A 115,343-nucleotide genomic window follows, 5' to 3' on the forward strand; every position below is an offset into this window, starting at 1 on the left:
TGCCTACGCCAGCCCAAACGCGGGGTCGCTCCTGGCTTCGTATGGCATTTGCCGGATGGGGTTGGGGTCCAAGGGCAAGCCGAGGGCAATTCTTTTTTCCAGCCTGCTTGTTCCGGCCCTCCTCGCTGCCGTTCTCTTCGACTGGAGCCAGCTCCCCTATGTGGTGATTACCTGCGCTTGCGTTGGTTTCATCTCGTGGTGGGGCTTGGACCAGGAGGTTTCGGAGCAAAGGGTCATTCTTTTGGGAGTGGCCATAAGCCTTTGCTTCGCGGCCGTCGACGCCTGCGTCGCATGGATGAATGGATACACGCTGCCTGATGTCATCGAGCAAGTGATTGGCGCTTACTCCCAGTATCTCAGCGGATCCAACAACATTGCGGCACAGACGAACCTTTCGGTCGCGTCGGACCTTATCCGGCAGTACTGGCCGATGGCATACGTCATAAACGCCATCGGACTGTTGGTCTGCTCCCTTGTCGGAGCGAGCGCTGCGCTTCGTAAGCGTGCTAAGCGTCCCGTCCTGGGGCGCCTCTGCTCTTACGATGCCCCACGCTGGGTGGCGATTCCCTTTGTGGTGTCCGCCGCGCTTGCCGTGGCGGCACCTCATCTGGGTGACCAGTCCTCCCTAGCCGACTTCGTTGGCAGGAACGGGCTGGCGGCCTCGCGCATCGTCCTCGCTCTTCAGGGTGTGGCCGTTGCCGACTGGTACGCAAGGAAGCTCAATGTTGGATCCTTGTTGCGAGGCATTCTCGCAGCAGCCCTGATTTGGGCTGAAGTGTCGTTTGTTGTACCGAGCGTTTTGGGTCTTGTCGACCTGCTGGCGGCAAACTTTCGCGATTTAGATCGTGGCCGCAGGACAGTTGACAAGGCCGCTAAGTAAGCAAGGAGTCGACCGTAAGGTCGACCAACAAAAGGAGTTCCCATGAAAGTCATCCTTCTGGGTGAGCTCAGGGGCAAGGGCGGCGAGGGCGACATCGTAGAGGTCGCTCAGGGCTACGCGGAGAACTACCTGTTCCCCAGCAAGATTGCTCAGCCCGCCACCCCGGGCAACATCAAGCAGCTTGAGGAGCGCCGTCACGTCATCGCCAAGCGCGAAGAGAAGCGCATCGCTGACGCTACCGCCTCCAAGGAGCAGCTCGACGGCAAGACCGTCAAGATTGACGCCAAGGTTGGCGAGAACGACCAGCTCTTCGGCTCCGTTACCGCCGCTCAGATTGCCGACGCAATCAAGGAGCAGCTTGGAATCGAGATTGATCGCAAGCGCATCGTGCGCGGTGGCACGATCAAGACCGCTGGTACCCACCAGGTCGAGATCAATTTCTATCGTGAGATTGGCGCGGTCATCACCCTCCACGTCGCTGATCCCGACGCCGAGGAGGAGGTTGTCGAGGCAGAGGAGACCGCTGAGGTCGAGGAGACTGCCAAGGCTGCTGAGACCGAGGAGTCCGCTGAGTAACTGTACTTGTCAACAAATGTTCCGTCCCAAATCGCGGATATCAACAATCCTTGAGCTGACGGATGGAACGGCCTGACAATTGACATGAGCTTAGTGTCACAAGAGCCCTGCTGGCATCGTTTTTGCGGTGTTGGCGGGGCTTCTTTTTGTGCGTTCGGGAAAATGCTGTCTACCTGCGGAAATATCATTTCTCATATTCAAATTCTCACTTTTTTTGACGATAGGCGCAGGTTGACGGGTACCTTCTGATGTCAACGCGAGAATGTTGAAAACTACCTCTCGGAAAATTTTTCAAATTTGTTGAAAACGTTGAAAAAGCAAGAATTGCCCGCTAACGCGAAATAGCTATCAACAATGCCCTGTTAATTGGGGATATGGACAAAATCGTCCATTTGGTTTTGCGGTACCATCCCCCTGCACCATCTTTTTTCATCGCTAGGAGTTGCTCCCATGCCGGACACCGTCTTCGAGAGTTATTCGATCCCCAACGTTCCCGAGGGCGGCGGAACAATGCCGCAGAACCTCTCGGCCGAGAAGTCGATTCTCTCGGCCATGATTCTGAGCCAAGAGGTTCTTCAGGAGTGTCTCGTCGTCCTCAAAGAGAAGGACTTCTTCCTCTACTCGCACAAGTGCATCTTCATCGCGATGCGCGAACTGTTCGATAACGGTCAGAATGTCGACCCGATCTCCCTCGCCGACCACCTCAAATCGTCCGGCAAGCTCGATCAGATTGGCGGCATGGCTTACCTCATCGAGCTGAACTCCAATTCCTTCTCGCTCGCTAGCTGGAAGCATCACGTTCAGATCCTTCACCGTGACGCCACGCTCCGTGCCCTGATTGAGGCTTCTTCCAAGATTACCGCCCTCGCCTTCGACGCACCCGAGGACACCAAGGAGGTTGTCGACACCGCAGAGGGGCTCCTGCGCGACGTCACCAACGACGAGATTGGTGACACGTTCCAGAGCCTGTCTGACGTCATGGGCGACCTCTACGAAGAGCTATCTGAGGCCTGCGAGAATCCCGACGGTGCCCTGGGCGTCCAGACCGGATACAGGGGAATCGATGCGAGGCTTCAGGGTCTACGCCCCGGCCAGATGGTCGTCATCGGCGCACGACCTGGTGTCGGTAAGACCTCGTTCGCGCTTAACCTTCTCATCAACGCGGCGGTTAACGGCGCGTCGGTCGCGTTCTTCTCGCTCGAGATGAGTAAGGCCGAGATCGCCCAGCGCCTGCTCTCGGCGCATGCCCACATTCCCCTGGGCGACCTCCGTGGCGCCAAGATTCAGGCAAACCAGTGGCCCACCATTCTGGACGCGACCAGAGAGCTTTCGACCCTCGACGTCATGATCGACGATACCCCTGGCACAACGGTTACCGAGATTCGAGCCAAGGCCCGCCGCATGCTCAAGGATAAGGAGAAGGGCATGGTCGTGGTCGACTACCTCCAGCTCCTTGAGCCGCCTTCGGGCAGCGGCGGTGCGGACAGCCGTGCCACCCAGGTCTCCGCCATGTCACGTGGCATCAAGATCATGGCTAAGGACCTTGGCGTTCCGGTAATCGCGCTTTCGCAGCTTAACCGTAACGTTACCGACCGCAAGGGCAAGCGTCCCGAGCTTTCCGACCTTCGCGAGTCGGGCTCCATCGAGCAGGACGCCGACATCGTAATCCTGCTGGATCGTTCGATGACCGAGGAGGAGGCGGCGAGCGAAGACCGCCCAGACTTCAACGTCACGGACTTTATCATCGCGAAGAACCGTTCCGGCCCGCTCGACATCATCCCGCTCGTATTCCTCCCAGGTACGACGAAGTTCGTCGAAATGGATCGCCACGAGGAATAGGCGAAGTCGTGTGCATGTTGCAAGAACGTTTAGCAGCCCTTGGCGGGGCGTATACTAAAGAATGGTGTGTAGAACAAATCCGAGAGGGGTAGTAATGCCTGCATCAGTGCTCGTTGGTACGCAGTGGGGAGACGAAGGAAAGGGTAAGGTGACAGACCTTATCTCCGGCGACTTCGACGTCGTATGCCGCTACGCGGGCGGCGCTAACGCTGGCCACACGGTCATCGCAAACGGCCACAAGCTCGCACTGCACCAGGTTCCCTCCGGCGTTATGTATAAGGGGACCTATCCCGTCATCGGCAACGGCTGCATCGTCGACCCCGAGGTCCTCCTGGGCGAGATTGACATGCTCGAGGAGCAGGGCATCGACTGCGGCGACCTCAAGATCTCCGGCAACGCCCACATTGTCATGCCGTATCACAAGGATCTCGACGGCGCTCACGAGAAGAAGCTCGGCAAGAACCTTATCGGCACTACCAAGCGTGGCGTCGGCCCGACCTACATGGACAAGATGAACCGCACGGGCCTTCGCGTTCAGGACATGTTGGACGAGAAGATCTTCCGCGAGAAGCTCGAGGCTGCCCTTGCATACACCAACCCCATTCTCGAGAAGGTCTACGAGATGCCGACCTACACGGTCGACCAGATCTGCGAGACCTACCTTCCCTTCGCCGAGCGCATTCGCCCCTACATCGTCGAGAGCTCGCTCTTCCTCAACGAGCAGCTCGAGTCCGGCAAGAACATTCTCTTCGAGGGTGCCCAGGCAACCATGCTCGACATCGACCACGGCACCTATCCGTTCGTGACGTCTTCCAACTGCACCGCCGGCGGCGCAGTTACCGGTTCTGGCGTTGGTCCCACCAACATCAAGCGCGTCCTTGGCATTGCCAAGGCCTATCTGACCCGCGTCGGCTCTGGTCCCTTCCCGACCGAGCTGTTCGACGAGACGGGCGACCTGCTCGGCGAGGTCGGTCACGAGTATGGCGTCACCACGGGTCGCAAGCGTCGCTGTGGCTGGTACGACGGCGTGGTCGTTAACTACGCCGCCCGCGTCAACGGCCTGACCGACCTCGCCATCACAAAGCTCGACGTCTTGGGTTGCCTGGACGAGATTAAGGTCTGCGTTGCCTACGAGTGTGATGGCAAGATCTACAAGACCGTCCCCGAGCACCAGAGCGTCTTCTATCACGCGAAGCCCGTTTACGAGACCCTGCCTGGCTGGAAGTGCGACATCTCGGACGTCCGCAACTTCTACCAGCTCCCGCGCGAGGCGAAGGACTACATCGACTTCCTCGAGCAGCTCGCCGGCGTCCGCGTTTCCATCATCACCGTCGGTCCCGATCGCGAGCAGACGATCGACCGTTATTGGAACTAGGCTCCGTTCGTGATGATCGAGTCTCGCAAAAACTTTGCCATAGTATGTGACAGTGCCTGTGACCTCCCCCTTTCCGTTCTGGAGAGGGCGGGGGTCGCTCTTGTCCCTCTCAAGGTGCGCATTGCTGACGAGACCTACCGTGACTGCATTGACATCGACGCGCCCGACTACTTCGTCTCGTTCTCGTCGCGTACGGGACAGGTCAACACCTACTCGCCGTCCGTCGAGGAGCTCGCTGACGTTTACAAGAGCCTCGTCGCCCAGGGTTACACCCAGATCGTTTCGGTGCACGTGTCATCCGAGATGCGTGATGCCTATCAGAACGCCGTCGCGGCTGCTCATGAGACCAAGGGTGCGCGCATTCAGGTGATGGACACGCGCGGCACCTCGGGCAAGTTCGCCCTCGTCCTCGCCCGCCTTGCGTGTGATCGTGACGCCGGCTTCGGGGTCGACGAATGCGTTGCACGTGCCGTCAGGGTGGCGCAGGAGTCCCGCATGCTGGTCATTCCCTCTGCTGCCGCTCGCCCTGATCACGGAATCGGGCACAGGAGCAGGGGGATTCTGGGCCACGTGACCAGTCTCCAGCGACGCGCGCTGGGCATCAGGGGCGTATTTGAGATCAATGGCGAGGGGCAGGCCAACGAGCTCTTCCGCTCGAGCGAGCTCTCGAGGCTCTCGGGCTTCATGGCGCGAACTATGAGCGCCTATGCCCAGAAGATGGGTCCGGTAATCTATGTCGAGGTCAGTGGTGGCGTTCCCAAGTTCCTCTCGGTTGTCGAGAAGCCCCTTGACACCAATGAGTTTGAGTCGGACTGCGCCGCCGTTCTTGACACCAACCCTACCACCACGAGTCAGCTGGGCGTCGGCGCCGTCGGGCTGGCCTATGTTCCCCAGAGCCTGCTGGATCCCGCCGAGGCGGCGTCCTTCTTTCAGGTAGACGAAGCGCTTGACAGCTAATAACTTTCAAGGCCGAGGAGGCAGAATGAGCAGCTCGAAAGACACGGTAGACATCCTTCTTCTTGGTGCGGGAGGAAGGGAGCATGCACTTCTTGCCAAGCTCGCCCAGTCCCCGCGTGCGGGAAAGCTCTACGTTGCCCCGGGCAACGGCGGCATGCATCAGCTTGCCGAGGCGGTCGACCTTGACCAGGAGTCTCCCGAGGCCGTCGCGGCATTTGCGCGCGACAATAACATCGGCCTCGTCGTGATCGGCCCCGAGGCCCCGCTCGTCGCCGGCGTCGCCGACGCTGTCCGCGCGGCTGGCATTCCCGTGTTCGGTCCGTCTGGAGCCGCCGCGCAGATGGAGGGCTCAAAGGAGTTTGCCAAGAAGGTCATGTCCCGCGCCGGCGTGCCCACCGCGTCTTACCGCTCCTTTACGGACGAGTCCGCCTGTGCTCACTACGTTCGCGAGCTCAACGGCCCCTGCGTGGTGAAGGCCGACGGCCTCGCTGCCGGCAAGGGCGTCGTCGTCGCGTTCACGGTCGAGGAGGCTCTCGAGGGCGTCCACGAGTGTTTCAACGCCTTCGGCGAGGCCGGAAACACTGTGGTCGTCGAGGAAATGCTTGAGGGACCCGAGTGCTCCCTGCTTGCGCTGACCGACGGCGCAACGGTCGTTCCCCTTGCCACCTCTCAGGATCACAAGCGCGCACTGGACGGCGACAAGGGTCCCAACACCGGTGGCATGGGCGTCTACTCTCCCGTCCCTATCCTGCTCGACGGCGAGCTCGAGAAGATGATCCAGATCGAGCAGAAGGTCGTCGACCAGCTTCGTGCCGACGGCATCCTGTATCAGGGTTGCCTCTACGGCGGCTTCATGCTCACCAAGGACGGTCCCAAGGTCCTCGAGTTCAACGCGCGCTTTGGCGACCCCGAGACGCAGGTCGTGCTGCCTCGCATGAAGGCCGACCTCGTCGAGTGCTTCCTCGCCTGTGACAACGGCACGCTCTCCTCCGACATGGTTCAGTGGGATGACGACTGGGCAGTATCGGTCGTCCTCACGTCGGCGGGCTATCCCGGTTCCTACGAGAAGGGCAAGATCATCTCTGGCGTCGACGATGCCAACGCGATGGACGGCGTGACGGTCTACCACGCCGGAACTAAGCTCGACGCCGACGGCAACGTCCTGACCAACGGCGGGCGCGTGCTGAACGTCACGGCGGTCGCGTCGACGTTTGAGGATGCTCGAAACCTTGCCTATCAGGCCTGCGACAAGATTAGCTTTGAGGGCAAGACCTACCGCCACGACATTGGCATCAAGGCCATCAAGGGCCGCTCCAACCTGTAGCGAACTAGTTCGATGAGTTGGGTTGCGGCGTCTGCGGGCGCCGCAATTGCATTGGAGGATTATGGCTGACGAGAATAGCAAGGCAACGGAGTCGATCATCGACGAGCCGACGTCGGGCGACCAGCTGACTGATGCCATTGATAGCATGCGCTCCAGCGTGACCGCCTTCACCTTCGACGGCGATCGCTCTTCTCATGATCACCAGTCCGGCACACCGGAGCGTCGCGAGCTCGTGCTGGGGGACAACGATCCGCGCGACGCCTCTCTCAGCGAGAGGGTGCTCTCCGAAGACGTTGCCTGGACAGGGAAGATATTCAACGTCGACCGTCTTCAGGTGGAGCTCCCCGATGGTCGCAAGGCCACGCGCGATGTCGTGCGCCATCCCGGCGCTGTCGCCGTCGTCGCCCTTACCGACGACGGCCGTATCTGTCTCGTGAGGCAGTATCGCACCGCCCTCGGGCGCGTCACGGTCGAGATTCCCGCCGGCAAGCTTGACCCTGGCGAGGACCCCCTGAGCTGCGCCGCTCGCGAGCTTCTGGAAGAGACGGGCCTCAAGGCCCAGAAGATGGCATTCCTTACCACCATCGCAACCTCCTGCGGCTTTGCCGACGAGCTCATCCACATCTACATGGCGACGGGCCTCGAGCAGGCTGCGTCCGACCCTGACGTCGACGAGTTCATCAACGTCGACCTCGTGGAGCTCCCAGAGTTCATCGATGCGGTGCTCGACGGCAAGATCGAGGATGCCAAGACCGTCGTGGGCGCGCTCATCTGCGACGCGGTCTCGCACCGTCTTGCGCCTCAGGAACAGTAGGCTGCGGCCAGGCTGTAGCCATTAGCTGTAAGGCGACGCTAAGAGGCCCAGGCACCTGTCGCCTTGCCTATACTTAGGGAAACCAACACGAAAAGAAATGCTGGCCGCCATGGGTGGCTTGAGATTGTTAGGAAGAGGCCGCATGGCAAACAGACACGATAGGGCCCGCATCCAGAAGGGCGCGCTCACCGCCGAGCAGGCCGAGAAGCTCTTTGCCACCGTTGACGAGACCGGTCACACCAACGAGGAGACCGCCAAGAAGCAGCGCAAGCGCCGTAAGGAGCTTGGCCACGGCGTCGACGTCGACCCGCTGTCCGATGCAGACCCCTCGGGTTCCAACGTCGAGAAGGTCATCACCAAGACGGCCGTCGGCTTCGTCATCGTATTCCTCGCAATCGTCGTCGTATCTCAGGTCTCCTGTGGTCTCGTGCGTCGCGCCAACACGGCCGACCTTGCCGAGAACGCCGACCTTACCAGCGTTGCCTCCGCACTTCACGGCGGCGTCGAGTGGGGCAATGGCTTCACGCAGTTCCCTGATACCTTCTCGGTCCAGGAGGCGGACGAGAACACGCACCGCATCGAGGTCACGGTCGTCGACACCACCTCGCAGAATGCCCTCGAGGCTTTCTCGGGCGCGCAGATCCAGGCGACGGCCTTCGCGGTCAACTCTCTGCTCAACCCCAACATCAACACGGTCACGTACCACGTGAACGTTCACGTGGACGAGAACGGCAAGTACCAGCAGTCCGCGCTGTTCGGGCTCCTGCAGCCAAAGGGCGAGGTCAAGACCATCATGACGTTCGTCTGGACCAAGACGACGAACGAGAACGGCGTGGTGCGCTTCAACTGCACGATTACCGGTCTCGACCAGAATATGCAGGACCAGCTGCGTGACAACATCACGTCGTCCTTCACGCCCACCTCGGTAATCAGCAACGTTCTGGGCACCTCTGAAAACGAGAAGGACTCCAAGTCGGAGTCCAAAGCTGATTCCGCCACGAGCTCGACCGAGGCCGCCGCGGCGACGTCGGACGAGTCCGCGACGTCTTCCGACGGAGGTTCCTCGGCAACCGTGGAATCGACCAGCTCGAGCGCCCAGTAAGGTTCTCTGCAGGCTATGCAGCAAGAAGGCCAGGTCATACGACCTGGCCTTCTTTTTCAGACAACATGTGCAGTCGAGCGGCTGGCTTTCGGGCGCGTGACTGGCGTGAGGCTAGCGTACGAGGTCGGTAATCTCGCCCAGGACGCTTTCGAAGCTGACTCCGCGCGTCTCGTAGTCCGGCTGCTGGCGGGTTACGATCATGGCATCGTGTACCAGCTTGCCAGCAAAGTTGACGCTGTCGTACAGGCTCTTGCCGCTCATGACCGCAGCCAGAAGGGCGGACGCGAACAGGTCGCCCGTGCCGTGGAGCATGTAGGGAAGCTGCTCTGCGCAGACCTCGCAGGTCTCGAAGTCCTTGCCCGCAACGTAGTTGCGGATGACGCCGTCGCCGTGGGCCACGCCCTTGATGACGACAGTCTTGGCGCCCATGTCCAGTAGGGCCTCCATGTTGCGCTTGATGAACTCAACGTCGACGTCCTGCCCGCGATACTCGATGCCGGTGATGATGGATGCCTCGGTGAGGTTGGGCGTCAGGATGTCAGCACCCTCGACCAGCTCGGCCGTGGCCTTGCACATCTCGTCGGTGTAGGTGGGGTACTTGCTGCCGCCATCGCCCATGACGGGGTCGACCACGCGCAGCGCCTTGGGATGCGCGTGGTAGATGCGGTTGATTGCCCCTACCTGCTCGGCGGAGCCAAGGAAGCCAGAGTAAACGGCGTCAAGCTCTATGCCCTCCTTGTCCCAGGCGTCCAGATACTCTTCGAGCATCGGCGTGGTGTCATGCATGTAGAAGAAGGGGAACTTGGTGTGCGCCGAGAATAGGGAAGTGGGCACGGGGCACACGTCGCAGCCGGCTGCGGACAGCACGGGAATCGCGACTCCCAGCGAGCACTTTCCGTAGCCGCACAGGTCATGGACGGCTGCGATGCGAGGGATGTAGGCTCCCTCTCGCTTGTACAGATACAGATCTTTGGCATTGCTCATGGCTATTCCTTTCGCATGGACTAATGGACCGATGCCTAAGGCACAAGGATAGCCATTTGCCCGCCCGAAGCGCGACTTGTGCTCGATTGGAAACAGCGCGCGGCGGCATGATGATTGCCTGCCGAGAAGGCGCGTAAAGAAGGCGAGAAGGACAAGTCCTTCTCGCCTTAGGCATAATCGTTGTGTCAGCGTCAGCTGACTGAGAGGTGTCCCGGCCGGCGGCTGGCCCACCCGACTCTAGAGGCCGACCGCATTGAACCTGTTCTCGAGCGCCTCTTGGTGAATGGCGTGCTGGAGAGCGACCTCCTTCGAGACGGTGCCCTGCTTCACCAGGTTGAAGAGGCTCTGGTCCATGGTGCGCATGCCCTGCGTGGAGGAGGAGGCGAGCACCGAGTCGATCTGGTAGCTCTTCTCCTCACGGATAAGGTTGCGGATGGCGGGGTTGCAGACCATGATCTCGAATGCGGGGACGATCTTCCCATCCGTCGTGGGGACGAGCTGCTCACTCACGACGGCCTGGAGGACCATGGAGAGCTGAAGCCGAATTTGACGCTGCTGCGAGGAGGGGAAGGTGTTGACGATGCGGTCCACCGTAGCCGACGCGCTCGAGGTGTGCATGGTCGAGAGGATGAGTTGGCTCATCTCTGCTGCGGTGACGGCGGTGGCCATCGTGTCCCTATCGCGCATCTCGCCCAGGAGGATGACGTCCGGGGACTCGCGCAGTGCCGAGCGCAACGCCTCGTCGTAGGTTGCGACGTCGGTGGGAACCTCACGTTGGGTGACGATGCAGGTGCCGTGATGGTGCACGTACTCGATGGGGTCCTCCATGGTCACGATATGGCCGGCGCGCTCGTGGTTCAGGCGGTCGACCATGCAGGCGAGCGTCGTCGATTTGCCCGCTCCGGCGGTACCGGTGACCAGGACGAGACCGCGCTGGAATCTGACCAGGTCGAGCACCTCCTCAGGGATGCCGAACTCGTCAGGGTCGGGCAGGCCGAAGGGGATTACGCGGATGACCATGCCGAAGGACCCGCGCTGGCGGAAGGTGTTGGCGCGGAAGCGTCCGAGGCCCGCGATGGAGAGCGAGAAGTCCTCGTCGTGGTTGTAGTTCGACTCGAAGTGCGAGAAGTCGCGACCCGCAATCTCGTAGATGCGCCTGACCAGAGCCTCCGTGTCGGAAGGCATCAGTCGCTCCGAGTCGGTGCGATAGTGCTGACCACTCACCTTGTAGGACAGGGGGAGGCCGGCGATGACGAAGACGTCAGACGCCTTCTTGTCGATCATTTGCCTGAGCATGCTCTCGAGATCCATGGGGACTCCTAGTCTTTATTGGAGGCGTCGCCGCCCCAAAGTGAATAGTCGCTGGTATCGCTTTCGGTAACGGTGGAGAGCTCCCATTGCTCGATGGTGTAGGAGCGGTCGCCGTTGATGCCAATCTTGATCTTGAGCGTGTGGCCGTGCTTCGTGGTGATGGTTGCGGTCACAGCCGTTCCGTCGATGCTCGCGCTCACCGACGCGTCGTCCGTGGAGCACTCGCCCGCGAGGCTCGTGAGCTGGCTGGACACGGCGTCGATTGCGCTGTTCTGGTCCTTCGAACCTGAGACGATGCCGTCAATCTTGGAGAGCAGCGTCTGTCCCGTGGCCTCTGCCTCGTATCCCTCGGCAGCCATCGTGGCCTGCCTGTTGGCGAGCGAGCTCATCGCGTTCGAGGTCGAGACGGCGAGCACCGCAAGCACGGCCAGAACGATGATGATTACCAGCGTCAAGATGGTCAGGAGGCCAATGCGCATGTTGCCGCCGGCCTTGCTGTAACGACTCATGAGCGCTCACCTCCCACGTAGCGCGCCGTATCCATCGAGAAGAGCTCGCTTCCGTCGACCTCGCGTACGGTGATGCGCGCGTGGTAGAGCGTTCCCCTGGAGGTGGGCTCTGCGGAGACGTCGCTGTCGACTACGAGGCCGCCCTGGGTGTCGCTCGTCTGTCCGACCTTTGGGTCCGCCGAGAAGGACTCGGCCTCGTTGGACGCCGCGAGGACTGCCTCGTTGAGCCGTGCGCTGTGCTTGCCGGCGACCAGCGCGGACGAGAACAGGGTCGAGAACACCGCCAGCGTCGCGATGAGGACCATGAGCAGGACGAGTGCCTCGACGAGGAAGGCCGTGTTGCCGCCGCCGACCAGGCGTGCGCTTAGGCGCTTTGTCATGGCTACTCACCTCCCTGGACGCTGCGGAGCGCGACGTTTGCGGTCCCGCTGTCGGTCGTAATTGAAAGCAGGCCGTCCTTGTACGAGAACGAGAAGGCCGAGCTTGCGCCGAGTACTGTCGCCTTCTGGGGCGTGTACGGGGTACCCGCGATGGCATACTCTTCGACGACGTTACCCTGGTAGAGGTAGATGCGCGTCTCGTACGTGCCACTCTCGAGCTTCTCGATGATGACGAGGGACTCGCCCTCCGGCCCCCTTCCGCGCGCGATGGAGCCTGCGGCATCGTTGGCGCGCACGGTGCTCACGACGGGGCCAAGGGCGAGCATGCCCTGCTGGCTGTCGACCTGCGTCTGGTGCAGCGAACGATAGCTTACGGTTGCCGCGGCGATGGCGACAAGGTCGATGATGATAAAGCTTGCAAGAAGGATTATCAGGAAGATGCGCATGGGGTCGCGTCGACTTCCCGCATCGATGGCGGCGCTCGCGGCGATGGCTTCGAAGCGCTTCTCGCCCGATTGGTCGGAAGGGGCTCTCATCGTGGAATCACCACCACGGTTGGCGCGACGTTTCCCGCGTATGCTTCGTAGGTAATGACGTAGTCGTTGTGGTTGACAACGAGGCCGTAGTTCCGCTCGAGGTAGCCGAGGGAGGTGGGGTAGGACCCCTCGACCGCGCAGCAGTGGTTTGCGGACTCCAGAATCGCCTCGCGTACCGAGGCGGCGCCCTGCTCAAGCGCACTGCGTCGGTACGCGTTGACGGCAAGACCACAGACCACGGCGAGTACGACGGTCACGACGAGCGAGATGATGCGCGCCCGCCGTCTGCTCTTGATGCGCTCCTGCGTAAGCTCGTGGTACATCGACGCCCCCTATCCGATGGACCTCATGATGCCGATGAGAGGAAGCATGACCGAGATCAGGGTCGCACCAACGGCGATGGTGAGGAAGGCCGCAAGCATCGGCTCGACGCGGGCGATCAGCTGGTCGACACGCTCGAGGGCCGCCTCGAAGAACACCTTCGAGAGCTTGTTCAGAACCGAGTCGACGCTTCCCGTTGAGGATCCGACCTGAATCATGCGCGCGTAGACCGGCTCGAAGATCTCGTGCTTCGAGATAACTTGTGCGAGGGAGAGCGGCGCCTCGGCATCGCACATGTCCTGGAAGGCGGCATCGAGCTTCTTGCGCAGGATGGGATTGGTAACGAGCTCCTTGGAACGCGCCATGGAGGTCTCGGTGTCGAGGCCGGAGGAAACGTAGGTGGACAGAGCGGAGGTGAAGCGGGCGAGCGCGAGCTCGTACATGGCCTCGCGCGTGAAACTGAGCCTCTCGAAGAAGGCGATCGTGCGGTCGCGGCCCCTTTCGGACCCGCTTGCGATCGTCATCGCCGCAACGACCGCGGCCATGACGATGGTGACCACCAGAGCGATCCAGCCGATGACAATCGAGATGCCCACGGCGTTGAAGGATCCTGTCGTGAGGGAGCCGGAGATTCTCTCGTAGGAGTCGACGAAGACCGGGAGGATGAAGGCGACCGTGAAGGCGAGAATGACGGCCATGATGCACAGGAGGCCCGCAGGGTAGCTGACCGCCGCACGCAACTTTGCGAAGGCCGTGCTCTTCTCGTCAAAATAGGTGTCGAGGCTCCTGAGGACGTCCTCGATGCGGCCGGACTGCTCGCCTGCCTTGACCATCTCGATGGCGTAGAGCTGGAAGGCCCCGGTCTCTTCCATGGCGGTGGAGAGGGGCTTGCCTTCGATCAGGTGACTGTAAAGGTCCGCGCAGACGCTCTTGAATCGCGAGTCACTTTGGTTGTCCGCAAGCATGTGGACCGCCTCGTCCACCTGGATGCCCGCCGAGAGCATGTTTGCCATGCTTCCGCAGAACGCGCTCAGCGCACTGCTGTCCAGCAACGTGTCTGCCATAGGACTGCCCCCTCGCATCGTCAGATTGCTGACGAAAATCAATAGATGTACCTGTCAGTATACGTCTTTCCATCACCCACATATTGGGTTGCGTCGGACGCAGCGGCAAAGGTTAGGTCAACGCGACTCCAGGCGTTTTGCTCGACGGTGAACGAGGCTGTTTGCCAGCTGCCGTCGACGTAGACCATCATCCATGCGTGATAGATGTCGCCGGGCGAGACGTAGCCGGTGACGAGCTGTGCCGGGATGCCTTGACTGCGCAGCATTGCGCAACCAAGCGCGGCGTAGTCAAAGCAGATGCCCCTGCCCGTCGCCAGCGTCTCGTCCGGGTCGGGCACGTAGCCCTTTACGTTCCCGATGGACTGGGCCTTCTGGGTGTCGTATGAGATGTTGTCTACGATGAAGGCGCAGATCTTCTGGGCGGCCTCGCCCTGGTTCTGGGCGTCTGATACGATCTCGCGCGCCTTGGCGACGCAGGCACTGCTCTCGCTGTAGTTGCAGTACACGTTGGGCCTCAGGAAGGGTTCGAAGGGGGAGGCCAGCGTGACCGAGACGTTGGCGCTGGTGGTCTCGACGTAGTTGTTCTCGCTGGTATTACGCATGATTCTGATGACGTAGTCGCCGTCGCCCATGTTGAGGGGGAATACCGTGGGCGTACCGTCTGAGGGAAGGTCGTAGTTGTAGCTCTGCTCGCCGTGGGTGATTTGGACCTTCAGCCGTGCCTCCGAGGTCGCCGACGCGCTGACATATCCGTCCGAGGTGTGCGAGGCGTCGATGTACCCGTCGTTTTGTGCGATGGCGGCCTCGCGAACAAACACGGCGTCGCGAATCGACTGGGCTGGCGCGAACGGCGCGCCCTGGGCGCTGCTTCCGCCGCAGCCAAGCAGGGCGAGACAGCAGAGCAAGACGGCGAGAAGCGCGCGGTGCCATGGGCACGTGGCCGCAGCGAGGCATGCGGACGAACGGCGTGCGATGCGCGACGCTATGTGGCGTGCCGAGCCCATCAGCCTATGCCCTTCTCGCGAGACGACGGCAGCATACAATGACTCGAATGTTGGTGCCGTGGCAGGATATGAAAATAGTAACGCCTTCGCCGCGCTTTTTTGCCACCACCCACGTCCGTCTTTATAAATGCTCTGTTGCAGTTTGCCTGCGGAGTAAAACAGGCGTATGCGCCCTCTATACTTGTGAAAAGACAGGGCGCTTGGCGCGCCAACCGTGAAAGGGCTTTGGAGGAGCAATGGCAGAGGCACCGCTCGTGGGAATCATCATGGGGTCCAAGTCGGACCTTCCGGCAATGGAGGCTTGCACCGAGCAGCTCGACGAGCTCGGCGTTCCCTACGAGCTTGTGATTGCGTCGGCTCACCGCGCGCCGGCGAGGGTTCACGAGTGGGCGTCCACCGCTGCGGACCGTGGCATCAAGGTGATCATCGCCGCTGCCGGCAAGGCCGCGCATCTTGGCGGAGTCGTTGCCGCGTATACCCCGCTCCCCATCGTCGGCGTGCCCATGAAGACGAGCGACCTGGGTGGCATGGATTCCCTTCTGTCCATGGTCCAGATGCCGTCGGGCGTTCCCGTGGCCTGCGTGGCCATCGGCGGCGCCAAGAACGCCGCGATCTATGCGACCCAGATTCTCGGCGCGACCATGCCCGAGTATCGCAGCAAGATCATAGAGTTCAAGAACGCGATGGCCGAGGCCTAGGCAGCCATGAAGACGACTCCCGACAACGAGAAGCGCGCAGCCTCCCGCGAGCAGGGGGTCTCTGGTCACAAGGCCCACCGTGCCCGCAGAATCGTGTCGAACATTCTGATCGCGTGCGGCGTCGCCCTCCTGCTCTACGCGGCCGGAAGCTGGGGCCTTGCCCAGTACAACTATTGGAAGCAGGACCAGGAGAACAAGAAGCTTGCGACGTATGCGAGCGTGCCGACGAAGGAGTCGGAGGCACCCACCGTTGACTGGGAGGGGCTTAAGGCGGTCAACGGTGACGTCGTCGGCTGGCTCGAGGTTCCTGGCACTACGGTCAACTATCCCGTTTACCAGGGGGAAGACAATACCTGGTACCTGAGGCACAGTGCCGAGGGCTACTGGACCATCGGCGGACAGGTGTTCATGGACTACCAGAACACCGCTCCTGGCCTGGTAGACAACCAGACCATCCTGTACGGGCACCACCTCAAGGACGGGTCGATGTTCTACCCGCTCTTCCTCCTGAACGACCAGGCAACCTTCGATGCGACGAATACCGTCTGGTACGTAACCGAGGGCGGCGCCGTCGAGCTCGAGCCGCTTATGGTCTACTACACCGACCCCAACGACCAGAACGTCCGTCGCTTCCAGTTCGCTTCTGATGATGAGTTCCGTTCCTACCTTATGGGTCTGCTGGGCAAGTCGGTCACCCGCCGCGCCGACGCCGAGACCATCATTTCCGGAACGAGCCATGTTCTAACCATGTCTACCTGCAACTACTACGAAGGGTACGGTCGCTCCCTGCTGGTGTGCGTACCCAAGTCCGAGGCTCAGGCGGCAACGGTTGCCGCCTCTGTATAGGGGGATTTGTGCTAGAGAATTTTACCGGGCTTGACGTCCGCGAAGACGCCGACACGCTCCACGAGGAGTGCGGCGTCTTTGGCATTTGGGCACCCGACCGCGACGTTGCCCGACTCACCTGCTTTGCGCTCCGCGCCCTTCAGCATCGCGGACAGGAGTCCGCGGGCATCGCCGTGGGCAATGGCTCTACGGTGCTGGTCCGCAAGGACCTGGGTCTTGTTGCCGAGGTCTTCTCGGATTACGATTTGGGGGCTATGCCGGGCAAGCTTGCCGTCGGACACGTTCGCTATGGCACTTCGGGCGCGCGCAGCTGGGAGGCGGCTCAACCTCACCTGTCCACCATCGACGACGTCATTATCGCGCTTGCGCACAATGGCACCCTGGTGAACTCCGACCATCTCCGCGCGGAGCTCGACCGCGTGGGCGTGCGCTTCAGGTCCAACACCGACTCTGAGGTGGCCGCGAAGCTCATTGGCTTCTTCACGGGTCACGAGCATCGCATCATCAAGGGCATCAGGCACACGATGAACCTCATCGAGGGCGGATATGCCATGGCGCTCGCCCGCGAGAACGCGCTGTATGCCTTCAGGGATCCGCACGGAATCAGGCCGCTGGTTCTGGGGGAGCTTCCCGCTCGCGAGGACGGAACCGGCGCGGGTTGGGTCGTCGCGTCTGAAACCTGCGCCTTTGACATTGTCGGCGCTCGCTTCGTGCGCGAGATCGAACCGGGCGAGATCATTCGCATCTCTGAGGACGGCCTGGTCTCCGAGCCCGGCACCCAGGCACGTGCGACGCACAACTGCATCTTCGAAGAGGTGTACTTCTCGCGCCCCGACTCCATCGTCGACGGCAGCTCCGTGTACTCGATGCGCTACAACATGGGTCGCCAACTTGCCCGTGAGGCACCCGTCGACGCCGACCTCGTCATCGGCGTTCCCGACTCTGGCCTGCCTCCTGCGGAGGGCTTTGCCGCCGAGCTTGGGCTCAAGTTTGGCGAGGGCCTCATCAAGAACCGCTACGTCGCCCGCACCTTTATCCAGCCAACGCAGGAGATGCGCCAGATGGGCGTTCGCCTCAAGCTGAACGCGCTGCGCGACAACGTCGAGGGCAAGCGCATAGTCATGGTCGACGATTCCATCGTGCGCGGCACCACCTCCAAGCAGATCGTTCGCATGCTCAAGGACGCCGGCGCCAAGGAAGTCCACGTGCGCATCAACTGCCCCGAGGTCAAGTGGCCCTGCTTCTACGGCATCGACACGGACGTGCAGGCACAGCTGATCAGCGCCACCAAGAACGTCGAGGAGGTGTGCCAGTTCATCGAGGCCGACTCGCTTGCGTTCCTCTCGCTCGAGGGGCTCGAGAGCTGCGTGCCGAAGGTCGGGTGGTGCAAGGCCTGCTACAACGGCGAGTATCCCGTCGAGGTGCCACCTGCGTTCGCCGCCGGCAAGTTCGTCGAGGGATTCAAGCCCGTGAGCCTGTATCCGCCGACTGACGGCGCCACGCGCAGCATCGACGAGGAGCTTCAGGTCGAGGTTCAGTAGGGCATCCCCGGGGGAGAAGAGCCTGGCATCTTAGGTTGTAAATCGGCGGCGACGCCGCCTGGACTAAGGAGTAATGAATGACGACAGAGCAGACCAAGCACGTCACGTACGCCGACGCGGGTGTCGACGTCGATGAGGGGGCACGTGCGGTCGATGCGATCAAGGACACGGTCAAGGCGACCAGTCGCCCTGAGGTCATCGGCGGCCTGGGGGGCTTTGGCTCGTGCTTCTCCATGAAGCCATTCAAGGACATGGAGGATCCCGTCTTGGTGTCCGGAACCGACGGCGTTGGCACCAAGCTCGCCATCGCGCAGCTGCTCGACCGTCACGAGACCGTGGGTGAGGACCTTGTCGCCATGTGCGTCGACGATGTCGTGCCCATCGGCGCCGAACCCCTGTTCTTCCTGGACTACGTCGCCATCGGCAAGCTCAAGGCCGACCACGTCGCGAAGATCGTCAAGGGTATCGCGAACGGCTGCAAGAAGAGCGGCTGCGCCCTGGTCGGCGGCGAGATGGCGGAGCATCCCGGCGTCATGAAGGCTGACGACTACGACCTGGCCGGCTTTGTCGTCGGCGTCGTCGACCGACCGAAGATGATCGGTCCCGACAAGGTCAAGGCGGGCGACGTCATCATCGGTCTGCCCTCCAGTGGCATCCACTCCAACGGCTACTCCCTCGTGCGCAAGGTCGCCATCGAGGGCAAGACGATTGAGGAGCTCAACCAACCTCTCGACGAGCTGGGCGGAGAGTCCCTGGCAGATGCGGTCCTTCGACCCACGGCCATCTATGCAGGCGGCCTCGTCAAGGCACTCAAGGCTGGTGCGCCGATCCACGCAATGGCTCACATCACGGGTGGTGGCATCACCGAGAACCTCAACCGTGCCCTGCCCTCCAACGTCGACGCCGTCGTTGACCGCGGTGGCGATGATGGTCCCGCATGGGACGTTCCGCCCATCATCACCTACTGCGTCAAGGCCGCCGGCCTCACGCCCGACGAGGCCTACAAGACCTTCAACATGGGTGTCGGCATGAGCATCATCTGCGACCCCAACGACGTGGACGAGGTCTGCGGGGACCTAGTCGAGCAGGGCTTCGCTCCCTTCGTCATGGGCGAGTGCGTCGAGGGCGAGGGCAAGGTGACCTATCGATGAGCATCAAGCTCGGCGTTCTGCTCTCGGGCTCAGGCACCAACCTGCAGGCTATCATCGACCGCATTGACGCGGGCACGCTCGATGCACAGATCGCGATTGTAATCTCTTCTCGCCCGAGCGCCTACGGCCTCAAGCGCGCCGAGGCTGCTGGCATCCAGACGATGACCTTGAGCAAGGAGATCTATGCCGACCCGATGACGGCGGACGAGGTGATCGCGTCCGCGCTGAAGCGCGAGGGCGTCGACTACGTCATCATGGCTGGATACATGCGAATGGTCCACGCTCCCATTCTGCGTGCGTTCGAAAATCGCGTCGTGAACCTGCATCCAGCTCTGCTGCCCAGCTTCAAGGGCGCCCATGCCATTCAGGATGCCTACGACTACGGCGTCAAGGTGACGGGCGTGACCGTGCACTTTGCCGACGACAAGTACGACTGTGGCCCAATCATCGCGCAGCGTGCCCTGGTCGTTGAGGAGGGATGGGACGTCGATACGCTCGAGTCTCGCATCCACGACATCGAGCACGAGCTCTACCCCGACACCATCCAGCTGCTGTCGGAGGGTCGCGTGCGCGTTGAGGGCAACAAGGTTGTTGTCGACCCCGCCTAGGGGAGTCGCGAATCGTGCGTCGCGAAATGCGCCACGTGAAAAGGGAAGGGAGGCCGCCCGATGGACGGCCTCCCTTCTTTCTGTCCATGCCGTGCTGCGCGGACGTGTTTCCCGCGGACGCGCGGCCTAGCGCTCGAGAACCTCGCGGATCTCTTGCGCGATGGTTTCGGGGTTCAGGTGGTAGCGCTTGCGCATGGCCTCGCCGTCCACGCGGTCGAGATACTCTCGACGAGCGCCATAGTTGAGCACGCGCATGTCGTCGGCCGAGTAGAACGCGGTCACGGCAGAGCCGAAGCCTCCGGCGAGCATGCCGTCCTCAAGCGTGACGACCAGACGATGGTCTCCCTTGAGGGCCTGCAGCAGCTCTGCATCGATGTCGTTTGCGAAGACGGGGTCGATGACGGTGGCGTCGATGTCGCACTTCTCAAGCTCGGCCGCGACCTCCTGGGCGAGCGCCTGGAAATTGCCGTAGCCCATCAGCGCGACATCGCGACCCATGCGCACGACGCGGTTGCGCTCGACGTCCTCCGTCGAGAAGCGCTGCGGGCCATGTGTCGCGGATTCGGGAACGTTGATGATGACCGGTCCCTCCTGCTGGTCGATGGCCCAGTCGAGGATGGCATACTCGTCCTCCATTGAAGAGGGCGAGAAGACCCTTACATTTGGCACGATGTTCTCGAGCGAGGAGATATAGGTGCCGTTGTGAGTCGCGTCTCCCGTGCCTATGGAGGCTCCGCGGACCAGAATCACGCCGGCGCTGCGGTTGAGGGCGAGGTCCTGCATGAGCTGATCGTACGTGCGCTGCGCAAAGGAACCGCTTACCAGGTAGACCGGTTTGGCGCCGCCGCGGGCGAGACCCGAGGTGAAGGCAACCGCGTGCTCCTCCGCGATGCCGACGTCGACGAATTGCTTGCCGGCCTTGGCGCGCCACGCGGGTGTGAGCGACAGACCGCCCGGCGTGCCGGCGTTGATGACCACGACGGAGGGGTCCGCTTGGATCTTCTTTAGGAGGAAGTCGGCGTTGAGCTTGGTCGGGCTCTCCTCGTCCGACGGCTCGGCGCCCTTGGGGTCAACCCAGTGGCCCTCCTCCCTGTGCTCCTGCGCCCAGTCGGAGCCGAGGCCCTTCTGGGTGCAGATGTGTACGACGATGGGGTGGTCGATGTCTTTTACGGCACGCAGCTCCTGGATGAGCGCATCAAGGTCGTTGCCGCTCTCGAGGAAGCGGTACTCGAGCCCCATCGCGGTGAAGAAGTTGTTCGAGGCGGTGCCCTTCGTAGCGCGCAGTTCGGCGAAGTTTCGATACATGCCACCCTGGTTGGGCGCAATGGACATGTCATTGTCGTTGAACAGGATGATCATGTTCGAGTCGAGCATCGCCGCGTTGTTGAGGCCCTCGAAAGCCTCGCCGCCACTCATGCTCCCGTCGCCGATGACCGCCACGACGTTGCCCTTCCCGCCCGTCAGGTCGCGGGCCTTGGCCAGGCCGCAGGCAAGCGAGAGTGACGTGGAGGTGTGCCCGACCTTGAACTGGTCGTGCACGCTTTCCTCGGGGGCGCTGAAGCCGCTGTAGTCAAGGTACGTCTCGGGTTCGACCATCCCGCGCCGCCCGGTCAGTACCTTGTGCGTATACGACTGGTGAGAGACATCGAAGACGAACTTGTCGCGCGGGGAGTCGAATACGTAGTGCAGGGCTATCTCGAGCTCGACGGCACCAAGATTGGAGCCGAAGTGCCCTCCGACGGCCTCTAGGCGCCTGATGAGAGCGGAACGGATTTCCTTCGCAAGCTCGGGAAGCTCAGACTGCGGAATGCGTTTGAGGTCAGCGGGGCTATCGATGGAATCCAGGTACTTTGACATGCAAAAACTCCTCGTCTTTCTTGTATTTCAAAGCGCTGTAGCAAGCGCCGTCGGTGGCAAAATGCACCCTCACTTCAGTACCCGCGCGCAAGAGGGTCTATGCCTTTGGCACAAAAGGCACAGGGGAGAAGCGCGCGGCCCTACAGGTCGATCCAGTAGCGCTGCTCGATGGTTCCGTCAGGGAGCGACAGCTCGTTTTCGAGCACGCCGCCATTGTTGATGATGGACTTGGCAGATCCAACGTTGGTCTTGTTGCAGGTCATGAGCACGCGGTCGATGCCCAGGTCTCTGCATTTATCGAGTGCAAGGCCAATCATCTTGGTGGCGTAACCCTTTCGCCTCTCGCTGGGCCTGATTCCGTCACCAATGTGGCCACCGCACTCCAGCAATTCGTCGTTCAGGTGATGGCGGATGTCTACGGCGCCCAAGAGCCGGTCTCGCTCGTCGTCCAGAAGGAAGTATACGGAGTTGGGAACGTGTCCCTCTGGCACGGGGTTTGGCTCAAGTCCGGCAAGGTAGGAATCGAAGTCGTGGTAGTCGTTCCGGAAGATGGCGTAGGGGGAATGGTCGGCGCCGTTGGCCTCCTGATCGGCCTTCCACTCGTCTATCATTCGGCCAAGCTTGGTCTCGTACTTGCGGGATAGCTTGATGAGCCTGAGTCCCATGTACTTCTCCTCCTCTTTAGCTAGTAGTTCCTCGGGATGTCTAATCCAAGAAGAAGCTCCTTCTTGTGAGAGCTTGTCCCAAAGTCTCTCGCATCATACTCGTGAACGTCTGCCAGGGAATCCGCAGCAAAGAGAAGCCGGCTGCCCGTCTAGCCGCGCTTGGTAAGCAACGCGACAGTCTCGATGTGCTTGGTGTGAGGGAACATGTCGACGGGGGTCAGCGTGCGCAGGCGATAGCCGCGCCTCTGCAGGTGCTCGATGTCTCGCAGCTGCGTCTTTGGATTGCACGAGACGTAGACCACGGTCTTGGTCCCCATGTGCGTGACGCCGTCGAGGAACTGTGGCGTCGACCCCGCGCGTGGTGGGTCCATGACGACCACGTCGAAGCTCGCCTTTCCCGACTCTGCGATTGAGTTCATATACTCGGTTGCATCCGCCGCCACGAAGCGCGCACGCTGGTCTAGGCTGTTTGCGCGCGCGTTGCGCTTTGCGCAGTCGACCGCGTCATGAACCTGCTCGACTCCCGTGACGTGTACGGATCCGTCCTGTTTGGCGATGCACATGCCGATGGTTCCGGTTCCGCAGTAGGCGTCGAGCACGTTGAAGTTGCCCTCGCCTGAGACGGCTGCCTGTTGACAGGCGTCAATCGAGAGCTGGTACAGAACCTCGGTCTGGCGCGGGTTTGTCTGATAGAAGCTGGTCGGGCTGATCTCAAAGGTGCATCCCAGTAGCTTGTCGTGCATGATGCCGCTGCCAAAGAGCGTCTTGCACTCGCGGCCCAGCATCGCATTCGTGCGACGCTGGTTGATGTTCTGCGCGATGGAGTTGATCTCGGGGTGCCTCTGGGTGAGCTCAGCGACGAACTCGCGTTCGTGTGGAAGCCACTGCCCGTTGGTGACGAGGGTCAGCAGGATGTCTTCGGTTGCGTAGCCGCAGCGTACAATGGCGTGGCGCAGCGTGCCGCGGCCGCGGTCTTCCTGATACGCGCGAATTCCCAGACGCTCCGCCACGCGGGCGACGTCGTTCAGAATGTCGCGTGCGCGGGGGTCCTCCACCAGGCACGAGTCGCAGCGAACGATGCGATGGGATCCCGCCGCAAAGAAGCCGCTGCGAATGCGCCCGCCCTTACCGGGCGCGAATGGCGTCGCGGCCTTGTTGCGAAAGGCTCTGGGGTCCTCCATCCCACGGATTGGCTCTATCGTTGCGTGGTCCCTTTCGGCCGCGGCGGAGAAGAGCTTCTCCACTTCCTTCTGCTTGCGCCTAAGCTGAATGGGGTAGGGCACCGCGAGCCATTCGCAGCCTCCGCATGCCTTTGCTATGGGGCAGGTGTATGTCTTAAAGCCCATTGAATACCTCGACTGGTGTCCGCCTTATTCTTGCGTATTGCAAGCTTAGGACTAGAAAACTGCGTGCGGCTACCCTTGCCTGGGCGGCTGCGCGATACTCACATGAATTCTGTGGCGCCGCCCGCCATCACTGGCGTTTGTCGCTATGTTTCCGCAATGCTTCCGACTCGTGTGACTGTGGCCTGGCTGGGGGCTTGCGCTTTACGATTTACCAGAATATAAGTTGTTCTGTCCGGAATTATCGAGTGAATGGACGGCATTATGGGTTTGGTCAGCAAGATCGGCATCATCGGCATCAACCATGTGGGCGCTCATGTCGCCAACGCCCTTCTGTATCAGTCTCTCGCGTCCGAGCTATACATCTGCGACACCAATGAGGTTCTGTGTCGCGCACAGGTGAACGATCTGCTGGACGCCATGTCCTTCTATCCCCATTCTGCGCGCGTGTTCGAGTGCGACGACCGCTACGAGGAGCTTGCGCAGTGCGACGTCATTGTCAACGCCGCGGGCCATGTGGCTGCAGCCAAGGAGAATCGCGACGGCGAGCTGTTCGTGACGACGGAGGAAGCCAAGAAGTTCGCGCAGCGCATCGTCGACGCTGGCTTCAAGGGCGTTTGGGTAAGTATTGCCAACCCCAACGACGTCGTCGCGACCGAGATCTGGGGCCTTACGGGCTATGACCCCAAGAAGATCATCGGTTCGGGCACCACGCTCGACTCCTCCCGCTTCAAGCACGCCATCGCCAACGTGTGCGGCTACGACCCCCAGTGCATCAACTCGTGGATGCTGGGCGAGCATGGTCTGTCGGAGTTCGCGCTGTGGTCCCACGTCACGATCGGCTGCCTGACGCCGGAGGAGGTCGAGCGGCAGGCTGGCGTCAGCTTCGATCGACCCGACCTTGAGGAGCAGGCCCGTCACGGCGGCTACATCACCATGGCCGGCAAGATGTGTACCGAGTATTCCATCTCGAACGGCGCGGTCGAGATCATTAAGGCGATCGTCCACGACACCAAGCTGGTCACGCCCGTGTCCACGCTCGTTGAGGGCGCCTACGGCGAATCCGGCCTGTTCTCTTCGCTGCCCTGCGTCATCGGCGCCCAAGGCGTCGAGCGCGTCTTCGTGCCCGAGATGGCCGAGGGCGAAATTGCGAAGTGGCATGCGAGCTGCGCTCACATTCGGGAGAACATCGAAAAGGTGAAGTGCTGGTAAGCCCGACCATCCAACTAACTGGCAAGATGCCCGTCCGCATTCGTGCGGACGGGCTTTTTGTCCCGTGCGGTTGGGGTACGCTTGCGTAAAAGTGCGCATGCTCTTCTCGTCGAATGGGTAAAGAGACTCATAAGGTTTTTGAACGCGAGTCAAAAACCGGGGAAGGGCCCCGGGCTCACGTTTTACGTGGGGAGTGATTGCCATGCAGTCAAAGGTTGCCCATGCCGCCGAGCGCGCAGCTTTCGGACTGGTCGTCGACAAAATACTCAAGGATGCGTCGGTGGAGGGCCGTGAGGAGAACATCGACCATCTCATCACGATGGCCGGAAAGCTTCTGAAGGACACGTCTCCCGGTGCCACCCGGGGTCTGCGAAAGGGAATCTATCCGGGCTCGAAGTGGGAGAGCTTCCTGTTTGATGTAATCGACCATACCGATCACAACGTGCTGAAGACTACCATCCTCAACGGTGGATACGAGGCCGCCTTCCGCGGTCTTCGCAATACCACGGCCAATGCCGAGAAGTACCAGTGCAACGTGCCCTGGATCATCCTCTTCGACCCGACGAGCGCATGCAATAAGCATTGCGTGGGCTGTTGGGCCGCCGACTACGGAAACCGCCTCAACCTGACGTATGACGAGATGGACAGCCTGGTATCGCAGGCGGAGGAGCTTGGCACTCACCTCTTCATGCTAACGGGTGGCGAGCCGCTCGTACGCAAGGCCGATGTCCTACGCCTGGCCGAGAAGCACAACGAGAGCCTCTTCAACATCTTTACCAACGCCTCCCTTGTGGACGAGGAGTTTTGTGCGAAGGTGGCCGAGCTGGGTAACATTGTGTTCTCGGTTTCGCTCGAGTCCTATGAGTCCAGCATCAACGACGGCCGCCGTGGTGACGGCTCCTTCGAGGAGGTCATGCATGCCTTCGACCTCATGCGCGAGCATGGCCTGCTCTTTGGAACCTCGACGGCCTACACGCGCGAAAACACCGAGAAGGTCTCGTCTGACGAGTTCTTTGACCTTCTGATTGGCAAGGGCTGCAGGTGGGCGTGGTTCTTCCACTACATGCCCGTGGGGGAAGGAGCGAACGCCGACCTTATGCCCACCGTCGAGCAGCGCCGCTACATGTTCCGCCGCATCCGCGAGCTTCGCGCACCGGAAGGCGGCAAGCCCATCTTCGCGATGGACTTCCAGAACGACGGCGAGTTCGTCGGCGGCTGCATCGCGGGCGGCCGCGTGTACTGCCACGTCAACGCGCGCGGCGATGTGGAGCCGTGCGTCTTCATCCACTACTCCAACGCGAACTTCAAGAAGAGCGGCAACTGGCTCGAATGCCTGCGCCAGCCCATCTTCCAGGCGTATCGCAAGCACTGGCTCTTCAATAAGAACCTGCTGATGCCCTGTCCGATGCTCGAGAACCCCCAGGAGCTTCCCAAGATGGTCGAGGAGTCTGCGGCGCGGCCTTCTGAGTACGTGGCCCCCGAAAGCGCGAAGGACCTCTGCGCTCGCGTCACCCCGTACGCAGAGGCATGGGCCAAGGTCGCCGACGAGCTGTGGCTCGAGATGTATCCCACGGGCCAGAAGACCTATGCGGATAAGATGTCGCAGACCGACGTGGACGAGAAGGCCAAGATCATCGCCGAGGAGGACAAGAAGGCGGAGGCCATCGTGGCATAGGATCCTTCGCAGGGTGTGACATGCGCACGTTCTGGTGGGGCGGGCAGCAACGCTGACAGAAATGTTTCACCTAATCGCCGTCAGTGACGTCGCGATTGATGGAGGTGGGTTGCACTCGGGTAGAATGCAGATAATCTGCCCGGTTGCGACTCACCTTTTCGCGCTGTGGCGCTGTCGGACGCTGTCTAGGAGGTTGCGCGAGCGCGCATGGACATAGCCCTTTCAATCTTCGTTACCGTATTGCTCACGCTGGTGAACGGATACTTCTCGATGTCCGAGATGGCCCTCTCCACCGCGAAGAAGGTCATGCTTGACCACGACGCCGAGCAGGGCGACAAGGCTGCCGCGCGGGCTGCCCGCGTCATCGAGAACCCCACTGGGTTCCTCGCGGCCATACAGGTTGCGATCACGCTTGTCGGGTTCTTCTCGTCTGCCTTTGCCGCGACGAGCCTGTCCGCTCCGCTGGGTGCCTGGCTGGCGTCCTTGGGTGCGGACCCCGCGTTTGCCGGGGGCTTGGCTACCGTGCTCATCACCCTGGTGGTCTCGTACTTCTCCATCGTCGTGGGCGAGCTCGTGCCCAAGCGCATCGCGATGGCGGAAGCCGAGAAGGTCTCGAAGTCCGTCGCTGGACCCTTGAGCGCCTTCGCGCGCTTTGTCCGGCCGCTTGTCGCGCTCACCTCGGCCAGCGCCAACGGCCTGGCTTGCGCGTTGGGAATCAAGAGTGCCGATGACCGCCAGGACGTCTCGGAGGACGAGATTCGCTACATGGTGACCGACTCCGACGAGCTGAGCGACGAAGAGAAGACGATGATCCACGAGATCTTCGACCTGGGCGACGCCAAGGCGCGCGAGGTCATGATTCCGCGCGTCGACCTGACGGCGCTCGAGGATACCTCCACCTTGTCCGAGGTCCTGGACGTCATGAGGAACACGGGCTTCTCACGCATTCCCATCTTTCACGACGACGTGGACCGCATCGTGGGAATAGCCCACATCAAGGACCTCATCGGACCCATGGTCGATCTGGGCGAGGGCGACAAGCCCATCAGTAGGTACATGCGCAGCGCCGACTTCGTCCCCGACACCAAGGACATCATCCCGCTGCTGTCCGAGATGCAGAACAGCCGCGACCAGATGGTCATCGTGGTCGACGAGTACGGCGGAACCGCCGGCGTCATCACGATTGAGGACATTGTCGAGGAGGTCGTGGGCGAGATTGCCGACGAGTTCGATCCCGACAACAAGTACCTGACGCAGCTTTCGGATCGTGAGTGGCTGGTTGACGGGCGCTTCTCGATCGACGACGCCATCGAGCTGGGATGGCCCATCGAGGATAGCGAGGAGTACGAGACCGTTGCCGGCTTCGTGCTCGAGATTGCAGACGGGCTGCCCAAGCCCGGCGAGGTCTTCGAGGTCGAGGGGTATCGCTTCAGGGTACAGTCGATGCGCGGGCGACGTCTGGCTCTCCTGCGCGTGACGGCTCCCGAGCCTCCAGCGGACGCCGCGGATGAGGAGGAAACGGCGGAATAAGGCCGCTAGCAGCAGCGAACGAGGACAAGTAGCCAAGTTTTACTACAATGGCACTTAAGTATGCATTTCTAGGCGGAAGGCTTCACCAATGGCAAAGCTCATCGAAATCCAGAGGGTCGAGATTGGACTCGAGAATCTCACCGCGCGCGTGCGCATTGCCCCCGAAGCCCCGCTGTTCACAAGCGAGGACCTGCAGGGCACCACGCGCATCTACAACCTGATGCCGCACATCATCGACCACGTGTGCCTGGGCGACGCCGGCGAGACGTTCAAGGACTGCATGGGAAACACCGAGCTCGCTCACCTGCTTGAGCACGTGACGGTCGAGCTGCTCGCGCAGACCAACGTAGCAGGCGACGTCACGACGGGCAGGACCTATCCCGTCGAGGGCGAGGAGCGCGGGTTCGACATCGAGCTGTCCTGTCAGGATGACGTCCTCACGGTGGGCGCGCTCTCGAGTGCCGCATGGATCATCGACTGGGCCTTCACGGGCGGCGAAGATGCCAGCCCCGACGTGGACGCGATCGTCAGCGGCCTGTGCGGGATGATCGACTCCATGGGCGACGATCCGGCCGACGCCTACGAGCGCTCGGTGATGGAGGAGCTCGACGCCGAGGCGGCTGACCAGCACCAGCGTGCCCTCGAGGAGCGCCAGCGCGAGATCGCCCAGCGCGAGCAGGAGATCGAGGCCGCGCGCCAGGAGGCCGAGCGTCTGGCGGAAGAGAAGCGATTTCGCCTAGAGCAGGAGCGCCTGCGCAAGGAGGAGGCAGCCCGTTTGGCCCGCGAGGCTGCCGAGAGGGCCGAGGCCGAGGAGGCTGCCCGCGTTGCCCGCGAGCAGGCAGAGCGCGAGGCTGCCGAGAGGGAGCGCGAGCGCCGGGCCGAGGAGGAGCGCCTTGTGGCCGAGGCCCATCGCGCCGCAGCCGCACTCGCCGCCTCCGAGGCAGCCGCTGCCGAGCGTGCCGCCGCCGGCCTGAACGGAGCCTCCTCGTCTGACCCCACCATCTCTCCGGAGGCCTACCAGTCGGCCCATGACGACCCGCTCAAGGCCTTCCCCACGGACCTCGTACGTGCCTCGGCGCCGGCCGATCATACCGCGAGCATTCCGGTTGACGCCACTGCCGCCCTCGGCGCATCCGAGACGACGGCCCTTGAGGTCGTCGACGCGGGCGAGACCTCTGTCATGGCGCCCGTAGGCGTAGACGTTGAGGCGTCCACGGAGGCTGCGCCTGAGGAGGCCCCCGAGGAGCCCACGGACGAGCCTGTTACCGTCGAGGCCGCCCCGGAGGAGGATGTCACCGCAGGCGTCGGGCCTGATTCGGCTGCGGAGCCCGAGCCGGTTGCGGAAGACGGGGCGGACGAAGCCGAGAAGGGCGAGCCCTTCTCGGCTGAAGAGACCACGGTCATGGATACGACGCTCATCGTTGCCGGAACCCAAGAGGCGGATGCCGACGGCCCCGACGAGGATGCTGCCGAGGACGTGCCTGCCGAGGACGAGGACATCGTGGACGATCCCGTCGCAGATGAGGCTGTCGTGGGCGCGGACGCTATCGCCGAGGATGGCTCGGACGAGGGTGCAGGCGCCTCGACCGATGGGTTCGAGGATGACCTCTCGGAGGAGGGTGACCAGGAGGATGTCCCGTCTGACGACTATGGCCAGAGCTCTCTGTTTGACGTGCCAGTTGAGGAAGAAGAGCATATTCCCGGTCCCCGAAGGGTACGATAGAGAGCAATGTGGATGGAATGCGGCTGTGCCGCGTGAGATAGAAATGAGGCTGGCGCTTTCGCCAGGCATGAGGAGGATTTCATGGGCACGAAGGGCGTACTTGGATTCGTGGCGGGCACCATCCTGGGGGCCGCTGCTGGCGTTACGGCTGGCGTGCTGATGGCCCCGCGCTCCGGTGCGGAGAGCCGTGCCATGGCTGCCGATGCCATGAACGATGCCTGGGACACGGCCGTCGACTCCTACGAGCGCGGTTCTCGCATCGTAAACGACAGGATCAGCTCCGTTCGTCCGAGCGTGGACGCCACGACCGACGAGCTTCGCGCCAAGGTCGACCTTGCCCGCGAGCGCATGGACCAGCTTCGTGACTCGCTCTCCGATGCCGTCACGAGCACTACGGGCCAGGTTCAGGAGGCGGTCACTACGGTTACCGACACGGTCGTCTCTGCTGCTGGCGATGCCGCTGACCTTGGGTCTACTCCGGCCGAGGGCGTGCACGTCGAGGTTGTTGAAGACGGGAATGCCGAGTAGCCATCGTTTGTTGAAACTATGGGGAGCGTGGTGCGCTGGCACCGCGCTCCCTTTTTGATTTGGAGCGGTTATGCAGAGGGTTTCCAACCTGATTGGCGCGAAGGTATTCAAGAAGAAGGTCGACCGGAAAGGCAAGACGAAGGACGTTCGCCTGGGCAGGATGCACATGGCCGTCTTCTCGCCTGACGGCCGCCGCGTCGTGGGCTTCCAGGTCATGCAGCCCGACATGGTTGGCGTCGTCAAGAGGCCCGACCTGTTCATGGCGTTCGACTCGTATCGCATCGAGAACGACTACGTATACCTGAACGAAGGGGAGGCTACCCTGGAGCAGGCCGCCCGAGACCGCCTTGGTCTCGACTGGGACCGCTGCATCATGTGGACCGGCATGGACTGCCAGACGGAGTCGGGCAAGCAGCTTGGCTACGTCGGCGACTGCATCTTCGACGAGCGGACGGGGGCTGTTCGCAAGCTGTGCGTCGGCGACGGTAGCGTGGCGAAGTCCCTCGTCGGCCAGCTCGAGATTCCCGTCGACATGCTCAAGGGCTATCGCGATGGCTGGATGATCGTCGACGACGCGGCGCCGAGCCTGCAGCTCTCTGGTGGCGTTGCGGCGGCGGCGGGCGAGGGCTACGCTCGCGTTAAGCAGGGTGGCCAGAAGGTTGTCGCCAAGGCGTCCGCCGCCTCGGCCAAGGCCGTAGACAAGGGCTCCTTCGCACTGGGAAAGGCCCTCGGCAAGGCGAAGCGTGCCCTCAGCGATGCCACAGCTGAGCCTGAGGAGCAGATGCCCTCCGCAAAGGCGGGAAATGTGCAGGTCTCTCCAGCCGCCGAGCCCGTCAAGCTCAAGGGAGGATCCTCCAAGGTGACCACCTATGCCCCCACAGGCAAGCCCGCGGCGAAGAGGCCGACTGCCAAGAAGGGTGTCAGTCCCAAGAAGAAGACCAGCAGCACATCCGACAAGGCCGCAAGATCAGTCGGACGACAGCTGGGCAAGATGGGCGGAATGTTCGGCTCGTTTATGGACGAGTACAAGAAGGCGAGCAAGTAGGCGAGAAGAGCCTTCGCTACGCTCCGAAGCCCATGGCCTGAAGCACGAACATGATGACGGTGAGGATGGTCACCGCGATGATGGTGAACCAGGTCAGCGCGGTCCAGGCTCGACCGTTGGCGTTCTGTCCCATGATGTGGCGGTCAGCCGCGATGATTACCATGCAAAGCAGAAGAACGGGCAGAAGCACGCCGTTGATCACCTGGGCGGCCATCATGATGCCGAACAGGTTGATATTGGGGACGAGCACCACGGCCGCCGATATCACCAGGATGATGGTGATCAGGCTGCGGTAGACGGGCGCGTCCTGCCAGCTGCGGTCGGCGCCGCGCTCCCAGCCGAATGCCTCGCAGACGGCGCTTGCGGTGATTCCCGGCAGTACGCAGGCTGCGAGGAACGACGCGCCGATGAGGCCCGTGCCGAAGAGCGCCTCCGCGTGCGGGCCGGCAAGCGGAGCCAGTGCCGCGGCGGCGTCCTCGGCGCCGTTCACTGCGACGCCCGCGGGATGAAGGACCGCTCCGGTCGCGAGGATGATGAACCAGGAGATCGCACTTGCCACGACCGCTCCGGTCACGGTGTCGATGCGCTGGTAGGGAAGGTCCTCCTCGTCGGCGTTCTTGTCGACGACGTTTGACTGGGCCAGGAAGATCATCCATGGCGCGATGGTGGTGCCGACGTTTGCGACAAGCAGGGAGATATAGCTGGGGTCACCCGAGATCATCGGGATGACCGTCGCGCGTGCGGCTTCGCCCCAATCCGGCTTGACCATGAAGCCGGCAACGACGTAGGTCACGAACGCGCACGAGATGGCAAGCAGGATTTTCTCGATGCGGCGATAGGAACCGCTCATGGTGAGCAGCCAGATAGCCAGCGCCGAGATTGGGACGGAGACATATACGGGAATGCCAAAGAGCGCCATGCCCGACGCGATGCCAGCGAACTCGGAGAGCGTGACGGTGGTGTTCGAGATGAGAAGCGCAAGCATGGCCAGGGCCGAGACCCTGATGCCAAAGCGCTCGCGAATGAGCGATGCGAAGCCCTTGCCTGTGACGCAGCCCATGCGTGCCGCGGTCTCCTGCACGACGATGAGCAGGAAGCACATTACCGGTACGGTCCAGAGCTGGCCGAAGCCAAAGAGAGCGCCTGCGTTCGAGTAGGTGGCCACGCCGCCGGCATCGGCTCCCGCCAGCGCGGCGACCATGCCCGGGCCCATTGCGCCCAGGACGAGCTTGGGGTCAAGTTTGGTGTGCGGCCGCTTTTCGACCTGCTTGCGCTTGCTTCCCATGGCTACACCAGCAGGATTCCCGGGCCCATGCCGAATGCCGCGACAAGGACGAACACGACGACCGCGACGAGCATGGCGACGCACGAGAGCGTGAAGCCCGAGGTCTCCTCGTTACGCTCGTCACGCGTGCGAAGAATCCAGAGGTACACGGGCGAAAGCGCAAACGACACGACGGTCGAGACGCCTGCGGCGATGAAGCCCGAAAGGATGGCCCTCGACAGCTCGAGATCGCCTGCTCCAGCAAACACGATCTTGTCGAACACGGTCACCAGCAGAGCGACGACCGCGCCAAACACGATGCCCAGCCCGATGCTCTTGAGCGAGAACCCTAGGAACGAGGGGGATGAGTCGTCGTCGGGGTCGTTCTCGAGGAAGAAGTTGGTGACATAGTTAATGGAGTCGTCAGCCAGCACGACGGCGACGGGCAGCGCCATGCAGCTCAGCAGGACGTTGAGAAGGGCAACCCTCGGAGCCGAGGCCACAGACAGGATGCAGACGGCGACGATCCAGATGAAGAACCACAGGTTGCGGCGGATGAGCCAGGCGATGTCGTGGGAGCTTCCGTCGCGCTCGCCGTCGCTGTTGCTCGCACCGGCAATCTGAAGGTCCTCGGCGTGCTCCTCCTCGAGGACGTCGAGTGCGTCGTCGACGGTGACGATACCCAGCAGGCGCCTGTTGTCGTCGACGACAGGCATTGCCATCAGGTTGTACTTGGCGATGTCCTCGGCAACGTCCTCCTGGTCGTCGTCGGGGCTTGCGGTAATCAGGTCGTCGTCGATCGCGATGTTGCGAAGCTGCTCGTTGCTCTCGGCGACGGCCAGCCTGTGAAGGGTGACGAGTCCGGTCAGGCGCTTCTCGTCATCCTCAAGATATATGTAGTGGACGGTCTCGAAGTCCTCGTCGAGGTTGCGCAGACGCTCGATGGCCTCGGCTACCGTCGCGTCCTCCGGAATGGAGACGACCTCGGACGTCATGATTCGTCCGGCGGTGTCCTCCTTGTAGCCCAGCAGCTGGCGGATGGCCTTCTGCTCCTTGACGCCCATGAGGCGCAGGAGCTTCTCGGCCTTCTCGTAGTCAAGCTCGCTGACCAGCTCTGCTGCGTCATCGGGGTCCATCTCGGAGAGCATGCGGGACGCGTCGAGCTCCTCCATGTCGCCCATGATCTCCGCGGCCATCGCGTCGTCGTCAAACTCGGCCATGGCCTCGGCGGCCTGCTCGTCATCGAGCTGCGCAAAGACCTGCCCGCGCAGGCGCGGGTCCAGGCGCTCGAGGATGTCCGCGATGTCGGCGGGGTGGAGCTCGTCGAGCGTCTTGTGCGAGACGGAGAGCTTTACGTTGGAAAGGTCTCGGTCCAGCAGGTCCATGTAGTTCCATGCGATGATCTTCTCGGGCATCGGCTTGCCCAGGGCCCTTGCGGCCTTGAGGGCCGCGGCCTCAAGGTGCGGCGACAGCGTGCGTAGCAGTCCACGCGCGCCGACTTCCGCCCCCAGCAGGCGAAGCTGAGAAGAGCTGGTATCCGAAAGCTTGAGGTCGTTTACGCGAACGACGCGCATGCCTCGGGTGTCGACGATCTGCTTGTTGAGAAGGTCTCGCGCAATGAGGACCTCATCAGGCTGTAGGTACGAGAAGCGGATGTCGGTTGCGACCACCTTGAGGGTGATCTCGTCCTCGTCGAATTCATCCACGTACTTGCGCCACGAGATCATAAGTGGAGTGTTTGCGGGACCCTGCACGGCAAGCGCCGTCACGCGGGGGAATACCTCGCCCGTTGCTATGCCGAGGTCGCTCACGCGACCGATGCGCTCGCCATTGAGGTCATAAACGGGGTTGCCCAGCAGCTGGGACAGATAGATCATGCGAACTCCTTAGTTGGTATATGCGAACTGTGCCGCGCGTGGCGCGACGGCCTGGGTTACCCCGCGGCGCAACCAACTAGGACACACCGGGGGTCATCGACTGTGAGGTCGAGGTTTCATCAATGCCCCTTCTCTTCGGTATCGAAAGGCCTTGTGCGGTGTGTGCGCAAGGCAAACCGTATTGTACACGCCCTTGCCCGCGATTGTCTCCGAAGCTTCCAAGGCGCACATATTCGCATGCAATACCGTCGCCGATTGGTCCTGCCGGACGCCTTGCTGCCGCGATTACAATGGGGCCGTTCTGTGGGCGGCTTGGCCGTCGGGCTGTTTTGAGAAGGGCGTGCAATGGATTCGTTTGAGCTTATCATCGACACTGCGGACCTCGACGGGATTAAGGAGTGCGATGACATCCTGAACGTTCAGGGTGTAACCACAAACCCAACCATCCTCACCAAGACCGGAAAGCCTGCGGAGCAGGCGATTCAGGACATCATCGACTACCTTCGCCCCGACCAGAAGCTCTTCGTGCAGGTCGTCGCGACGGACTATGAGTCGATCATGGACGAGGCGCGCTACATCGCCCAGCTGCGACCCGAGAACATCTACACGAAGATCCCCGTCACCCATCCGGGTCTCAAGGCCATCAAGCAGTGCGCGAGGGAGGGCATCCCCACGCTCGCCACGGCAATCTACAGCTCTGATGCCGCGTTCATGGCGGCGCATAACGGAGCAAACTACCTGGCCCCTTACGTCAATCGCATGTGCAACTATGGCAACGGCGTCCAAGACGTCATCGATCTCATCGACATGCTCGCCATACAGGACTCCGACACCAAGGTGCTTGCGGCCTCGTTCAAGAACGTCGACCAGGCGCACCAGCTCATCGCCGCTGGCGCGCAGGCGCTGACGCTCCCGCCCGATGTCGCCCTGAACCTCGTTGCCCACCTGGGCACCCAGTTTGCGGTCGACGAGTTCTCGGCCAACTGGGAGCGCGCCTACGGGCGCACGACGCTTCGTGCCTAGCGCTCGTGCTTCTGACACTTAGCAACGTGAGGGCTTCGATGACCGAAGTCGTCGGGCCCGTTTCTTACTGAAGGGGAGGAAGGGCGCGGAGGGTCGGAATGGCAAGCATCTGGAGCTTGCGAAGGACTTCAGGGTCCTGGGCGTCGGTGATGACCGCGGAGAAGTCCGAAAGCGACGCAAAGCGATATGCTCCGCGCAACTTGAACTTGGCCTCGTCTGCCAGCAGAAACTTGTACGAGGCGTTGTGGATGACGCGCTCCTTGACCGAGCCGCTGTCGATGTTGTTCGAAGTCACTGCGGCACGGTCGAGGTCCACTCCGCTGGCGCCTATGAACGCCTTGGCAAACAGGAGCGGCTCAAGCAAACTGACGGTCGCGGACCCCACGAACCCGTTGAGCTGAACGTTGAGGTAGCCGCCGGTTCCGAGTGCGGTGACATGGGGAAGGTTGGAGAGCGTCCGCAGAATGTCGATCATGTTGGTTGTGACGATGACCTTCTTGTCGCCCTCGGCGATCAAGCGGGCAAGAATCGCATTGGTTCTCGAGACGTCGAGGAAGACCGAGTCCCCAGGGTTTATCTCTAGGTAGGCGCGCCTTGCCACTGCAAGTCGGGCGAGGTAGTTGGCCTGGCTGCCCTGGCCGAGCCGCTGGGCGTCGATGTCTGGGGAGACGTCGCCCTGCGCATCCGTTGCATGTGCCGCGTTCGTAGAGGCATGCGGTGCGTGCTTGGCGTGCGAGCTGGAGCGCGCGTCCTTCTCGTCATCGAGGCGTGTCGCTCCGCCATAGACGCGGATGAGCTTGCCGGCCTTTGCGAGGTCCTGCAGGTCCTTGCGGATGCTGTCGACGCCCACGCCAAAGAGCCTTGCGAGGTTCTCGACCTCGACATGGCCTTCTCGACGGACAATGTCGAGAATCTTTTGGCGTCTCTCACGGCGAAACACGGCGGACCTCTTTCGCGGGCTTATTGCTGCGGGTCGTCCTTGGGCTTAGCTTGCTCAAAATACACTTCCCTAATCCAATTCTGGAACAATCTGGAAGATTTGTCACAAATCGTTCTTGCAAAACTGGAAAAAACTGGAATAGAATGTGACTGTTATTTGAAGTGTACGGTTTGAGCTATGTGTCAATCCACAAATCGTCCCCAAACACTAAGTTGCTCAAGAAAGACGGAGGCTCGAATGAGCGCAATGGAAGAGATGCTCAAGCGCGAGAACGTGCAGATCGTTCAGTCCTGCATCGATTGGGAGGATGCCGTACACGTGGCCGTGCAACCCCTTGTCGATGGGGGATTTGTTACGCCAGCCTACATTGACGGCATCATTCAGAACGCCCACGAGATGGGCCCGTACTTCGTTCTCGTGCCCGACCTTGCACTCCTTCACGCTCGTCCCGAACAGGGGGTCCTCAAGAAGCAGCTGGCCGTCACGGTCCTGCGCGAGGGCGCCGAGTTCAAGCCGGGCGAGCCCTGCCGCGTTCTCGTGACGCTGGCCGCCGAGGACTCTGACTCGCACATTGACGTCATGAGGACCCTCGCGATGATGTTCGCCGATCCGGGCAACATCGAGAAGGTCGCAACTGCCCAGACGGCAGACGACGTCTATCACCTATTCACGGACTTCCCCACGGCGTAAACGGGGATGCCGTAGGAAGTCATGAAAATAGGAATGTAGCAAGAACGCAAAGTAAAGGGGGAACCATGGCAGTACTCGACTTTATAGTCAACATTCTGTCTACGCCGGCTATTCTCGTCGGCCTTCTTGCCCTTCTCGGCCTCTGCCTCCAGGGCAAGCCCGTGGAGGACGTCATCAAGGGGACCATTAAGACCATCGTTGGCTTCCTGGTTCTGTCTGCCGGCGCATCTTTCCTGCAGACCGGCTCTCTGCTCGCTTTCGGTGAGCTCTTCAACTACGCCTTCAACATGCAGGGCGTCGTTCCCAACAACGAGGCAGTCGTTGCGGACGCGCTTCAGAACTTCGGCACCAGCTCGGCCATCATCATGGCCCTCGGCATGGTCCTGAACATCGTTCTGGCTCGTTTCTCTCGCATGCCGTACATCTTCCTGACCGGCCATCACACGCTGTACATGGCGTGCATGCTTGCCGTCATCCTCGGCGGCGCCGGCCACCTCGAGGGCATCCAGCTCTACATCGCTGGCGGCTGCCTGCTCGGCCTCATTATGGTGCTTTCGCCTGCGTACTGCCAGGTTACCTTCCGCAAGGTCACTGGCTCTGACGGCGTCGCGCTCGGCCACTTTGGCGGCATCGGCTACGCGTTCTCCGGCCTGGTCGGCAAGCTGTTCGCGAACGACCCCAACCGCAAGAGCACCGAGGAGATCAACTTCTCCAAGCGCCTTGTGTTCCTGCGTGACACCACCGTCTCCATCTCCATCACGATGATGGTCTTCTTCCTCATCGTCGTGGGCGTTGCTGTCAGTAAGGGCCTGCTCGGCCTCGTTCCCGCTGGCACCGATGCCGCTGCAGCCGCCGAGATTCTCGAGCCCTACGGCATCACCGTTGCCAATTGCGGTGAGCTTTTGAACGTTGGCACCGAGACCACGACCAACTGGGTCGTCTGGGCGCTCACTGCTGGCATGAGCTTCGCGGGTGGCGTCTACATCATCCTCTCGGGCGTCCGCCTGATCATCGGCGAGATCGTTCCTGCCTTCAAGGGTATTGCCGACAAGCTCGTCCCCGGCGCCAAGCCCGCACTGGACTGCCCCGTTGCTTTCACCTATGCACCTAACGCCGTCATCATCGGCTTCCTGTGCTCCTTCCTCGGCGGCATCGTTGGCCTGCTGATCCTCAACGGCATCAACGCCGCCATCCCCGTGGCACTCATCCTCCCCGGCGTCGTGCCCCACTTCTTCTGCGGCGCGACCGCTGGCGTCTTCGGCAACGCCGAGGGCGGCCTGAAGGGCTGCGTTGCGGGCTCCTTCGCCCACGGCCTGCTCATCACCTTCCTGCCCATGATCTGCATGCCTGTCTTCAGCGCTCTGGGCTACGTCGGCACGACCTTCTCGGATGCTGACTTCTCGTGGATGGGCATCGTTTGGGGTAACGCGGTCAACTTCGCTCAGGGTGGCGTCCTTGTTGCCATCTGCGTGGTTGTCTATCTGCTCCCCATCATCTACAACTTCGTCGCTCCCAAGAGGGAGGCCAAGGAGGCCTAGTCTCCTGAGCTAAGGGCAACAAGCGAGCTGTTCACCGGGGTCGGGCCGTTTGGGCTCGGCTCCGGTTCGTATGCCGGGCCAAGTTGTGCGTCTATCGCATTTACGACCGCGCTCAGAGCAAAGTGGGTAGACTATTCAATGTTCTTACATGCTGCCAACGGGGTGGCAATCGTGCCAAAGAAGGAGAACAACATGGCAATTCGCAAGATCATCTGCGCCTGCGGCTCTGGCCTCGGCTCTTCGCTCATCGTTCACATGAACACGGAGGAAGCGGTCAAGAAGCTCGGCCACCCCGAGATCGAGGTCGATCACACCACCATTTCCGACATCAACCCCACCGCCGCGGACCTCTTCGTCGTCGGTGCCGACCTTGGTGACTTCATCTCTAACATCCCCGACGAGCAGAAGGTCGTTCTGAGCAATATTCTTGATAAGGCGGAGCTGGAGGCTAAGCTCGCCGAGCACCTGGGCTAAGATTTGGTCGTCACTTTTGGCCGGACGCCTTGGTGTCCGGCTTATTTTTTTGAGTATCGATATGCGAAGGAGTGAAAAGTGGAAGAGAAGGAACTCAAGAACGTCAAGCTCCTTGCTGCCAAGGTGCGTCGCGACGTTCTCTCGATGCTCCAGCATCGTGGCTATGGTCACGTCGGCGGCTCCCTGTCCCTCGTCGAGGCCTATGCGGTTCTCTACGGCAAGCAGCTGAGGTATGACGCCTCGAATCCCCACTGGGACGAGCGCGATCGCGTCGTCCTTTCCAAAGGTCATGCTGGTCCCGTCATGTACTCGACGCTTGCCGAGTGCGGCTTCTTCCCTAAGGAGTGGCTCAACACCCTCAACGATGGTGGCACCAGGCTTCCGTCTCACACCGATCGCCTGAAGACCCCCGGCGTCGACGCCACGACGGGCTCTCTGGGCCAGGGAACCTCCGAGGCCGTGGGCATAGCCCAGGCCCTTGCCGTGAAGGGTTCCAAGAACTACACCTACCTGTTCGTGGGCGACGGCGAGCTCAACGAGGGCCAGTGCTGGGAGGCTTTCCAGTACCTCGCCGCCAAGAAGCTCAGCCGCTGCATCGTCCTTATTGACGACAACAAGAAACAGCTCGACGGCACCACTGATGAGGTCATGTACAACTTCGACCTTGCCAAGAAGATGGAGTCCTTCGGCTTCAAGACGCAGGTTGTCAACGGTCAGGACGTCGAGGCCATTGACGCCGCCATCGACGTCGCCAAGCAGAATGCTGAGACTGCCAACTGCATCGTCCTCGACACCATCAAGGGCGCGGGCGTTCCCTACTTCGAGCAGGCCGTCTCCAACCACTCTATGAAGTGGAACAACGACGAGATCAACAAGGCCACTGATGAGGCTATCGCCAAGCTTGACGAGGAGATCGAAAGGGGTGAGGCGTAATGTTTAAGCTCGCTGAGGATTGGGGCACCGCTGGAAGGCCCTACCGTGACGCCATCGTCGACACCCTGATCGACATGATGAAGGACAACAAGTCCATCGTTATGCTCGAGGCTGATCTCGGCGGCGCCTCTGGCACCCTCAAGATCCAGAGGGAGCTGCCCGAGCAGTTCTTCGAGTGTGGTATCTCTGAGGCCAATATGATGGGCATGGCTGCGGGCATGAGCTCCGAGGGCCTCATCCCCTTCACGCACACCTTTGGCCCCTTCGCCTCTCGTCGCTGCTTCGACCAGGTCTACCTGTCTGGTGCCTACGCCCACAACACGATTAACATCTGGGGTTCCGATCCTGGCTTCACCGTCGGCGCCAATGGCGGCACGCACACCACGTGGGAGGACGTCGCCCTGATGCGCACCATCCCCGGCTCCGTCGTCGTCGACGGCGCGGACCCCGTCCAGACCGAGTGGGTCGTTCGCGAGTTCGCCAAGACCGAAGGCGTCCACTATCTCCGTACCGGCCGCAAGTCTTCTTACAAGATCTACGAGGAGGGCTCCACCTTCGAGCTTGGCAAGGGCAACGTTGTGAGGCAGGGCTCTGACGTCTTGATCGTGACTGCCGGCCAGCTGCTCAAGGATGCGCTCGAGGCTGCAGAGAGCCTCGAGAAGCAGGGCATTTCCACCGAGGTTATCGACATGTTCTGCATCAAGCCGCTCGACGCCAAACTGCTCCTGTCCGAGTCTGCGGGCAAGAAGGCCGTCGTCACCTTCGAGAACCACGGCGTCATCGGCGGCCTCGGCGACGCATGCGCGTCCTGTCTGATGGAGGCTGGCGTGTCCGTGCCGTTCAAGCGCCATGGCGTGACCGAGTCCTTCGGTCAGGTCGGCACCGCCGACTGGCTGCAGGCTGAGTTCAAGCTTACCGCCGCAGACCTCGAGGAGACCGTCAAGGCTCTTCTTGCCTAAGCCTCGACAAGACCCGCGCAAAGCAGCCTTCGGCTAGACCAAGCAAGATGCCCGTCTGTATTTCAGGCGGGCTTTTTGTTTACGCGGTCTCGCTCACTTGCGATGCGAGACCGCTGCGAGGCTGTTCACGGGACGAGAAGTGCTTCCGCATTGGTTGCAAGGGGTGCCGCCGTCCTAGAATGGTGGCGATGCAGTTTCGGCAAGTTTGGGGCATGGCGTGCAGAATAAGGCAGAAAAGGGTCGTGTGCGGAGGGTCGTGGTGAGGGCCATGGGCGGTCTGCTGCTGGTCGCGGTCGTTGCGGCGAACGTCGTCGCCGTCATGTATGGCGAGACGATCGACTCGTACCTGGGGTCAGATCGCGTCGACGTGTCCAGGGAGGAGCTGAACGCCCAACAGGCGCGAGACGCCCAACTTGCCGAGGACGTCGAGTCCGAGGGGCTCGTTCTTCTCCAGAACAGGAACCAGACGCTGCCGCTCTCCAAGGACGACACTAAGGTCAACGTCTTTGGCTGGGCCTCCACGCAGTGGGTCTCGGGAGGCTCCGGCTCGGGCGGCGTCGCGGGCGAGTCTGCCGGCCTCCTCGACGCGCTCACGGCCTACGGCGTCTCGTACAACGAGGAGCTCGCGAATGCCTACCGTAGCTTCCAGGGCGAGCGGGCCAACCTGAGCGCCGGGTCGCTCAACAGCCATGACCGCGACTTCTGCCAGCTCTGCGAACCGCGTATGGACGACAAGACCGTCTATAGCGACCAGGTCCTGAATGACGCGAAGAAGTACTCCGACACGGCCATCGTCGTGCTGTCGCGCGTGGCGGGGGAGAGCATCGACTGCCCGCGTGCCCAGTACTGTGTGAACGAGCGTGGCGGCTCGCCTCGGGAGGTCGCGGGCAGGCAGTACCTCGAGCCGTCCCCCGAGGAGGAAGCGCTCATAAGGTACGTCGCGGCCAACTACGACAAGGTGATTGTGCTGGTGAACTCCACCAACCCCATGGAGCTTGGGCTGGTCGAGAGCATCGACGGAGTCGACAGCTGCATGCTCGTGGGAACGACGGGCACCAGTGCGGCGAGCGCCGTGGTAAAGGCGCTCTACGGCGACGTGAACCCGTCCGGGCGCACGACCGACACCTACCCGTACAGCTTCGAGACCAACGCGAGCTGGGTCAACTCTGGCGCGGACGGCGAGGGCTCCTACCTCAACGCGCGGGGATTCTATCCTGCGGACGGAACGACGAACTCGAATGTGGGAACCAGTGAGCCGTACGACGCGGTGCGCTACGTCGACTACGCGGAGGGCATATACGTCGGCTATCGGTGGTACGAGACGGCTGACGCCGAGGGCTATTGGAGCGACGTGAACGACGCCTATGGCACGGGGTACGACGGCGTCGTCCAGTATCCGTTTGGCTACGGGCTCTCGTACACCTCGTTCGACTGGAAGGTCGTCGACCGCTCCTTCGCCCGCGGCGCGCGCGTGGGCGCCGACGACACGCTGAGCATCACCGTCCGCGTCACCAACACGGGCTCTGTGGCGGGAAAAGATGTGGTGCAGCTCTACTACACCAGCCCCTACACGCCCGGCGGAATCGAGAAGTCCTCGACGGAGCTGTGCGACTACAAGAAGACCAACCTGCTCCAGCCGGGTGCGTCTGAGGACGTGACGCTTTCGGTCAGGGTGAGCGACATGGCGTCGTACGACTGCTATGACGCAAACCACAACGGGTTTTGTGGCTATGAGCTCGAGCCGGGCGAGTATTGCCTCGAGCTCAAGCGCGACGCGCACACGCTCGCCCCGTGCAAGGGGGCGCGCAGCAGCGTGAGGGTGGCCAAGGGAATCAAGCTGCAGGGCGACCCCGCGTCGGGCGCCGAGGTCACTAACCGCTTTACCGGGGACGCCTCCGAGGCGGGTATCTCGGTTGACGGAAGGACCACGGGCGCGAACATCACGTACCTCTCTCGCGCGGACTTCAAGGGGACGTTCCCCCGCATGCGTGTGGACGACCGAGAAATGCCCGATTCCCTCAAGCTGTTCAATCGCTATGACTCTGGACAGGCGTATGCGCAGGACCGCTCCGGAGAGGGCGCGGATGCCGTTGACGTGGCATCCCAGGGTACGAACTCGCTGGGTGCCGGGGCCTGCAACCTGTGCGAGAACGGCAAGCTCACCGACCTTGGTCGCGCGTTGGGTCGCGACTACAACGACGAGCGTTGGGACCTCGTGCTCGACCAGCTCTCGCAGAGGGACATGCTGAACCTGGTGCTCCACGGCTACTCGAACTCCGCGAAGCTCGACGCGGTGGGCAAGCCGCGCACCAAGGAGCTGGACGGCTCTTCTCAGGCGTCGTCGTTCAACCAGCTGACGTATGGCGTCGGCTTCCCCAACCCGACCACCCTGGCCCAGACGTGGAACCAGGACCTTGCGCACGACTTCGGCCGAGCCGTCGGAATGGAGTGCGCGATGCTGGGGATCGATGGCTGGTATGCGCCGGCCTGCAACATCCACCGCAGCCCGCTTGGAGGGCGAAACTACGAGTACTACTCGGAGGACCCGCTGCTGTCCGGGCGCATGGCCGCCGCGACCATCCAGGGCTCCGACGAGACCGGAACGTTTTGCTACCTCAAGCACCTGGTGCTGAACGAGCAGGACTCATACAGGGACTCGCTCTACACCTGGCTGACCGAGCAGTCGCTGCGCGAGCTGTACCTCGAACCCTTCCGCATTGCCGTGGAGGAGGGACATGCGACCGGTATCATGAGCTCGTACAACCGCATCGGTGGAATCTGGGCGGGTGGAAGCCACGCCCTGCTGACCGACGTGCTCAGGGGGGAGTGGGGCTTCAGGGGCTCGGTCATTACGGACTACAGCGACCACCATGCATACATGAACGCTGACCAGATGCTGCGCGCGGGTGGCAGCCTCTACATGGACGGCGTGTTTGCCGACGGCTCGTTCGCCCTGCCCACGAACACCGCGAACTTCCAGAGCAACCTGCGGCGCGCCACCAAGGACGTAATCTACGTCTGGCTCAACGCGCGCGCGTGCAACCTTGACTACAACGACGCGGCTGAGCAGGCGGGCGTGGCGACGATAGACAGGCCCATCAAGACGAGGGGAACCTCGCCGGTGATGGCAGCCATTGCGGTCCTGGACGCGGCTGCGGCGATCGCGCTCTGCTTGAAGCTGCGTCGGGTTCTGAGGCGCAGGCGCGAGGCGAGGTGACGATGGCGGCGCTTGGGGAGAAGGGCCTCCAATCCTGAGGGGCGAGGCACTTCTCCCTGGGTGCCCTCCGGTCACCTGGCTCGCATCGCCAGGGACACCTGGTGCTTGGCACTTGGTGCATGACTGCAACCGCCACCAATAAGGGGGGCACCGACCTGGTCGATGCCCCCCCCCTGTCGGTCGCGCCCCACGAAGCGCGCGGCGACGCGTGTGCCTGCGTCGCGGCTAGAACTTCACCTGCGGAGCCTGGCGCGCCGCGGCGTCTGCCACCTCGAAGCCCGCACGGGTCTTGAACTTGCCGCCGCCAAAGAGGCTGGCGACAAGGCTTCCCGGGAAGGTCTCGATCGCGTTGTTGTACTCGAGCACGCAGTCGTTGAAGCTCATGCGCGCGTAGCTGATCTTGTCCTCGGTCTGGCCGAGCTCCTCCTGCAGCTGCTGGAAGTTCGTGTTCGCCTTGAGGTCGGGATAGGCCTCGGCGACGGCGAAGAGCGTCTTCAGCGTTCCGGAGAGCTGGTTGGAGGCCTCCATCTTCTCTTCAGGGGTACCCGCGTTGGCGACGGCCGCGCGCGCCTCGGTGACCGCCTGGAGCGTGCCAGACTCGTGTGCCGCGTAGCCCTTGACGGTTTCGACCAGGTTGGGGATGAGGTCGTTTCGACGCTGAAGCTGCGCGTCAATCGTCTGCCACGCGTTGTCGCAGCGGTTGTCCTTGGTGACAATGCCGTTGTACAGCGAGACGAGCAGGGCGGCGAGTACGACCAGAACGATGACTACGATGATGAGTGCCATTTGTGCCCCTTTCTACCTACGCGTCCGCCGCGCGGGTTTCGCTCTCGGAGTCATAGCGACAGTATACCCGGCGGATATGTCACCCAATACAACAAAAAAGCGGGTCGCCCTAGGCGGCCCGCGAGCAATTATGGCGGAGGGAGAGAGATTCGAACTCTCGGAACGTTATTCGCGCTCGACGGTTTTCAAGACCGCTGCAATCAACCACTCTGCCATCCCTCCAAGGACGTGAGTGGATATATCCTACCTCATAAGGATGCAAACGGAAACGGAGAAGACGCTTATGGTCGATTCTGACGCCTTCCGCCGGGACGCCCAATCTGAGGCTCAGACCGCGCTGGACGAGAAGTACATGCGCCTCGCGCTCGAGGAGGCTCGTGCCGCAGCTAGCGAGGGCGAGGTGCCCATCGGTGCGGTGGTGGCGTGCGGTGGCGAGGTGGTTGCCCGGGCGCACAACCGCCGGGAGACCGACCGAGACCCCTCAGCGCACGCGGAGTTCCTGGCGATGCTGGGCGCCTCTCGCAAGTTGGACCGCTGGCGCCTGACGGGGTGCACCGTATACGTGACCCTCGAGCCCTGCCTGATGTGCGCGGGGCTCATGGTCAACGCGCGTGTCGACCGTTGCGTGTATGGCGCCGGCGACCCTAAGGGCGGGGCCCTGGGCACGCTCTTCGACCTGAGTCACGACGAGCGTCTGAACCATGCCTTTGAGGTCACGCCACACGTGCTTGAGGATGAATGTGCTGACGTTCTTCGCTCATTCTTTCGTGAGTGCCGCCGCAGGCGGAAACGTAGTGCCGCCGAAGCGATCGCAGAGCAGGAGAGCAAGCGTTCTCGCAGGGACGGCGACGATTGCTGACGATTGAGTCTCTTTCGTCAAGATGTGCTACCGCAAGTTGATTATCTGAACGCTATTGGTTATCTTTTGCATTTTTATGCGCTAGATTAGTGGTTGTACATTTTTCGGGCTACGAAGGAGCGGCGCATGAAGGAGTGGTTTACCGCGCAGGGCGTGCGTGATGCCCGCGAGCGCATTCGCAACTACATTCGCGAAACCCCTCTTGAGGAATCCATCTACCTCGACGACGAGGACCGCCGCTACTTCTTCAAGCTTGAGAGCCAGCAGCTGGGCAGGAGCTTCAAGATTCGCGGAGCCCTGAACACCATCTCCCAGCTCAGCGAGTGCGAAAAGGCAAGTGGAGTCGGTACGGTTTCGACTGGAAACCATGGCGTGGCCGTCGCCATGGCGGCCAAGGCTCTGGGCATACGGGACTGCGCCGTGGTCGTGCCGCTTGGCACACCTCACGCGAAGACCGATCGCATTCGCTACTATGGCGCTCGCAGCATGATGCTTGGCGCCGACTACGACGAGGCCCTGACGCTCGGAATCAACTACATCGACCGCGCCGAGATGTTCTACGTCGACCCCTTCGAGCACGATCCTCGAGTGTATGAGGGGCAGGGGACCATAGGGTTCGAGATCATGGAGCAGAATCCCCGGATCGACACCATCGTCGCGCCCATTGGCGGCGGCGGCCTCATCACGGGCATTGCCGTTGCCGCGAAGTCCGTAAACCCTGACGTCCGCATTATTGGCGTTCAGACGAAGGCCTGTCCCGCCATGTCTGATGCGCTTCGCGACGGCGTCTGTTACAGCCGCTACCCAACCAAGGGCGAGACGGTCTGCGAGGCGATCGTGGGCGGCATTGGTGAGATCTCGTTCGAAATGCTGCCCGACCTGGTCGACGACATTATCCTCGTTTCGGAGGAGAGCATCGTCGACGCCTTCAAGTTCATGATCGAGAAGGAACAGCTTGCGGTTGAGGCTGGCAGTGCCATGGTGGTCGCTGCGGCCTGCGAGTACCCCGACCGCATAGGCGGACGAAACATCGCGCTTGTCATCAGTGGCGGCAATATTGATGTCAACATACTCACCAGCGTGTTCCAAGGTCCGCTCGCGTCCTAGGATTCCCTCCCAAATCGCTCGCGAGCCGTGCGGGACCTTCCATCGCAACCTGGTCGATACCGTTCTGCTTACGTTATTGTCACATGGCGGAATACGTGAACACTGGCTCTTTAAGCCAGTGTTCAGGCGTGCTATTTTTTTATATGTATGTGATTGGGTGTCGTTTCGCATTGTCTCGTGTGAGGAGGTTCCCATGAAGAAATTGCACGCATGGCTCGCGTTAACGCTGTCGTTTGTTCTGGCTGCTGCCTTGGTGCCATCGGCGGCGTTCGCAGATGACGGGGCTATTGGAGACGCCTCTGGCCAGGGCCAGGAGGAGCCGACGACGATCGTGGAGGCCGCGTCCGCGGATGAGTCCGCGTCGGCGTCTGCGTCCGCTGTCAATGCAACGGCGGGTGCGACAGACAGTACGCCAGACGGCCAGGCTTCTACTCCCACTCTTGGCGTTGCGGAGGCTTCGGCTCCCACGCTTGGGCCGGCAGTGGCCGGCGCGAACTTTACCGTTACGAGCGAGGGCGATGACAAGGGCATTGCCATCGTCACGACCGAGCGCGATGGGGAGACAACGCACTGGTATGACGACGCCGAGATGGGTGGAGCCACTGATCGCGTCGAGGGTACGGCCGTTCCCTCTAGCACCCTGAATGTTACGGTGGCGTTTGGCTTGATTGCCGATTCCGTAACCATCAACAATGAACCATTTGACTTCGATGACCCTACTCACTTTAGCCTTCCGCTCGCAAGCGCGGGTGACTACAACATCCATCTCGTCGCGAAGGTCGACCCTCTCCAGACCACGCTGATATGGTCTACCGCAAAGAAGCCCGTGCCGGATAAGGATCACTTCGTCGTCAATGGTGACGTGGATGTCCTTAGCGTGACCTACGAGGGGGTGACGTACTCGCGCGAGGATCTGTACAAGAACGGAGAGGAGGATGGTCCAGATGGATTTACCTCTGGTCGCCCCAGCGGCTCCAAGGGCTCGGATCCAGATGACCCCGACTCCATCTCGTTCTATTACTTCCGCATTCCCGCCGGCGCAACGGTAACCATCAAGCTCAAGCCCGAGTACGGCTACCAGTATCTCAAGGGCGCCCTCAACGGGCAGGCGGAAATCACGCCGCAGCAGGAGATGGGCACCTTCACGTTTGTGATGCCCCGCTGCAACCTTCACCTTGCGGCCCTGTTCACTCAGGTGGATGATAGCGTCGTAAACAATGACGCGAACATTGCTTCTGGCACCGTCAAGGGCAACGGGAACATCATCGATTCCGGTAACCTCCGCCTCGAGATTCAAGAGATGGGTGCGGCGGACAGGGCGACGATGGACCAGAGCAGCGCCGCCAATGGCGGCACGGGCGTTCTCTACCTCGACCTCTCCCTTGACCAGCTGGTCGCAAAGGGCAATGCGAACTCCGCATGGACCAGCTCACTGAGCGAGCTCAACGACTCCGCGCAGATGAGCTTCGTGCTGTCCGACGAGGCCGCGGCGAAGATTCCCGACGGCGCTACGGTGTTCGTCGTCCGCAACCACAATGGTGTGACCGAACGTATTCCGGCAACGTATGACGCCGCCACCAAGACACTTACGTTCAGCTCCGACAGGTTCTCCGACTATGCCGTCTACTTCGAGGAGGGCAAGGCCACGCCTCCCGCCCCTTCCTTTAAGATGGCGGCCGCGACGGCCCCGACGACCTCTGCGCCGGGCTCCGAGCGCAGTCCCCAGACGGGTGATCTGTCCACGAACGTGGCACCGATCGTCCTTCTTGCCGTCGGTCTTCTGGCGGTCGGCCTGTTCGGAAAGGCTAGGGCTCGCGTGTAGGGTGGGCATCGTTTGACCGTTAGTTAGCGTGACGATGGAAGAAAGGGTCCACGGCCAGGCCGTGGACCCTTTTCACGTCTTCAGGCTGGGGTGCGTGCCCTAGATGACCTGGAAGATGAAGAAGTCCAGGTAGTGCGTCTCGGGCACTCCCCACAGAATGGGGTGATCGGGAGCCTGCTGCAGCTCCTGCACCTGTTTGAGCTGCACGTTGGCGTTGTGCGCGGCCTCGGCGATGGCCTTGGCCAGAAGGTCACGCGTCATGAAGTGGCTGCAACTGCAGGTCGCAAGGTAGCCGCCGCGCGGCAGCAGGCGCATGGCGGCCTGGTTGATTTCGCGATATCCCTTCGAGGCGTGGTTGACCGTGCCGCGACTCTTGGTGAAGGCGGGCGGGTCGAGAACGATGAGGTCAAAGGGTCCGCCCTCCTCGCGCAGACGCGCCCTGTCCTTTGCGAGCTCGGGAAGGTACTCGAGCACGTTTGCACAGGTGAATCCCATGGTTGAGTCGAGCTTGTTGAGTCGCGCGTTCTCGCCCGCAAGGTCGATGGCCGCCTGGCTCACGTCAACGCAGCGCACGAACTCGGCGCCGCCCGCGGCGGCGTTCAGGCCAAAGGGGCCCACGTGGCAAAAGCAGTCGAGCACGTGGCGCCCGCCAGCGATGTCGCGAACGGCGCGACGGTTGTACTTCTGGTCCAGGAAGAAGCCGGTCTTCTGGCTGTTCTCGATGTCGAGATCAAACGCGATGCCGTTCTCGCGCACCGTGACGCGTGCGCTGTCAGGCGTGTCCAGCGCAAGGTCGCTCGACGAAAAGTCATACCAACCCTTGTCCAGGCCAAGTCCGTCCTTTGCGCGCGCGGGCGAGTCGTTGCGTTCGTAGATGCCGCGGATTTCCTGGCCGTCAGCACGCAGCGTCTGGATGATGAGCGGATAGATGGCCCCCTTGAGTCGCTCCATGCCCACGGTTCCCACCTGGGAGACGAGCACATCCTCGTAGCGGTCGACAATCAGGCCGGGAAGCCCGTCTGCCTCGCTGAAGATGATGCGGCAGCAGTTGGTGTCGGGCCCACAGCCGGGTAAGGCGCGCCCTCCCATCGCGACCTTGCGATGGTCCCAGGCCCACTGGACCCTGCGACTCCAGAACGCGCTGTCAAAGCGGTCGTTCGCATTGCGGCTGACAATGCGAACGCGAATCTTTGACTCCAGCGAGATGAGTCCTGCGCCCTGCCAGGTTCCGTTTTCCTCGAACACGTCGACTATGCAGCCGTTCTTGACCACGTCGTCGTTGGCGGGGGAGGGCTCCGTCCTGATTACCTCGCCCTCGAACACCCAAGGGTGTCCGCTCTTGAGCGACCGTGCAGCCTTCTTCGTGACGATGACTCGGGGGTAGGGACGAACCTGCTTCATGCGTGGCTCCTTGCTGACAGGAATGCGCGTACTTCTCACTGTCATTTTGAGACACCGGAGCCTTCGCAAGGACGAGGTTGCGGGCATCTGACGGAGGCTACACGACCTCGTTTGTAACAAGAGGGTTCAATTGGCGTTTCTCAATGGTTTCGTTCGGACGAACGGCATAAAACTGCAGCGTAAACGGCTTTAGCATGGCTGCACTTCGCGTCAGGGCAAGAAAGGCTTGCCAGCGCTCGATCCCCAAGGGGAGGTATGACACATGAATGGTTTGGCTGTTATTGTCGTTGCTGCGGTGGTCCTGGTTATTGGATACGTCGTATACGGTCGCTGGCTAGCGAAGTCCTGGGGCGTTGACGCTGACGCCCTGACCCCCGCGGTTCGCATGGAGGACGACAAGAGCTTCGCCCCTGCGTCACGCTTTACGGTCTTCTCTCACCAGTTCTCCTCTATCTGTGGCGCAGGCCCCGTGACGGGCACCATCGTCGCCATGATGTTTGGCTGGCTGCCCGTACTGCTGTGGGTTCTCGTGGGTGGCATCTTCTTCGGTGCCGTTCATGACTTCGGCGCGCTCTACGCGTCCGTCAAGAACAACGGCAAGTCGCTGGCACAGCTCATCGAGAAGTACATCGGCAGGACCGGCCGTCGCCTGTTCCTCCTGTTCAGCTGGCTCTTCTGCGGCATCGTCATCGCTGCCTTCACCTCTATGGTCGCAGGCACCTTCAAGATGACCGTCGGCGATGCGGGCATCGACTTCGCCAAGTCCTACGCCGCCGGTACCGCAGGCACGATTTCGATCCTCTTCACCTTCGTGGCCATGTTCTTCGGCTGGGTCTGCCGCAAGTTCGACCTCAAGGGCGCCAAGGAGTTCGCCCTCGCGGTTCTGCTCATCGCCGTCATGTTCTTCGCCGGCATGCACTTCCCGATCTACCTCGACATCAACGGCTGGATCGCCGTGGTCATGGTGTACCTGGTGCTTGCTTCCGCCATGCCCATCCAGGTTCTGAAGCAGCCGCGTGACTACCTCACGACCATCATGATGGTCGCAATGATTCTCGGCGCCATCGCCGGCATCTTTGTCCTCGCAATCCACGGTCAGGCAACCATGACCGCCCCGATGATCGCCTCCACCGAGGCCATGGACAAGCTTGCCGCCAGCGGCAACTTCATGTTCCCCGTTCTGTTCGTGTCCGTCGCCTGCGGCGCCCTCTCCGGATTCCATAGCCTCGTCTCGTCCGGCACCTCCTCTAAGCAGGTCGCGAATGAGAAGGACATGCTTTCCGTCGGCTACGGTGCCATGGTCCTCGAGAGCCTCGTCGCCGTCATCGCTATCGTTACCGCCGGAATCATGTACGGCGACATGAACACCGCCGGCACCGGCGCCCTGAACGGCGGCGTCGCAAGCACCCCGTTCCAGATCTTCGCGGCCGGTCTCGCCAAGGGCATGACCACCATCGGCCTGGACTCCACGTTCACGACCGTCTTCATGACCATGAACGTCTCTGCTCTTGCCCTTACCTCCCTTGATGCGGTTGCCCGCATCGGCCGCTCTTCGTTCCAGGAGTTCTTCTTCAAGACCAACGATGCCCTCCAGTCCGACCAGAAGCAGTCTGGCGCCATGGGGGTCATCACGAACGTCTGGTTCGCGACCATCGTCACCCTGCTGCTGGGCCTCTCGCTCACCTTTGGTGGCTACCTCAACATCTGGCCGCTCTTCGGCGCGTCCAACCAGCTGCTCGGCGGCATGACCATGATCACGCTTGCCGTCTTCTGCAAGGCGACCGGCCGTAAGGGTTGGATTCTCTACGCCCCCGTCGCCTTCCTGCTTGTCTGCACCTTTACCTCGCTTGCCATGAGCGTGTACGGCTGCGCCACCGCCCTTGCCGCGGGCGTCACCGCCGACGTCCTTGCCACCAAGGGCCTCCAGCTCATCTTCGCGGTTCTGCTGATGGTGCTCGGCCTCATCGTCGCCGTCAACTGCCTCAAGGAGTTCTTCGGTGCCGAGGCTGGCTCGATGCCCGACGAGGAGCCCGAGTGGACCGAGCTCGGTCGCCAGCGCGTTGCGGACGCCGCAAAGGATGCGCTGCACGACTCCGTGTCTGGTACGGCTGCGCCCGCCGAGGCGTAACGCTACCTCTCGGACGGCGGCTGCAACGCTTCCCGCCAGCTAGTGAATGGGGCGGCCCGGATGATCCGGGCCGCCCTGGCTTTTAGCGAGGCCTTGTTGTCCGCTGTCCCTCTTTGCGTGGGCGAGGGGTGGCTCTAGTAGTGCCTGCCGTAGCGTCCGCCACTCATTCCGCGCCCACGGCTGCGCGAGCCGCTGAAGAGGCTGCGGGTTGGCTTGTTGGTGGAGCGTCTGGCGTTGGGGACGATGCGCGACGAGTCGTACTCGAAGCCCTCGAGGTCCCACACCGGCACGAGCTTCTTGGTGAAGTACTCTATCTCGCGCAGCGGGCTGATCTCGTCAGGTGCGACGAAGGTGTAGGCGTGTCCCGTGGCGCCGGCTCGGCCGGTGCGTCCGATGCGGTGTACGTAGTCCTCGGGGTCCATGGGAACGTCGAAGTTCACGACGGCGTCGATGCCGCTGACGTCGATTCCACGGCTCATGACGTCGGTTGCCACCAACACCTGGATCTTGCCTGCGCGGAAGCGCTCCAGCGCTCGCTCGCGGGCCCTCTGCGGGCGGTCGGCATGCATGACGTCGACCTTCACCCCCGCGTTCTTTAGGTACTTCTCGAGATCGTCGACACGATGCTTCGTGCGGCAGAACACCAGCACGCGCTCTGGTCGCTCGCCGGATGCCGCGCCGGCCAGGAGCTGCTCGAGCAGTTGCGTCTTCTGCCCCTGGGTGACGGGGCACAGGTGCTCCTCGACGGTGTCGGCGGTCTCGCCCACGCGAGCGATCTCGACGACTACGGGCTCGTGGAGCATCGCGTTGACCGTTCCCTTGATGGAGGGAGGCAGCGTTGCCGAGAAGAGCAGGGTCTGGCGCTTCTGGGGGAGTGCTGCGATGATGCGTCGGACGCTGGGCCAGAAACCCATATCCAGCATGCGGTCGGCCTCGTCGAGCACGAAGACCTGGACGTCTTTCAGGTTCACGTGGTCGTGCTCCATCAGGTCGATCAGACGGCCTGGCGTGGCTACCAGGAGGTCGCAGCCCTCCTCGAGCTCGCGAATCTGGCGTTCGAACTTGGTACCGCCCATGACGACGACGGACTTCTGGTTCGTGTGCTCGCATACGGTGGTGACGACCTTCTCGATCTGGGAGGCGAGCTCACGCGTGGGCGTAACGACCAGCGCGAAGGGTCCGAATGGCTTGGCGTTGGGGTCGGCCGCGCGCGTCTCGGCAGCGCTGCTCCTTGAGGATGCCTTCCTCTTGCGACGGCGCTTCGGCTTGGGGGCTTGGCCCTTCTCGCCTGTCTTTGCAGAGCGATCGGATGGCTTGCGGGTGCGCGTGCGCCTCTTGTCGGAGCTCTCGGACGCCTCGTCGGATGCGTTGGCGGATGCGCCCGGTGCCTTCCTGTGGTGACGCCTGCGCCTGCGCTTGGGGCGCTCGATCCTGCCGTCGGAGTCGACGCCGGCGGAAACCGATGCGCCCGCGCCTCCCGCCTCGTCGGCGATGACGTCGGGCGTGTCGCTATCGCCCTCGTTTGGGGGCAGGTCTTCCTGCGGCGCGTCGCCCTCGACGTCGCGCGCCTGTTCCTCTCGCGCGGCGCTGGAGAAGGGCTCGATCACCTGGAGGAGGGGCAGCGCGAACGCTGCGGTTTTTCCCGTACCCGTCTGGGCGGATGCTATGACGTCTCTGCCGGCGAGGACGGCGGGGATTGCTTGCGCCTGAACGGGGGTGGGCGTGGTAAAGCCGAGGGCTGCGACGCCCTCGAGTATGTGCTCGTTTAGCCCGAGCTCGGCAAATGTGGTGTTCATGGCTCCTAGTATCCAACAACTGGTCGTTTTCTGCATCCCGTGAGGTGGGCGTCGCGCGCATCTCCACATGTGTATGGAGGTCGTTTTCGCTGATGCCGCATGCGTTGCCGCGCCGAGCATAGGAGAAAAGCTGATAATCTAAGTGCACGAACCAAGAAGGAGCTAGCATGCCCATCAACATCCCCGACGGTCTGCCCGCAAAGCGCATCCTGAGCCAGGAGCGCATCTTTGCCATTGAGGAAGAGGTTGCGACTAGGCAGCAGATTCGACCGCTGCACGTTTTGATCCTCAACCTGATGCCGACCAAGATAGAGACCGAGACGCAGATACTCCGTCTCATCTCTAAGTCGCCGCTCCAGGTGAGCTGCGACTTCATGCGCGTCTCGAGCCATGAGTCGACGCATGTCTCGGCGGACCATCTGGTCAAGTTCTACGAGACCTTCGACACGCTTGAGGGCAACAACTACGATGCGCTCATCGTCACGGGCGCACCGGTCGAGAAGCTGCCGTTCGAGCAGGTGGACTACTGGGACGAGCTCTGTCGGATTCTGGATTGGAGCCAGGAGCACGTCTTCAGCACGATGTTCCTGTGTTGGGGTGCCCTTGCCGGTCTGTACCACCTCTACGGCATCCCCAAGAAGCAGCTGGGGCAGAAGCTGTTCGGCGTCTTCCCGCAGCGCCTTTGCGATGAGTACAGCTTCCTGACCAACGGCTTCGATGAGGTCCACAACATGCCGCACTCGCGTCACGCCGCGATTGACACCCTTGAGCTTGCCAACCACCCGGAGCTGCACGTGCTCTCCGAGGGCTTCAAGACCGGCCCCGCCCTCATCGCCACGCGCGACTTTCACGAGATCTACGTCACCGGTCACTTCGAGTATGGGCGCGACACCCTTGCCGGTGAGTACTGGCGAGACTTCAAGAAGGGGCTGCCCATCCGCGTGCCCGAGAACTACTTCCCGGACGACGACCCCGAGCGCCAGCCCATCTTTACTTGGCGTGCCCATGCGAACCTTCTGTATCGCAACTGGCTGAACTGGGTCTACCAGATGACTCCCTACGACCTCGCCGCCATCCCTCGCACCATCGCTGCTCTCAGGGCGGACTCCGATGGTATGGTTGACAAGTTCGAGGCCTAGTCCCATCTCAAATTGCTCGTCTTGGGGCGCCTTCCCCTTGGCGGTGGCCTGACGTGTCGCCGCCGACGGCGATGGCGCCGTATGCGGGTTTTAACGTTTAGGCAACAGCTCACGGGATATCTTCTCCTTACTTCCGCGCGACAGGCGTCGCGGGTCTTCTGCGAGAGGATGTGCCGTGGCAGTCACCATCGATACCGACCTTACCGTCGTCGACTACCTTCGACGCAACGCCCGCGAGCACGGTGACGACGTCGCTCTGGTCGAAATCAATCCGCAGCGCCCCGAGAACCGTCACATTACCTGGCGCGACTACGACCTGATCGAAACCACCAACGACGAGCCCCTCCGCCGCGAGATTACCTGGTCCGTTTTCGACGAGAAGGCCAACAGGTTTGCCAACCTGCTCCTGAGCCGAGGGGTGCGTAGGGGCGACAAGGTTGCCATCCTCCTGTACAACTGCATCGAGTGGCTGCCCATCTACTTTGGCGTCCTCAAGACCGGCGCGATTGCCGTGCCCCTCAACTTTCGCTATGCGGCTGACGAGATCAGCTACTGCATCGACAAGGCCGACGTGAACGTCTTGGTCTTCGGCCCCGAGTTCATCGGTCGCCTCGAGAGCGTCGTGGACAAGGTGCAGCCGGGCCGGCTCCTGCTCTACGTTGGCGATGACTGCCCCACGTGGGCCGAGCCCTACCAGGAGCTGGCAAGCCTCTGCTCGAGCGTCGACCCCGACGTGCCGATTTCCAACGAGGACGACGCCGCCATCTACTACAGCTCGGGAACGACGGGCTTCCCCAAGGCCATCCTGCACCAGCACCAGAGCCTGACCCAGGCCGCCCAGATGGAACAGGTGCACCACGGCCAGACGAGGGGCGACGTGTTTTTGTGCATACCGCCCCTCTACCACACCGGCGCAAAGTTCCACTGGATGGGGTCGCTCGTGAGCGGAGGCAAGGCAGTCCTGTTGCGCGGCGTCTCGCCGCAATTCATATTCGACACCGTCAGCAAGGAGCGCTGCACCATCGTCTGGCTGCTCGTGCCTTGGGTCCAGGACATTCTCACGGCCATCGAGCGCGGAGAGCTGCGGCTGGAAGACTATCACCTCGACCAGTGGCGGCTGATGCACGTCGGCGCCCAGCCGGTGCCCAAGAGCCTCATCCAGCGCTGGCGCGAGGTCTTTCCCCGGCACGATTACGACACCAACTACGGCCTGTCCGAATCGACTGGCCCCGGCTGCGTGCACCTGGGCGTCCAGAACGTCGATCACGTGGGCGCCATTGGCGTGCCGGGATATCGCTGGGAGTGCAAGATTGTGGACGAGAAGGGCATTCCCGTTGCCCCAGGGGAGGTTGGCGAGCTCTGCGTTCGTGGCCCCGGACTCATGAAGTGCTACTACGGGGACCCTGTCGCCACGGCCGAAGCCCTTGTCGACGGATGGCTGCTTACGGGTGACATGGCCCGACGCGACGACGATGGCTTCTACTGGCTGGTCGACCGCAAGAAGGACGTGATCATCACGGGCGGAGAGAACCTCTATCCCGTCCAGATAGAGGACTTCATGAGCTCGTACGACGCCATACAGGATGTGGCCGTCATCGGTCTGCCCGACGAGCGCCTGGGCGAGGTCGCCGCGGCCATCGTCGAACTCAAGCCAGACTACGTCGGCAGGGTGGGTGAGGAGGAGGTGCTCGACTTCTGCCAGGCCCTGCCGCGCTACAAGCGCCCGCGAAAGATCATCTTTGCCGATGTTCCGCGCAACGCGACCGGAAAGATCGAGAAGCCGCTTCTGCGCAGACGCTACGGGGCCTCCGGGCTCGTGGACAAAGAGAACCGGTCCTGATGGCGCAAGGGGCCGTTGCCTTCATTCTGTCCATTACATAGTTGCGGCAAAGGATGCGGACGTACTTCTCACCGTCGCCCGATGATTGCGTATTGACATGTGAAGGTTGGCTATCAATACGTGTACAAGATGGTGCAAAAAATGAACATTCTGGAATGGTCAATGCGTTTCATCGCATGAAAATAGGTAATTCTTGTGTCATTGAGACGTTTCTTCTGTGTAAATCACGCATACAATTGTCCCTGTCGAACGCAAGCATGACATCACTGCGGACCCCGCTAGTGATGCAAGGCAAGACAAAGGAGGAACAATGTCCGAAGAGGCCAAGGTCACTCAGGCCGAGACCGTCAGCGACGCACCCGCAATCGTCGTTCACAGCGACGAGGAGCTCTCTGACAAGCTCGCGCTCATGCGCGAGGCCCAGAAGAAGTTTGCAACGTTCTCCCAAGAGCAGGTCGACAAGATTTTCAAGGCTGCAGCTCTTGCCGCTAACGCGCAGCGTATTCCCCTCGCCCAGCTTGCCGTCGAGGAGACGGGCTACGGCGTCATGGAGGACAAGGTCATCAAGAACCACTACGCTGCCGAGTTTGTGTACAACAAGTACAAGGACACCAAGACCTGCGGCGTCCTCGAGGAGGACAAGGCCGGTGGCATGACCAAGGTCGCCGAGCCCGTTGGCATTGTCGCGGCGGTCATCCCGACCACCAACCCCACCTCCACCGCCATCTTCAAGGCACTGCTCTGCCTCAAGACGCGCAACGCCATGATGATCAGCCCGCACCCGCGCGCGAAGAAGTCCACCACGGCCGCGGCGCGCATCGTGCTCGAGGCTGCGGTCGAGGCCGGCGCTCCCGAGGGAATCATCGGCTGGATCGAGAACCCCTCACTGGTCGCCACAAACACGCTCATGTCCGAGGCCGACATCATCCTGGCGACCGGTGGCCCCGGCATGGTCAACGCCGCCTACAGCTCCGGCACTCCGGCCCTCGGCGTCGGTCCGGGCAACAACCCCGCCATCATCGACGACTCCGCCGACATTCTCATGGCCGTCAACTCCATCATGCAGTCGAAGACCTTCGACAACGGCATGATCTGCGCGACCGAGCAGAACGTGATTGTTCTCGACGGGGTCTACGACGCCGTCAAGGAGGAGTTCGCCAAGCGCGGCGCCTACTTCCTGAGGGGCGATGAGATCGACAAGGTCGGCAACACCGTCATCGTCAACGGTGGCGTTAACGCCAAGATGGTCGGCCAGCCTGCTCCCACCATCGCCAAGACCGCCGGCGTCGAGGTTCCTGCCTGGACCAAGGTGCTCATCGGCGAGACCGAGTCCGTCGAGCCCTCCAACCCCTGGGCTCACGAGAAGCTGACCACCATCCTGGGCATGTATCGCGCCTCTGACTTCGAGGACGCACTCGCCAAGGCCTCCCGCCTCGTCGCTGACGGCGGCTACGGCCACACCTCCTCGCTGTTCATCGACACGCGTGAGACCGAGAAGATGGAGGCTCACCGCAGTGCGATGAAGACCTGCCGCATTCTCATTAACTGCCCGGCTGCGCAGGGTGGCATCGGTGACATCTACAACTTCCAGCTGACGCCCTCGCTCACGCTCGGCTGCGGCTCATGGGGTGGCAACTCGTTCTCGGGCAACCTCGATGTCCATCAGCTGCTTAACGTCAAGTCGGTCGCAGAGAGGCGAGAGAATATGCTGTGGTTCCGCACTCCCGAGAAGGTCTACTTCAAGAAGGGCTGCATGCCCGTCGCCCTGCGCGAGCTCGGCGAGGTCTACGGCTGCAAGCGCGCCTTCATCGTCACGGACAGCTTCCTGTACAAGAACGGCAACACCCAGCCGATCGAGCGTGCCCTCGACGAGATGGGCATCGTCCACAGCTCCTTCTGGAACGTCCAGCCCGACCCCACGATCCAGTCTGCCCGCGAGGGCCTGAAGCAGATCGTCGCCTTCGAGCCTGACGTGATCATCGCCATGGGCGGCGGCTCCGCAATGGATGCCGGCAAGATCATGTGGACCATGTACGAGCACCCGGAGGAGAAGTTCGACGACATGGCCGTCGACTTCATGGACATTCGCAAGCGCGTCTATCGCTTCAAGAAGATGGGCGAGAAGGCCAAGTTCGTCGCGATCCCGACCTCCTCGGGCACGGGCTCCGAGTGCACGCCGTTTGCCATCATCACGGATGCGGAGACCGGCATCAAGTGGCCCATCACCGACTACGAGCTCATGCCGACCATGGCCATCGTCGACACCGACAACATGATGACTCAGCCGCGCGGCCTGACCTCCGCGTCCGGCATCGACGTCCTCACGCACGCCATCGAGGCATACGTCTCGATCATGGCCTCCGACTACACCGACGGTCTCGCTCTGCGTGCGGCCAAGCTGGTCTTCGACTACCTGCCAACCGCCTACAACGAGCCAACCAACGTCGAGGCTCGCGACAGGATGGCAAACGCGTCCTGCCTCGCCGGCATTGCCTTTGCCAACGCGTTCCTGGGCGTCAACCACTCCATGGCACACAAGCTCGGTGCCTACCATCACATTCCCCACGGCTGGGCCAACGCGGTCATCCTCACGCGCGTCTGCCGCTACAACGCAGCCGAGCGTCCGACCCGCATGGGCACCTTCTCGCAGTACCAGTACCCTCACGCCAAGGCGCGCTACGCCGAGATGGGCCGCTACTGCGGCTTCGCCGGCAGGGACGACGACGAGGTGTTCGAGAACTTCATGGCGGGCATCGAGGACCTCAAGAAGACCATCGGCGTGAAGGAGACCATTGCCGACTACGGCGTGGACGAGCAGTACTTCCTCGACACCCTCGACGAGATGTCGCTTAATGCCTTCAACGACCAGTGCACGGGTGCCAACCCGCGCTACCCGCTCGTGGAGGAGATCAAGTCCATGTACATGGATGCCTACTACGGACGCCCGGCCACCTCTTACGAGGACAAGGGCCTGAGCATTCGCGATTCTGAGTAGGCTTGTCTCAACGACGTACGATTGAGGAGATGACTGCATCATGGAACTGCCCCAAGACAAGAAGGTCATCAAGGTCCGCGCGAACAAGGTCGTCTATGACTGCGGAGACTTCGTTGCCAAGGTCTACAACGCGACCAAGCCGCCGGCGGGCGTCTTTAACGAGGCTCTCAATCTGACTCGCGCCGAGCAGTCTGGCCTGGACGTGACCCCGATTGTCGAGGTCAGCAAGGTCGATGGGTCGTGGTCTCTCATCACGAAGAAGGTTGAGGGAAAGACCATGCGCGAGCTTGGTGACGAGGACCACGAGCGCCGCCCCGAGCTCACGCGCCAGTTCGTCGAGCTGCAGCTGGACGTCCACAAGTACACCAACGACCTCATGCCGCGCCAGCAGGACAAGTACACGCGCATGATTAACTCGGTCACCGAGGTCCTCGACGAGTCGACGCGCTACGACCTGCTGATGAGGCTGGATGGCATGTCCAACCACCAGAACATCTGCCACGGCGACTTCGTTCCCTCGAACGTCATCGTCCGCGAGGATGGCAGCTACTGCATCTGCGATTGGGCCCATGCCAGCCAGGGTGACGGCGCGGCCGACTGCGCGGTCTCGTACCTGCGCTTCAAGCTGCGCGGTGCGGACGAGTTCGCCGAGAACTACATCCGCACCTACTGCGAGCTCTCCGGCACCAGCATGGAGACGGTCGAGAACTGGTTCCCCATCGTTGCGGGCGCCGAGCTTGCGCGCGGTCGCGTGATCGAGAAGGACTTCCTTCTGAGCTGGATTGACATCGCCTCCGTCGACTAGCTTCCTCTCGCAAGAGCCAGGAGCGGACGCGCGGGACGGCTTCGGCCGACCGCGCGTCCTTTTTCTGTGCGTGCGTCAGCGCGGTGTGACTGACCTGGCGCATTCGCCTCGAATTGGTGGGGCGGTCCTTCTCCGATGCGCCATTCCCACCGTTCGCCGTTCGCCGGAACCCTGTTGTTCCGTTCGAAACACGGCTGACCGAAAATGTGTGGACGCTTGTTTCGGCCGCACGGCGGGACTGCGGTGAGAGAGGGGATTCGAATGGGAAAACAGCTGCTCTCGGGTAACGAGGCCATCGCTCAGGGCGCATGGGAGGCGGGTGTCGCGGTCGGCACCGGATATCCCGGCACCCCGTCGACCGAGACGTTGGAGAACCTGGTCGAGAAGGACGGCGTCTACTGCGAGTGGGCTCCCAACGAGAAGGTTGCCCTCGAGGTCGCCATCGGCTCCATGATGGGGGGCGCCCGCTCGATGGCTACCATGAAGCACGTGGGGCTGAACGTCGCCGCAGACCCGTTCATGTCGGTCGCCAACACGGGCGTGAACGCCGGCCTGGTCATTCTGGCCGCAGACGACCCCTCGTGCTACAGCTCCCAGAACGAGCAGGACTCCCGCAACTACGCGGCGTTCGCGCGCGTGCCGTGCCTTGACCCCAGCGACTCGCAGGAGGCTTACGAGTTCTCCCGGAAGGCCTTCGAACTGTCCGAGCGCTTTGACACCCCTGTCATGCTGCACGAGACGATGCGCGTGGCCCACACCAAGACCATGGTCGACGTTGCGGGAGGGCGTGCCGCCGTCGCGCCCCGCGACTACAAGACGCAGATTTCCAAGTACGTGATGATGCCGGCGATGGCCGTCGCGCGCACGGCGGCCACGAACGCACGCGAGGACGCGCTTTGCGAATACGCGGAGAAGTGCGAGTTCAACCGTGTCGAGATGCGCGACCGCGGCGTGGGCGTCGTCGCCGCCGGGGCGCTCTACAACCATGTGCGCGAGGCGCTGCCTGATGCCTCGACGTTCAAGCTTGGCCTTACCTGGCCGCTTCCCGCCCGCGCCCTGGCGGACTTCGCCGCCTCGGTCGACAAGCTCTACGTTGTGGAAGAGGCCTGCACATACTTCGAGACGCGGGTTCGTGCGCTGGGCATCGAGGTCTCCGAGCCGCCGGCTGGCCGCCTGCCGCGCTCGGGGGAGGTCCTTCCGGCCCACATCCGCGCGTCTTTCTCGCAAGGCGAGCCTCCCCACCTGCCAAACGCCGAGGGCCTGCCGCCCCGTCCCCCCGCGTTCTGCGCGGGCTGCCCGCATCGCCTTGTCTACGTCGAGCTGCGGCGCATGAAGGCGATCGTCACGGGCGACATCGGCTGCTACACCCTTGGCGCGGTCGCGCCGTATCGCGCCGTCGACTCTGTGATTGACATGGGAGCCTCGCTCTCGATGGCGCATGGCATGGAGCTGGCGGGCGCACCCGAGCGCACGGGGCGCCCCGTTGTGGGCGTCATCGGCGACTCGACTTTCGCCCATTCGGGAATCACGAGCCTCCTGGGCACGGTCTACAACGGCGGCAAGGGGACCATCTGCATTCTGGACAACCGGACCACTGCCATGACCGGAACGCAGGGCAACCCCGTAAATGGCGTCACGCTCTCGGAGCAGATGGCCGGCAAGTCGCCACTCGACGAGCCCAGTGGCAAGCCGCTCGACCTTGAACGACTTTGCCGCGCCATAGGCGTCGACGAGGTCGCAACCATCGACTCGCGGGACGCCAAGTCCATTCGCGCAGCGCTCAAGGATGCGATCGGTCACGAGGACAAGCTGTCCGTCCTCATCTTCCGGTCTCCTTGCCGCTTGATTGACCGCTCGCGCAGGCCCATGCCCGTCATACGAGACTGCCGCCGCTGTGGTACCTGCGTCCAGATAGGCTGCCCCGCGCTCGGAAAGGACAAGACCGGGCACGCAGTCATCGATCCCGACCAGTGCATCGGCTGCGGCCAGTGCGTGCAGTCCTGTCCCTTCGGCTGCATCGAGGAGGAGTAGAAATGGCACATGCAATCGCGTCGGACGCCGCGTCGACGGTGACGCTGGGCGCACGGGTGGAGGTCGAGAAGACCAAGACCGTCCTTCTGGTTGGCGTGGGCGGACAGGGCACGATTCTCGCTGGCAACATACTCGCGATGTGCGCCGCCGAGGCCGGCCTGGACGTGAAGGTCTCCGAGATCCATGGCATGTCCCAGCGTGGTGGCTCGGTGTCGACCGTCATTCGCATGGGCAACAAGGTTGACTCCATGGTCTGCGACCCGGGCTGCGCTGACGTGGTCGTCGCGTTCGAGGAGCTCGAGGCGCTCAGGGCCCAGCAGTACCTGCGCGAGGGCGGCAAGCTGTTCGTGAACGACGAGACCATTGTGCCTGTTCCCGTGAACATCGGGAACGCGCGCATGCCCGAGCGCATCTCGAAGCGGCTTGACGAGATGGGGGCTATCCGCATCGATGCCGGCTTCATTGCACGTCAGACGGGGAACCCGCGCTCGGCAAACGTCGTTCTGGTGGGTGCGCTCTCCACCGCGTTGCCGTTCGACGAGACCGCCTGGCATGATGCAATCTGCAAGCGCGTGCCGCCCAAGACCAGAGGGACGAACCTCGAGGCCTTCGCGCGCGGTCGCGACGCCGCCCTTCAATAGCAAGGCCGCCGGACGGGCCGTCGCCATGGCGTCGGCCTCTTAACGAAAGGTGGATGTCGTGGGACAATGGCCCGTAAGAACGCGAAAGGGCCGAACCATGTCTTCAATCTCAAACCATAGCCAGTCCTCGTCCCTGGAGGACGAGCCCCTGACTGAGGAGCTGCTGAAGCGCCTGCTTGCCAGCACTTCTCCCGAGGCATATCTCGATCGCGAGCAGATTGTCGCATGCGACTTTTCGCAGGCGATTACCGCTTTGGCAAAGGAGAAGGGCCTTTCGCGCGCGACGGTGCTCAGGCGAGCCCACGTGGCCGCGTCCTATGGCTATCAGGTCTTCGGCGGGGAGCGCCACCCCCATCGAAACGTCGTGATTGCGCTGTCGTTCGGCCTGCAGTGCAGCCTCGTAGAGACCCAGCGTCTGCTCAAGCGGGCCGGGTACTCCGAGCTCTACTGCAAGGACCGCCGCGACGCGATCATCATCTCGTGCGTGAATCGTCGTCTCGAAATCGATCGCTGCGACGACGAGCTCTATCGGTTGGGAGAAGACACGCTGCTGGATGAAAACGGTTACGTCAGACGTAGTTCCGCTCGATAGGGGGTTCCTCTGTCGTGACTGATGAAGAGCTGCTTGCGACCCTCGACGCTGACGACTCCTATACGGTCCTGAACGTGCTTGCGCACGGTGAGGCCGGCGAGACCCAGCTGGTCTGCCTTCCGGACTCCACGCTGCGATGCCTTGGGTCGGGACTTCCGGTCGTGGTGGCCGACAAGCTGCTGGTCCGCAAGTACATTCGCTCCGAGTTGGAGAACAGGGGCGTATGGGAGGCCGTGGCGGCGCTCGATGACCCACGCCTCCCTCGCGTGCGACAGATCTACGAGCTTCCCGACAGGCTGGCCGTGGTGTATGACTACGTTCCGGGCGAGACGCTTCGCGAGCGAATCAAGCGCGCCGGTGCCATGGGCCCGCGCGAGGTGGCCGACGTGCTTGCCGAGCTTTGCCAGGTCCTCTCTCGCCTGCATGGGATTGGTCTGGTGCACCGTGACGTGACCCCAGGCAACGTTGTACTCGCCTCGGACGGCGTGCACCTTATAGACATGGGCATCGCCCGCAAGAAGGTTTCCGGAGCGACGCGCGACACGATGCAGCTTGGCACCTGGGGCTTTGCGTCCCCGGAGCAGTATGGCTTCGGCCAGACCGACGCGCGCTCGGACGTCTATTCGCTTGGTCGCCTGCTTGGCTATCTTCTGAGCGCCACCGAACCCTCCGACCCCAGCTTCGACCAGCGTGTCCGTGAGGCAACGGGGGGAGCGTCTGCCCTGCTAAAGGTGTTTGAGACCGCATGTGCCCTTGCGCCGGACGATCGTTTCCAGAGTGCCGAAAAGTTCTCCCGCGCCCTTCGAAAGGCCCTGCCGCCACAGCCGAAGAGGGGCGCCTCGAGGGGAGGCACGGAGCACTTCTCTGCTGCGGGGAAACGCGCTCACGACAGGAACCACGCTGATGCCAGGCGTGGCCTGGCGAGAAGTGCGCGCGACTACCTTGTCGAGACTCCGCGCGCGTTCGCTGCCGCAGCGGCGTCGACGCACGGTTGGCGACGCCTGGTCTTGGTCATGGTCCTTCTGGTTGCCGTCTTTGAATGCCTCTTATTCGTGGGCTCCGGGGTGATGTTGATCGTCAGTCCGAAGGAAGCCACGGACCCCGCCTCTGGAATCCTGTCCTTTCTTGCCGCGGCCTATTTTGTGTACGCCGTGGTGATGGAGCCTACGCTGTGCGCCCTTGGCTGGGGGCCATATGACGGGGGCGGGCGTGCGCGCGTGCTCGGTAGGCGCGAGGCGTATCTGCTGGGTCTGCTAGTCGTCGCGGAGCTTGCCCTCGTCTTTCTGTCGTTGTTCGCCGGTGCGGTGACGAGGTGACGGCTTCTGTTGTCGGATGGCTGCGTTTTTTAAAAATGATTTGAATTCAATCGTTTCTTATTTGTAAACTAGTTCAGTCTGTTATGTGCTAAAGGCTAGGACTAGGGATTCAGATGACAACGGATTGGCACTTTCTTCAGGAGGCCTCGAGCGCCGAGGACGCCGTGGCCGCGGCGAACATAAGCAACGTCACGCTCAAGGCCTGGATCAACGCAAAGCTCGAGGAGCTTGGCGTCCGCAAGAATGTCGTCGTGGCGCGCTCGGGCCTCAACCAGACGTACGGCTACCAGATCATGGCCGGCCTGCGCACCGCATCGCGCGACAAGCTGATCCAGCTGGCCTTTGGACTCGGCCTGGATGTCGGCGACTGCTCGACCATGATGTCGCTGGGCGGCGTGTCGCCTCTGAGTGACTCCTGCCGACGTGACGTAATTATTGCCTGGGCCATCCAGAAGGGGCTCGACGTCACCGACTGCAACTCGACCTTGAAGCATCTTCGCGAGAAGCCCCTGGTGGAGCATCGCTAGGGATTACAGCGATAACTGAGGCAAATGAAGGGGCGGTCGCCACGGCGTGTCGCCCCTGTTCATATCAATAATCAAATTACGCTCCCAGCGGAAGACTTTCTCTCCTCTTCTCCCTATCATCGTGCAAACGCACGCAAGCGTTGCTTCGAGTCGCATTGGATCAAGTCGCATAAAAGAAGAATCGAGAGGAAGCACCATGAGAGTCGCATCAATCGCAGCGCCAACGATCCTCGCCGCTACCTTGGCCCTTTCGCTGGGCGCATGTGGGGCGTCTTCGGGAAGCTCGAACCAGGACCAGGGGCAGTCGTCTGAGCCCGAGGCCGCCCAGAAGGCCCCCGAGTCATCCGTCGCCGTCACGATCGACGGTGTGACTACCACCACGGACTATGAGGGAAAGCCCTGCGCGGTGGTGAGCTATACCTTCACCAACGTTTCGAGTGACGAGGCACAGGCCTTCTCCACCTCGACGTACCAGGAGGTCTATCAGGGCGGCGTGCAGTGCGACGTCACCATGGCGACGGACGGCAGTGCGGACGGGCAGTCGTCGCTTACCAAGGTCAAGGCGGGCAACTCCGTTTCGGTCAAAATCGCCTACGAGCTTAAGGACAACTCCGACCTCGAGGTGAACGTCTACCCGATGGACTTCAGCGGAAACCCGCTCGCGAGCAAGACGTTCACGCTCTCATAAGCGTTGCCGTGTCTTACCGCAGCTGAAACGTTCGACGATTTTCGAAGGTGATATGTATGAAGAAAAGCAAGCTGCTGCTCGTCGCCCTCATCCTGGGCGCATTGTACGTTTTCTATAGCGCATGGTATTGGCTGGGCGGGGGAGTGGATTCCTCCAACGCGGGCGCTGCGATTGCAACGGTCTTGGTCGCTCCGCACCTTTTCTGCACGGCAATGGCCGTGCTTTTCAACGCGCTAGGCTACTTCATGGCTCGTCGAGCCTTCGCGCTCACCGCCGGCATCCTCTATGCCGTGGCCATGGTGCTCTTTCCGGTCTACTTCTTCTTCGTTCTGATCCAGATGATCCTGTGCTTCGTGGCGTTTGCGAAGATGTCGAAAGCTAGCTCCGTCACGGCGTAGCCCAAGGCCCATTGGCCCAAGCAGAACAAGTCGCATCGGCAAAAGCGAGGCGGCCGACCCGGAAGGGTCGGCCGCCTTGGCTGTCTCTACGAGATGGCCTTGCGAGGACTAGTCCTCGGTGACCTCGATGGCACCCACGGGGCAGGTGTCCTGGCAGGCGCCGCAGCCGACGCAATCGTCGGAGTTGGCGGCGGTGGCGACGTCCTCGACCTCGATGACGCCAGCGGGGCAGGCGTCTGCACACGCGCCGCAGGCGATGCAGGCGTCGGTATCGATAACCGGCTTAGACATGATGGTTCCTCTCCTAGTAATTGCTTACGCGCGAGACCGGCAAGCCCTTCCGCTGCAGGTCCACTTTTTTATGAGGTTACTAAAGTGCCGCCCGCGCGCAAGCATCATTTTCCGAATAGGTCCCCGAACGTCCCTTAACGGTAATGGCGCTTGCGCCGCACCGGTCTCTACTGCAGCAGGATGTGCTCGAACCTCCCGTCTTGGTAGAGGCCATAGCTGTGCGTCCCGTCCTTGGGGATCCCGACGCTGCCGGGGTTGAAGCACCAGACGGCGGGGTTGGCCGCGCTCTTCTCGCTGACCTTCTTATGCGTGTGCCCGTACGCGATCGCCGCCCCGGCGGGCAGCGTCGGCATGCGGTCCACGGAGTTGTGGATTCCCGGGCCCCAGATGTGGCCGTGGGTCAGGAAGAGCTCTCGACCCGTGCTTCCGGTATGGGGGTTTGTGGCGTCGGGATCCCACAGGGTGTTGTAGTCGGCCATGCAGGGGAAGTCGAGCACCATCTGGTCGACCTCGGCCTCGCAGTTTCCCCTGACCGCGACGATGGAATCCGCGATGCCATTGAGCATCGCGATGACCTCCTTGGGGGCGTAGTCGGCAGGCAGATCGTTTCGGGGGCCGTGGTACAGCAGGTCGCCAAGAAGAACAACTCTGTCGGGCTGGCGCTCGTCGATGGCCTGCATGAGCTTGCCGCACCACGACGCGGCTCCGTGAATGTCAGAGGCGATGAGCAGCTTCATGTCATCCTCCCATGAGATTGGTTCGCCTCTTGGGATTATCCGTCTATCTGCTCTTTCCGCCAGCGAGACGCGCGGGTTTTGGCGTCATCGGAAATCTTTCGGGACAATGTGAGGCGCGGATCAAGCTCTGGGCATGCGGTGGGCGGGGCTATGCCTATGACCTGCATATTCCTTGCGTTGTGAAAGATTAAAAAATCTAATGTGTCTAGACTTAGATAATGTATAGAATCAAAACGCATGGGAACAATGCTAGACGTACAACAAGGAAACAAGCCTCGCGCAGCCCTGGCAGGAAGTCACGGCGCCCAAGGCAGAAGAAAGGAACAGCACCATGGGCAAGATTCTTGGTATCGACCTTGGCACCACGAACTCCGCTATGGCGGTCCTCGAGGGTGGCGAGCCTACGATCATCGTTAACGCCGAGGGCGACCGCACCACGCCGTCCGTCGTCGGCTTCCGCGCCGACGGCGACCGCATCGTCGGCAAGGCCGCAAAGAACCAGGCGGTCACCAACCCGCAGAACACGGTCTTCTCCATCAAGCGCTTCATGGGCCGTCGCTACGACGAGGTCGGCTCCGAGCTCAAGACCGTTCCGTACAGCGTCAAGAGCGGCACCGGCAACCGTGCCGTCGTCGAGATCGACGGCGAGGAGTACACGCCAGAGCAGGTCTCCGCAATGACGCTCGCCAAGATGAAGGCTGACGCCGAGAAGTATCTGGGGGAGCCGGTCACCGACGCCGTCATCACCGTCCCCGCCTACTTCAACGATGCCCAGCGTCAGGCAACCAAGGACGCCGGCAAGATCGCCGGTCTCAACGTCCAGCGCATCGTCAACGAGCCGACTGCGGCCGCACTGGCCTATGGCCTGGACAAGAAGGACATCGACCAGAAGGTTCTCGTCTTCGACCTTGGTGGCGGCACCTTCGACGTCTCCCTGCTTGACCTTGCCGACGGCGTGGTCGAGGTTCTGGCAACCAGCGGCGACAACCACCTGGGCGGCGACGACTGGGATCAGAAGGTCATCGACTGGATGGCTGACAAGTTCCAGCAGGAGAACAACATCGACCTGCGTAAGGACCCCATGGCACTCCAGCGTCTCAAGGAGGCCGCCGAGAACGCCAAGAAGGAGCTCTCCTCTGCCCAGCAGGCCGACATCAACCTCCCGTTCATCACCGCTGACGCGACCGGCCCCAAGCACCTCAACTACACGCTGACCCGTGCGGAGTTCGAGCGCATCACCCGCGACCTCCTCGACCGTTGTAAGGAGCCCGTCACCAAGGCCCTGCGTGACGCGAACCTCCAGATCTCCGATGTCAACGAGGTCATTCTCGTCGGCGGCTCCTCTCGTATGCCCGCCGTCCAGGAGCTCGTCAAGACCATGACCGGCAAGCAGCCGAACATGTCCGTCAACCCTGACGAGGTCGTTGCCGACGGCGCGGCTGTCCAGGGCGGCGTCCTTACCGGTGACGTCTCTGGCATCCTGCTGCTCGACGTCACGCCGCTCTCCCTGGGCGTCGAGACCATGGGCGGCGTCATGACCAAGATGATCGACCGCAACACCACCATCCCGACCTCCAAGACCGAGGTCTACTCCACCGCTGCGGACAACCAGACCTCCGTTGAGATCAACGTCCTCCAGGGCGAGCGTGAGATGGCCGCCGACAACAAGAGCCTTGGCAAGTTCAACCTGACCGGCATCCCTGCCGCACGTCGCGGCGTCCCTCAGATCGAGGTTACCTTCGACATCGATGCCAACGGCATCGTCAAGGTTACCGCTAAGGACAAGGGCACCGGCAAGCAGCAGCAGATCACCATCTCCGGCTCCACGGCCCTGTCCGACGACGAGGTCGACCGCATGGTGAAGGACGCTGAGTCCCATGCCGAGGAGGACAAGAAGCACAAGGACGAGATTGAGGTCCGCAACCAGACCGACTCGCTGTGCTACTCCACCGAGCAGACCCTGAAGGACCTCGGCGACAAGGTTCCCGCAGACATGAAGTCCGAGGTCGAGGCGGCCGTTGCCGACGCCAAGAAGGCCCTCGACGGCTCTGACATCGACGCCATCAAGACCGCTGGCGAGAAGCTCCAGGAGGTTGGTCACAAGCTCGCCGAGATCGTCTACTCTGACGCGCAGGCGCAGACCTCTCAGGACGGCCCCGCCGCAACGAGCAACCCCGATGACGTTGTCGATGCCGACTACGAGGTCGTTGACGACGACAAGTAATTCCGGCTATTGCAGTAGCAAGACATTGCGGGGCGGCCTTTCGGGGCCGCCCCGTCGACACCACGAAGGAGTGTGACGTGAAAGTGCCCGTCGAAGACGAGGAGAACAAGAACGTCTCGCCCGAAGCCGAGACCGAGGCACCCACGGCTGACGTGGAGCTTGACGATGAGTCCGCGCAGGTCGAGGCCGCCAAGCGCGCCGGCGAGGCTGCGGCGGAGGCTGACTTCAAGGCCGAGGCCGAGAAGGCCGCAGGCGAGCGTGATGACCTTCAGCAGCAGCTCGACGATGCCATGGGACAGGTTGAGGTTGCCAAGAAGGAGGCCGCTGACGCGGTCGACCGCCTCGCGCGCCTCCAGGCTGACTGGGACAACTACCGCCGCCGTACCGCGCAGGAGCGCCTCGACGAGAAGCAGCGCGCCGCAGAGAAGCTCGTGCTGAACCTGCTTCCCGTGCTTGATGACATGGAGCGCGCGTCGGAGCATGCCGCCAAGACCGCTTCTGACGACGAGAACCTGATGCAGTTCGTCGACGGCGTCAATGCGGTCCACGACAAGATGCTCTCGATCCTGAACAAGGAGGGCGTAGAAGTCATCGATCCCGCAGGCGAGGCGTTTGATCCCATGAACCACCAGGCGGTGGGTCGCGAGGAGAACGCTGACGTTTACGACGAGACCGTCGCGCAGGTCTACCAGAAGGGCTATTCGATGGGTGGCAAGACCATTCGCAGCGCGATGGTCACGGTTACCTTTGGAGGCCCTAAGCGCCCGGCTTCGTCTGACGGGGACGAGAAGGGCGACGCAGAGTCTGCTTCGGACTCTGACGCAGAGTAAAGCGTAAGACGAGCGCCCGGACCGACAGGTTCGGGCGCAGCCATTGAAAGGGGGCGTTAGCTTCGCATGGCAGACAAGAGAAATTACTACGACGTGCTGGGCGTCAAGCGCGATGCCAACGCCGATGAGATAAAAAGGGCCTTTCGCAAGCTTGCGGCGAAGTACCATCCTGACGCGGGTGGCGACGAGCGTAAGTTCAAGGAGGTCAGCGAGGCATACACCACGCTGTCTGACCCGCAGAAGCGGCGCGAGTACGACCAGATGCTGATGTTTGGCGGCATTCCCGGTGCGGACTTTGGCGGATCCGGTGGCCGCAACCGTACGTATACCTACACGGGCGGTGCGGGTGCCGACTGGTCGGAGATCTTCGACAACATCCGCGCCGGCGACGGTGCCTTTGGCGGCTTCGACTTTTCGAGCATCTTTGGCGGACAACCGGGCGGGCGTCAGTCCACGAGGCCCGTCAAGGGCGGCGATCTCACCATGGTCATCGAGGTCGATGCGGACGAGGCCTTTTCCGGCGCACAGCGCAAGGTGAGTTACACCATCCCCTCGACCGGCGAGAAGCAGTCCCTTACCGTTAAGGTGCCTGCGGGCGCTGTTGACGGTGGCAAGCTTCGCTATCGCGGCCGCGGCGAGTACGGTATGAACGGAGGGGCCCGTGGCGACCTTGTCGTCACGACGCGCGTTGCGGAGCACCACCTGTTCAAGCGTGATGGTGCCGACGTTCGCATGGAGCTTCCCATCAGCGTGTTCGAGGCGGCCCTAGGTGCCACGGTCGACGTGCCGACGCCCGATGGGACGGAGGTCAGGCTCAAGGTTCCGGCCGGAACCCAGGACGGGAAGACCTTCCGCTTCCGTGACCTTGGTGCACCTGACGTCAAGCACAAGGGCGTTCGCGGTGCCCTGTACGTGAAGGTCCGGGTCCAGGTTCCCACGCGACTGAGCACGAAGGAGCGCGAGGCTCTCGAGGCGCTTCGCTCTGCGGATGCGCGCAACTACAGGAAGGATGTTGAGCGCTATGGCACAAAGTGAGGCAGAGGGCAAGAACAAGCCCCTCTACATGATCAGCGTGGCCGCCGAGCTGACCGGCATGCATCCCCAGACCCTGCGCGTCTACGAGCAGAAAGGCCTTGTAACACCTGGTAGGTCGCGGGGCAACACGCGCCTTTACTCCCAGGGCGACATCGAGCGCCTGAACCTGATCAGCAAGCTTACGGACGAGGGCATCAACCTTGCCGGCGTGGTCAGGATTCTTGACATGCGAGAGCGCGCGGTCGAGCGCGACAAGCAGATCGATCGCCTGCGTGAGCGCGTACGCGAGCTCGAGGACGAGGTGCACGAGTTCAAGATGCGCGAGAAGATCACGGCTCTCGCGCGCTATGACGGTGCGGGACCCGAGCAGGTCATGCGCGGGCTCCTCTCAAACGGCGGGGGTCGCGAGGCCTAAGGCCGTCTTGCCGCTTCGTGGCAGGCGCTTCTTGTGCGCGTCGGTGACAACAAGCGCAAAACGTAGTACGGGACACCCCTCGCGTTCGCCGGGGGGTGCTTTTTTGGCTGTGACCGTCTCGCGCGTAGGGAGGGCGGGACACGGAGGCCGTATCTCGGTTTCCTCTACCACGCGCAGAAAATCTATCAAATAAGGACTTAGATTTTTGTTTAGACCCCTGTCCGCGGGGAACAATGAACCTTGATAAAGACTTTCCCAGAAGGGAGAAAAGCATGAGGTTCGACAAGTGGGCGGTTACCGCCCAGGAAGCCCTGCAGGCATCAGTCTCCATTGCCGCAGACGCCGAGGCGGGGCAGGTTAAGCCCATCCATCTGCTCAAGGCGCTGCTGTCGTCGGGAGAGCGCAACCTGAGCGCTGTCATCGAGCGCGTCGGTGCCGATCCCGCCCAGGTCGAGGCGCAGGTCGACGACGAGATTGCGAAGTCCCCGCGCGTGACGGGCGATATGAGCCAGATGGGTATCTCGAGCGAGCTTACGCGCGTGGGTGACGCGGCCGAGAAGCTCGCCTCGAAGATGGGCGACAGCTATGTGACCAGCGAACATCTCCTGTGTGCCCTGGCCGACGACAAGACCGAGGCGGGTGGCACCCTCAAGGCCGCGGGCGTAACGAGCAGGCGCGTGCAGGAGGCCTATGAGGACCTGCGCGGCAACGAGCGCGTGACCTCCCAGGACCAGAAGACGCAGTTCGAGGCGCTCGAGCAGTATGGTCGCAACGTGACCGACCTTGCCCGTCAGGGCAAGCTCGACCCCGTCATCGGCCGCGTCGAGGAGATTCGTCGCACCATCCAGGTGCTGAGCCGCCGCACCAAGAACAACCCCGTACTTATCGGTGAGCCAGGTGTCGGCAAGACCGCCATCGTCGAGGGACTTGCTGAGCGCATCGTCGCCGGCGACGTCCCCTCCACCATCCGCGACAAGGACATCGTCGAGCTTGACATGAGCGCGCTCGTCGCCGGCGCAAAGTACCGCGGCGAGTTCGAGGACCGCCTCAAGAGCGTGCTGAAGGAAGTCGAGAAGTCCGCAGGCAGGATCATCCTGTTCATCGACGAGCTCCACACCATCGTGGGCGCCGGCGCCACCGAGGGGTCGATGGACGCGGGCAACATCCTCAAGCCCGCGTTGGCCCGCGGCGAGCTCCACGCCATTGGCGCCACGACGCTGGACGAGTATCGCAAGTACATCGAGAAGGACCAGGCCCTTGCTCGCCGCTTCCAGACCGTCTTGGTGAGCGAGCCCAGCGTCGAGGACAGCGTCAGCATTCTCCGCGGCCTCAAGGAGAAGTACGAGCAGCACCATCGCGTTCGCATCACCGATGCGGCGCTGGTCTCTGCGGCCGACCTCTCGAACCGATACATCAGCGGGCGCTTTCTGCCCGACAAGGCCATCGACCTGGTAGACGAGGCCGCATCGCGCCTGCGCATGGAGCTGGACTCCATGCCGGCCGAGATCGACGCCGTTGATCGCCAGCTCACGCAGATGCAAATCGAGGAGCAGGCCCTCCTGAAGGAGGAGGATGCCGCGAGTCGCGAGAGGCTGGAGGCGCTTCGCAAGGAGATCGCCGTCACGCGCGAGAAGCTTGATGGAATGAAGGCCAATTGGCAGAACGAGAAGGGTGCAATCGACCGGGTCCAGGATCTCAAGGGCAAGATCGAGGAGGCCAAGGGTCAGGTTGAGCTCGCCACGCGCGCGGGAGACCTCGCAAAGGCATCCGAGCTGCGCTATGGCACGCTTCCGGAGCTGCAGCGCCAGTACGACGAGGCCGAGCGGGCACTTTCTGCCAAGCAGGAAGCCGGCGGCATCCTGAAGGAGGAGGTCACGAGTGAGGAGATTGCGGAAGTGGTCTCCTCGTGGACCGGCATCCCCGTCTCCAAGATGATGCAGGGCGAGATGGACAAGCTCAAGGGGCTCGAGGATGAGCTGCACAAGCGCGTCATCGGGCAGGATGAGGCTGTCTCGGCCGTAGCTGCCGCCGTTCGCCGCAGCCGCGCGGGCCTGTCTGACCCCAATCGTCCGCTGGGAAGCTTCTTCTTCCTAGGCCCCACTGGCGTCGGCAAGACCGAGCTCGCGAAGACGCTCGCCGAGCGTCTGTTCGACGATGAGAAGGCCTTGGTGCGCATCGACATGTCCGAGTACATGGAGAAGTTCAGCGTCCAGCGCCTTATCGGCGCCCCTCCCGGATACGTGGGCTACGACGAGGGTGGCCAGCTGACAGAGGCCGTTCGGCGCCGTCCCTATTCCGTCATCCTTCTGGACGAGATGGAGAAGGCGCATCCGGACGTGTTCAACGTCCTGCTCCAGGTGCTCGACGACGGCCGCCTGACTGACGGCCAGGGCCGCGTGGTGAGCTTCAAGAACACGATCATCATCATGACCAGCAACGTCGGCAGTCAGTTTATCGCCGGCGCGACTGCCTCGAGCGATCCCGATGCCGTTCAGAAGCGGGTGAACGATGCGTTGCGTGCGACGTTCAAGCCGGAGTTCCTCAACCGCATCGATGACGTCGTGGTCTTCCACGCGCTTGGCCTTGGCGACATCGAGAAGATCGTGGACATCCAACTCGCAGACGTTCGCCGGCGCCTTGCCCGCGAGCGCATCACGCTCGAGCTGACTCCGGCTGCCATCCAGTCGCTCTCTCTTGACGGCCTCGACCCCGTCTATGGAGCGCGTCCGCTCAAGCGCCTGATCCAGCGCCAGGTGGTCGACAACGTCGCAGGCCTCGTCATTGACGGCAAGCTGCACGAGGGCGACACGGTGCGCGTTGACGTTGGGGCGGATGACCGCCTGTTCGCCGAGCGCGTCGAGACGCCTTCCGTCTATGCTCACGCGGCGAGCTCCGAGGCACCAGGGGCTCATTCAGATGTCGACCCGATCGAGGCCGATGGGGTGGAGTAGCAGAAGCGGCCCGCGGGCTGTCCTGGGGGTTGCGGTGCGCATCGATGCGAAGGTCGACCTGGTTCTTGTGCTAGAAGAACGACATGGTGTGGTCCAAGGGGCTGCCGGGCAGACGTCCGGCAGCCCCTCTCGGTTGCGCCTGCGCCACGTGTGGCGCTCAGGCGAGCAGAGATGCGCGATAATGATGCAAAAGCTGGTGAGAGGGGGGCATAAATGGGACTCGAAGAGGATGCGGGGCAGGTCGAGGAGCCGGCAGCCGAGGCCAAGCCGATGCAGGGTCGCCTGAGCGATCCCTCTGCCGAGCCGACGACGCCTCTCTCGCAGAACTCGGAGGACGTCGTCGAGGACGCCTCGGGGTCTGCGGTGAACAGCCTCGACAGCTTCGGGCAGGTTTCGCCCGAGAAGACCGTGCTTCGCTCCGTGAGGCCGCCGAGCACGAGCGTCCCGCAGGAGCCCCAGCTGGAAAGGAAACGTCGCAAGCGCGCCGTTGTGGTCGCCGCGGCTTTGGTTGCGGCAGGACTTGCCGCCGTCGCCGCGTTCGTGACCTATGGCATGGAGCTTTGGGGTGGTCGAAGCATTCCCGAGGTCACGGGCTACACGCGGCGTGCAGCTACCGAGAAGCTCGAGGCTCGTGGCTTCCAGGTCGTGGTGGAGGATCAGCCGAGCGACAAGACGGCGGGCATCGTGCTCGAGACGCGCCCCCCGGTGGGGGCGCGCGTGGCAGAGGGTTCCCAGGTCATCCTGGTGGTCGCCGCGCCCCACGTCGTGCCCGACGTGGTGGGCAAGCCGCTCGAGGAGGGTCGCAAGGCAATCGAGGACGCTGGTGCCGAGAACGTAGCCATCGAGTTCGTCTCTTCTGACGACCCCGAGGGGAGCATTGTCTCGGTGTGTCCCGAGGCCGGCCAGACCTTTTCCTCTCAAGACACCATCACGATTACCGTTGCCCAGGCCTACACCGTGCCCTACGTGCTCGGCATGCAGGAGGCCGAGGCGAGTAAGAAGGTCACTGCGGCGGGGCTGAGCCCCAAGGTGGCCTACGTCCGCTCCAAGAAGCCGGCCGGCACCGTCGTGGCGGTCAATCCCGACCAAGGCACCAAGATATCTGCCGGCGGCGCTGTGGAGCTCAGCGTCTCCGCCTACGTTCCCGAGGACTACCGTCACCTGCTTGAGTACTTCTCCTGTCCCACAGACAAGCTCGAACAGTTCCTGGGCGAGCAGGGCTTTGCACTCTCGAGCTCGCAAAGCGAAGGCGAGGGCTACGAGATCGTCTATAACGCTGCCCACGCCACCGTCGTGTTCGATGACCAGCCCTTCTCGCACCATTACGGCATTCCGTCGGGCGAGTCGCTTGGACATGGCGTGGACGGCACGTTCTTCAACGGGATACGTCTCGACATGGACGCATCGGAGCTTTCCGGCGTGACGACCGACGACCGCTCGGCTGTGGAGTCGGTTGCCAACGCCTGTGGGTTTGGCAACATCCAGGACCTGTGTACGCAAGACGACATCAAGGCTCCCGGAGGCATGGTGCCCTCTGGTGCCGGTGGCATGACCTTCGCCTGCGGCAGTGGGGTTGAGGGAGACTACACCTGGACCGTGCTCGTCTGGAGCTACGACGGCACGCGCCACGCCTGCGCCACGTGTGCGCTCTCGACGATATACGACGGAAGGATCCAGGGGTTCGGCGGCGTTTGCGATTATGTCGCGACGATCGACCTCTTTACGGAATAGGAGTGATTCGCATGGCCGGCGAAAGCGAGCCGCGAGAGGACGTTCTACAGGATTCGGGCAAGGCGGCCGACTCGCGTTCCGTTGCAAAGAAGCCAAGGGGAGAAGTGCGCGGCCCAAGATCCACGGGAGACTCCCAGCCGGCGAACGACCCCTTCATCCGTGCGGAAAACGAGGACGACGATGGCTACGATCCCTATTCCGATAGGCGGCCTGCGGCGGAGCCCCTGTTCGAGCGAGACCCCTGGGACTAGTTGCCCAGCATCTTTGCGATGAGGAGCACGACCAGTGTCAGGGCAAGAATGATGACCAGGAGTCCGATGGTCGCACGGCGCTTCTTTGCGCGCTCGCGTGACTCGAAGATGGTCCTGCGGCCCTTGGGTACCTCGAGGTACTGACCATACTGGCCACCCGTGAAGCCGCTTCGGTCGTTTCGGGCACGGCGATAGGTCCTGCTGCCCGAAAGCGCGCCCCCCCTTACGGTGATGTTGGAGTCATGTGCGTAGCCGCTCGTGCTGATGTTGCCGTCTTCGCTCAGGTCGTTGATGGCCTCCTGGGTCTTGTGGGGAGCCCTCTGGCGCACGTAGGGCGGGATGTTGCTGGGGTGGTTCTTCCCGAATAGAGGGTCGGTCGAGGACTGGCCTGCCGGTCGCTTTGCCCAGGGCAGGTCCTCCTGCTGCGGCTGCTGCGCACGTGGTTGGGAATTCTGCCAAGCGTCCTGCTCCGACGTGGCTGAACGCGGCTGCTCGGGCCCCGGGGCGGACGCTCCCTGCGTCTGGCTTGGGCTCTGATCGAAGTCGTCAACGTCTGACATAGATTCCCCCTATGGCCTCCTACACTCTCGCATCTCATGATACGGCAGTGTCGTGACCGTCCTTCCGAAAATAGCGTTCTTGGCACTAACGTGGGGGAAGGGTCATAAAACCTAATGTAACCTTACTTAGATTTGCTTAGTATTTGTAACTTAGAAAACCTTTTGAACTGAGTATAAATCTTGCGGCAGTGGGAACATATAACAGCGAACCCAGGGGCGTCCAAAAGAGGCGCCAAATCGCAAGGAGTGATTCGCTATGGCAAGCATGGTTCCGTATGGCAACTTTGACAGGGCCCTCCGCAGGGCTTGGCCGCTCGACGCATTTGACGAGTTCTTCTCGCCGCTGAGCACCCTAAGCACCGACGCGGGCTTCAAGATGAACGTCGAGGACGCGGACGACAGGTACGTCATCACCGCGGAGCTTGCGGGTGTCAAGCGCGACGAGATCGACGTTGAGCTCAATGAAGGCCGCCTGTCCATCTCGGTCGACAAGAAGGAGTCCGACGAGGAGAAGGGCAAGAATTACCTGCACAAGGAATCCACGGAGTGGAAGGCGTCCCGTGGCGTCTACCTCAAGGACGCCTCGACCTCTGGCCTGAGCGCAAAGCTCGAGGGTGGCATCCTCACCGTCAACGTTCCGAAGCAGGAGGAGAAGGCCAACGTCACCAAGGTCTCGATTGACTAATTCCCTGCGCCTCGCCGCGAGCGAGTTGCGACAGGAGAACTGACTTGGACGGGAGGCGATGCGTTGCATCGCCTCCCGTTTCTTGTTTGGTGCGCGACACGGCTTGCTGGGGGGCTAGTTGCTGGGGGGGCTAGCTCGAGGCGCCCGCCGACGCAGAAAAAGGGCACCCACGTCGCACTGTGTGCTGAGCGTAGGTGCCCTATGGGTTGCTTTGGCGTTGTGCGGATAGGCTAGTTCGCGGCGCCCGTGCCGCTGTGGCCGCCCGTGGAGGGTTCGGGCCCTGTGGAAACCTTGATGGTGACCGTTGTCCCAGGGTCAGCCGTGCCCGTAATGTCTTGGCTAATTACCTGGCCCGAGGAAACGTCGCTCGTTGTGGTGACGACGTTGTACTTAAAGCCGGCATTTGCGAGAGCGGCCTCTGCGGCGTCCTGCTGCATACCGACGACCGACGGCACCTTGACCTTCGAATTTCCGGTGGAAACCGTGATCGTGATCGTTGCGCCCTTCTCGGCGGTGCCGGTCTTGGACTGCTTAATGACCAAACCCTTGTCCACGGAGCTGCTCTCGGCCGTGGTGACCTGCACTTCGAAGCCGGCATCCTTCAACTGTGCGGTCGCATCGCTTTCGGTCTGTCCCGTGACGTCGGGAACGTCCACGGTCTCGGGGCCCTTGGAGAGCTGGTAGGTTACGGTATCGCCGGCCTTTGCGGTGGCGCCTCCGTTGGGGCTCTGCTGGGCGACGGTGCCCACCGGCGTGTCGCTGTCGTAGACGGAGTCGCCCGCCTGGCCGACTAGACCGACCTTGGTGAGCGCGGCCTCGGCCTCGCTGGGGGTCATACCGGTAAGGTCGGGCACGGTTACCGTCTCTGCGGGCTCTTCTCCCTTGGAGATGACGAGATTGATCTGCGTGCCTTTGGAGACCTGCCGTCCGGGATCCGGGTCCTGGTCGATGACGAGGCCCTTGGCGACGGACGAGGAGTACTCCTCCTTTACGGTTCCGCGCTGGAAGAACCCAGATTCGTCAATCTGGCTCAGGGCCTGCTCCTGCGTGAGGTTGAGCAGGTTCGGGACGGGCTGCGTCGCGTTGTTTCCGAACATCGAGAACACGCCGACGATGATCGCTACGACTGCGATGGCGCCCACGATGGCGGCGGAGATGAGTCGGCGCTTGTGCTTGCGCTCCTTCTCCTCTGCCTCTTGCTGGGCCTTCTCGGTTGCGGTCTGGGGCTTGATTCGGCCCGTCTCGCTGATTCGGGACATGCTCTGCGTGCTGCTGACGGGAGAGAGGGGCGTCGTTACGGGCACCGCTCCGACGGGGTTCATCATGGCCGTGGCGTTGCTGACGGCGGCAAGTCGTCCCGAGAGGTAGTCGCGCAGTACGTGGTAGAGCTCGTCGGCAGTCTGGAAGCGGTCGTCGGGGTTCTTCTGCATGCACTTGAGGATGATCGACTCAAGAGACGCGTCGACGGCGGGGTTGACCTGGCTGGGCGGAACGGGAAGCTCGTTCACCTGCTTGAGCGCGACCGAAATCGCGTCGTCGCCGTCGAAGGGAACCTTGCCCGTGGCGGCCTCGTACATGACGATACCGAGCGAGTAGATGTCCGTGGTGGGGCCAAGTGCCTTGCCCTGGGTTTGCTCGGGAGAGACGTAGTGAGCGGTGCCCAGGACAGAGTTGTCCTGCGTGAGGTGGCTGTTCTTGGCACGTGCTATGCCAAAGTCCATCACCTTGATGTTGCCGTCGGGCTGGACCATGATGTTCTGCGGCTTGATGTCGCGGTGGATGATGTCATGCCTGTGTGCGACGGAAAGCGCCTGGGCAATCTGGGAGCCAATTTGTGCGACCTTCTTGCCGTCCAGGGCACCGTGCTTGCGGATGCCGCTCTTGAGGTCGGTTCCGCGCAGGTACTCCATGACGATGTAGTACGTGTCGCCGTCCTTGCCCCAGTCGTATACGGCGACGATGTAGGGGCTTTGCAGTGCGGCTGCAGCCTGGGCCTCCTGCTTGAAGCGAGCTGCGAAGGAGGGGTCTGCCGCATACTGCGGAAGCATCGTCTTGATTGCCACGGTCCTGCCAAGGACCTCGTCGAGGCCACGGTAGACAATGGCCATGCCACCGGTGCCGATTTTGTCCTGCACCGTGTAGCGTCCGCCTAGAACTCTCTCTGACATCGTCTCTCCCATCGTAAACACGGTCTCCCGTGAAGTAACTCATCTTACAAACGCGAGGTTCGTGCGGCTTGGCCGCTGCGCTCGGGCGCTCCCCTTCCTTAGGAGGACGCCCCCATTGCCTGCACGTTCAGGCAGGCCGCGATCACGCTTCCCGCGACAGCCGATGCCGTGCCCGTGTCCTCGTTCTCAAGGCAGATTGAAACGGCAATGGTTGGCTGGTCGTAGGGAGCGAAGCCCACGAACAGGGAATTGACTTGGGATGCGCTGGCCTCTGCGGTGCCGGTCTTTCCGGCGACCTTGACGCCCGAGACGCGCGCGGCGACGCCGGTGCCACTCTCGACAACGTCAAGCATGGCCTCCTTAACCTGGCCCGCGGTCTGGGACGATACCGCCTGGCCAAGGGCGCGTGGCTGGGTCTTCGACGTCGTGGCGCCCTCGGGGGAGAGGATGTGGTCCACGACGTAGGGGTTCATGGCGATGCCGTTGTTGGCAATCGCGGCGACCATGACGGCGTTCTGCATGACCGTCGTCTGGGGGCCCGCCGGACTCGCGTGGTTGCCGACGGGCTGGCCGCAGGCTGCCCAGGCGGTCTCCCACTCGGTCATCTCCTTGGGGTCGGGCATGAGCGACGGCGTGGTCGAGAAGTCCTGGCCAAGCGCGCTGCCATAGCCGAACGCACGCGCATAGCTCACCAGCCTGTCGGCGCCGATCTTGGTTCCGACCTGGCCGAACACGGTGTTTGCAGACTCGGCCATGGCCTCTTTGAGGGAGAGCGCGCTCCACTCCTCGCCCCTGAAGTTGGTGACGGGGGCGCCGCCGATTTCGAGGGTTGCGGGGGCCTTGTAGCTGCTGTCGAGCGTGGCCAGGTTGGAATCGAGGGCGGCCGAGAGCGTAATGGTCTTGAAGGTGGAGCCTGGCGTGTACAGCGTATTGGTTGACCTGTCCACCAGTGCGCCGGTGTCGGAGGTCATCGACGCCCCGATGTCGGTGTAGCTGAAGGAGGGGCTGGACGCCTTTGCCAGAACCGCGCCCGTGGTGGGGTCAAGCACCACGATGGCTCCGCGGTGCCCGGCAAGCGCCGACTCCACGGCCTTCTGCATCTGCGCGTTGAGGGTCAGCACGACGCTCGAGCCCGGCGTCTCGATGCCGGCCATCGCGTTGAGCGCGCTCAGCCAGCTGGAGTAGTCGGCGTGACCGGTGAGGGTCTCGTTGAGCGAGGCCTCGATGCCCGTGGCGCCGTACTGCGTGGAGAGGTAGCCGACGGTGTGCGTCGCGACGTTGCCCAGCGGGTACTGGCGGACGTACGTGCCGTCCTCCTGGCGGACGCTCTCCGCTAGCGTGGCGCCGTCAGCGGTGATGATCGCACCGCGCTGGACCTTGGAGCTCTTCGCAATGGTGTGGTTGTTGTTCGGGAGGTTCTGATAGTAGTCGGCCCTCACCACCTGTATGTACGTAAGGTTGGCGATGAGCAGAGCAAACATGAAGGTGAAGAGGGTGACCAGCGCTACCAGTCGCTTTCCGAGCGCAACGCGACCCAGGACCCCGGACTCGGCCGTGGTCAGCGAGAAGTGGCCGCGTGCATGGGCGCCGTGAACCACGGCGTTGCCCCTGCCGCCGCCCTCGGCGGGCGAGAAGGTCGGGCCATCTGGGTTGGCGGCAGACTCGATCTGCGCCTCGTGGCCGGTTCCCTCGTCCCCGGTCTTGAGTAGGAGGCCAACGATGACGAAGCTGGCAAGCAGGGAGCTGCCGCCCTGGCTCATGAAGGGGAGCGTTACGCCCGTGAGGGGTAGGAACTTGGTTGTGCCGCCGACGATCAGGAATGCCTGGAACGCAATGGCAACCGTGAGACCGACCGCGGTAAACGCGGCGATGTCAGACTTTGCCCGCGCGGCCGTGACGAATCCGCGGATCGCGAGGAGCATGTAGCAGATGAGGACCGCGGAGCCGCCCAGGAGGCCCATCTCTTCTCCGATGGCAGAGAAGATGAAGTCGGACTCGACGACGGGGATGAGGGTGGGGAGGCCCTTGCCGATGCCGGTGCCCACGAGGCCGCCGTCGGCAAGCGAGTAGAGCGACTGGACGATCTGCAGGCCCTTGTTGGAAGGATCCGAGAACGGATCGAGCCAAATCTGGATTCGAACCTGCACGTGCGAGAAGAGCGAGTAGCAGACCACGCCGCCAATGGCCAGAAGCACGATGGAGGCGATCACGTAGCTCACGCGACCGGTGCAGACGTAGATCATGACTACGAAGAACGTGAAGAACAGAAGGGCGCTGCCCAGATCGCGCTCGAAGACGACCAGCAGGAGCGAGATTCCCCACATGACCAGAAGGGGCGCGAGCATGCGCGGCTTCGGAAGGGCCAGCGGACCGAACTTGCGCGTGGAGGCCGAGAGCAGCTCACGGTTCTCGGCGAGGTAGGCCGCCAGGAACAAGACGATCAGGATCTTTGCAATCTCGCCCGGCTGGAACGAGAAGGGTCCGAACACCAGCCACAGCTTGGAGCCACCGCGCTCGGTGCCGATGAGCATTGGCAGGAGCAGAAGGATGACGCCGGCTATGCCCATGGTGAACTTGTACTCTGCAAGCTTCTCGATGGAGGGTACGAAGACCAGCACTGCGATCATCGCGGCAACCGAAATGAAGAGCCATGCGACCTGGCTCACGGCAAGGTCGGGGGCGAGCCTCGTCACGAAGGCTATGCCGATGCCCGAAAGCACGAACACCACGGGGAGGATTGCCGGGTCTGCGCCGGGGGCGAACTTGCGCGTCGAAATGTGCGCCGCGACAAATGCCGCGAGCAGGCCTATGGGGACCGCGAGCGAGCTGAAGCTGATCGTGACCGACATGTTTATGACGTACATCGCATACAGCAGAACCACCGGCACGGCTGCAGTCATCAGCAGCGCGAGCTCGGTGTTCCTGCGGGTGTTTCCCTGGCGCCTGGCCATCATGTTACTCACCTGCGCCTTCGCTTGGTGTTGCGGGCACTGTGGCGGGTGCGTCCGTGCCCGTGGTCGAACGGTCCGCCGCTACGGCCGCGGCGGTCTTGTCGGCATCGATCTGGTCGCGGTAGCTCTCGACCGTGGCGCGCGCCTCCGCCTCGCTGGAGGCGGGGAGGCCGTGTTTCAGGCTTTCCTGCGTCGCCGCGGGAAGGTCCGAGGTCGAGACCGAGGTGGTCTCCTCGAGATGCGAGAGCTCGATGCCCAGGAAATTGTCATTTATGCCCTGGTAGATACCAACGGTCCCATTGTTGTCTCCCAAGTACCAGGAGCTGTTGACGTAGAGCGCCATGAGGACCGTGATGATGGCCCCAAGGACAAGAAGGAGCACGAACGCCGAGAAGATCCTGCGCCTGCGCAGCTTGCGGTGTGCCTCCAGGATGCCGTCGTCCAGCACGTCGACGATTACGACGCTCACGTTGTCGTGACCGCCGCCCTCAAGCGCGGCTGCCACGAGGTTGTCCGCTGCGGCTTGTGGGGTCGCCGAGCTTACCGCGGTCGCCTCGATCTCGGAGTCCTCGACCATGGAGGAAAGTCCGTCCGAGCAGATGATGATACGGTCTCCCGACGAGACGTCCAGGGTGAAGTGATCTGCGTACATGTCGGGGTCGGAGCCGAGCGCACGCGTGATGATGGAGCGCGACGGATGCACGCGCGCCTCGTCCGCGGTGATCTCGCCGGCGTCGACAAGCTCCTCTACGTACGAGTGGTCTCGCGTCAGACGAACCAGCATACCCTCGTGAAGAAGGTAGATGCGCGAGTCGCCGACGTGCGCGATGGCCATGCGGTTGTTCTCGATAAGGACGCAGGAGGCGGTGCAGCCCATGCCCGGTTTGCCCTTGCCGGTCTTGGCGCCATCGATAACCTCGGCGTTGGCCGCCTCGACGGCGGCGCCCAACAGAACGTCGTCCGCGTGGAGCGGAGCGTGGCTGCCGATGGTCGATACTGCGATGGAGCTAGCCACCTCGCCGGCGGCATGGCCACCCATTCCGTCGCACACGGCGAACACCGGCGGCTGCACGAGGAAGGAGTCCTCGTTGTGGGACCTGACGAGGCCTATGTCGGTGCGTGCTCCCCATGCGAGCGTCGCGTTCGCGCCGCTCTTCGAGTCAGTGCCCTCGCGCGTCTCCACCTGGACGGTGTCATGGCCCGGGCTGTTGACGGGCTCGGTCTTGGAGCTTGCGTGCCTATGGAGCGGAAATGATCTCATCGACGACTCACTCGCATCACTGCGTCACCAATTTGCACTTCGTCGCCATCGCGCAGCGTGACGGGCTGGCCGATGCCATGGCCGTTGACCAGCGTGCCGTTGGTCGAGTTGAGGTCCTCCAGGACCAGTGCGGGGCCCTGCAGGGTGAAGCGCGCGTGAGCCGCAGACACGAACGGCTCGTCGATGACGATGTCGGAAGAGGGTGCCCTGCCAATGACGACGGGGCCCAGAATGTCCACGTGCAGGCCGCGGAGCTCCTTGGTTCCCTTCTCCACGTCGACTGACCAGATGGCTGCGTCTCGACGCTGCCCGCGCACTAGGCCGACGCCGGTGCGCATGACGGCAAACAGGAAGGCGTACAGGAGCACGACAAACGCGATGCGACCTGCAAAGAGGACGAGATCGATCATGCTAGTTCTCCCTGAACTCGAGGTTCATCAGGCCAACGGTGATGAGATCACCGTTGCGCAGCATGTAGCTGTCGACGTCGCGGTCGTTCACCATGGTTCCATTGGTCGAGTTGAGGTCCGTGATGCTCCAGTTGCGGCCGTCGAAGGCGAGCTCTGCGTGGTGACGGCTGACGTTGGGGTCACGAAGGACAATGCCGTGGGGCGTGCGCTCGCGGCCGATGATGGTGGTGGGGGCGACGCCCGTATAGGTGCGGCCGGTCTGGTGGTCGATGAGCAGGCAAGTCGGCGCGTCTGCCTCGGCAGGCGCCGTGGCGCTGCGCTGGGGGTTGACCAGGGGGACGTTCCTGCGCTGGGTGACGGGGACCTCGCGCTGGCCTGCGCCGTGCGTCGAGACGGGCGCAGGAGTGGGCTCGGGGGTCGGTGCCATCATTATGGAGTCCTCGTAGCCCGTCGGCGCCTGGTAACGCGGCGCGGGCTGGGGGTATGCGCCAAAGTCAGCCTCGTCCTGCGAGAGGACGTCGTCCACGACGCTCGTCGGAATCACGCCAAGGCCGGCGGATGCGTCGAGCTCGACGGGCTCGACGAGGGGCGCGAACTCGCCTTCGACGGTCGCGCCTGCGGCGGCACTGGCCTGCGGCTGGTTCGCGGCGGGGGCTGCGGCCTGGTGCTCTGCGGAGTGGCGTGCGGGTGCGGGGGCCGCCTGGGGCTCCTGCTGGGGGAGCGGCTGCATGACCGGCTCGCCCTGCTGCCTGGGCCTGCGCGTCTGGCCAACGCCGGCTGCCGCGCCGCCTACTCCCGCGGAGCCGGAGAGGAAGGCGTTCTCCTCTACGCGAAGACGCTCGAGCGTGCGCGCGTCGACGTTCTCGGCGAACACGGCGAACTTGCCGCTCTTGAGAGACGGGTCGACCATGAAGCGAGCAAGCGGCTTCCCAACGAACACATAGCGCTTCTCCTGCGCCTTCGCCTCAACGAAGGAGACGACCTCACTCGTGAGCTGGCCATAGAGGGGGCGCATCGTGGCGTCGTCGGCCGAGGCCACGAGGATGGTGATCAGGGCCGGCGCGGTGTCGACGCCGTCGATCTCATATGTCTCAGCCTCCATCTCGCGCGCCGCGCGCTTCGCGAGCTTCTTGAACGAGATGGGCGCGGCGTACCCCTGCGGCGCCGCGCCGAAGGCGTCGCTCACACGGCTTTCGAAGGTCTTAAGCAAGTTCATGTATGTCCTCAACTTCCTCTTCTGCTGGTTGCGGACCCCGAATGGCGGTCGTAATGCACAGAAGCACACATAAGACTACCGCAACGCCCACCGAGTCCCAGCTAGGAGCTTCCCATATACCGCCATTTTTCACTCGATGCACGACGGCCTGAGAAAATAAAAAAATCAAGGTTGCTGAAATCTGCCCAAATACTCCCATGCCTGTTGTAGGGCGAAAACGCGTGATAGCTGAGCCGATTGCTGCGGAAAACGTGCATCCAAGAAGTGCTGCCCACGTCTCTGCGGAGCCAGCCAGCGACAGAAGTGCCGTCGCCGTTGCCGGCGCAGAAAAGCCTGCCGAGCGCGCAGAAACATATATAGTTGCGAAAAACCACCCACCCATCGCGGTCGCGGCGGCCCCGAGGGGTGCGAACGCGTATGCGCTGGGCGCGATGCCGCCACAGGGAGTCGAGAGGGCGGCTGACAGGAGGACGGCGGGGGTCGAGAGCTTCTCGCGCGTCCCGAACTTGATCCACCAGCACAGGAACAGCGCCACGATGGCGGCGGGCAGCATGACTGATGCGGCACCACCCTCTCCGCCAAGTCCGATGGCGAGGGCGAGTCCCACGGCGACGAGCGCCGCCCCTGCGGGCTGCCACAGTGCGGCGACGGCCGTCGCGATGGCGCACAGGATCGCGCAGCTGACCGCGCCGTCGCCCGTCCACGTGCCTCCCGCACCCGAAAGAATGTGTGGTGCCAGGGGGACCGACAATACCGCCGTCGCCAGCGCCGCGCCACCACGCTCGAAGAGGCCCCCGAGCCAGGGATAGCGATAGCTGAGGGGGAGGTCGGAGGGGTTCCAGTCTCCCTCCGACGCCTGGCTGGCCTCGTCCTGCCCCATCAGCAGGCGAATTGAGTCCGCGCCCTGAGCGCTGTCGCCCAGACCGAACGAAACCTCGCTCGAGAACGCCTCGATGGAGGGGATGCGAGAGCTTGGGTTTGGGTCGAGGGCCTGCATGAGGGCCTCCTCGGCCATGCCCTCGTACTCCGGGTTCGTCTTCGAGAGGGCCGGCTTTGGTCCCCGGTCGATCTTCCTGCGGGACTCCTCGGCAGAGTTCGAGGCGAAGGGGTTGCTTCCCGTGAGCGACTGCCAGACGACCACGGCGAGCGAGAACACGTCGCAGCGCTCGTCGACCAGGTCGCCGTCAATCTGCTCGGGAGGCATGTAGCCCACGGTGCCGCCGCGCGCGCCGCCGTAGCCGGCCGCGGAGGCCAGGGTGGCCATGCCGAAATCGCAGAGCTTAACGACCCCGCTGTGATCGATCATTATGTTGGACGGTTTGATGTCCAGGTGGAGTACGCCGTTGTCGTGTGCGAACTGCAGCGCTTTGGCGACCGATTCGACCAGGTACGCGCATTCGTCTCCCGTGAGAGTGCCGCCCTCGACGCGCGAGAGGAGCTCGGCGAGCGTAAGCCCGTCGACGTACTCCATCACGAGGTAGGCGTAGGCCGGGTCGATCTCGAAGTCGAAGACCGTGACGATGTTGGGATGGGCAAGCATGCTGGACGTGCGCGCTTCGGCCAGGGCCTCTTCGATTGTCGAGGTCTCCCGAGCGTAGCCGGCTTGCGCCACCAAGGGCATACGCTTGATTGCGACGCGCCGTTGGAGGCGTGTGTCCCAACAGGTGAGGACCGTGCCGAAGCCTCCCGACTCGTTCGACCCCATGATGCGGTACCGATTGAGCAGAAGGGCGTAATTCGGCCTGGGAGAGAGGTGGGACGGCGTGACGTCCGTCGCCCCACCGGCGGGATATGAGCGTCCTGGTCGCAATTGTGACTGAGGGTAGTTGTCCACGGCTCGTCCTCTGGTGTGTCTGATTAAGCTGCATTGTGCTGAGCCGGCGCCAAATGTATGGCGCATGGCATCATTCTAGCGCGTTTGCGCTGGTAGGTCACGTTCTGAATGAATCTGCAGCTCAAATTGCCCACTTTTTTCTGGACGAGAAAAATTGTGCATTGCACTTTTTGGCAAAGTAGTAGTAGAATCCTGTCTCACGCGGGCGTGGCGGAATTGGCAGACGCGTACGGTTCAGGTCCGTATGAGAGCAATCTCATGAAGGTTCAAGTCCTTTCGCCCGCACCATCTAATGCAAGGAGCTCCTGTCGTGAGTCAGGAGCTCTTTTTTGTTGCTTGGGCCATTTTGTTGCGCAGGAGAACGAGGGGCATAGCTTGGGCGCCCTCGCCACGTAAAGAAAAAGCCGCGGACCAAGGTTCCGCGGCACGTTGTGCGGCTTTGGGTGAGAGGAGCAGGGCCCTCTCTACTTGTTGTCCTCCTCGAACTCCGACCAACCGCTCTCGTCGTCGCTGTCGAAGAGGTCCCAGTCGCCTTCCTTCTTTTCGTGGTTCTTGAAGCGCTTCCTCGTCTTCACCTCGAGGCAGACGGAGATGATCAGAAACAGGACGATTCCGCCCGCAACGAGAGCGATGACGCCAGGCCTGGTGCCGAAGAGCCATCCGAAAAACTGACTAACTGCATCCATGAGATGCCCTTTCTGTTTGAGGCGAGCGATTCACCTGCACAAGTATATACTTGATGACATTGTGCGGCCGAAGCCAGAGGCCGCGTTTTTTCGATACAAGAGGGGTAGCAAGATGCTCGACATCAAGTTCGTACGCGAGAATCCCGACGTCGTCGACAAGTCGTGCGAGTCGCGTCAGAACGCTCACTGGGACCGCGAGAGGTTTTTCGAGCTCGACGAGGAGCGTCGATCCGTCATCGCCGAGGTAGAGAAGCTGCAGGCGGACCGCAACGCCATCTCCAAGCAGATTGGCGTCCTCATGCGAGAGGGCAAGAAGGACGAGGCCGAGGCTGCAAAGGCTCAGGTCAGCGCCAACAAGGGTCGCATCTCGGAGCTGGACGAGAAGCGCGGTGCGGTCGAGAAGGAGCTTTTCGACCTCGTCGCGGCAATTCCGAACATCCCCCACGAGTCCGTTCCCTATGGCAAGGATGATTCCGACAACCCCGAGGTTCGCGCCTGGGGCGAGCCCACGAAGTTCGACTTCGAGCCCAAGGCCCACTGGGACCTTGGCCCGTCGACCGGCATGATCGACTTCGACCGCGGCGTCAAGCTTGCGGGCACGCGCTTCTACCTCCTGGGTGGCAACGGCGCCCTGATGGAGCGCGCCCTCATCAACTTCTTCATCGACCAGCACGTCAAGGTCGGCTTCAAGGAATGGTGGCCGCCCGTCATCACCAACTATGACTCGCTGTTCGGCACCGGGCAGCTGCCGAAGTTCGACGAGGACCTCTTCCACGTCTCTGGTGGGATGTATCTGATCCCGACCGCCGAGGTCATGCTGACCAACATCCACCGTGATGAGACCCTGGACGCGTCGCAGCTGCCCCTGCTCTACACCGCCTTCACGCCGTGCTTCCGCGAGGAGGCTGGCTCCGCCGGCCGCGACACGCGTGGCATCATTCGCGTTCATGAGTTCGACAAGGTCGAGATGGTAAAGTTCGCCAAGCCCGAGGACTCGATGAACCAGCTCGAGTCGATGGTCGCCGAAGCCGAGCGCTGCCTCCAGCTCCTCGGTCTTCCGTACCACGTCGTTACCCTCTGTACCGGCGACATCGGATTCTCGGCTACCAAGTGCTACGACATCGAGGTCTGGCTCCCGAGCTACAACGCCTACAAGGAGATCTCCTCCTGCTCGAACTGCTGGGACTTCCAGGCTCGCCGCGCGAACATCAAGTACAAGGATCCCTCCGAGTTCAAGGGATCGCGCTACGTGCACACACTAAACGGCTCTGGTCTCGCCGTGGGCCGTACCATGGCAGCCATCATCGAGAACTACCAGAACGCCGATGGCTCCATCACCGTCCCCGAGGTGCTTCGTCCGTACATGCGCGGCCTTGAGGTCATCAAGCCCGAGGCATAGGCCTAGGCCCTCACTAGAGCACCGATGCCCACCCTCCTCTTCAAGCGGGTGGGCATTTTTCTTACCGATATACAGAACACATGTTCTATTTCTTGTGCATGGCGGGTACAAAAGAGGTAGACGTCGGGGAGGGGAGCAGCAATGGATGAGAAGAACAATATGACAGCGTGCAAGGTGCTCAGGAGCTCCTGCGAAGGCGGTGAGCAGCGCAAGATAGTAATGGGGAGGGAGCGTGACTCGCTGGTGGTTCGCGAGTGCACGGAAGGCGAGCTGACGAAAGCGATCTTTGGTGACTATCGGCATGACCACTCGCTCCGCCTTGCGCGGAAGCAGGAAGAGGAGGTCGCGCGGCTTGCGAACGTTGGGGCTGCGGCGCAGGCGCTGCAGGCGTTCTTTGGCGGAACGGGTCGAGTCCTCTTGGACCTGGAAGATTGGCTTGATGCCAACGGAGTGGCGTTTGAGTATCGCTCTAAGACCGGAGAGGACGTTGTCTTTCGCCCCGCTCGGGGGTGACGGCCACGTCGCACCTTCGGGCCGGTGAGCGTGGATATGAAAAGAGCCCCTTTCGGGGCTCTGAACGTTCGCTGGTGCGGCGTACAGGATTCGAACCTGTGACGTTCTGATTCGTAGTCAGACCCTCTATCCAGCTGAGGTAACGCCGCTTGCGCAGTAACTAAAATGACACTCTTATTCGGGTGCGTCAAGCAAAAGTTCAAATCAGTTTGTCCGTTCGCCCATACTTCACATTGACTGGAAGAGCGACAAAAAAAGAGCCCCTTTCGGGGCTCTGAACGTTCGCTGGTGCGGCGTACAGGATTCGAACCTGTGACGTTCTGATTCGTAGTCAGACCCTCTATCCAGCTGAGGTAACGCCGCTTGCGCAGTAACTAAAATGACACTCTTATTCGGGTGCGTCAAGCGACAAAAACAATTATTTGAATGCATCACACTATTCTTCGCAATGAGCTGGTGAAATGCGGCAAAAAACTCAGCGATCGACTTGTGGGAACAATGATGGCGCGTCCTACGGGGGGGTCGAAGGAGGCCAAGAAAAACCCGCCCCGCCTTGTCAGGCGGGGCGGGCAGGCTTCTCTGGCGGAGAGCTGGGGATTCGAACCCCAGATAGGATTTGGTCCTATACTCGCTTAGCAGGCGAGCACCTTCGGCCTCTCGGTCAGCTCTCCAAAATGTGATGCTTACGCATCATACCCTACATTTGGCGGAAGTCACAACACTATCTTCCCAAAATAAAAGAATCATCAACCGCAACGTCAGCGACGTGCATCCTGATTGCCTCCCACGAGAAGCGCTCTACGAACTGCGTCGCTGTCAGCTCTTCTCCGGCTTCCGCAAGGTCGATGGCGTGGGCGAGGGAGCCTATCACCTGCTCGGGACGTATCCCGCGGGCCCTCAGGGCACCCAGGTCTAGGTCCCCGTCGCGCTTCGAGAGACGCCTGCCGTCTGGCGCAACCAGCAGGGGGACGTGCCCGTAGCGAGGGGGCTCGAAGCCGAGGAGCCTTGCTATGTATGACTGCCGCGCCGATGATGCGAGCAGGTCGTGCCCGCGTACCACCTCGTTAACCCCCATAAGGCTGTCATCCACTACTACGGCGAGCTGGTAGGCGATGACTCCGTCGCTGCGGCGAATCAGGAAGTCGCCGCAGTCGTCCGCCAGGATTTCATGCTGATGGCCGTAGCCAAGGTCGTCGTAGTCGAAGGTTCCGTTGGGGTCCGATCTCTCTGGCACCACGAGTCGCTTTGCGGGAGGGCGCTGGAGGCTCTTCTCGGCAATCTCTTGGGCATTGAGGTGCCGGCAGGTTCCTTGGTAGATATAGGTTCCGTCGGAGGCGTGTGGGGCTGATGCTGCGTGCAGTTCCGAACGCGTGCAGAAGCAGGGGTATGTTAGTCCCTTGTCGTCGAGTCGCGCGATGGCGTCCAGGTAGTAATTCTGGCGTTCGCTCTGGTAGTAGGGCCCCTCGTCCCAGTCGAGGCCAAGCCACCGAAGGTCGTCCAGAACCAGGCGGGCCTTCTGGGGATCCTGGGTGCGCGGATCTAGGTCTTCGATGCGCATGACCATGCGGCCGCCTTGGGACCTGGCCGAAGACCACGCAATAAGCGCCGAGAAGGCGTTGCCCAGGTGCATCCTGCCCGAAGGGGAGGGAGCAAAGCGCCCGACGATCTGTGAAGTCGACTTGTTCATGCAAGTAATCCTAGCGCGTGACACGCGCGGTTTAGCAAGGTTGAGTCAAAAAAGCTGCAGGGGAGTTCTTGCGGGGCGTCGGCGTCTAAAAAATATGATATGTACAACTGAATACAATATATTGGATAAACATAAAATGCCATGCAAGACAATGTGTAAGAACTATCTATCTACCTTTGAAAACGAAAAAACTACCGTTTATAGAATCGGCAATTATGCCAACATTATCTTCAAATGAGCGGTATAGTTTTAGGCCCGATAGGAGAGGCGGCTTAGGCCGCCTTCATATTTTCGAACTCTTGCGAAGGAGAGAAACATGTCCAAGGCATTCGGCAAGCCTAACCGCGTTGTCATCGCCCTCGGCGGCAATGCACTCGGCAACACCCCCGAGGAGCAGATCGAGAAGGTTCGTGCTGCTGCCCCCACCTTGCTTAAGGTTATCGAGCAGGGCAACGAGATCATCATCACCCACGGCAATGGCCCGCAGGTCGGCATGATCCAGAACGCTTTCGCGTCTGCCCACAAGGACAACCCCGAGAAGATCCCCGCGATGGATCTTCCCGAGTGCGGTGCCATGTCTCAGGGCTACATTGGCTACCACCTGCAGCAGGCAATTGGTGCGGCAATGCACAAGGAGTACAAGCGTTGGCACGTTGCTTCCGTTGTGACTCAGATCGAGGTTGACCCCGATGACGACGCGTTCAAGAACCCCACCAAGCCCATCGGCGCCTTCATGACCAAAGAGGAGGCCGATGCCGAGCTCGTCAAGCACCCTGACTGGAACATCGTCGAGGACTCCGGCCGTGGCTACCGTCGCGTCGTCGCTTCCCCGCAGCCCAAGAAGATCGTCGAGTACGAGAGCATCCTGAACCTCCTCGACAACGAGTTCATCGTCATCGCCTGTGGCGGCGGCGGAATCCCCGTCGTCCGCGACTACTCCGACAAGGGCACCTACAAGGGTGTTGCCGCTGTCATCGACAAGGACATGGGCGGCGAGCTCCTTGCTGAGGACTGCTCTGCTGACATGCTCGTCCTCCTTACCGCTGTCGACCATGTTGCCATCAACTTCGGCAAGCCCGATCAGCAGGACCTCGAGGACATTACCGTCGAGCAGGCCCGCGAGTACGTCGAGGCCGGCCAGTTCGGCAAGGGCTCCATGGAGCCCAAGGTCAAGGCTGGCATCAAGTTCGCCGAGTCTCGTCCGGGCCGCGTCTGCATCATCGGCTCCCTCGACAAGGCGGCAGAGGCCATGGCTGGCCTTTCCGGCACCCGCATCCACGCCTAATCGCGCGGGCAACCGAAATGCCGAAGGAGGTCGCAACTCAGGTTGCGACCTCCTTTTTCGTTGCGATTCCTGCAAGAGGGCAAGGCTCTTCTTGCCTGAGCTAGCTTGCCCAGAAGTCCTTGCGGAGCTCCTCGCGGTTTGGCGTCTCGCACTTCTTCATAATGTTGTGCAGGTGCGTCTTGACGGTACCCTCGGCCAGGAAGAGCTCCGTGGCAATTTCGCGATTGGTTTTGCCCTCCATTGCGAACGCAAGAATCTCCCGCTCCCTTTTTGAGAGGGAATGCTCCGCTGCGTACCTCGGCAGGCGGTTCTCGATGTGGTTGAGCAGGTTCGAGTCGCGCTCCGCGTCATTGACGATCTCGGGAGGCTCGTTGAAGCGCAGTGCCAGGTCCTTAACCGTCTGGTGAATGACGGTGGCCGCAATGCAGCACATCATGAGGTTCTCCGAGACGCTTCGGCTCGAGAGGAAAACGCCCGCGAAATCGTTGTCTCCCGAGGGAATCGGAGCCACCAGGATGACGACGGTGTCCTCCACGACGATGAGCACGATAAGGACAATGAGAAGAAGGATCTGACGCTTCCGCTTGAGCATCCTCTTGTGGAACACATCGTCCTCAGAGCACTTGCACTTTACGAGGCCGTAGACTAGGCAGCCAATGAGAGAGACTTGTCTCATGCCGTAGAAGAGCCACTGGCGAAGGGGGCCGTAGGGCATGAGGATGAGAATAAGGGCCTGAGATATGACCAGCACCGTGGCGGGGACGGCGACCGCCCAGGGGCTCTTCTCGTCGATTATGTCAAAGACGATGAGCCAGAAGCAGACGAGCACGATCGCGCCGATGATGATTCTGAACGCGGGATTGTCAATCGCGTAGTAGTTGTCGTAGTTGATCTTGCCGATGTTCTGTACAGCCCACTCTCCCGCGAAGATGCTCGCTAGTTCGATGAAGTAGGCGATGAAGAACGTCGTCTGGGGCAGGTACTTTATGCGGTGGGAGACGACGAAGGCCGAGAGCGAAATCGATGCGGTGCTAAGACAAACGCACAGGATGGCAATGGTGTAGATGAAGAAGAACATGCTCATAAGGCTGCCCAATCACCCCTAATGTCGGCTTATCCTGAACCGGATTGAGTCGGCCGGCCAATCCAGAAGTATACCGTGAAACAAGAAGACGCCCCGATCGGCAAGATGTCGCGGTTTGAGATTGAGGGCACGGCCGCTCGGGGAATTGGGTAATTACTGCAACAAATATATGTTGCTGAGGGCCTCTGCTGCAGCGAGGCATCGAGGACAGGAGACGCGAGTGACAGACGAGCACAACAGCTTTGACCCCGACTTTACCCTGGGAACCCCCTCGATCGTGTGCCGATGGAGGCTGTCGGGCGCATCGCTTCCCATGGAGAACCGGCACCTTCGCGCGCTGGGCAAGCGCGTGGGGCCTTCCGGGAAGCCCGTGTCCTGCGACCTGATAGCGTGGGCGAAGCAACACATCGAATGGACGCTGAAGGAGGGCGCTTCTCGCCATCCTGAAGGAACCCTCATGGTGGTCATCGACGAGGAGGGTAGGGCGGCCATGTCCGTCGGCCCCTACGAGCCTCTTGAGGACCTGAGGTTTGCCTCGCTTCTGGGAAGGATTGACCTCTCGTACCGTGAGGGCGAGAAGACTGGCGTTCCTCCCGAGACCATCTGGGCCGTCGTGGAGGGCGTCCTCTGCTGGGGCCTTGACGAGCAGGAGAGCCCCTCGGGCGCCGCGACGCTTGTCGAGGACCTCGCCAAGACGCTTGGCATCCGCGTTGAGAGGAGGCCGGGGCTCCTCAATTTGGTGCGCTCGCGACAAGTGATTCCGAGCGAGGTGTTCTTCGTTTCGGACGAGCACGGCATCGTCCTTCCGGACGAACTCTCGGGAGAAATGGGCGAGAAATTTGCGAGTGGTTATAGACGGCTACTTGAACGGTCGAAATAACCAAAAAGTGACCTACTACCAAGCACCGAATAGGTAGTTTAACCTTGGATTTTCTCACTCTGTCGCATCGCATTTGCGCGATAATTCACCTATGTGCGTCCGCTTTGCATCGCAGTGTTTGCGTTTGTTCCAGGCGTGAACGAGGACGCCTGGAGAAGATATGTAAGGAGAGGATATGGCAAGGAAATTCAAGTCGATGGACGGCAACGAGGCCGCTGCTTGGGTCTCGTACGCCTTCACCGAGGTGGCGGGTATTTATCCTATTACCCCGTCCAGCCCCATGGCCGACCACGTCGACCAGTGGGCGGCAAAGGGGCTGAAGAACGTCTTCGGCACCCCTGTCCGCGTGGTCGAGATGGAGTCTGAGGCTGGCGCGTCCGGCACGGTTCACGGCTCTCTCGGCGCGGGCGCCCTCACGACGACCTATACGGCGTCACAGGGTCTACTCCTCATGATTCCGAACATGTACAAGATTGCTGGCGAGGGACTCCCGGGCGTCTTCCACGTCTCTGCGCGTACGGTTGCCTCTCACGCTCTGAACATCTTCGGCGACCACTCGGACGTCATGGCCTGTCGCCAGACTGGCTTTGCCATGCTCGCCGAGGGCAATGTCCAGGAGGTTATGGACCTCGCTCCCGTCGCCCACCTCGCCGCTATCGAAGGCAAGGTTCCGTTCCTGAACTTCTTCGACGGCTTCCGCACTTCTCACGAGATCCAGAAGGTCGCAACCTGGGACTTCGACGACCTCGCCGACATGCTCGATATGGATGCGGTCCAGGAGTTCCGCGATCACGCCCTCAACCCTGAGCACCCGCACGCGCGCGGCGCCCACGAGAACGGCGACATCTTCTTCCAGCACCGTGAGGCCTGCAACTCCTATTACGACGCGCTTCCCGCCGTCGTCCAGGGTTACATGGACAAGATCAACGAGAAGCTGGGCACCGACTATCACCTGTTTGACTACTATGGTGCCGAGGACGCGGACCGCGTTGTCGTCTGCATGGGCTCCTTCTGCGACACGCTCGAGGAGGTCATCGATTACCTCAACGCCCACGGCGAAAAGGTCGGCCTGGTCAAGGTTCGCCTCTACCGCCCCTGGTCCGTCAAGGACTTCGTTGCCGCCCTGCCCAAGAGCGTTAAGAAGGTCGCTGTTCTCGACCGCACCAAGGAGCCGGGTTCCATCGGCGAGCCCCTCTATCAGGACGTCGTTTCCGCGCTCTATGAGTCTGGCATGACCGATCTTGTGACCGTCGGCGGCCGCTATGGCCTCGGTTCCAAGGACGAGCCCCCCGCGGCTGCGTTTGCGATCTACGAGGAGCTCAAGAAGGACGAGCCCAAGCGCGAGTTCACCGTCGGCATCGTCGACGATGTCACGAACCTCTCGCTGCCGATGGACGAGGACGCGCCCAACACGTCCGCGCCTGGCACCATCGAGTGCAAGTTCTGGGGCCTTGGTGGCGACGGTACCGTCGGCGCCAACAAGAACTCTATCAAGATCATCGGCGACCACACCGACAAGTACGTTCAGGCGTACTTCCAGTACGACTCCAAGAAGACTGGTGGCGTCACGATTTCCCACTTGCGTTTTGGTGACTCTCCCATTCGTTCGCCCTACTACGTGACTAAGGCCGATTTCGTCGCCTGCCACAACCCCAGTTACATTATCAAGGGCTTTAAGATGGTCCGCGACGTGAAGCCGGGTGGCGCCTTCCTTGTCAACTGCCAGTGGAGCGACGAGGAGTTTGCGAAGCATATGCCCGCGAACGCCAAGCGCTACATCGCGAAGAACGACATCAACGTCTACCTGATCGACGCAATTGACCTTGCGGCCAAGGTCGGCATGGGCAAGCGCACCAACACGGTTCTCCAGTCCGCCTTCTTCGCGCTGGCCAAGGTGCTTCCCGCGGAGGACGCGCTCCAGTACATGAAGGACGCGGCGACCAAGTCTTACTCCAAGAAGGGCGAGGCCATCGTCGCCGCAAACCACAAGGCGATCGATGCCGGCGCGACCGCGTTCCGCAAGTTCGAGGTTCCCGCCGACTGGGCTACTGCCGAGGACAAGCCTGAGGTCTTGTCCCTCGAGGGCCGCGAGGCAATCGTCAAGCAGGTCAAGGACCTCCTTACCCCCATCAACAAGATGGACGGCGACTCCCTGCCCGTCTCCGCGTTCAAGTGCAACCCTGACGGCCAGTGGGAGCTTGGTGCCTCCGCCTACGAGAAGCGTGGAACCGCCGTTATGGTTCCCCGCTGGGACGAGACGAAGTGCATCCAGTGCAACCAGTGCGCCTATGTGTGCCCGCACGCCACGATCCGTCCGGTTGCCATGACCGCAGACGAGGCTGCTGCCGCGCCCGAGGCCATGAAGATGTCCGACCTCAAGATTCCGAAGGACACCGGCTACAAGTTCGCAATCGCCGTCTCGCCGCTTGACTGCATGGGCTGCTGGAACTGTCTTGCCGTCTGCCCCAAGAGCGACCTCAAGGAGGGTGGTGCCCTCACGATGGTCCCGCAGGAGGAAGAGGCTGCGCAGGCAGAGGTCTGGGACTACGCCGTCAAGAAGGTGAGCGAGAAGACCGAGCTCGCTAACGACAAAAACGTCAAGGGCTCTCAGTTCCACAAGCCGCTGCTCGAGTTCTCCGGCTCCTGCGCCGGCTGCGCCGAGACCTCGTACGCACGCCTGGTGACCCAGCTCTTCGGCGACCGCATGTTCATCTCCAATGCCACCGGCTGCTCCTCCATTTGGGGCAACCCCGCGGCGACCGCGCCGTACACCGTCAACGCCGAGGGCCACGGCCCCGCGTGGAACAACTCGCTGTTCGAGGACAACGCGGAGCACGGCCTTGGCTTCAACGTCGGCTACGAGGCGGAGCAGGATCGTCTGGTCGCGGCGACCGAGGCACTTCTCGACACTGACGTCTCCGATGAGTTCAAGGCGGCCGCCCAGGCCTGGCTTGAGTCCAGGAACGACAGCGCCCTCTCCAGGTCGGTCTCCGATGCCTACATCGAGGCTCTGGAGAAGAACGGCTCCGATACCGCCAGGGCAATCCTGGCCGACAAGTCCTACCTCTCCAAGAAGTCCTTCTGGATTTTCGGCGGCGACGGCTGGGCCTACGACATCGGCTTCGGTGGCCTTGACCACGTGCTTGCCTCTGGCCGCAACGTCAACGTCTTCGTCTTCGACACCGAGGTCTACTCAAACACCGGTGGCCAGGCTTCCAAGGCGTCCAACATCGGTCAGGTCGCACAGTTTGCCGCTGCCGGCAAGGAGACCAAGAAGAAGTCTCTCGCCGAGATCGAGATGAGCTATGGCTACGTCTACGTCGCTCAGGTCGCTATGGGCGCCAACCAGGCGCAGACCCTCAAGGCCATCGCCGAGGCCGAGGCTTACGATGGTCCGTCACTGATCATCGGCTACAGCCCCTGCGAGATGCACTCCATCGCCAAGGGCGGCATGATGCACTGCCAGGAAGAGATGAAGAAGGCTGTCGACTGCGGTTACTGGAACCTCTTCCGCTTCAACCCCGCGGCTGAGCCCGGCAAGAAGTTCTCCCTCGACTCCAAGGAGCCGAAGGGCGGCTATCAGGAGTTCCTCAAGAATGAGGCGCGCTATAGCCGTCTGACCCGCGAGTTCCCCGAGCGTGCGGAGCAGCTCTTCGAGCAGAACGAGAAGAACGCCATGGAGCGCTACGAGCACCTGCTTAAGCTCAAGGCGATGTACGCCGAGGCCTAGTGCCTTCGTGGCATGGTCGTCTTTCGGGCCCACGCGAAAGCGTGGGCCCTTTTTTGTGCCGCGAAGGCGTGAGCGACGGGAGGGCTGTGTCCTAAACCTCTCTAGTCCGCATCGCCGAGGCGTCGCGGACGGTAGCTATCGGGCTGCGGGCGATTGAGAAGGCCAGTCCGCCACCTTGCTCCGCCCGGCCGCCCTTGTCCTTCTCCTGCTTGAGGCCGTTTCGATCCTACGTTCTCTACCAGCTGATTTACCGAAGGTTTAGGGAGGGGTTAGGCCTCCTGTCACCCAAAGAATCCGCTATAAACTGGCGGACGAAAATGGTCGAGCCGAATATGGGGTCGTGCATTTTCGAGCGCTCTCCAATCGTGCCGGAGAGCCGCTCGGTGTGAATGGGGGCTCCGGTCCAGAAGGGGGCGGAGCGAGTCGACGGGCGTCACTTCGGCGCAATCGTAAGAAAGGAAGCACGACATGACCATGCCCAAGGATTACATCGACACCAATGCCTATACCAAGGAGGAACTCCTTGCCCTCGAGGACCTCGGTCTTGCAATGAAGAAGGCCATCAAGGTCGACGGTTTCTATCCCCACCTGAAGCGCAACAAGTCTCTCGGCATGATCTTCCAGCAGGTGTCCACGCGTACCCGCCTGTCTTTCGAGACTGCAATGACCGACCTTGGCGGCCACGCGCAGTTCTATGGCCCCGGCACCATCCAGCTCGGCGGCCACGAGTCCCTCGGCGACACCGCTCGCGTCATGGGCTCCCTGCTCGACATCATGATGGCTCGCGTCAACCGTCACAAGGACGTCGTCGGCCTTGCCGAGGGGTCTGCGGTTCCCGTGATCAACGGCATGTCTGAGTACAACCACCCCACCCAAGAGCTGGGTGACCTCATGACCATGCTCGAAAACCTCCCCGAGGGCAAGAAGATTGAGGACTGTACCCTCGCCTTCATCGGCGACGCGACCCAGGTCTGTGTCTCTCTCATGTTCATATGCTCGAAGATCGGCATGAAGTTCGTGCAATACGGCCCCAAGGGTCACCAGATCACTGACGGCGGCCTTCAGGTCGAGAACAAGGTCGACTTGCTTGCCATTGGCGAGGAGAACTGCAAGAAGTCTGGCGGCTCCATCGTGATTTCCGACGACATCGAGTGCATCAAGGGTGCTGACTTCATCTACACCGACGTTTGGTACGGCCTGTACGACGACGAGGAGGGCGGCGAGTCTTACATGGACGTCTTCTACCCCAAGTACCAGGTCACCATGGACATGATGAACTACGCCTCCCCCAACTCCAAGTTCATGCACTGCCTGCCCGCCACCCGCGGCGAGGAGGTTACCGACGAGGTTATGGATAACCCCGAGCGCTCCCTCTGCTGGGTCGAGGCTGAGAACCGCAAGCATTCCATCCGCGCTCTCCTCGCCGCCCTCGGCGAGCGTACCCCGCTCAACGACGAGGACCTCGAGTACTCCGCCAAGGCTGAGCTCCACGCTGCTCTGGACAAGATCGCCGAGCTCCAGAAGTAAGCGCTCCCTGCGCCTGCGTTACGGGGTAGGGCACGCCCCGGTATCAAGCTGCCCCTCCCGCCCGCGGAGTCGGGCGGGAGGATTCTATTGTGTCGCGGCGCGTCGGCGCCGCGACGATCGTCACGAAAGAGGAGAAGCGCAATGGGTGAGAAGAAGGGCCTTTCGTTCCTCACCGTCATTTCGACGGTCATCTGCGTCGTCTTCGTGTGCGAGGCTGCGGCTCCTGCGGCGGCCATTGGTAATCAGCAGTTCTTCTGGTGGATCTTCCTGATCCTCACCTTCCTGATTCCCTATGGCCTTGCGGTTGCCGAGCTTGGCACCACGTACGACAGCGAGGGCGGCATCATCGACTGGATTCGAGACGGACTCGGCGACAAGTGGGCGGCCCGCGCGTCCTACTACTACTGGGTCAACTACCCGTTCTGGATCGCGTCGCTGTCCACGCTGTTTCCAGCGGTCATCAACATGGCCTTTGGCATCGAGTTCACCACGGTCACTGGTCTTCTTGTCGAGCTGGCCTTTACCTGGATCGTCACCTTCATGTCGTTCTCGAAGGTCTCCGACTCCGAGATCATCCTGAACGGTGGCGCAATCATCAAGGTCATCGTCGCGGTGCTCGTCGGCTGCCTGGGCATCTGGTTCGCCTCCCAGAACGGCTTCGCCAACGACATGAGCTTCCAGACCTTCCTGCCTTCCGGCGACCTCAACGCTCTGAGCTACATCTCGATCATCATCTTCAACTTCATGGGCTTCGAGGTCATCTGCACCATGACGGGTGACATGAAGGATCCCAACAAGGACATCCCCAAGGCCATCATCCTTGGCGGCGTCGCAATCGCGGCCATCTACCTCTTTGCCGGCTTTGGTATCGGTGCCGCAATTCCTTCCGATCAGATCGACCCTGACTACGGCATGATCGTCGCCGTTCAGGCCATGGTTGGTGACTCCATCCTGTTCAAGGCCGTCTGCGTCGCCTTCCTCGTCACGCTCTTCGCAAACATGGCCTCGTGGTCCTTCGGCGTCAACTCCGCGGCGGCATACGCTGCTAAGACGGGCAACATGCCCAAGGCGTTTGGCAAGATGAACCCCAAGACCGGCATGCCCGACCAGGCCGCCATCATCAACGGCGTCGTCGCCTCGCTGGTCCTCTGCATCCAGCTCATCCCCATTGAGGCAATCTCAAACGGCATCTTCTGGATGCTCTTCGGACTCTCGGTCGTGTTCCTGCTCCTGACCTACGTACCCATGTTCCCGGCGTTCATGAACCTGCGCAAGAACGACCCGAATCGCGAGCGCGTGTACAAGCTTCCCTTTAAGGGTGCCCTGCTGAAGATCGCCATGGTTGTTCCCATGGTCGAGCTCATCGCGGTGACCATCACCACGGTCGTCCCCCTCAGCGCCGCCGAGGTTGACGGAAAGCTTCCGAAGCTCATCGGCTTCATCGTCCTTCTGGCCATCGGCGAGGTCGTGCGCATCGTCTCCGCCAAGGATCGCGACGAGGAGTACATGGGTCTGACGCCCGAGCTCGCCCAGAAGCGCCTGGCCGAGGAGGCCGCGGCCGAGTAGGAGAAGGTCTTCTCCGCTTGCGTCGGAACGTGTTCCGACTCGCTCTAACCACCTTGTTCGTATTGTTCTCGAAGCGCGGCCGCCGCATGGGCGGCGGCCGCCTCAAGAGGAGGAAATGCAATGCGTACCATATTTGAGTCTGACTCAACCCCCAAGGCCGACGGCTTCCGCATGCCCGCCGAGTTCGACCCGCAGGATCGCGTCTGGATGGGCTGGCCCACCCGCACCGACACCTGGTCGTTCGGCGCCAAGCCTGCACAGGAGCAGTATGCAAACATCGCTCGCGCCATCGCCGAGTTCACGCCGGTTACCATGTGCGCCAACGAGCGCGACTACGCCAACTGCAAGGCCGTCTTCGAGGAGGACGAGAACGTCCGCGTCATCGAGATGACCACCGACGACGCCTGGTTCCGCGATACCGGAGCGACCTTCGTCGTGAACGACACGGGCGAGAAGCGCGCGGTCAACTGGCACTTCAACGCCTACGGCGGACTGGTGGACGGCCTCTACTTCCCCTGGCGCGCTGACGACGAGATCGCCCAGAAGATTGCCGAGATTGCTGGCGTGAAGGCCTATCGTCCCGACTACGTCATCCTCGAGGGCGGCTCCATTACCGTCGACGGCGAGGGCACCCTTGTCGTGACCGACCAGTGTCTGCTCTCTCCCGGCCGCACCTGCTCTGCCCTCGTGGCCGATGAGGAGAGAGGGGACACCATCTGGCCCAAGTGCGTTCGCAAGTTCGAGCCTTGGTCCGAGGAGCTTCGCGAGTACATGAACGAGGAACTCAAGAAGTACCTGGGCGTCGAGAAGGTCATCTGGGTCAAGGAGGGCATCGATCCCGAGGAGACCAACGGCCACATCGACGACGTCGCGACCTTCATCGCGCCGGGCGTCATGGCCTGCATCTGGACCGACGATCCCGAGTACCCGTTCTACCGCCAGTGCCACGAGGCATACGAGACCCTCAGCAACGCGACCGACGCGCAGGGCCGGAAGCTCAAGGTCTACAAGCTCCCGATGCCCGTGAAGCCGCTGTACATGACGCAGGAGGCCTGCGACTCCATCGACGTCGACGAGGCCGCGGAGCCGCGCGTTCCCGACGAGCCCCTGATCGCCTCCTACATGAATTACCTCGTCACCAACCACGGCGTCATCACCCCGCAGTACGGCGACGAGAACGACCAGCTTGCCGTCGACACGCTCCAGAAGATCTATGACGAGACCTGGGGCGAGGGCGTCTATAAGGTTGTGGGTGTCAAGTCCGAGCAGGTCGTCTACGGCGGCGGCAATATCCACTGCATCACCCAGCAGGAGCCTTCCGCTCAGGCCAAGTAGGTCCTCCCACCTCCTTGGGGCGTACGGATAGGCGGACGGCACCAAGCGAAACGTCATGGGGACGTCCCCGGCTTGCCGGGGACGTCCCCATGACTGTAAAAGGACGTTCGGTTGCGCGTGCCTGAGACGTGGGGCGCCGATTGTGCATGCCTGTGGCATGGTGCTGTCACTGGTGCTGTCACTGGAGCTCGGTCGGCGTCGTCGCCCTACCTGCGTCCGGCGAGGGGCGATGGGCTAGACGCCGCGGAAGCCCCTGCCGATGATTTCCGAGCTGCTGACGATGGTGATGAACGCGTCTGGGTCGTTGTCGCGCAGGAAGACGCGCAGCTGCTTGGCTTCGCTGCGAGAAAGGACGGAGACCAGAACCGTCTCGCGCTTTCCGGTGAAGCCGCCACGCTCTTCTCGAATGGTTGCGGTGCGATGGAGGTTCCTGACCAGGTAGGTCAGCACGGTGTCGGGGTCTCGGCTGATGACGGTGCAGACCTTGCGCTGGTTGACGCTCTCGATGACGGTATCGACCACGAAGGCCTTGCCAAACAGGCCGAGCACGCAGTAGAGGCCGGTGCGTGGCCCATACAGGGTTGCGGCACCGGCGACGATGGCGGCGTCGACCACCATGAGGGCCTTTCCGATTTCGAGCGAGCTGTACTTCTTCAGGATCATCGCCAGGATGTCGGTGCCACCCGTCGACGCGCCGATGTTGAAGATGATGCCGCTGCCCACGGCCGGAAGCAGCACGGCGAAGATGAGCTCGAGCAAGGTGTCGTCCGTCATGGGGCCGCTCAGGTGAATGGCGATCTCGAGCAACGAGGTGAACGCCGAGAGTGCCAGCGACGAGTATACGGTCCAGCCGATGGTCTTCCTGTCCAGGAAGATTAGGCCGAGCACGACCAGGATGATGTTGATGACCCACATGAACGCGCTGACCGGCAGGGTGGGGAAGAGCGTCGAGAGGATGATCGACATGCCCGATGTGCCGCCCATGGCGAAGTGGTTGGGCGACTTGAAGGCGACGATGCCCAATGCCGTGATGAAGAGGCCCACATTGAGGGTGATGAAGAAACGCGCGGGAGAGGGCTTCTCGCGCCTGCGCGATATCTTCCCGCCTTCCTCTATCTCGCTGTCGGACAATTGCTCTTGTATTGGCTGCATATTACATTCTTTCTTACTCACGCAAGCGCTGGCGCGCCTTTCATTTCCAACCGTTGCATTCGTTATATTTGAACGGCACTTCGAAAGACTGATTCGGCTGGGGTGGCAAGTCAACCAGTTCTCGCGGACCTGCACATAATAGTCCATAAACGGAGCGAACGGGGTAGAATGGTCCCAACACGGCCAACGGTCGCTGGCACGGCCCCTGCGCACTTGGAGGAACAACGTGAAACGCGGTACTAAGTCCGGTGCACTTATTCAGCGTCGGGCGCTTATGCCCGCCGCGCGCGGGGTCATGGTTGCCGTCGGCGTCTCCCTGACGGTCGGGAGGTGTGCGCTCAGGTGAATCCCGCCATCGTCATCCCCTCCTATTGGGCCGAAACCGACCAGCCTACCGAAATCGGAGAGGCTGGCGTCTACGACCACGTCACTCCCATCACGAAGCCGGTTCCCGAGCTCGAGACCTGTCTCAGGTCCCTGGAGGCGGTCCGTGGCGTGCTGAGGGTTATCGTCTTGCTCGTTGCGCCCGCGGAGTGCGAGGAGTCTGCCCGCGCACGCGTCGACGCGATCTGCCGGCAGCACCTCTCGCTGAGCCCCATCGTCATCGGCAGCCGCGAGGGTTCCATCGTGAGCGGGGCGGTCGAGAAGGTGGTTCCGCGCATGGACGCCGACTACGTCTCCCTGCGCGGCTATGGCGCCATTCGCAATATGGGTCTTGCGATTGCGGCCATGCTCAACCATGACGTGGTCGTCTTCCTGAACGATGACGAGGTCGTTCTGGACGAGAACTTCCTTATTGACGCGGTCTACGGAATCGGCTCGATCACGCGGCAGGGCATCCCCATCCGCTGCAAGAGCGGCCTGTTTCTTGACTGGCAGAACTCGCCCTACGCAAACGTTGGCCGTCCGCGCTGGTCCGAGCGCCTTTGGTCGAAGCGTATAGAGTTCAACCAGTGGATGCACCGCGCCCTGACGGGAACGCGCATATCGCGTGCCAACTCCCTGTGCGGCGGGTGTTTCGTCGTGAGTGCGGAGGCCTATACCAAGGTTCCATTTGATCCCATCATCAGCAGGGGAGAAGACCTTGACTACCTCTTCAACCTCCGCATGAACGGCATAGATGTCTGGATTGACAACGCCTGGCGCGTGCGCCACCTCCCCCCGGACCTCCCCCAGACGGCCGAGCATTTCGTGCAGGGGGTCTACCGGTGGAGCTACGAGACCGAGAAGATTGCCGCGGCCAATGCTACGCCTGGCATCAGGCAGATTCGCGCGGAGTCGCTCAGGCCGTATCCCTCGGGCTGGATTTCGCCTGACGTGCATCGCCGTATCCGTGGGACGGCGTTCCGTCGGGCGCTTGTGGGGCCCCAGCGGCTTGCATATCTTAAGATACTGTTGTCGGGTCACCGCCGCGCTCGAGCGTGGGCAAAGGAGCACTCGACTGAGTACTTCTCGTTTCAAACGTACTGGCCCCGCATCATGTCGGATCTTTGGGACAGTAAACTGCTTGCCAAGAGACTGCTCAACATGGCGTCTCCAAAACCCGTCGAGGGGGGTTCTCGCTCGTGAATCGTTGGCTTTCTGCGCACTACGGCTCGCTGATGCACATTGGACTCGTCCTGGTCACCATCGTTCTTCTCGCCCTGCTCTCCTGGGGCCTCATCGCCAGCAACCTCTTTGCGGCGATGATTGCTGGCGCGGGTTTGGCCATCGACATCGTTCTTGGCGGCACCAACCTGTTGGTTCCCGATGATTTGCGATCTCAGGCGACCGAGCGCACGCTGCGCGTTGCTTCGGGCACGCTTGCCCACATGGCGGGCGGCCTCACTCCCGAGGGCTGCGTCGCGGTATGCCAGCTGCTGCTCCCCGAGACCTCGGCTGCGGCCATTGCGATGACCGACGTGATCCAGACGATGGCCTACGTGGGCGGCGAAACGCTGGGCACCCATGCCGGCGTGCCCAACACCGCCCCGACGCGCGAGGTCATTTCCAGCGGGCGCATGCAGACCTTCAGCTCGCTCGACCGCGACGAGCGCAACCTGCTCGCGGCATCCGCAAGGCCGGTTGACGGCGATGCGCAGGGGGACGACCTCTATCCCATCGGCATCATCGCGCCACTGACCGTTGCCGACCGCACCGTGGGAACGCTGAAGCTCTACTACCGTCACGCCCGTGAGGTAGACAGGACCCAGCTGACCATCGCGCGTGGCTTTGCCGAGCTCCTCTCCACGCAGCTCTCTACGTACGAGCTGGACCGCCAGGCCGAGCTTACGGCGCGCGCGGAGGTCAAGGCCCTGCAGGCGCAGATCAACCCGCATTTCCTCTTCAACACGCTCAACACCATCGCTGCGCTGACCCGCACCGACCCCACGAAGGCGCGCAACGTGCTGCGCGAGTTCTCGTCCTTCTACCGACGCACGCTCGAAAGCAGCTCAAAGAGCCTCATTCCCCTGTTCGAGGAGCTCGAGCAGACGCGTCGCTACCTGACCATCGAGAAAGCCCGCTTCGGCGAGGACCGCATCGTGGAGACCGAGGCCGTCGAGGAAGGCTGCGGCGAGGTCATGGTTCCGGGCTTCATTGTGCAGCCCATTGTCGAGAACGCCGTGCGCCACGCCATGCGCGACGAGGGGCCGCTCCGTATTGACATCCAAGTGGTCCGCGACGGCGACGACGTCATGCTTGCCGTCGTCGACGACGGAAACGGCATGGACGAGTCCGTTGCCGAGAGACTTCTCGAGGGATCGTCGCAGAACTCCTCGAGCGAGTCCAAGGGCACGGGCATCGCCCTGCGCAACGTCGCCGAGCGCATCGAGCGCTTCTACGGTAAGGGCTCGGGAGTCGAGATCATGAGCAAGGTGGGCGAGGGGACGAGCGTCACGCTGCGCCTAAAGGGGGCCGCTCCCGCGCACGAGTAGCGTCTTGGCCCTGGGCACTAATACAATTGCTTGACGCATTGTCAAATAGACGCAGTTGTCAGCTAAAGGTAAGATTGAGGATGTTGTTGTTGTGTGCCCGCGCCCGCGGGCAAGGAAAGTTGGGTGATTCACGTGCTTAATGCTCTCATTGTCGACGACGAAGCCCCCGCCCGCTCTGAGCTTAGGTTCCTCCTGGAGGAAACCGGGCGCATTGGCAACATCGAAGAGGCTTCCAACGCCCGCGAGGCCGTCGAGGCTCTGGTCAGGAGTCGTGAGGGAACCGACGCCCGCACCGATGTGCTGTTCCTGGACATCTCGATGCCCAAGACCTCTGGCATGCAGCTTGCCGAGGCGCTCCACAAGCTCAAGAACCCGCCTGCGGTCGTCTTCGTCACCGCGTACAGCGAGTATGCGGTCGAGGCCTTCAGCGTCGACGCCGTCGACTACCTCATGAAGCCCGTTGAGACCGACCGTCTGAACCACGCCCTCGACAAGGTCGAGACGCGCGTCAAGCCCTCCGGTGGCAATCATGGTGCGGTCGAGCGCATCCCGGTCGAAAAGGGCGGCCGCAAGGTCCTCGTCCCCATCGACCAGATTCGCTACATCGAGGCCAAGGACGACTACTCCTGCATCTACACCGACTCCGATCGTTACCTCTCGACCATCTCACTCGCCAAGCTCGAGCAGAAGCTGGTTCCCCACGGCTTCTTCCGCGTGCATCGTGGCTACATCGTCAACCTCGAGCACGTCGAGGACGTTGAGGTCATCTCCAGCGGAATCCTCCAGCTCGGCCTCAAGGGCATCGAGGACAAGAAGATTCCCGTGTCGCGTCGTCGCGTCGTCGCCCTCAAACGCGCTCTCGGCCTCTAGCGAGCGTCATGCGCTACGACATCGTTTCCGACACGCACGGGCACATCTCGGAGGAGCTTGAGTCGGCGCTCCAGGGTGCGGACGTCATCGTTCACGCGGGAGACATCTGCTCGGACATCGACCTTCTGCACCTCGAGACCATCGCCCCTGTCCATGCGTGCTACGGCAACAACGACTGGGGCTACGACTACGGTCCGTTCGTGATGCACAACATCACGCGTTTCTTCTCGGAGGGGCTTCGCTGGGAGATTTGCCACTATCGCGAGCGGCTTGACCTCGAGACTTGCGAGGTTGCCGTCTGCGGGCACACCCATCGTCCCTTTGTCGAGAAGGACCCGCGTACCGGGGCGCTGGTCATGAATCCTGGCAGCCCGACCTATCCCCGTGCGGGGTATCCCTCGATGGGGAGAATCATCGTGGAGAAAGGCACCATTCTGAGTGCCGAGATCATCCGTCTTTAGGGAGCTGTCAAGACATGCAAGAAAGTCGGCCCCTCGCGCCTTCGAACGCGAGGGGCCGATTGTCGTTTTGGGAGGCATGGTTCGGGCGGACGAGACAGCAACGCCCCCAGCTAGGTTTGCGCGCTCTCGCCGTGCTCGCCTAGGAAGAGGGGTGCCACCAGCTTCGTGTAGACGCACAGCCAGGCCAGCGACACGCAGAAGCCTGCGATGACGTCGGAGGCGTAGTGAACGCCTAAGTACACGCGGCTCAGACCGACCAACAGGACGACGGTTCCGAACCCCGCGACGCCGAGCCACTTGACGAAGCGGTCCTTCTCGTAGTGCCAGACCATCCAGGCGAGCAGCCCGTAGAAGCCCATTGACACCATCGAGTGGCCCGAGGGGAAGCTGTAGCCGGTCTCGGCGATCAGACGGAAGCCATCCGGGCGAGGGCGCTGCACGACCTCCTTCAGGATGAGGTTCAGGAGGGTGATGCCAACCAGGTTGACCGTCGCGCACATGCCCGGCTTGCGCCCCGGTGCGAAGACCTCGACGGCCAGAAGCATCACCAGCAGGACTACCGGCAGTGCGAGCTCAGAGATTGACTGCATGATCGGCGTGAGCCAGGGGCGGCGCAGGAACAGGACGAAGAACTTGTAGGCCGAGACGTCAAAGCTGAACATGCCGACCTGGTTGACCTCGCCCATCAGCCAGACAAACAGAACGAGCGCCACCGAAAAGACGATGGCGCGCGGGTTGTTGCTTACGAGATTTGCGAATCCCTGCGTGGCCTGGCGTATGCGCGCGGTCAGGTTGTGCACTAGAGGCATGCCCTGATCTCTGCTTCCAGGTCGGCGCGGGGCATGTTGCCCACAAGCGTGCGGACGCACTCTCCACCCTTGAAGACCATGATGGTCGGGATGGAGACGATCTGGAAGCGCTGCGCCAGCTCGGCTTCGTCGTCTACGTTGCACTTGTAGAGGACTGCCTGGTCGGACATGCCGCCGACGACGGCCTCAATAACGGGGCCCAGCGCGCGGCAGGGACCGCACCAGGAAGCCCAGAAGTCAACGACGACGGCCCTGTCGCTGTTCGCGATGACGGAGTCGAACGACGCTGCGGAAATAGCCTCTGCCATGAATAAACTCCTAACGGTTTGTGCGGAAGTCTGATTCCGCGCTCTTTACTGTTGCCCTTATACCCACGCGTGTGGGATTGCAGCGTTAGAATTGGCGAGAAACACAACTGGCGGGGTCGCGCCCCACCTCCAAGGAGGGCATTCATGCAAGAAAGCGCCGCACGAAAGCAGGAGTACGTCGAGAAGGCCAGGGCGGAGCTTGCCACTCTGGCCGCTGAGGGGCTCAGGAGCTCTGGCAATGCGTTCTCGTCGGTGCTGTTTCTGAAGGGCGACCTGTCGGAAGACGAGAAGGGCGGCCAGCCCCTGCTCTCGGGCGAGGACGGCAAAGCCTTGCGCGCCTCGCTTGTGGCGCTGGGCTATGCGCCTGAGGACTGGGTCTGCGTCGCCGCAGCGGGAAATGACGGCGAGCCGATTGACCCGGCACTTCTCCGCAAGGCCATAATGACCCTCGATCCCGCCACGGTCATCGCCTGCGACGACGCGGCGACGGCAGACCTGCGCGAGGCCTTCTCGGACGAGCTCAGTGACCTCGAGAGCTTTGAGCAGGCCATGATGCTTCCGGGCGAGCTAGCGACCATCATGGGAATGCGCATGATGAACCTGGGCGGTTTTGCCGCTGCCCTGGCCGACAAGGAGCAGAAGCAGCTCATGTGGTCGCGTCTCAAGAGGCTGCCCCCTCTGGGCGCGCCTTACTAGCTCGGTTGATTCTGCTGGACAAACGACTTCGAATCAGCGTCCACCTGGCTTCCGATGGCAAGAAAAAATGGCAAACGGCTTGATGTTCTCGGTATCCGCGCTCCTGCGCCGCTAAAATAAACACGCATGGCTATGCGTCCACGTGGCGCGCGACATCATCGAGCCCGCCGCATGGTGCGGCGGCTTAAGCAGAGGAGCTAGCATGGCAGACGTTCCTGCACCTATCGATGTTACCCAGACTTCCGAGTGGCATGCCCTCCAGCAGCACTTCGAGAAGATTCAGTCTTCGGGCGCCAACCTCAAGTCGTGGTTTGCCAACGACCCGCAGCGCGTGAAGAAGCTCTCCTACGATCTCTCCGACCTTCACTTCGACCTCTCGAAGAACCTCGTGAGCGACGAGACGATCAAGCTTCTCGTCGCCCTGGGCAAGGCCGTCGACCTTGAGGGCCGTCGTGACGCGATGTTCTCGGGCGTCCACATCAACACTACCGAGGACCGCGCCGTTCTGCACACCGCCCTTCGCCGTCCGGCGAGCGAGGCCGGCAGCCTGATTGTCGACGGGCAGGACGCCGTCGCTGACGTGCACGAGGTGCTCGACCGCATGTACGCCTTCGCCAACAAGGTTCGCTCCGGCGAGTGGAAGGGCGTCACGGGCAAGAAGATCGAGAACGTCGTCTCCATCGGCATTGGTGGCTCCGACCTCGGTCCGGTCATGGTGTACGAGGCGCTCAAGCCCTACGCTGACGCCGGAATCAACGTCCGCTACGTCTCTAACATCGACCCCAACGACATGGCCGAGAAGGTCAAGGGACTCGACCCCGAGACCACGCTGGTGATCATCGTCTCCAAGACCTTCACCACGCTCGAGACCATGACCAACGCGCGCGAGGCGAAGGCCTGGCTGCTTGAGGGCCTCAAGTCCCAGGGCGCCATCGACGGCGGCGACGCATCCGTCGAGAGGGCCATAAAGAGCCACTTCGTGGCCGTCTCCACCAACCTCGAGCTCGTCGAGCAGTTCGGCATCGACCCCCAGAACGCCTTCGGCTTCTGGAGCTGGGTTGGCGGCCGCTACTCCGTCGATGCCGCGGTCGGCCTGTCCCTCATTATCGCCTTTGGCCCCGAGGTCTTTAAGGACTTCCTCGCTGGCTTCCACGACCTGGACACCTACTTCTGCGAGACTCCGCTCGAGCAGAACGTCGTTGCCCTGATGGGCCTGCTCAACGTCTGGTATGTGAACTTCTACAAGGCCGAGAGCCATGCGGTCCTTCCGTATGACCAGTACCTGCACCGCTTCCCGGCGTACCTGCAGCAGCTCACCATGGAGTCCAACGGCAAGTCCACGCGCTGGGACGGCACGCCTGTGACCTGCGAGACCGGCGAGATCTTCTGGGGTGAGGCGGGCACTAACGGCCAGCATGCGTTCTACCAGCTGATTCACCAGGGCACCCGCATGATTCCCGCTGACTTTATCGCGTTCGCCAACACCCCCAACCCCACCAAGGACGGCGAGCAGGACGTTCACGAGCTCTTCCTGGGTAACTTCCTGGCTCAGACCAAGGCCCTTGCCTTCGGCAAGACGGCAGACGAGGTTCGTGCTGAGGGCACGGCGGAGTGGATGGTTCCCGCCCGCGTGTTCACGGGCAACCGTCCGACCACGTCCGTCTTCGGCGAGGCTCTGACCCCGCACGCCCTGGGCGAGCTCATCGCGCTCTACGAGCACATCACCTTCGTTGAGGGCACGGTCTGGGGCCTTGACTCCTACGACCAGTGGGGTGTCGAGCTCGGCAAGCAGCTTGCCAAGCAGATTACTCCCGCCCTTCACGATGACGAGGCCCTTGCTTTGCAGGACGAGTCTACTAAGGCGCTCATCGCGTACTACCGCGCTCACCGCAAGTAGCCAGAAGCGCATGTTGCGACCATAGAGTGGCGCAAAGCCGCCTGTTCCCCATGCTGGTGGGCAGGCGGCTTTTTCATCGACCTATGGCGCGTCGAGCGTGGGGCGTTGCGTGGACGTCTAGTTGTTTAGGAGAGATGCCGAGGGCATTGAGGGGTCGACGCGTAGGATTTTTTTGACGCCCGCTTCCGAAAGGCGGGTCACCTGATCGTCCGTGATGCCCGTGTCGGTAATCAAAAGGTCGACCTCGTCAGCTAATCCGAGCTGAAAGCTTGAGGTGACCCCGATTTTTGAGGAGTCGGCAAGGACGACGTGGTATTTAGAGCGCTCGAGCATCATGGCGTTGACCGCGGGCTCCGGAGCGGTTGCTGACGTGAGGCCGTATTCTGCCGAGATGCCGGTGCAGCCAAGGAAGCACTTCGCTGCCGTAACCTTGGCAATGCTGTTGATAGCGGCGGCTCCGGTAAGGGGGCTGCGCGGCGGGTGGACTTCTCCGCCGGTAAGCAGCAGTGACACATTGGGACGGATTCCATCAAGCAGGACTGCCTTTCCCATGTTCGTCATGCATGTGACGTCTTCGGCTTCGATGTGGTCGAGGACCCCAATGGCTGTGGCGCTGGTGTTGATGAGAATCAGGTCGCCGTCCTCCACGTAGCCTGCGGCGAGGCGTGAGATTGCCGTTATCGCTCGGATTTGGCGCGACCCAGACGGTCTTCCCATGGGGTTCAGCAGCTTGGCGGTTCCGTACTCTCGCGTGAGCACTCTGCGCGCCTCGAGGTTATCTCTGGAATCAAGGAGAGGTTCGGCGATGACATGATTGTCGGCGCCGGTACCGTCATGGAGGCGGCTACCGCGCGCATGGCGGTCATGTCTGGGGCACAGTTTGTCGTCGCGAACATGATGAGCGACGAGGTCGCGACAATCTGCAATCTCTATCAGATTCCCTATGCACCGGGCTGCACAACGATGACTGAGGCGAACCATGCCCTCTCGATCGGGGCGTCTTTCGTCAAGTGCTTCCCCATCTCGAATACCTGTGGCCCACAGCTCGTCGGGCTCTTTAAGACGCCGACTCCCTGGATGCCCCTCATGATTTCTGGCGGTATCAACCTGGATAACCTTGCCGACTGGGTGAGGTCGGGCGCCGAATGCTATGGCATGGGGAGCCTCCTCGCGAAGGGAACTGCTGGCGAAATCGCGTCCAACGCAGCGCAGGTTCGCAAGATCATCGACGAGACTCGCGCGAGCATGTAGCTCGCTGTGGCCAAGCTCTCGAAGGGGCTTCTCGGCCGCATTGCACAACCGCCTATGTGCGGGCGATTCATTTTCGTCCCGCGACGATGCCTTCAAAAGAAAGGGAAAACATGAAGTTCTTTATCGACACTGCTGACATTGACGAGATCAAGGAGGCCATGAGCTGGGGGTGTCTGGCGGGAGTGACGACAAACCCCTCGCTGTATGCGTGAACTGGCGGCAAGCTTGCCGATTTCGAGGGTCACATGGTGAAGATTGCCGAGATCTGCAAGGGGCTGCCCGTCTCCGCTGAGTCCCAGTCCAAAACCGTCGAGGGAATGATTGAGGACGGTCGTCGCCTTTCTGCCCTTGCTCCAAACATCGTCGTCAAGCTCCCCATCTGCGCTGAGTCGCTTGCTGCCACGCACATACTTGCCTCTGAGGGCGTTCGCATCAACATGACGCTTATCTTCAGCGCTCCGCAGGCACTTCTCGCCGCGAATGCCGGCGCGCGCTACGTAAGCCCCTTTGTAGGCCGCTTCGATGACATCGGAGAGGATGGCATCTCCGAGCTCAATA

96 protein-coding genes, 5 tRNA genes and 2 pseudogenes (2 of these 103 cut by a window edge) are annotated in these 115,343 nt (G+C 62.1%); 66 read left to right on the top strand and 37 right to left on the bottom strand.

What is annotated here, in order from left to right:
- The 8 genes from BMY31_RS06165 to BMY31_RS06200 form a co-directional block, all read left to right on the top strand.
- Positions 1-880: the 3' portion of a DUF2232 domain-containing protein gene (locus tag BMY31_RS06165; RefSeq protein WP_143802948.1), read on the top strand. 164 nt of this gene lie to the left of the window's left edge; only the last 880 of its 1,044 coding nucleotides appear in the window; its start codon lies beyond the left edge, outside the window; the stop codon is at positions 878-880.
- A gap of 42 nt (positions 881-922) precedes the next feature.
- Complete coding sequence (rplI, locus tag BMY31_RS06170) at positions 923-1,456, top strand: 50S ribosomal protein L9 (protein ID WP_091009152.1); 534 nt, start codon at positions 923-925, stop codon at positions 1,454-1,456.
- Between the two features lie 450 nt (positions 1,457-1,906).
- On the top strand, positions 1,907-3,295 hold the full coding sequence (dnaB, locus tag BMY31_RS06175) for a replicative DNA helicase (protein WP_078687300.1): 1,389 nt from the start codon (positions 1,907-1,909) through the stop codon (positions 3,293-3,295).
- Between the two features lie 94 nt (positions 3,296-3,389).
- Entirely contained in the window at positions 3,390-4,670 is a 1,281-nt protein-coding gene (locus BMY31_RS06180; RefSeq protein ID WP_091009155.1) for an adenylosuccinate synthase, read from the top strand.
- A gap of 12 nt (positions 4,671-4,682) precedes the next feature.
- The gene (locus tag BMY31_RS06185) at positions 4,683-5,627 is read left to right on the top strand and encodes a DegV family protein (protein WP_091009158.1); all 945 of its coding nucleotides are present in this window, start codon (positions 4,683-4,685) and stop codon (positions 5,625-5,627) included.
- A gap of 25 nt (positions 5,628-5,652) precedes the next feature.
- Complete coding sequence (purD, locus tag BMY31_RS06190) at positions 5,653-6,951, top strand: phosphoribosylamine--glycine ligase (protein ID WP_091009160.1); 1,299 nt, start codon at positions 5,653-5,655, stop codon at positions 6,949-6,951.
- 61 nt (positions 6,952-7,012) lie between these two features.
- Positions 7,013-7,765: an NUDIX domain-containing protein gene (locus BMY31_RS06195; RefSeq protein ID WP_091009163.1), complete on the top strand. Its 753-nt coding sequence runs from the start codon at positions 7,013-7,015 to the stop codon at positions 7,763-7,765.
- 142 nt (positions 7,766-7,907) lie between these two features.
- Positions 7,908-8,867, top strand: coding sequence for a hypothetical protein (locus tag BMY31_RS06200; protein ID WP_091009166.1), 960 nt, complete (start codon positions 7,908-7,910; stop codon positions 8,865-8,867).
- Between the two features lie 111 nt (positions 8,868-8,978).
- Here the strand turns inward: BMY31_RS06200 and BMY31_RS06205 are convergent, their stop codons facing one another.
- From BMY31_RS06205 to BMY31_RS06240, 8 genes are all read right to left on the bottom strand, one after another.
- Positions 8,979-9,851: a PfkB family carbohydrate kinase gene (locus BMY31_RS06205; RefSeq protein ID WP_091009169.1), complete on the bottom strand. Its 873-nt coding sequence runs from the start codon at positions 9,849-9,851 to the stop codon at positions 8,979-8,981.
- A gap of 237 nt (positions 9,852-10,088) precedes the next feature.
- Positions 10,089-11,162, bottom strand: a complete 1,074-nt coding sequence (locus BMY31_RS06210) for a type IV pilus twitching motility protein PilT (RefSeq protein WP_091009172.1) — start codon at positions 11,160-11,162, stop codon at positions 10,089-10,091.
- An 8-nt stretch (positions 11,163-11,170) separates the two neighbouring features.
- Entirely contained in the window at positions 11,171-11,671 is a 501-nt protein-coding gene (locus BMY31_RS06215) for a hypothetical protein (RefSeq protein WP_091009175.1), read from the bottom strand.
- Positions 11,668-12,051, bottom strand: coding sequence for a hypothetical protein (locus BMY31_RS06220; protein ID WP_078687291.1), 384 nt, complete (start codon positions 12,049-12,051; stop codon positions 11,668-11,670). Before BMY31_RS06220 ends, BMY31_RS06215 begins: the two co-directional genes overlap by 4 nt.
- Positions 12,052-12,053: 2 nt before the next feature.
- Entirely contained in the window at positions 12,054-12,587 is a 534-nt protein-coding gene (locus BMY31_RS06225; protein ID WP_091009178.1) for a DUF4860 domain-containing protein, read from the bottom strand.
- Positions 12,584-12,910 (bottom strand): hypothetical protein, encoded by a 327-nt coding sequence (locus BMY31_RS06230; protein ID WP_078687289.1) that lies wholly within the window; start codon positions 12,908-12,910, stop codon positions 12,584-12,586. The genes BMY31_RS06225 and BMY31_RS06230 overlap by 4 nt, the downstream gene beginning before the upstream one ends.
- A 9-nt stretch (positions 12,911-12,919) precedes the next feature.
- Positions 12,920-13,972 (bottom strand): type II secretion system F family protein, encoded by a 1,053-nt coding sequence (locus BMY31_RS06235; protein ID WP_078687288.1) that lies wholly within the window; start codon positions 13,970-13,972, stop codon positions 12,920-12,922.
- Between the two features lie 38 nt (positions 13,973-14,010).
- Complete coding sequence (locus BMY31_RS06240; protein ID WP_091009180.1) at positions 14,011-14,976, bottom strand: transglutaminase-like domain-containing protein; 966 nt, start codon at positions 14,974-14,976, stop codon at positions 14,011-14,013.
- Between the two features lie 236 nt (positions 14,977-15,212).
- Between BMY31_RS06240 and purE the strand changes: the two genes are divergently transcribed.
- The 5 genes from purE (at position 15,213) to purN (ending at position 19,820) form a co-directional block, all read left to right on the top strand.
- Positions 15,213-15,674, top strand: coding sequence for a 5-(carboxyamino)imidazole ribonucleotide mutase (gene purE / locus BMY31_RS06245; RefSeq protein WP_078687286.1), 462 nt, complete (start codon positions 15,213-15,215; stop codon positions 15,672-15,674).
- Positions 15,675-15,680: 6 nt separating this feature from the next.
- A complete protein-coding gene (locus tag BMY31_RS06250) occupies positions 15,681-16,520 on the top strand; it encodes a class B sortase (protein WP_091009183.1) in 840 nt (279 codons plus the stop codon).
- An 8-nt stretch (positions 16,521-16,528) separates the two neighbouring features.
- A complete protein-coding gene (gene purF / locus BMY31_RS06255) occupies positions 16,529-18,061 on the top strand; it encodes an amidophosphoribosyltransferase (protein ID WP_078687284.1) in 1,533 nt (510 codons plus the stop codon).
- 77 nt (positions 18,062-18,138) lie between these two features.
- Positions 18,139-19,212: a phosphoribosylformylglycinamidine cyclo-ligase gene (gene purM / locus BMY31_RS06260; protein WP_078687283.1), complete on the top strand. Its 1,074-nt coding sequence runs from the start codon at positions 18,139-18,141 to the stop codon at positions 19,210-19,212.
- Positions 19,209-19,820 (top strand): phosphoribosylglycinamide formyltransferase, encoded by a 612-nt coding sequence (gene purN, locus BMY31_RS06265; RefSeq protein WP_078687282.1) that lies wholly within the window; start codon positions 19,209-19,211, stop codon positions 19,818-19,820. The genes purM and purN overlap by 4 nt, the downstream gene beginning before the upstream one ends.
- Before the next feature lie 126 nt (positions 19,821-19,946).
- Here purN and BMY31_RS06270 read toward each other — a convergent pair whose 3' ends face one another.
- The 3 genes from BMY31_RS06270 to rlmD form a co-directional block, all read right to left on the bottom strand.
- Positions 19,947-21,677, bottom strand: a complete 1,731-nt coding sequence (locus BMY31_RS06270) for a 1-deoxy-D-xylulose-5-phosphate synthase (RefSeq protein WP_091009186.1) — start codon at positions 21,675-21,677, stop codon at positions 19,947-19,949.
- Between the two features lie 140 nt (positions 21,678-21,817).
- Positions 21,818-22,342 (bottom strand): GNAT family N-acetyltransferase, encoded by a 525-nt coding sequence (locus tag BMY31_RS06275; RefSeq protein WP_091009189.1) that lies wholly within the window; start codon positions 22,340-22,342, stop codon positions 21,818-21,820.
- Positions 22,343-22,491: 149 nt separating this feature from the next.
- Positions 22,492-23,688 (bottom strand): 23S rRNA (uracil(1939)-C(5))-methyltransferase RlmD, encoded by a 1,197-nt coding sequence (gene rlmD / locus BMY31_RS06280; RefSeq protein ID WP_091009191.1) that lies wholly within the window; start codon positions 23,686-23,688, stop codon positions 22,492-22,494.
- Between the two features lie 261 nt (positions 23,689-23,949).
- On the opposite strand from rlmD, the gene BMY31_RS06285 reads away from it, so the two are divergent.
- The 6 genes from BMY31_RS06285 to BMY31_RS06310 all read left to right on the top strand — a co-directional run bounded on the left by BMY31_RS06285 (position 23,950) and on the right by BMY31_RS06310 (position 31,398).
- Positions 23,950-24,897: a lactate/malate family dehydrogenase gene (locus BMY31_RS06285; RefSeq protein WP_078687403.1), complete on the top strand. Its 948-nt coding sequence runs from the start codon at positions 23,950-23,952 to the stop codon at positions 24,895-24,897.
- Positions 24,898-25,099: 202 nt separating this feature from the next.
- Positions 25,100-26,572 carry a radical SAM protein gene (locus tag BMY31_RS06290; RefSeq protein ID WP_091009194.1) on the top strand — a complete coding sequence of 491 codons (1,473 nt, stop codon included), beginning with the start codon at positions 25,100-25,102 and terminating at the stop codon, positions 26,570-26,572.
- Positions 26,573-26,779: 207 nt separating this feature from the next.
- Positions 26,780-28,102 carry a hemolysin family protein gene (locus BMY31_RS06295; protein WP_091009197.1) on the top strand — a complete coding sequence of 441 codons (1,323 nt, stop codon included), beginning with the start codon at positions 26,780-26,782 and terminating at the stop codon, positions 28,100-28,102.
- An 88-nt stretch (positions 28,103-28,190) separates the two neighbouring features.
- Complete coding sequence (locus BMY31_RS06300; RefSeq protein ID WP_091009200.1) at positions 28,191-29,825, top strand: cyanophycin synthetase family protein; 1,635 nt, start codon at positions 28,191-28,193, stop codon at positions 29,823-29,825.
- 81 nt (positions 29,826-29,906) lie between these two features.
- Positions 29,907-30,353 (top strand): YtxH domain-containing protein, encoded by a 447-nt coding sequence (locus BMY31_RS06305; RefSeq protein ID WP_078687275.1) that lies wholly within the window; start codon positions 29,907-29,909, stop codon positions 30,351-30,353.
- Positions 30,354-30,423: 70 nt separating this feature from the next.
- Complete coding sequence (locus BMY31_RS06310; RefSeq protein WP_078687274.1) at positions 30,424-31,398, top strand: PRC-barrel domain-containing protein; 975 nt, start codon at positions 30,424-30,426, stop codon at positions 31,396-31,398.
- A gap of 16 nt (positions 31,399-31,414) precedes the next feature.
- Here BMY31_RS06310 and BMY31_RS06315 read toward each other — a convergent pair whose 3' ends face one another.
- Both BMY31_RS06315 and BMY31_RS06320 read right to left on the bottom strand, forming a co-directional pair.
- Positions 31,415-32,683 (bottom strand): Nramp family divalent metal transporter, encoded by a 1,269-nt coding sequence (locus tag BMY31_RS06315; RefSeq protein WP_078687273.1) that lies wholly within the window; start codon positions 32,681-32,683, stop codon positions 31,415-31,417.
- 2 nt (positions 32,684-32,685) lie between these two features.
- Entirely contained in the window at positions 32,686-34,539 is a 1,854-nt protein-coding gene (locus BMY31_RS06320) for a magnesium transporter (protein WP_078687272.1), read from the bottom strand.
- Between the two features lie 345 nt (positions 34,540-34,884).
- Here BMY31_RS06320 and BMY31_RS06325 point away from each other — a divergent pair, with 345 nt between their 5' ends.
- Positions 34,885-35,562 carry a transaldolase family protein gene (locus tag BMY31_RS06325; protein ID WP_078687271.1) on the top strand — a complete coding sequence of 226 codons (678 nt, stop codon included), beginning with the start codon at positions 34,885-34,887 and terminating at the stop codon, positions 35,560-35,562.
- A gap of 64 nt (positions 35,563-35,626) precedes the next feature.
- Here BMY31_RS06325 and BMY31_RS06330 read toward each other — a convergent pair whose 3' ends face one another.
- Positions 35,627-36,502, bottom strand: a complete 876-nt coding sequence (locus BMY31_RS06330; protein ID WP_078687270.1) for a DeoR/GlpR family DNA-binding transcription regulator — start codon at positions 36,500-36,502, stop codon at positions 35,627-35,629.
- Between the two features lie 237 nt (positions 36,503-36,739).
- On the opposite strand from BMY31_RS06330, the gene BMY31_RS06335 reads away from it, so the two are divergent.
- From BMY31_RS06335 to BMY31_RS06360, 6 genes are all read left to right on the top strand, one after another.
- Positions 36,740-37,192, top strand: a complete 453-nt coding sequence (locus BMY31_RS06335) for a PTS sugar transporter subunit IIA (RefSeq protein WP_091009203.1) — start codon at positions 36,740-36,742, stop codon at positions 37,190-37,192.
- A 65-nt stretch (positions 37,193-37,257) separates the two neighbouring features.
- The gene (locus tag BMY31_RS06340; RefSeq protein ID WP_078687268.1) at positions 37,258-38,730 is read left to right on the top strand and encodes a PTS ascorbate transporter subunit IIC; all 1,473 of its coding nucleotides are present in this window, start codon (positions 37,258-37,260) and stop codon (positions 38,728-38,730) included.
- Between the two features lie 192 nt (positions 38,731-38,922).
- Positions 38,923-39,204, top strand: coding sequence for a PTS sugar transporter subunit IIB (locus BMY31_RS06345; protein WP_091009206.1), 282 nt, complete (start codon positions 38,923-38,925; stop codon positions 39,202-39,204).
- A 78-nt stretch (positions 39,205-39,282) separates the two neighbouring features.
- Positions 39,283-40,137 carry a transketolase gene (locus BMY31_RS06350; protein WP_078687266.1) on the top strand — a complete coding sequence of 285 codons (855 nt, stop codon included), beginning with the start codon at positions 39,283-39,285 and terminating at the stop codon, positions 40,135-40,137.
- Positions 40,137-41,096 carry a transketolase family protein gene (locus BMY31_RS06355; RefSeq protein ID WP_091009209.1) on the top strand — a complete coding sequence of 320 codons (960 nt, stop codon included), beginning with the start codon at positions 40,137-40,139 and terminating at the stop codon, positions 41,094-41,096. The genes BMY31_RS06350 and BMY31_RS06355 overlap by 1 nt, the downstream gene beginning before the upstream one ends.
- A 268-nt stretch (positions 41,097-41,364) precedes the next feature.
- Complete coding sequence (locus tag BMY31_RS06360) at positions 41,365-44,313, top strand: beta-glucosidase (protein ID WP_091009298.1); 2,949 nt, start codon at positions 41,365-41,367, stop codon at positions 44,311-44,313.
- Positions 44,314-44,538: 225 nt separating this feature from the next.
- On the opposite strand, the gene BMY31_RS06365 is transcribed toward BMY31_RS06360, so the two are convergent.
- Together BMY31_RS06365 and BMY31_RS06370 are read right to left on the bottom strand one after the other, a co-directional pair.
- The gene (locus BMY31_RS06365) at positions 44,539-45,099 is read right to left on the bottom strand and encodes a LemA family protein (RefSeq protein WP_078687264.1); all 561 of its coding nucleotides are present in this window, start codon (positions 45,097-45,099) and stop codon (positions 44,539-44,541) included.
- Between the two features lie 131 nt (positions 45,100-45,230).
- Positions 45,231-45,321: transfer RNA gene (locus BMY31_RS06370), tRNA-Ser, on the bottom strand.
- A gap of 61 nt (positions 45,322-45,382) precedes the next feature.
- Between BMY31_RS06370 and tadA the strand changes: the two genes are divergently transcribed.
- From tadA to BMY31_RS06385, 3 genes are all read left to right on the top strand, one after another.
- Complete coding sequence (tadA, locus tag BMY31_RS06375) at positions 45,383-45,958, top strand: tRNA adenosine(34) deaminase TadA (protein ID WP_078687401.1); 576 nt, start codon at positions 45,383-45,385, stop codon at positions 45,956-45,958.
- Between the two features lie 126 nt (positions 45,959-46,084).
- The gene (locus tag BMY31_RS06380) at positions 46,085-47,065 is read left to right on the top strand and encodes a threonine ammonia-lyase (protein ID WP_078687263.1); all 981 of its coding nucleotides are present in this window, start codon (positions 46,085-46,087) and stop codon (positions 47,063-47,065) included.
- Positions 47,066-47,258: 193 nt separating this feature from the next.
- Entirely contained in the window at positions 47,259-48,887 is a 1,629-nt protein-coding gene (locus BMY31_RS06385) for a hypothetical protein (RefSeq protein WP_143802949.1), read from the top strand.
- 99 nt (positions 48,888-48,986) lie between these two features.
- Here the strand turns inward: BMY31_RS06385 and BMY31_RS06390 are convergent, their stop codons facing one another.
- Positions 48,987-50,288 carry a class I SAM-dependent rRNA methyltransferase gene (locus tag BMY31_RS06390; protein ID WP_091009214.1) on the bottom strand — a complete coding sequence of 434 codons (1,302 nt, stop codon included), beginning with the start codon at positions 50,286-50,288 and terminating at the stop codon, positions 48,987-48,989.
- Positions 50,289-50,550: 262 nt separating this feature from the next.
- Between BMY31_RS06390 and BMY31_RS06395 the strand changes: the two genes are divergently transcribed.
- Entirely contained in the window at positions 50,551-52,416 is a 1,866-nt protein-coding gene (locus tag BMY31_RS06395) for a carbon starvation CstA family protein (protein WP_078687260.1), read from the top strand.
- A gap of 134 nt (positions 52,417-52,550) precedes the next feature.
- Here BMY31_RS06395 and BMY31_RS06400 read toward each other — a convergent pair whose 3' ends face one another.
- Positions 52,551-54,212, bottom strand: a complete 1,662-nt coding sequence (locus BMY31_RS06400; protein WP_091009217.1) for a DEAD/DEAH box helicase — start codon at positions 54,210-54,212, stop codon at positions 52,551-52,553.
- A 167-nt stretch (positions 54,213-54,379) separates the two neighbouring features.
- Here BMY31_RS06400 and BMY31_RS06405 point away from each other — a divergent pair, with 167 nt between their 5' ends.
- From BMY31_RS06405 to BMY31_RS06455, 11 genes are all read left to right on the top strand, one after another.
- Entirely contained in the window at positions 54,380-55,351 is a 972-nt protein-coding gene (locus BMY31_RS06405; protein WP_078687258.1) for a homoserine O-succinyltransferase, read from the top strand.
- 175 nt (positions 55,352-55,526) lie between these two features.
- Positions 55,527-57,191 (top strand): class I adenylate-forming enzyme family protein, encoded by a 1,665-nt coding sequence (locus BMY31_RS06410; RefSeq protein ID WP_257612382.1) that lies wholly within the window; start codon positions 55,527-55,529, stop codon positions 57,189-57,191.
- Between the two features lie 310 nt (positions 57,192-57,501).
- A complete protein-coding gene (gene adhE / locus BMY31_RS06415; RefSeq protein ID WP_078687257.1) occupies positions 57,502-60,186 on the top strand; it encodes a bifunctional acetaldehyde-CoA/alcohol dehydrogenase in 2,685 nt (894 codons plus the stop codon).
- A 40-nt stretch (positions 60,187-60,226) separates the two neighbouring features.
- Positions 60,227-60,991, top strand: a complete 765-nt coding sequence (locus tag BMY31_RS06420) for a phosphotransferase family protein (protein ID WP_078687256.1) — start codon at positions 60,227-60,229, stop codon at positions 60,989-60,991.
- A gap of 261 nt (positions 60,992-61,252) precedes the next feature.
- Positions 61,253-63,022: a thiamine pyrophosphate-dependent enzyme gene (locus BMY31_RS06425; RefSeq protein WP_091009220.1), complete on the top strand. Its 1,770-nt coding sequence runs from the start codon at positions 61,253-61,255 to the stop codon at positions 63,020-63,022.
- A gap of 2 nt (positions 63,023-63,024) precedes the next feature.
- Positions 63,025-63,663: an indolepyruvate oxidoreductase subunit beta gene (locus tag BMY31_RS06430; RefSeq protein ID WP_091009223.1), complete on the top strand. Its 639-nt coding sequence runs from the start codon at positions 63,025-63,027 to the stop codon at positions 63,661-63,663.
- 97 nt (positions 63,664-63,760) lie between these two features.
- Positions 63,761-64,255, top strand: coding sequence for an XRE family transcriptional regulator (locus BMY31_RS06435; protein WP_257612383.1), 495 nt, complete (start codon positions 63,761-63,763; stop codon positions 64,253-64,255).
- A 14-nt stretch (positions 64,256-64,269) separates the two neighbouring features.
- The gene (locus tag BMY31_RS06440) at positions 64,270-65,571 is read left to right on the top strand and encodes a serine/threonine-protein kinase (protein ID WP_180371371.1); all 1,302 of its coding nucleotides are present in this window, start codon (positions 64,270-64,272) and stop codon (positions 65,569-65,571) included.
- Between the two features lie 113 nt (positions 65,572-65,684).
- A complete protein-coding gene (locus tag BMY31_RS06445; RefSeq protein WP_078687252.1) occupies positions 65,685-66,098 on the top strand; it encodes a hypothetical protein in 414 nt (137 codons plus the stop codon).
- 196 nt (positions 66,099-66,294) lie between these two features.
- On the top strand, positions 66,295-66,786 hold the full coding sequence (locus BMY31_RS06450) for a DUF5067 domain-containing protein (RefSeq protein ID WP_078687251.1): 492 nt from the start codon (positions 66,295-66,297) through the stop codon (positions 66,784-66,786).
- 56 nt (positions 66,787-66,842) lie between these two features.
- On the top strand, positions 66,843-67,184 hold the full coding sequence (locus BMY31_RS06455) for a hypothetical protein (RefSeq protein WP_078687250.1): 342 nt from the start codon (positions 66,843-66,845) through the stop codon (positions 67,182-67,184).
- Between the two features lie 108 nt (positions 67,185-67,292).
- On the opposite strand, the gene BMY31_RS06460 is transcribed toward BMY31_RS06455, so the two are convergent.
- Together BMY31_RS06460 and yfcE are read right to left on the bottom strand one after the other, a co-directional pair.
- Positions 67,293-67,475, bottom strand: a complete 183-nt coding sequence (locus tag BMY31_RS06460; protein ID WP_078687249.1) for a DUF362 domain-containing protein — start codon at positions 67,473-67,475, stop codon at positions 67,293-67,295.
- A gap of 167 nt (positions 67,476-67,642) precedes the next feature.
- Positions 67,643-68,212: a phosphodiesterase gene (gene yfcE / locus BMY31_RS06465; protein ID WP_078687248.1), complete on the bottom strand. Its 570-nt coding sequence runs from the start codon at positions 68,210-68,212 to the stop codon at positions 67,643-67,645.
- A gap of 319 nt (positions 68,213-68,531) precedes the next feature.
- On the opposite strand from yfcE, the pseudogene dnaK reads away from it, so the two are divergent.
- From dnaK to BMY31_RS06500, 7 genes and pseudogenes are all read left to right on the top strand, one after another.
- Positions 68,532-70,436: pseudogene (dnaK, locus tag BMY31_RS06470) on the top strand (molecular chaperone DnaK); the annotation flags it as partial.
- A 77-nt stretch (positions 70,437-70,513) separates the two neighbouring features.
- Entirely contained in the window at positions 70,514-71,266 is a 753-nt protein-coding gene (locus BMY31_RS06475) for a nucleotide exchange factor GrpE (RefSeq protein WP_078687246.1), read from the top strand.
- Positions 71,267-71,332: 66 nt separating this feature from the next.
- Positions 71,333-72,301, top strand: a complete 969-nt coding sequence (locus tag BMY31_RS06480) for a DnaJ C-terminal domain-containing protein (RefSeq protein WP_091009228.1) — start codon at positions 71,333-71,335, stop codon at positions 72,299-72,301.
- Positions 72,288-72,716 carry a heat shock protein transcriptional repressor HspR gene (locus BMY31_RS06485; protein ID WP_078687244.1) on the top strand — a complete coding sequence of 143 codons (429 nt, stop codon included), beginning with the start codon at positions 72,288-72,290 and terminating at the stop codon, positions 72,714-72,716. The genes BMY31_RS06480 and BMY31_RS06485 overlap by 14 nt, the downstream gene beginning before the upstream one ends.
- 272 nt (positions 72,717-72,988) lie before the next feature.
- Positions 72,989-75,667, top strand: a complete 2,679-nt coding sequence (gene clpB, locus BMY31_RS06490; protein ID WP_257612384.1) for an ATP-dependent chaperone ClpB — start codon at positions 72,989-72,991, stop codon at positions 75,665-75,667.
- Between the two features lie 213 nt (positions 75,668-75,880).
- Positions 75,881-77,398, top strand: coding sequence for a PASTA domain-containing protein (locus BMY31_RS06495; RefSeq protein WP_091009230.1), 1,518 nt, complete (start codon positions 75,881-75,883; stop codon positions 77,396-77,398).
- A gap of 11 nt (positions 77,399-77,409) precedes the next feature.
- A complete protein-coding gene (locus tag BMY31_RS06500; RefSeq protein WP_078687242.1) occupies positions 77,410-77,649 on the top strand; it encodes a hypothetical protein in 240 nt (79 codons plus the stop codon).
- Here the strand turns inward: BMY31_RS06500 and BMY31_RS06505 are convergent.
- The gene (locus tag BMY31_RS06505) at positions 77,646-78,209 is read right to left on the bottom strand and encodes a hypothetical protein (RefSeq protein ID WP_091009233.1); all 564 of its coding nucleotides are present in this window, start codon (positions 78,207-78,209) and stop codon (positions 77,646-77,648) included. The two genes, BMY31_RS06500 and BMY31_RS06505, sit on opposite strands and share 4 nt — an antisense overlap.
- 256 nt (positions 78,210-78,465) lie before the next feature.
- Between BMY31_RS06505 and BMY31_RS06510 the strand changes: the two genes are divergently transcribed.
- Complete coding sequence (locus BMY31_RS06510) at positions 78,466-78,894, top strand: Hsp20/alpha crystallin family protein (RefSeq protein ID WP_078687240.1); 429 nt, start codon at positions 78,466-78,468, stop codon at positions 78,892-78,894.
- Positions 78,895-79,124: 230 nt separating this feature from the next.
- Here BMY31_RS06510 and pknB read toward each other — a convergent pair whose 3' ends face one another.
- The 6 genes from pknB to BMY31_RS06540 form a co-directional block, all read right to left on the bottom strand.
- The gene (gene pknB / locus BMY31_RS06515; protein WP_091009236.1) at positions 79,125-81,062 is read right to left on the bottom strand and encodes a Stk1 family PASTA domain-containing Ser/Thr kinase; all 1,938 of its coding nucleotides are present in this window, start codon (positions 81,060-81,062) and stop codon (positions 79,125-79,127) included.
- Between the two features lie 98 nt (positions 81,063-81,160).
- A complete protein-coding gene (locus tag BMY31_RS06520; protein ID WP_091009308.1) occupies positions 81,161-84,013 on the bottom strand; it encodes an FtsW/RodA/SpoVE family cell cycle protein in 2,853 nt (950 codons plus the stop codon).
- 4 nt (positions 84,014-84,017) lie between these two features.
- Positions 84,018-85,274, bottom strand: coding sequence for a Stp1/IreP family PP2C-type Ser/Thr phosphatase (locus BMY31_RS06525; RefSeq protein WP_078687238.1), 1,257 nt, complete (start codon positions 85,272-85,274; stop codon positions 84,018-84,020).
- Positions 85,271-85,684, bottom strand: a complete 414-nt coding sequence (locus BMY31_RS06530) for an FHA domain-containing protein (protein ID WP_078687237.1) — start codon at positions 85,682-85,684, stop codon at positions 85,271-85,273. The genes BMY31_RS06525 and BMY31_RS06530 overlap by 4 nt, the downstream gene beginning before the upstream one ends.
- Before the next feature lies 1 nt (position 85,685).
- A complete protein-coding gene (locus tag BMY31_RS06535; protein WP_091009238.1) occupies positions 85,686-86,900 on the bottom strand; it encodes an FhaA domain-containing protein in 1,215 nt (404 codons plus the stop codon).
- Positions 86,887-88,605 (bottom strand): serine/threonine-protein kinase, encoded by a 1,719-nt coding sequence (locus tag BMY31_RS06540; RefSeq protein WP_234970706.1) that lies wholly within the window; start codon positions 88,603-88,605, stop codon positions 86,887-86,889. Before BMY31_RS06540 ends, BMY31_RS06535 begins: the two co-directional genes overlap by 14 nt.
- Before the next feature lie 330 nt (positions 88,606-88,935).
- On the opposite strand from BMY31_RS06540, the gene BMY31_RS06545 reads away from it, so the two are divergent.
- A tRNA-Leu gene (locus BMY31_RS06545) sits at positions 88,936-89,022 on the top strand.
- Between the two features lie 176 nt (positions 89,023-89,198).
- Here the strand turns inward: BMY31_RS06545 and BMY31_RS06550 are convergent.
- Positions 89,199-89,420 (bottom strand): DUF6724 family protein, encoded by a 222-nt coding sequence (locus tag BMY31_RS06550; RefSeq protein WP_078687234.1) that lies wholly within the window; start codon positions 89,418-89,420, stop codon positions 89,199-89,201.
- Positions 89,421-89,532: 112 nt separating this feature from the next.
- On the opposite strand from BMY31_RS06550, the gene serS reads away from it, so the two are divergent.
- Positions 89,533-90,819 (top strand): serine--tRNA ligase, encoded by a 1,287-nt coding sequence (gene serS, locus BMY31_RS06555; protein ID WP_091009241.1) that lies wholly within the window; start codon positions 89,533-89,535, stop codon positions 90,817-90,819.
- A gap of 141 nt (positions 90,820-90,960) precedes the next feature.
- The gene (locus tag BMY31_RS06560; RefSeq protein ID WP_078687232.1) at positions 90,961-91,332 is read left to right on the top strand and encodes a hypothetical protein; all 372 of its coding nucleotides are present in this window, start codon (positions 90,961-90,963) and stop codon (positions 91,330-91,332) included.
- Positions 91,333-91,404: 72 nt separating this feature from the next.
- Here BMY31_RS06560 and BMY31_RS06565 read toward each other — a convergent pair.
- From BMY31_RS06565 to gluQRS, 4 genes are all read right to left on the bottom strand, one after another.
- Positions 91,405-91,481 (bottom strand) — tRNA-Arg (locus BMY31_RS06565).
- 137 nt (positions 91,482-91,618) lie between these two features.
- Positions 91,619-91,695: transfer RNA gene (locus BMY31_RS06570), tRNA-Arg, on the bottom strand.
- A gap of 217 nt (positions 91,696-91,912) precedes the next feature.
- Positions 91,913-92,003 (bottom strand) — tRNA-Ser (locus tag BMY31_RS06575).
- Between the two features lie 50 nt (positions 92,004-92,053).
- On the bottom strand, positions 92,054-93,019 hold the full coding sequence (gluQRS, locus tag BMY31_RS06580; RefSeq protein ID WP_091009244.1) for a tRNA glutamyl-Q(34) synthetase GluQRS: 966 nt from the start codon (positions 93,017-93,019) through the stop codon (positions 92,054-92,056).
- A gap of 316 nt (positions 93,020-93,335) precedes the next feature.
- Between gluQRS and arcC the strand changes: the two genes are divergently transcribed.
- Positions 93,336-94,304, top strand: a complete 969-nt coding sequence (gene arcC / locus BMY31_RS06585) for a carbamate kinase (protein ID WP_078687230.1) — start codon at positions 93,336-93,338, stop codon at positions 94,302-94,304.
- Positions 94,305-94,404: 100 nt separating this feature from the next.
- Here arcC and BMY31_RS06590 read toward each other — a convergent pair whose 3' ends face one another.
- Positions 94,405-95,388, bottom strand: coding sequence for a LuxR C-terminal-related transcriptional regulator (locus BMY31_RS06590; RefSeq protein WP_091009247.1), 984 nt, complete (start codon positions 95,386-95,388; stop codon positions 94,405-94,407).
- Positions 95,389-95,608: 220 nt separating this feature from the next.
- On the opposite strand from BMY31_RS06590, the gene BMY31_RS06595 reads away from it, so the two are divergent.
- From BMY31_RS06595 to BMY31_RS06615, 5 genes are all read left to right on the top strand, one after another.
- The gene (locus BMY31_RS06595) at positions 95,609-96,268 is read left to right on the top strand and encodes a hypothetical protein (protein ID WP_078687228.1); all 660 of its coding nucleotides are present in this window, start codon (positions 95,609-95,611) and stop codon (positions 96,266-96,268) included.
- Between the two features lie 175 nt (positions 96,269-96,443).
- On the top strand, positions 96,444-99,998 hold the full coding sequence (gene nifJ, locus BMY31_RS06600; protein WP_078687227.1) for a pyruvate:ferredoxin (flavodoxin) oxidoreductase: 3,555 nt from the start codon (positions 96,444-96,446) through the stop codon (positions 99,996-99,998).
- Between the two features lie 468 nt (positions 99,999-100,466).
- Positions 100,467-101,525 (top strand): putrescine carbamoyltransferase, encoded by a 1,059-nt coding sequence (gene ptcA, locus BMY31_RS06605; protein ID WP_078687226.1) that lies wholly within the window; start codon positions 100,467-100,469, stop codon positions 101,523-101,525.
- A gap of 141 nt (positions 101,526-101,666) precedes the next feature.
- Positions 101,667-103,091 carry an APC family permease gene (locus tag BMY31_RS06610; RefSeq protein WP_091009250.1) on the top strand — a complete coding sequence of 475 codons (1,425 nt, stop codon included), beginning with the start codon at positions 101,667-101,669 and terminating at the stop codon, positions 103,089-103,091.
- A gap of 120 nt (positions 103,092-103,211) precedes the next feature.
- The gene (locus BMY31_RS06615; protein ID WP_091009253.1) at positions 103,212-104,426 is read left to right on the top strand and encodes an agmatine deiminase family protein; all 1,215 of its coding nucleotides are present in this window, start codon (positions 103,212-103,214) and stop codon (positions 104,424-104,426) included.
- Between the two features lie 234 nt (positions 104,427-104,660).
- Here the strand turns inward: BMY31_RS06615 and BMY31_RS06620 are convergent, their stop codons facing one another.
- Positions 104,661-105,578 (bottom strand): YitT family protein, encoded by a 918-nt coding sequence (locus tag BMY31_RS06620; protein ID WP_078687223.1) that lies wholly within the window; start codon positions 105,576-105,578, stop codon positions 104,661-104,663.
- A gap of 342 nt (positions 105,579-105,920) precedes the next feature.
- Between BMY31_RS06620 and BMY31_RS06625 the strand changes: the two genes are divergently transcribed.
- The 4 genes from BMY31_RS06625 to BMY31_RS06640 all read left to right on the top strand — a co-directional run bounded on the left by BMY31_RS06625 (position 105,921) and on the right by BMY31_RS06640 (position 109,824).
- Positions 105,921-107,147, top strand: coding sequence for a hypothetical protein (locus BMY31_RS06625; RefSeq protein WP_078687222.1), 1,227 nt, complete (start codon positions 105,921-105,923; stop codon positions 107,145-107,147).
- Positions 107,144-108,493 (top strand): histidine kinase, encoded by a 1,350-nt coding sequence (locus BMY31_RS06630; protein WP_200802611.1) that lies wholly within the window; start codon positions 107,144-107,146, stop codon positions 108,491-108,493. Before BMY31_RS06625 ends, BMY31_RS06630 begins: the two co-directional genes overlap by 4 nt.
- A 132-nt stretch (positions 108,494-108,625) precedes the next feature.
- Positions 108,626-109,363 (top strand): LytR/AlgR family response regulator transcription factor, encoded by a 738-nt coding sequence (locus BMY31_RS06635; protein WP_200802614.1) that lies wholly within the window; start codon positions 108,626-108,628, stop codon positions 109,361-109,363.
- Between the two features lie 8 nt (positions 109,364-109,371).
- Positions 109,372-109,824: a metallophosphoesterase family protein gene (locus tag BMY31_RS06640; protein WP_091009256.1), complete on the top strand. Its 453-nt coding sequence runs from the start codon at positions 109,372-109,374 to the stop codon at positions 109,822-109,824.
- Positions 109,825-109,934: 110 nt separating this feature from the next.
- Here BMY31_RS06640 and BMY31_RS06645 read toward each other — a convergent pair whose 3' ends face one another.
- Positions 109,935-110,633 (bottom strand): phosphatase PAP2 family protein, encoded by a 699-nt coding sequence (locus BMY31_RS06645; RefSeq protein WP_091009258.1) that lies wholly within the window; start codon positions 110,631-110,633, stop codon positions 109,935-109,937.
- Positions 110,624-110,941 (bottom strand): thioredoxin, encoded by a 318-nt coding sequence (trxA, locus tag BMY31_RS06650; RefSeq protein WP_078687219.1) that lies wholly within the window; start codon positions 110,939-110,941, stop codon positions 110,624-110,626. Before trxA ends, BMY31_RS06645 begins: the two co-directional genes overlap by 10 nt.
- 144 nt (positions 110,942-111,085) lie before the next feature.
- Between trxA and BMY31_RS06655 the strand changes: the two genes are divergently transcribed.
- Positions 111,086-111,637 (top strand): hypothetical protein, encoded by a 552-nt coding sequence (locus BMY31_RS06655; RefSeq protein ID WP_078687218.1) that lies wholly within the window; start codon positions 111,086-111,088, stop codon positions 111,635-111,637.
- A 202-nt stretch (positions 111,638-111,839) separates the two neighbouring features.
- Positions 111,840-113,534 (top strand): glucose-6-phosphate isomerase, encoded by a 1,695-nt coding sequence (gene pgi / locus BMY31_RS06660; protein WP_091009259.1) that lies wholly within the window; start codon positions 111,840-111,842, stop codon positions 113,532-113,534.
- A gap of 117 nt (positions 113,535-113,651) precedes the next feature.
- On the opposite strand, the gene BMY31_RS06665 is transcribed toward pgi, so the two are convergent.
- Positions 113,652-114,293, bottom strand: coding sequence for a DeoR/GlpR family DNA-binding transcription regulator (locus BMY31_RS06665; RefSeq protein ID WP_257612385.1), 642 nt, complete (start codon positions 114,291-114,293; stop codon positions 113,652-113,654).
- A 51-nt stretch (positions 114,294-114,344) separates the two neighbouring features.
- Between BMY31_RS06665 and BMY31_RS06670 the strand changes: the two genes are divergently transcribed.
- Both BMY31_RS06670 and BMY31_RS06675 read left to right on the top strand, forming a co-directional pair.
- Positions 114,345-114,785, top strand: coding sequence for a hypothetical protein (locus tag BMY31_RS06670; RefSeq protein ID WP_091009262.1), 441 nt, complete (start codon positions 114,345-114,347; stop codon positions 114,783-114,785).
- Between the two features lie 110 nt (positions 114,786-114,895).
- Positions 114,896-115,343, top strand: a pseudogene (locus BMY31_RS06675) (transaldolase family protein) (it continues 236 nt past the right edge of the window).

Origin of the sequence: Parafannyhessea umbonata (assembly GCF_900111255.1) — a bacterium.
GTDB lineage: Bacteria > Actinomycetota > Coriobacteriia > Coriobacteriales > Atopobiaceae > Olsenella_J > Olsenella_J umbonata_A.

Coding starts and splice junctions, on each gene's coding strand:
- serS (WP_091009241.1), top strand. CDS start 89,533: ATGCTCGACATCAAGTTCGTACGCGAGAATCCCGACGTCGTCGACAAG.
- purM (WP_078687283.1), top strand. CDS start 18,139: ATGACGACAGAGCAGACCAAGCACGTCACGTACGCCGACGCGGGTGTC.
- BMY31_RS06290 (WP_091009194.1), top strand. CDS start 25,100: ATGCAGTCAAAGGTTGCCCATGCCGCCGAGCGCGCAGCTTTCGGACTG.
- BMY31_RS06295 (WP_091009197.1), top strand. CDS start 26,780: ATGGACATAGCCCTTTCAATCTTCGTTACCGTATTGCTCACGCTGGTG.
- BMY31_RS06500 (WP_078687242.1), top strand. CDS start 77,410: ATGGCCGGCGAAAGCGAGCCGCGAGAGGACGTTCTACAGGATTCGGGC.
- BMY31_RS06535 (WP_091009238.1), bottom strand. CDS start 86,900: ATGAACTTGCTTAAGACCTTCGAAAGCCGTGTGAGCGACGCCTTCGGC.
- trxA (WP_078687219.1), bottom strand. CDS start 110,941: ATGGCAGAGGCTATTTCCGCAGCGTCGTTCGACTCCGTCATCGCGAAC.
- BMY31_RS06390 (WP_091009214.1), bottom strand. CDS start 50,288: ATGAAGCAGGTTCGTCCCTACCCCCGAGTCATCGTCACGAAGAAGGCT.
- BMY31_RS06225 (WP_091009178.1), bottom strand. CDS start 12,587: ATGAGAGCCCCTTCCGACCAATCGGGCGAGAAGCGCTTCGAAGCCATC.
- BMY31_RS06460 (WP_078687249.1), bottom strand. CDS start 67,475: ATGTCTAAGCCGGTTATCGATACCGACGCCTGCATCGCCTGCGGCGCG.
- BMY31_RS06230 (WP_078687289.1), bottom strand. CDS start 12,910: ATGTACCACGAGCTTACGCAGGAGCGCATCAAGAGCAGACGGCGGGCG.
- BMY31_RS06220 (WP_078687291.1), bottom strand. CDS start 12,051: ATGACAAAGCGCCTAAGCGCACGCCTGGTCGGCGGCGGCAACACGGCC.
- tadA (WP_078687401.1), top strand. CDS start 45,383: ATGGTCGATTCTGACGCCTTCCGCCGGGACGCCCAATCTGAGGCTCAG.
- BMY31_RS06420 (WP_078687256.1), top strand. CDS start 60,227: ATGGAACTGCCCCAAGACAAGAAGGTCATCAAGGTCCGCGCGAACAAG.
- BMY31_RS06360 (WP_091009298.1), top strand. CDS start 41,365: ATGGGCGGTCTGCTGCTGGTCGCGGTCGTTGCGGCGAACGTCGTCGCC.
- pgi (WP_091009259.1), top strand. CDS start 111,840: ATGGCAGACGTTCCTGCACCTATCGATGTTACCCAGACTTCCGAGTGG.
- BMY31_RS06205 (WP_091009169.1), bottom strand. CDS start 9,851: ATGAGCAATGCCAAAGATCTGTATCTGTACAAGCGAGAGGGAGCCTAC.
- BMY31_RS06495 (WP_091009230.1), top strand. CDS start 75,881: ATGGGACTCGAAGAGGATGCGGGGCAGGTCGAGGAGCCGGCAGCCGAG.
- BMY31_RS06325 (WP_078687271.1), top strand. CDS start 34,885: ATGGATTCGTTTGAGCTTATCATCGACACTGCGGACCTCGACGGGATT.
- BMY31_RS06185 (WP_091009158.1), top strand. CDS start 4,683: ATGATCGAGTCTCGCAAAAACTTTGCCATAGTATGTGACAGTGCCTGT.
- rplI (WP_091009152.1), top strand. CDS start 923: ATGAAAGTCATCCTTCTGGGTGAGCTCAGGGGCAAGGGCGGCGAGGGC.
- purN (WP_078687282.1), top strand. CDS start 19,209: ATGAGCATCAAGCTCGGCGTTCTGCTCTCGGGCTCAGGCACCAACCTG.
- BMY31_RS06365 (WP_078687264.1), bottom strand. CDS start 45,099: ATGGCACTCATCATCGTAGTCATCGTTCTGGTCGTACTCGCCGCCCTG.
- BMY31_RS06425 (WP_091009220.1), top strand. CDS start 61,253: ATGGGAAAACAGCTGCTCTCGGGTAACGAGGCCATCGCTCAGGGCGCA.
- BMY31_RS06485 (WP_078687244.1), top strand. CDS start 72,288: ATGGCACAAAGTGAGGCAGAGGGCAAGAACAAGCCCCTCTACATGATC.
- BMY31_RS06450 (WP_078687251.1), top strand. CDS start 66,295: ATGAGAGTCGCATCAATCGCAGCGCCAACGATCCTCGCCGCTACCTTG.
- ptcA (WP_078687226.1), top strand. CDS start 100,467: ATGACCATGCCCAAGGATTACATCGACACCAATGCCTATACCAAGGAG.
- BMY31_RS06215 (WP_091009175.1), bottom strand. CDS start 11,671: ATGAGTCGTTACAGCAAGGCCGGCGGCAACATGCGCATTGGCCTCCTG.
- BMY31_RS06640 (WP_091009256.1), top strand. CDS start 109,372: ATGCGCTACGACATCGTTTCCGACACGCACGGGCACATCTCGGAGGAG.
- BMY31_RS06195 (WP_091009163.1), top strand. CDS start 7,013: ATGGCTGACGAGAATAGCAAGGCAACGGAGTCGATCATCGACGAGCCG.
- BMY31_RS06645 (WP_091009258.1), bottom strand. CDS start 110,633: ATGCCTCTAGTGCACAACCTGACCGCGCGCATACGCCAGGCCACGCAG.
- BMY31_RS06210 (WP_091009172.1), bottom strand. CDS start 11,162: ATGGATCTCGAGAGCATGCTCAGGCAAATGATCGACAAGAAGGCGTCT.
- BMY31_RS06445 (WP_078687252.1), top strand. CDS start 65,685: ATGACAACGGATTGGCACTTTCTTCAGGAGGCCTCGAGCGCCGAGGAC.
- BMY31_RS06550 (WP_078687234.1), bottom strand. CDS start 89,420: ATGGATGCAGTTAGTCAGTTTTTCGGATGGCTCTTCGGCACCAGGCCT.
- BMY31_RS06510 (WP_078687240.1), top strand. CDS start 78,466: ATGGCAAGCATGGTTCCGTATGGCAACTTTGACAGGGCCCTCCGCAGG.
- BMY31_RS06345 (WP_091009206.1), top strand. CDS start 38,923: ATGGCAATTCGCAAGATCATCTGCGCCTGCGGCTCTGGCCTCGGCTCT.
- BMY31_RS06270 (WP_091009186.1), bottom strand. CDS start 21,677: ATGTCAAAGTACCTGGATTCCATCGATAGCCCCGCTGACCTCAAACGC.
- BMY31_RS06310 (WP_078687274.1), top strand. CDS start 30,424: ATGCAGAGGGTTTCCAACCTGATTGGCGCGAAGGTATTCAAGAAGAAG.
- BMY31_RS06180 (WP_091009155.1), top strand. CDS start 3,390: ATGCCTGCATCAGTGCTCGTTGGTACGCAGTGGGGAGACGAAGGAAAG.
- BMY31_RS06520 (WP_091009308.1), bottom strand. CDS start 84,013: ATGGCCAGGCGCCAGGGAAACACCCGCAGGAACACCGAGCTCGCGCTG.
- yfcE (WP_078687248.1), bottom strand. CDS start 68,212: ATGAAGCTGCTCATCGCCTCTGACATTCACGGAGCCGCGTCGTGGTGC.
- BMY31_RS06540 (WP_234970706.1), bottom strand. CDS start 88,605: ATGGGGTCGAACGAGTCGGGAGGCTTCGGCACGGTCCTCACCTGTTGG.
- BMY31_RS06455 (WP_078687250.1), top strand. CDS start 66,843: ATGAAGAAAAGCAAGCTGCTGCTCGTCGCCCTCATCCTGGGCGCATTG.
- BMY31_RS06480 (WP_091009228.1), top strand. CDS start 71,333: ATGGCAGACAAGAGAAATTACTACGACGTGCTGGGCGTCAAGCGCGAT.
- nifJ (WP_078687227.1), top strand. CDS start 96,444: ATGGCAAGGAAATTCAAGTCGATGGACGGCAACGAGGCCGCTGCTTGG.
- gluQRS (WP_091009244.1), bottom strand. CDS start 93,019: ATGAACAAGTCGACTTCACAGATCGTCGGGCGCTTTGCTCCCTCCCCT.
- BMY31_RS06385 (WP_143802949.1), top strand. CDS start 47,259: ATGAAGAAATTGCACGCATGGCTCGCGTTAACGCTGTCGTTTGTTCTG.
- BMY31_RS06405 (WP_078687258.1), top strand. CDS start 54,380: ATGCCCATCAACATCCCCGACGGTCTGCCCGCAAAGCGCATCCTGAGC.
- clpB (WP_257612384.1), top strand. CDS start 72,989: ATGAGGTTCGACAAGTGGGCGGTTACCGCCCAGGAAGCCCTGCAGGCA.
- BMY31_RS06655 (WP_078687218.1), top strand. CDS start 111,086: ATGCAAGAAAGCGCCGCACGAAAGCAGGAGTACGTCGAGAAGGCCAGG.
- BMY31_RS06240 (WP_091009180.1), bottom strand. CDS start 14,976: ATGGGCTCGGCACGCCACATAGCGTCGCGCATCGCACGCCGTTCGTCC.
- BMY31_RS06435 (WP_257612383.1), top strand. CDS start 63,761: ATGTCTTCAATCTCAAACCATAGCCAGTCCTCGTCCCTGGAGGACGAG.
- BMY31_RS06380 (WP_078687263.1), top strand. CDS start 46,085: ATGAAGGAGTGGTTTACCGCGCAGGGCGTGCGTGATGCCCGCGAGCGC.
- BMY31_RS06505 (WP_091009233.1), bottom strand. CDS start 78,209: ATGTCAGACGTTGACGACTTCGATCAGAGCCCAAGCCAGACGCAGGGA.
- pknB (WP_091009236.1), bottom strand. CDS start 81,062: ATGTCAGAGAGAGTTCTAGGCGGACGCTACACGGTGCAGGACAAAATC.
- BMY31_RS06620 (WP_078687223.1), bottom strand. CDS start 105,578: ATGCAGCCAATACAAGAGCAATTGTCCGACAGCGAGATAGAGGAAGGC.
- BMY31_RS06300 (WP_091009200.1), top strand. CDS start 28,191: ATGGCAAAGCTCATCGAAATCCAGAGGGTCGAGATTGGACTCGAGAAT.
- BMY31_RS06335 (WP_091009203.1), top strand. CDS start 36,740: ATGAGCGCAATGGAAGAGATGCTCAAGCGCGAGAACGTGCAGATCGTT.
- BMY31_RS06320 (WP_078687272.1), bottom strand. CDS start 34,539: ATGATCTATCTGTCCCAGCTGCTGGGCAACCCCGTTTATGACCTCAAT.
- arcC (WP_078687230.1), top strand. CDS start 93,336: ATGTCCAAGGCATTCGGCAAGCCTAACCGCGTTGTCATCGCCCTCGGC.
- adhE (WP_078687257.1), top strand. CDS start 57,502: ATGTCCGAAGAGGCCAAGGTCACTCAGGCCGAGACCGTCAGCGACGCA.
- BMY31_RS06250 (WP_091009183.1), top strand. CDS start 15,681: ATGAAGACGACTCCCGACAACGAGAAGCGCGCAGCCTCCCGCGAGCAG.
- rlmD (WP_091009191.1), bottom strand. CDS start 23,688: ATGGGCTTTAAGACATACACCTGCCCCATAGCAAAGGCATGCGGAGGC.
- BMY31_RS06305 (WP_078687275.1), top strand. CDS start 29,907: ATGGGCACGAAGGGCGTACTTGGATTCGTGGCGGGCACCATCCTGGGG.
- BMY31_RS06340 (WP_078687268.1), top strand. CDS start 37,258: ATGGCAGTACTCGACTTTATAGTCAACATTCTGTCTACGCCGGCTATT.
- purE (WP_078687286.1), top strand. CDS start 15,213: ATGGCAGAGGCACCGCTCGTGGGAATCATCATGGGGTCCAAGTCGGAC.
- BMY31_RS06395 (WP_078687260.1), top strand. CDS start 50,551: ATGAATGGTTTGGCTGTTATTGTCGTTGCTGCGGTGGTCCTGGTTATT.
- BMY31_RS06315 (WP_078687273.1), bottom strand. CDS start 32,683: ATGGGAAGCAAGCGCAAGCAGGTCGAAAAGCGGCCGCACACCAAACTT.
- BMY31_RS06355 (WP_091009209.1), top strand. CDS start 40,137: ATGTTTAAGCTCGCTGAGGATTGGGGCACCGCTGGAAGGCCCTACCGT.
- BMY31_RS06235 (WP_078687288.1), bottom strand. CDS start 13,972: ATGGCAGACACGTTGCTGGACAGCAGTGCGCTGAGCGCGTTCTGCGGA.
- BMY31_RS06525 (WP_078687238.1), bottom strand. CDS start 85,274: ATGAGATCATTTCCGCTCCATAGGCACGCAAGCTCCAAGACCGAGCCC.
- purD (WP_091009160.1), top strand. CDS start 5,653: ATGAGCAGCTCGAAAGACACGGTAGACATCCTTCTTCTTGGTGCGGGA.
- BMY31_RS06430 (WP_091009223.1), top strand. CDS start 63,025: ATGGCACATGCAATCGCGTCGGACGCCGCGTCGACGGTGACGCTGGGC.
- BMY31_RS06400 (WP_091009217.1), bottom strand. CDS start 54,212: ATGAACACCACATTTGCCGAGCTCGGGCTAAACGAGCACATACTCGAG.
- BMY31_RS06560 (WP_078687232.1), top strand. CDS start 90,961: ATGGATGAGAAGAACAATATGACAGCGTGCAAGGTGCTCAGGAGCTCC.
- BMY31_RS06530 (WP_078687237.1), bottom strand. CDS start 85,684: ATGATCGATCTCGTCCTCTTTGCAGGTCGCATCGCGTTTGTCGTGCTC.
- BMY31_RS06285 (WP_078687403.1), top strand. CDS start 23,950: ATGGGTTTGGTCAGCAAGATCGGCATCATCGGCATCAACCATGTGGGC.
- BMY31_RS06615 (WP_091009253.1), top strand. CDS start 103,212: ATGCGTACCATATTTGAGTCTGACTCAACCCCCAAGGCCGACGGCTTC.
- BMY31_RS06200 (WP_091009166.1), top strand. CDS start 7,908: ATGGCAAACAGACACGATAGGGCCCGCATCCAGAAGGGCGCGCTCACC.
- BMY31_RS06590 (WP_091009247.1), bottom strand. CDS start 95,388: ATGAGCATGTTCTTCTTCATCTACACCATTGCCATCCTGTGCGTTTGT.
- BMY31_RS06275 (WP_091009189.1), bottom strand. CDS start 22,342: ATGGGACTCAGGCTCATCAAGCTATCCCGCAAGTACGAGACCAAGCTT.
- BMY31_RS06610 (WP_091009250.1), top strand. CDS start 101,667: ATGGGTGAGAAGAAGGGCCTTTCGTTCCTCACCGTCATTTCGACGGTC.
- dnaB (WP_078687300.1), top strand. CDS start 1,907: ATGCCGGACACCGTCTTCGAGAGTTATTCGATCCCCAACGTTCCCGAG.
- BMY31_RS06670 (WP_091009262.1), top strand. CDS start 114,345: ATGATTGTCGGCGCCGGTACCGTCATGGAGGCGGCTACCGCGCGCATG.